This is a genomic window from Nonomuraea sp. SYSU D8015, from assembly GCF_008065375.1.
GTDB lineage: Bacteria > Actinomycetota > Actinomycetes > Streptosporangiales > Streptosporangiaceae > Nonomuraea.
The window spans coordinates 114,951-207,808 of record NZ_MU084033.1 but is presented as its reverse complement, the minus strand read 5'-3'; the positions used below and the strand labels follow the sequence as shown (position 1 = coordinate 207,808).

Sequence of the window (92,858 nt, the reverse complement as noted above, 5' to 3'; positions counted from 1 at the left end):
AACGCGACGGCGTCCGCCTTGAACTCCGGCGGATACGACTTCATCGCCACGTGGAACTCCTTGTCTCCGGATCTCCATCATCCGGTACTCAAGGTGTCCACACATCGGGGGCAGGGGCCCTGCGCCGTGCTGTTGCTGGGCGCCCACCTGTCGATCGCGTTGCACGATCGGCAGCAGCGGGAGCTGTTCTCGCCGGCCACCCAGGCCCAAATCGAGTTGAGCAGCGAGATTGCCGAGCAACTTGCCGACACCGGCTTGGACGGCATCCGCGAAGCCGTCAACCTGTGCCTGGACGAAAACGAGGAATGGCAGACGCTGAGCCGCCGCGCGCTGGCCGCCGTGCGTTACGCCGACAGCGGCCTCGTACGCGATGAGGCGGTGGCTCAGCGCGAGGCGTTCGATCTGGCCGCCACCGGCCGGCACGCCGAGGCAGCAGAGCGGCTCGGACGAGCCATCGGCGACATCACCGATCCGGCGCTGCGAGGCTGGCTGTGTGAGCAGCGCGCCGCTTACCTGCACCACGTCGATGCTGCCGCCGCCCAGAAAATGCTGGCCAAGGCGCTGAATGACAACCCGTTCCTGCTGCGTCCCATCAGTGGCGTCACCCCGGTACAACTGCGGCCCGCCGCCGCCCAGGCCGAAGCCGCCGCGAAGTTCCTCGCCGCCGAATATTCCAACGGCACCGCCCTCCTGCTGGCCGTGCAGGCCCTCCTGGAGGATGTGGTCTGGGGTGATGAGAAGCGAAGCGAGGACGCCGAGCGGGCCTGGCAGCAACTCGGTCAGCACCTCGGGTTCACCAGCACACGCCCGGAGAAGATGTACACCACTGGCCCGGACAACCTCTGGGTCCTCAGCCACCAACGTCATGCCGTCATCGAACTCAAGACCGGCCGTCAGCAACCTGCGATCAACAAGCACGATCTGGACCAACTGGGAGGTAGCGTCCGCTGGGACCTCGGAATCCATCCCCACGTCAAACCGCTGCCCGTCATCGTCCATCCCAGCCGGAAGCTCGATCACAAGGCCATCGCCGTCGACGGCATGCGCGTCATTACCCCCCAGAGCTGGCAACGCTTGGCGGCCGCGGTGCGCAGCTGGGCCGAAGCTCTCACCGCGCGGCCGGAGCGTTGGGGCGATCCGCAAGCGGTGCGAGAGCAGTTGACGCACCACCAGCTGACCGGTGGCGAGCTCTTTTCTGCCTACAGTCAGCCGCCTATCCCGCACGACAGATGAGTTGCCGAAAGCCTTCCCGCGCGGCACCATGATCCGATCGCCCCGCTGGCTGCGCAGCCAGATCTCGCGAGCCAGCGTGGAAGTAGCGCTTCGGGGAGGGCACCGAGGAGTCGACGGCTTGCCCCTGTTGAATGCCACGGGGCGAAGCCAACCACGAAGCAGCTACGGCCGCGAAGGTTTCGCCCAACTGGGCGTGCGCCTGGGTGGAGCGCGGCGGCCAGGCGGCGGCTCAGCCACTGCAGTTGTTCGGCAGGCTATCACGGATAGTGATTGGATAATTACGGATATGCATGTTGTGGGGCGGGTTCGGTTTCTAGGGGGAGGGCCGAGCCCGTAATGGCGCGGGCGTCTGTGCACGATGACCAGGAAGGCCGGACGTCCGCGCTCCCAGCTCTCACACGCCCGCCACGACACCACGATGTCGGTCCAGCGGCGCCTGGGCTGCGCCTACGGCCAGCTGTAGCCATGGAACCCCCTCCGCAGGCAGGCACCAGATGACCTTCGCGCCCCGGCGTCGAGGATTACTTGCTCGTGCGCTTCGTCGTGGTCCTGCGCCCACCGGCCGCCGCCCTGCCCCGGGCGGTGGTCGTGGCCGGTTTGGCCGGCGCGGGCCGCGCAGCCGATGGCTCACGGGCCTGCGTCTGACCCGGCCCGCTCGGCTCGGGCTCCTCCCCACGGCCCTGCCGCTGCGCGACCATCGTGCCGGCGCCGATGGCGGCCGCCACAGGCCACTCAAGGACCCCGAAGACCGCCAGCGCGCCCAGCGCCCCGTAGTAGGCGATGCGCTCGGGCGGCGGCACGAACCTCCGGGCCACGTCGGCGTAGCGGCCGAGCTCCTGCCTGCCGATGTGCGGCATCGGGACGCGCGGCTTCGGAACGACTTCCAGGTGCGGCATCCGCATCTCGGGCGGGCGGACCTCGATGCTGAGCATCGGCAGATCCAACGTGAGCCACTTGCTCCCGTTCCCGCCCGATATAGGGTAGGCGCGCCCACGTGCCTGGGTAACGGCCATGATCCCCTCCTCCAACTGGAGAACCAGCTCTTCACTACCCCCTTTCCGCCGGCCCTGCGCCCATTCTCCAGGTGCGCGGAGTGTGGAACAGGGTGAGCTAATCCCGCCGCCATTCGCTGGACCAGAGCCGAAGTCTCCCAATTCGTGTATGAGGCAACCACCGAGGCCAGCCCGGATTTTTGAAGACGTACGGGCGAAGCCCGTGCCTTTTAAACCACGTGAGGAGAGTTGCATTGACGATCCAATGGGTGTGAAAAACAGGCCGCCTTTACAAAGTAGATTTCTTAGGGGAGGGGAGCGGACGGCTATGCCGTCCGCTCCCCTCCAACACCTCTATAGGAACGGGCTTCGCCCGTGCGTCTTACCCCAACCGAACCACGCCGCCGGACACCCCACCGACGCGGATGTCCTCACCTCAGCCCGCGAAGTGCGAGGAGGAACTGCGGCATGTGACGTTAACACGGTGCCCGAGCGGGATCGCCGCAGCGGGCCGACCGTGGAAGTGCAGGCGCAGCAGCGAGCCCAAGCCGGTCTGTTCGAGGGTGACGTCCTCGAACAGGTGCTGGATCACCACAGGCCGAACCCGTTGCTGCCGGTCCGGTCAACCGGCACTCCATCACCCTGGGCTTCAGACGCTGGGGGCACCCGTCGCTATCAGCCGCTCCGCTTCATCGTGCAGGGCCTCGATAAGGAGGAACTTGAGCCACAAGTCCCCCTCTAGGGCGTTCAGAACTTCCACTTGGGACCTCCTATGTACAGACGCCCCAATAGCCCCAGACGTTTACAACGAGCGCGCGACGAGCCCGGTGATGCTGACGCCGGCTGCGAGCGGGCCGAGGGGACGCCGTCCAGCTCCGCGCCGAGTTCGCCACGCTCGCCTGCTCGTCACCGCCTGACCTCTCCGCCGTGGGCAGCCCGCGAGCAGGAAGCTCAGCGGTTCGCCAAGTATTCGGGCCTGCGTGGGCGCAATATTGCCTGCATGGCCGGCTCGACTACACCTTTTTCTCGCGTGAAGATCCGTACCGGGGCTTTGGTGTTCTGCGGTTGCGACATAGCGTTGGTCCGCCGAGATCGCCCTACCGGCTCGCACTACACCCCGCCCGGCGGAAACGCGAAGACCGGGGAGGACCTGATCGACGCCCTGCGCCGAGAGCTTGCTGAGGAACTACGGCTCGATCTTGACCAGGCGAGCCCGCCGGAGCTGTGCTGGATCCAGGACCAGAGGGTTACCCGGCCCGGCCCTACCCCGCCCCCGCGCAAGATCCACATGATCTTCCGGTGCCGCATCACACCAAACGTACGAGCACGGCTCGCCACGGTGGAGTACGACGAACTGCCGAACGGCAGCAGCGAGCCAGGGATCATCGAGTGGGTGCACTACAGCAGGGCGAAGGACCTCCCGCTGTTTCCCCTGATCGGCTCGGCCGTGAGCGCGCTACCCACCCCGGATGCCGCCGGAAATCCGTACCTGCCGCCGATCACGGACGAGAACTACACATGGGTGTAGTTCTGTGACGGCTGAGGTGATGACCCTGTCGTCCAGGAAGGACAGAGAGAGCAAAGCGAGCGCATGGCTGACCGATTCAGCACCCACCACATCGAGTTCTACGACGACGTTGTGATCAAGCGCTACAGCTCGTGGCACAGGGGCGAGCCTCACCGAGAATGGACGGCGCTGACACTGCTGGCCGAACATGCGCCCGGTGTCGCGCCCACCCCCATGGAAGCCTCGCTGGGCGCCAACCCACCCATGATCACGATGAGCAGGTTGCCCGGCCGTGTCCTGCGTGGCGAGCATGCCACCGACGAGCAGGTCAAGGCGATAGCCGATGCTCTGAACCGGTTGCACCAGGTTCCGGCCCGCGTGGTGGAGGCGGTCGAGCCCGCCCCTTGGGGACCTGTCGTGGCCGTGGACAAGGTCCGCGCCCTGGCCGACAAGCAGCCTGACCTCGGCGACGACCCGCCGGTGCGGCAGGCTTACCAGGTGGGGGCCGCCTGGCTGGCCTCCACCGACCCCGACAAGCTCACCGTAAACCGCCATCCGCCCGTCCTCGGGCTGGCAGATGGGAACCACGCGAACCTCCTGTGGGACCAGCGCGGCGGGCGCGTGTGGCTCATCGACTGGGAGGATTCCGGCAGCAACGATAGAGCCTTCGAGCTCGGCGAAGTAACCGAACACATCTCCCGCATTGACGGCGGCCTGGACGCAGACCAGCTGCTGGCCCACATCGACCTGACGTCGGGGGAGGCCGCGCGGGTGCTGGGCTTCCGCCGTTTGGTCGCGCTGGGCTGGTTTCTCCAACTCGGCCCATCGGGGCCGGCCGCACCGCACAACCCGCCCGGCACGCTCGAGCGCCTGGCGGACAGAGTTCTGCAGTTGTTCGGCTGACGGCTCCAGTTTCCGCGAGAGTCGGCGGGGCGTGGGCCCCAATCGGCGCTAGGCCAGGAGACTCAGGGTTCAGGCGTTTCCCAGGCCGTCAGCTGGACAACGCCTGGATCCGCACCTAACCGAGTGCCGGCGGGTGCTCGGCCGGACGGCGTCCCCAGGCCGAGATCAGCGGCGCGAGTGTCAGGTCGAGTTTGCCCGCGTGGATGGCGGCCAGGTGTGCGTCGATCTCGGCGTCCTCGGCCAGGCCGGCCGCGAGCAGCTCGCCGCGCACGTGCCGGATGGTCGCCGCCTCCAGCCAGTCGCAGGCTAGCCCGCCGACCGGGAAAAAGCCCCCCGCAGAGACATCTACCAAGCCGACCTCACGCAATGCCCGCGGCAGTGTCCGGCCGTAGCGCAGGTCCGCGCCGCGGCGCGTCAGCAGCTCCCGGACCGCGTCGCGCAGCCGGTTGGCCCGCCGCTGCGCAGGGCCGCTGCCGTCCAGGCATGCCAGTGGCTGCAGAGCGGTATCGGCGTCCTCGATCAGCAGCCAGCCGCCGGGCCGTAGCGCTGCCGCCATCGTGGCCAACGCCCGAGCCCGGTCGGGTACATGGACCAGCACGAGCCGGGCGTGCACCAGATCGAACGTCCCCGGCTCCGGGGGCGGATCAGCGGCGACATCGTGCCGGCGCACCTCGTACCCGTCGCCTGCCTTCAGCCACGACGGGTCGATGTCCGTGGCCAGCACGTACCCGGTCGGACCGACGGCCGCCGCGAGCGCCTCCGGGATACTGGGGCCACCGGCCCCCACTTCCCAGCAGCGCAAGCCAGCCCCGACTCCCAGTCGATCGAAGTGCCCGCGCGTCACCCCGTCGAACAGCTCGGCCAGCCAAACGAATCGCTCGCCCGCCTCGGCGCGCGCGTTGTCCAGCAGGTACCCGCGGGCGGGAGCGGACTCTCCACCGAGCGCGGTAGTCCCGCCTATGGGATCCGGTCGGCCACCGACGTGCGGCGGGCGGGGCAAGGAGGTCATCACTACATGGTCAACCTCCCAGGCCACCAGCGCCACGACGACGGGAGAGACATCTCACACAGCCAGCCCCACCGCGACGACCCGCTCGTGATGCTCCTGTGCGGTGCAGGCCCAGCGGCTGGCCAGCCATCTGATGGTGCTGGTGGCCGACTCCCACGCCGGGCGGGCTGAGGCACGCTGATCGCCTATCCGACGATGCTGGTGGCCACCGCGCTAAAGAGCCTGCGCTCCCACCGCCGGCGAAATAGGCCTCCTGCGATCTTCTTCCAGCGGCTCACCACGAAGCGGGTCACTTGGCGGCGAAGTCCTGGGGCCAGGAGATCGCGCCATCGGAGTCCTCGACCGCGCCGACCCCGATGAAGGTGAACTTGCAGTTCATGATGGTGGCCTTGGTTCCGGAGTTGCCCATCCAGGACTGCACGATCGCGGCCGGGGTGCGCTGGCCCTTGGCGATGTTCTCCGCCAGGCTGGTGCCGCCGGTAAAGCCGGCCTCCTTGATGCGGTCCTTGAAGGATCGGCCGTCGCGGGAGGTGTACGAGAAGCAGTTGTACTCCGCCATGTCGGCAGAGTGCCCGCGGGCGGCCCGGTGGAGTTGCGGATGGTGCTTGAGCGCCCGGCATCCCTTCTTCGCCCGCCGGGCATTGACCAGCCGCACGACCATGTTCTCCCGTGCCGTTCCCACTCTGGCGGCGCCGGATACGGACTCCGTGGTGGCCGACCCGGACAAGCTGAGCGAGCCGGACCGGCCGACGCCGGACGCCGAGGGCGCCGTGACAGCCTGCACCGGACTCACGGACGCGGCGATCGTGGCCAGGGCAGCGGCTGCGGCGAGTAACCCAAGGGGTCGGCGCATAGGAAAGTCCTCCAGTTGCGGTAGACGCTGGACGGCTCCGCATTCTGGCGCGACCCATATCGATTTGTCATCTTATGTCTCGGCGGTAATCAGGTGGCCGTGGCGCCGAGCAGAACGAGATCGTGGACGATGGAGCGGTGCTGACCGGTCCGATCAAGAGTTCACTTCTAGAACAGCAGCCTGGCATCTCGTCCCGCTCGTTGTCCGAGAGCATAGGGGCGCCGTCCACGAGTTCGCGGAGGCTCATGAGTCGTTCGTGGCCGCCTGTGTCTACGACGCGCATGAGCGGTGCATCAGTGAGGGCCGGGTTCATTCCCGTCAGTGTTGGGGGGGGGGCATGGGTGCGTTGTGCGCTGGGTACGGCGGCTTGCCACGACGCCAGCAGTTCGACGTCGGCCGGAACGATGAGCGGGTCAGGGGTCGACGTCGGCCGCGGGTACGACGGCGAGGGTGGCGGTGGCGGTGGAGCCGGGTACCAGGTGGATGGTGTCGCCCGATTGGGCGGTGGCGACCTGATGTGGGTCGGCCAGACGGACGCTGTGGTAGACGACGCGGCGCTGTACATCGTCGAGCACGATGAGGCGGCCAGCCAGGTTCAGCTGGATCGGGCTGGTGGCCATGAGGCCGACCTCCTGGTGGGAGGAGGGCAGGTGGTCCGGGGTGCCGAGGGTCATGATGACGTGGGTCCAGGTGGTGCGGATCTCCTCGCCGCGCAGTAGCCGCCCCAGCTGGACAATCTCGGCGATCTGCTCGGGCGTGATGTCGTCCAGGTCGGGGATGGTCACGCGTTGAAGGGTGTGGGCTTGCACAGCGAGCAAGGCGTCCAGGAAGGTGATCGTCCAGCGAGCCAGGCCGATCAGGGGTGAGGCCCGCACTTCGGACTCCTCCGGCCGCCAGATTTGCGTGAGCGGCCGGCCGCCCCGTACCGCGAGGACCAGGCCTCCAGCGGTCGCGAGGCCGGCCACCATCCGGACCGCCGACAGCACGTCGGCAGGGGTCCTGCCAACGAGGGACGTCATGGTCATCCGCACCCGGTCGCGGTCGGGGCCATCCATCAGGAACCGCAACTCGAGGACGCCGCTGCCATCGGTACCTGACAGCCACACGCCGGGACCGTCCACGCCGCGGGAGGCGCGCACGTCGCTGAGATCGAGGGTGCGTATCACCGTGTCGTCTCCGGCCAGCAGCCGGATTTCCAGATCGGGTCGTTCGCCGCTGGACTCGTCGGCGACCAGGAAGGTGAACCGGCCAGGTCCGGCGGCTCGCGGCAGGCCCGGCGGCCCGGTGATCGTTCGGCAGACGCGGGGGGTGCTGAGACGGCCATGAGCGCTCCTACCTATCAGGGACGGCGCGGTCGGGGGCGAAGAGGTGGAGAGGATTGGGACCTTTCGTGCTACCGGAGCTTGGCTCCGCGATGACGGGGTGCGTGCGAGACCGGCCTTGGCCCGCTCAGCATGCCCAAGGCTTCCTCCGAGCCGCGCGGCTCGCGGGCCCCAGGGAAGGGAGAGGCCGGCAAGGCGCCGACGGATGGCTCCCCCGTGAGTGACCGCCACTGGACCCCATGCTCAGACGATGCGCGGCCTGCGGGAGGCACGCCAGGGAGATGGAGCATCTGGCCGGGCCACTGACCACAGTTCTGACTTTCGCGCCGATCCTCGGCTCCTAAAGGGAGATCGACGCCAGCCCCGGGACGACTTGGCCATCGAGCCGCTGAACAACGTCGGTCGGGGCGAGGCGAGCCCGTGACAGATGTCAGATCCCGCTGATGACATCGGCGTCTACGCCAGGCGCACTGCCTGGAGTGACACTCGTGATATGTCCAAGCAGCAGCTGACCTTCGCCGACGAGCTCACTCTGCTTGCCCATCGGGAGAACGACGGCAAGCAGCTGATCCCCAACAACGTGCTGAACGTCGGCCTCATCGCCGCTGAGCTGGCCGAGCTGGCCTCACAGATGAAGGCGGAGTTGGTAGGCCCGAATCTTGCCGTGGTGGACCGGCAGCCGATCGGTGACGCCGAACTGGACGCCGTGCTCGCCCGAATGGCCAAGGTAGGCAAGGCGCTGCCGCCCAGCCGCTGGCTAATCATGATCAACCCGGTCCGCAAGCGCCGGCGTTACCTGCAGCGCCTCTCCCAGCGAGGTGCGTTCGAAGTCGGCACGTCCCGCATCCTGGGGGTGATCCCGGTCGCGCGGTACAGATATGCCAACCCCGCGCAGGTGCGCCAGGTCAGACAGCGGCTCGGCAAGGTGATCCGCGGCCAGGAGCCCGACGCCCGCACCGTCACACTGCTCGCCCTGGCCCACCACAGCGGCGTGCTTGCGCACCTGTTCGCCGCTGGTGAGGACAAACGGATCGAGAAGATAGTCCACGACGACTGGGCCGGGCAGGCCATCAAGGCCTACATGGACAAGACGACCAACAAGCCCGGCGACTCTGGGGACAGCGTGATCCTGCTGGCCGCGGGAGGGTCATAGCGTCTGCCCTGGCACCGCGGTCACCACGGCGTCCGCCGTCGTACGCGCTCGGCCCTCCACTCAATCGGAGGAGCGTCAAGAACTCAGCGCGGCAAGGTGACACCACCCTGCGCCCGCAGGTCCCCGCCGTTGCTGATGAGGTTGTCCGCCGTGGAGCGGGGTGCCCGGGCTGGATGCTGCGCGCGGTGACGCCAGGCGCGTCTTCAAGGTCTCCACGGGGACCGGCGTGGCCCCTGTCCGCAGGTGAGCGGAGAGCGGAACACGTTGAACTCGTCCATCAGACGGTCCCGCAGCAATCGGGCGACGAGAGCCCATTCCCCCAGATTCGTGTATGAGGCAAGGACCGAGGCCGGTTCTGGTTTTGGAGAGCGTACGGGCGGAGCCCGTGCCGTTTAAATCACGTGAGAGCTACCTGATGATCGAAGCATCTAACCCAAGCGGGCCGCCTTTACAAAGTAAATTTCCTGGGGGTTGAGGAGCGGACGGCTATGCGTCCGCTCCTCAACAACACCTCTCAAAGGTACGGGCTTCGCCCGTACGTCTTACCAGCCGAACACCGCCGCCGAACATACCGATGCGGATGCCCTCACCTCAACCCTCCAAGTTCGAGGAATTGGGGGCATGTGACGGCCGTCCGAGATGAAGGCGCTCACGACGGCACTGCCGCGCCCCAAAGCCTGTGCCGGCTCGGCCGAGGCTCCGACTCTTTCGAGCCCCCAGGCGGCCGCTCGTGGCTGAGCTCTACCCGATCGTGTCTGTGACGTCGGTATATTCCACCGGTACGCGCCAGCGCCAGTGTCCTTCGTTCCCTGTGTGCGGGCGGTCGCACGGGCAGGCCCACATCTCCACTCCGTCGGACTCCATCGGCGCCCAGAACTCGAACTCGATCTCCTGCGTCTGGGGGCGGGTCCGGCCGTCGGGCCAGTGCTCGATGCAGAAACGGTAGGCCTGGTTCGCGCGGATCAGGAGCGGGAGGCTGATCGGCGTGTGCGAGGTGCCGTTCCAGGCACGGGCCTGCACGCGGTAGTCGCGGGGCACCGTAAGGGCGCCGAAGAGCGCCTGTCGCGGAGAAGTTCCCCCGACCTCTCCCTCGATCTGAGGCGGAGGAGGAGGCCGCAGAGCGCCGTGCTCCCGCTCGCGTTCAATGTGAGAGACCCGGGCGGCTTCTTCGGCGGCCCGGGTGGCGGCCCCCGCCGAGGCGTCGGCAGCGTCGGCCGAACGCACGGCCGCGGCGGCCGAGGTCTTCCCGCTCTTGGCGGATGATCGGGTGTAGACCAGCGCCCAGCCGGACATGATCAACGCGCCGAGCACCCCGCCGAGGCTGATCCAATCGCTGATCTCCATGCAGGCACGGTAGCGGGGCAAACGCGGTGCGGCACCCCGAATCGGCCGGTGCCATGCCAGCAGCAGTGCGGGTGCCGAGGGCGGCGCATCAGGCGGCCTTGGGACGGGATACGTGTATCAGCTGGCGGGTCAACGTCAGACAGTCGCCGTCGAAAGGCGTCAGGAGCAACTGGGCCAGCGCATCCGAGCGTTGATGGCCGACACGCACGTGCGCATGGTTGCTTTGTTCGGGGCTTGCCATAGTTTCTGGCCGGCGCCCCGCATCGCCGCTCCTCGGGAGTAGTTCCACGCGCATCCACGCTAGGGTCGGTGCCCGCGCCGCACGGGTCTACGCCTGGTGCGATTGGCCCTTCTTCTCGAGAGGAGAGAGGGCGGGCGGCGTGTCGATGAAGTAACAATCGTAGGAGGGAGGGAGGATACCGCCCTGGGCGTCCAGATCGGCGATGATTACCCGCTGTCCATGAAGGGCGAGACCGGCTGCCAGATTGACAGCAGTCTTCTCATCGCTGCCTCGGGTGAAACCGCCGACGGATATTCCGTCGGCGGTGACTGTGTCCTCTTCCTTTGCCATATCGCGAGCCTACGCTGCCAGAGGCGCAAGGGCATCCCTCTCGCCATGATCGGAGGCGCCTCCGGATCAAGCGTGTGGTCGGCTCCTGGATGGTGTGTGGCTGCTCCCATTTCGTCAGGCCGGATGCCGATGACAACGTTCGTCTTGGCTTTGACTGATTCCTGGTGTGGCGCGGTACCTGCGTGCCAATGTGCCATCGATGGCGTTCTGCGCTGACGTCGGGTTGCCGCAGCCGACCCTGGCGGCGAGCATCGGGATGGCTGAACGCACTTTCGCCTAGTCAGAGATCGGATGGGGCCAGATCTGGTCGGAGACCTCGCCAGGACGCCAGCCGCAGGTGTCGGTTGGCGGTCCACTCCATGGCACGCACTTCCCCGACGAGCTCGGGCCGGACCCAACGCACACCGTGGAGGGGCTCATCCTGCGGCTGGCCTGTGAACGGGTTGCGTTGCTGCTGCAAAGGGCGCAGCCGGGTGGCCAGATCGGTCCGCATGGCATCAGTGAAGCCGGTCTTGACCGTGCCGACATACCTCAGCTGCCCGGCACCGTTGGGTAGGCCGAGCAGCAATCTGCCCACCCGGCGGCCGCCACGGCCCGCAGGCCTCCAACCGCCGATCACCACATCGGCCACCTGCGAATTCTTAACCTTGCGCCATGCCGGCGAGCGGCTACCCGGCCTATACGACGCGTCCGGCCGCTTGCAGACGATGCCCTCTAGGCCGAGCTGGCGGGTGGCCTCGAGAACGGCCTTGGCATCGTCGAACACCGCTGGCACCTGCCAGTGAGTTCCCGGCGTGACGAGATCTTCCAGCCGCTCACGCCGCTCGCGGTAGGGACGGCGCACCAGGCTTTCCTCGCCGGCGTACAGAATGTCGAACGCCATGAACGTCACCGGTACGACCCGGACCAGTTCGGCAACGCGCACCGGTCGACTCACGTGCAGGCGCCGTTGCATCGCGGCGAAAGAGATGCAGCCATCCGGACCGAAAGCTACGAGCTCGCCGTCCAGGACCGCCCGCTTCCCGCGGACGGCTCCGGCAAGCCGCTGCACTTCCGGAAAGGATGCCGTCATGTCCAGCGCCCTGCGGGAGCGCACCCGAACCCGGCCGTCCTCCACGTACATCAGGGCTCGCACACCATCCCACTTGATCTCCGTGAGCCATTCCCCCCTCTCATGAGGGAGCGGGAGAGTCCCAGGTTGGGCGAGCATCGGCTGATAGAGGGGCAGGGCCATGGACCCGCTTTGTACCGATTACCCTCCTCGCATAACACCTCAAAACCACATAGATTTGGTCAAAACAGTGCAGAGTGGACAGATTTTTCGTAGAAGACCGTTCAGCGCGTCGACGCTGCTCAGGAGTTGCGAGCGCCCAGCTACGGGAATCCCGGGCGAGGGATGCTGGCCATTGAGGTGCCGCTGATCTTATGCCCGCCCGCGAGGTTGCGGCGCCTGAACCACGGCGAATTATCGGTCGTGGTCATTATGTTGCTGCCAGCGGCTAACACCCTGGCCCGCTTCCGAGCCACGGACGCCCACGTCGTCCCCGCGGGGAAGAGGACAAGGTCCGGGACCATGTCAGCTTCCACGGGATCGCGGTGAAAACAAGCTCCGCCGCCAACTGGTCGTGCTGATCCCGTGACGGGGCGACGCAGGTACCCCCCTGCCGTGGAAGGACCTGTCGTGACCAAGGGGCACCGTCGCAAGCGCGCTATCAGGGCACGTAGAGCTGTCACAGGTGAGGCGTACCTCGCCGCCGCCCGCGCGCTGGCCCGCGGGCAGGACCCGGTGGCCACCACATGGTTCCTGGTGACGCTGGAGCTCGACCCCGTCCAGGATGCCGAGCCCTTGATGATTGAATCGCGCCGCGTTTGTTGGAGAGTCTGGTGTGCCCCAGGGCACATCAGAGTCTCCACGAAAGCCGGAGCGGTTCAACGCCAGGGGTGCCTTGCGGCTGCCCTCGCCGCAGATACAGCAGGGACCGCGACGACGCAGCCAACGCGGCCCTGCGTGAGTAGGAGGTTGGAGCAGAAGGCACGCCCGCAGACTGGCGGACCGTGTTACCTCGGGTGGGGTGGCACGGCGGAAGAGTGGATCACATCGCCAGGCTTCGCTGCCTGGCGCATCCGCTCCAACAAGGTCGTGCTGTCCTTGCGGAACGCGATGTGCGCGGGGATGAGGCCAGTGCCCGCTAGCGCCGACTCAAGGGCGATTTGGACCTCCCAGGCTCCCATCTGCCGGCTGAAAGCGGCGATGGAGCCGACGACTTCGGCCGTTGCAGGTCCACCGTGGGTGATCGCGTTACGGGTCCGTGCCATGCGGTCGGCCAGGCGTCCCCATCTGGTTTCCAGCTGGGCGCGCCATTTCTCGAACGCGTCCCTGTTGTCGAGGCGTTTGGCCAGAGTGCGCAGGCGGCGCGCCATTTGGTGGTGTGGAGGATAGATGTCGATGAATTCGGTCAGCGCGTCCTGGGTGGATCCGGGGACGAGGTCGATGTAACCGAATTCGTGGAAGTCCAGTGTCGCGTCCCTAACAGCCTGTCGGCGCTTGTACGCCTGAACGGTTAGCCCCGTGGGTTCGCGGCTGGCGGCGTGCCTGATGGTGGTGACAAGGTCCTCGTGGATGGCCTGCACCACCCATGTCGGCTTCAGATAGGCAGCCAGGTGGTCTTCCCACGGCGCGGTGCCGACCCGGGCTGCGGCGGTCTCGACGACACGGACATTGGCGATCACCTGGGCCAGCGAGGACTGCTCCTCTGCGGCCTGCCACCACCGCAGCAGTTCGACAGCCTCGGCCAGGCCGGCGTCGTCAATGGCAACGGTCCCGTCGATCTGCTTCCAGAAGGTCGCCATTTCGGAGTAGATGGCCGCTTGGCGGCCGTGATCGAGCGGCGCGACGGTGTACGAGCTGACCTCGATGCGGCGCTCTTCGCCGCGCTGCCCGTTGGGGATGTGTTTGTGTCCCGGAAGGATGCGCCAGCAGCCGGCGGGCATTCCGGCGTGGAATTTGCCGACCATGACAAGGGCCTCCACGCGCGTTCGGGCGACCGCTATCGGGTCAGCGTAGATGCGCGGCGGCAAGAACACCCGCGCAAGGACGGTGCCGACCTTGTGCGGCATGTCCGCAAGGAACTCACCGTCGGTCTCCGTCCAGTGCATGCAGTAGCTGCTGTACTTGGCCGAGGCCGCCGTCGCCTCATCGGGCACGTATTCGCTCATGATGAACGTGATGTCGCCAAGCGAGGCAATGGGCTTCAAGAACATGCTGGCCTTTTCGTAGGCCAGCCACACCACATGTGAATGCGCTGCCGGAGGAAGAGCAAGGACGCGCTCGCATAACGTGGCCCGCTCGGTGGTCTTCAGCCCGGCTCGCGGTAGTTCGTGTTCGTTCTCATCGAGGACGTCAGGCGCGAGATCGCCGAGCGCGGTCCGCACGCCGGTCACCGCCCATGCGGTGTCGGCAAGAACGTCGCTCAAGGTACTCGCCAATTGGCCAAGATCGTGGCCCGCCAAACGAGCGAGCGCGAGGAACAGGTCGCGGCGGACCGCTATGGCTTCTGCAGAGGTCTCGAGCTTGCTGCATTTGGACCAAAGATCTTTCCAGGCTGCCTGCAGAACCTGCTGGTCTTTCAACGCGGACTGCAGGTCCTGCACGGCCGTTATTGCGACTGCGCGGTTTCCGGCCGGGTTGAGCTGCTGTAACGCCGTGCTGACCTTGCCTAGGTGGGTGCGCAGTACAGCGGCGACGCTGAATCCCAACCCTTCCTGCTCGGCAGTGCGATACTCACGGATCGCCGACCTGAACGCGTCGACGTGATGGGCGGCGCTGAAGTTGCGGTCGTCCTCCAGCCATGCCAAGAGTTCGCCCACCGCCGCCGGGAACACCAGCAAGGCCGAACCGGACCAGCGGCGGTCAGGAGCCGAAAGTGCGTGGCGGACCTCATCCGCTGTGTCAGGCGGCGCGCTCTCTTCTGCCATGCCCCAACCGAGCACCATTCCTCCACGTAACAGCCGGTAACGGGCCCCCAGGATTGCAGAAGATCCCGAATCTTTCGGGATGTCAGCCGATGGATATCTCGATCGGCGTTGTCGGGATAGGGCCATGTTCGCCGTCGGCAGTGGCCACTTTCTCGCTAGCACGCCCTGATGCCTGCAGAACCCGCGACAATGGACGCGTGATGAGCGATTCGGCACACGACTTCAGCCCCCAAGCCGCCACGTCAGCCGCATACGCCGAGCGCATCGTCCAGACGCTGGCCGCTCACTTCCCGCAGCTGCGCCAGCCGACCGTGGCCACGGCCGCATGCGCCTCCATCAGCGCTTACCTGAGCTCTCCTACCCCATCGTGGGAACTGGTCGTGGACTCTCCCGCCATCGCTCACTGGGCACTCGTCCCGAACGGCCATGGAGGCATCGCCGTGGCCTGCCGCCGTCCGCCCACGGCCGCCACCCTCGCCCGCGAGCACGAACTCACCACGCTGCTCGAGCGCAACCGGCCGCAGCAGAAGCCCAACAAGTGACCGCGCACCACATCCCCCAGGAGGCCTCGACGACCGAGCACACTGTCGCCGTGGCTCCGGTTCTGCGCGCCGATATGGACTTCGCTTCTCTGAGCGACCGGGACGATGCGCATGAGCTGGTCGAGGCGATCGCAGACGACCTGTGGTTGTACGAGCACGGCATTGGCGCCATCACACTGCCGGACAAGGGCACCACCCCGCCAGCCTGCACCCCGGCCGAGCTCGTCGCGTTGCTCCACTCGGTCCAAGCTTCGCGCAAGACCCTGGCAGCGACCGCGGGCTGGCTCACCTCCGAGAAACGCTCCAGCCCCGCCACCCAGCGCGATTACATCCGCCACATCTCCTGGTGGATCTGGTGGATCAAGGCCCGCGGCTACCGTCTGAGTGACGTGCCCTATGTCGAAGCCGACCTGTACGCGGCCGCCATGCGCGGAGCCAGCTACGCCAACAACACCCGCCGGGCACGGCTCAGCGCCATCTCGTCGTGGTACACCTACCTCCTGCGCCGCGGCGAGGCGGAGAGAAACCCTCTCGACGGCATGGATCGCCCCAAGCGTCAGCTGCTGGCCCCTACCCGCCACATCACCGGCCAGCAATTCGACCGCATGGTCGCCCACGCCGTCCTCCATGAGAGCCCACGCAGCGCCGCCATCGTGGCGGTCCTGCGTTCCACCGCCTGCCGCATCAGCTCCTTGCTCGACGTACGCGTCGACCAGCTCACCTACCAGGGGCGATTCCGCATCCTGCAGTTGCCCGTCAAGGGCGGTGGCATCCACGAGGTTCGCATCAGCTCCTACACCGGCGAACTCATCGACCGCTATCTCACCCAGCAGCGCGAGCCCGGGCCCGGCCCGCTGTTCCGCACCAGCACCGGCAACAAGCTGCACCGCTCCTACGTGCGCGAGCTCATCCAACGCATCGCCGCAGCGGCCGGCATCCCCGACCCCGACAAGCTCTCGCTCCATGGCCTCCGCCACAGCGTGGCCACCGACCGGCTTGAGCGAGGCGATGACCTCAGCGTGGTCCAGGAACTCCTTGGGCACGCCAGCCCGGAGACCACCACGATGTACGCCCAAGTCGACAAGCTCAGCCGCTCGCCCGCCGACTACATCGACCAGGAGATGGCGTTGGCTGTCGAGCGCGCGCGACGATCTTCCGCGTGACACCGCCGAAGGCAGGGTGCGTGAAACAGGCGGACGGCTTTACACCGTAGATTCATTGCATGGTCAAGGGATGGCCGTGATCAAGGCAGAATGGGCAGCGAGATGCCTACTTCCGAGCCGTCGTGGTGCCACCCCGCCGCCCCCAACACACACCCGCTACCCCGTGATGGCCGACGCCACTGCGGGAATTTGGAGCGGATCCTCCGTAGGCAGTGGAACCCCAACTCCGGTCCGCCTCCCCCCGAGGTCATCCACGCGATCGACGACCTGGCCGAGCTGCCGGCCCATATCGCCACCCGGCTCGCCGAGAACTACGACGAGATCTGGGTCGGCGAGGGCTCGGTGTGCGACCTCGACCACCTCGGCCACCTGCGCGGCCAACCCGTTCGCCCGGGCGATCCGACATCCCCATCCTGGGACGTCGTTCCCGGGCTCTGTACACCCACGATGATCGCCCTCGGTACCCGCGACCACGTCTCGGCGAGCCTGGTGCATCACGAGGTTGGGCATGCACTGGACTTGCTCGACGGAATGAGCGACAGCGACGACTGGCAGACCATCATGATGTTGGTGCGGAAGCATCTGACACACCCCCGCTACCGCAACGGCGCAGAATGGTTCGCCGAGGCGTTCGCCCTGACCGCCACGCGCCAGGCGAGCCGCCTGCTGCGCATGCTGGATGGCCAGGACAATCTCGCCGCGCTAGTCTGGACTTACTTTCGACGCATGTATGGGGTGGGATCATGAGCGCCTGGACGGCGATCCGCGAAGAGGACGGGGCTCTTCTTGTACCACTCCATGCCGATATCGATGGCCTGCACGCCGATGGCGCCGTGCGCATACGGCCCGGTGACCCCGGATATGACGATCATCTGGTCACCGCCCTCGACGCGCGGGACCTCGCTGGGGACCGTGCACGCGATGAAGAGTTGATCGCCAGGTGGGAAGCCCGAAACCCCGCGATCCCCACGCGACGCAGCGCCTGAACAAGCATCCGTACCATCCTGTACATCGCCAGGGATGGCAGTCGACCGCACGGCCGTACCGGAACGTAAAGGTCGCGCAACAGAGCCGATCGAGCGCTGTTAGGTCGACCCGGGAGCAGAGGCCCGGCCCTGCCTCCGCAAAGTTTCGACGAACGCTTCCCCACGCAAGGCTTGCCGCACGGCCTTGAGTCCTCGGGACAGGGCGATCAGCCGTGGGCCTTCGGCACTGTAGACCTCGCGCACTTCCTCGACGACGGTCTCGGGGTGGCCCTTAAGGTCCATAGGCGCCTGCCGATATCCCGTTCTTGCCGCCTCGATCGCGGCCTCGATGTAGTGGTCCGCCATGCGGGCCAGCGCGAGCGGGTGCCGGCAGAGAACTTCATAGAAACGCCACTCGTACGGCACGACCTGGTCCAGGAGCCAGGCCCGGACGGATTCCTCCCAGTCGGGATCGCTGGGAGGCCGCACGGCGTCGGGCCACTCCGGCAGATACATGCCTTCATCGTACGCACGTTCGATGCCCACAGGTGAGTCGTCGCCGGCCGATGTCATGGCAGCTACTAGCGCAGCGAGATCCTTACGGTGGATCCATCGGATGCGTTCCATGGGCAGCCACGCGGGCCCGTGCTCTACTAAACCACCCCGGTATCCGGTCTTTTCCTCCATCCACGAGACCACCAGCGCCTCTTTGCGGCCAGCCTGCTGACGGAGCTCACGCACCCAGCCGGGCATGTCGCGAGCTCCGGTCAGCTCTGCCGCCACCATCACTGGCCGGAGCCGTACCTCAGGTGAGGCCATGCACGCCTCCATGTCCCGAACATGTCTTCGAGTGAAGGTATCGCAGCCGTATCGTCGCACCGCGGCGGCCCAGCCGCATCCGGAGGCATAATTCGATTAGAGCTTTCCATATGGAAACTTTCGCAATAGCGGCGGCCGAGCTCCGGTTCGAGGGCGTGGATAGCGGTCGTCGGCCGGGCGAGCGCTCGGGCTGCCTCAGATAAGGACCTCGCCATGGCCTCAATGGCGCCGCTGCGCGGTTGCGAGCTGACGCGGGCCACAGTAGAACTTCCCATATGGAAAGTGACAATCGCCCGCCTCGGCATTACTCCACCGGTCGTTTGACCGCCAGGCAATCCACGATTGTTCAGAAGTGGCGGGACCGGCTGCTCAAAGACAAGCCGCTGCCTGGCATCGAGCGGAAGAGCGGGCAGTTGCGGCTGCTCGGACTCGACGATCGTCCGCCAGCGAGTTGCAGCGACGTCATCGCCACGGCGGTCCTCACGCTCCTCGACGAGGATCCGCCGACGGGCATAGAGATCATCCGCTACACCTGGCAGACGATCCAGGGGCACAAGCTGGCCGGGCAGGGCATCCGGGTCGGAGACAACATCGCCGTTCACAAGCCGGTGGACTTTTACCTGCCCGCCACGGTGGCCGATCGCTATGATCAGCTCTCCCGCGGCGCTGCCCACGATTACCACTCTCTGGTGCAGAACCTTGAAGAGCAGGCGCTTTCGATGGTTCCAAGCACCACCGACAAGCATCTGGACTTGCGCCGGCAGTGGGTCCGCGATGAGTTGGGGGCACGTGGTCTGCCCGTACGCGGTGCACCGCGCGTCCCAGCTGGTGTCTTGGCTCGGATGGCCATCGACGCCGCGAAGAGCCGTTCCGTCGACCATTTGCTGCTGGCGGCCGTCCAGTACGCCAAGGACGTTCACACGCAACCGCACCGAGCACGCAGAGACATGCACAACCTGCGCTCGCGCTAGACTCCAGAGTTTCCATATGGAAAGTTAGCTAAGGCAGGCCCCAGGCCGGTGGGGAGATGGGCGGCGCCCAGGCGTTGCCGCCCGAGCCCCGTCAAAGGACACGAGGCCACGCACGCGGAGCGCACTCGACACTCGACCTGCAAAGGCGATCCGTAAAGACACCGCGCACTTCGACGCCCCAGTTGCACTGCAATCCCGAGAGTCGAGCTGCGAACGGTGACCGCACGCGGCCTGCCGCGTGCGGTGTACGCCACATGCCAGGAGCGCACCGGCGCCAGGCGATCGAGCGAGCCGGGCGCCGCTCAGTCGACACGATTCTCGCGGCCCGCAGAGTAGGCCGAGGAGATCAACCAGCAGTCTTAGCGCGCACACCGCGTCATGCACGACCTCGGCGCGGGATAGGTCCTCCACGGAGGAGCTCGAGGACGCATGCGAGCGGAAGATGCGGCGCAAGCCCTTGCACCACCGCCCCCGGCCCGGCGGGGCACCCACCACGCACCATTTGAAGGGAACCCATGAGCGACCTCTGCAACACTCCCTACGTCGAAAGCGGCATCAGCTACATCTGCCGCCGTACCAAGGGCCACACAGGCGACCCCAACCCGCGCAAGCGCGAGCACCACGACCCGGAACACGGTGGCGCCTACTGGATGGTCCACGACGACCGACCCCGCGGGACCTGGGTCGGCGGCTCCGGCCGGACGTCCGTCTACAAAGGCGTCTGCCGCTGCGGTTGGCTCGGCAGCAACGGCACCAGGAGCAAGGCCCAACGCGACTGCGAGGGCCACCAGCGCAACGTGCGGTACTTCGCCGACACCCGTGGGATCATCCTGCAGCAGGGCGACATCGTCCTGGCCCGTAAGACCTCCTTCGACGGCCCCGCGCACCTCCACGGCATCCCCCTCAAGGTCGTCAAGTTCGGCCGGACGAAGGTGTACGTCAGCACCAGCGAGCACAGCGACCGTATGTGGCCCATCACCGCTGCCACCGTCGAGCGCACCCTCGAGGAGATGCCGGGATGACCGAGCCGGCCGACGAACTGGACGACGAGACCGAGGACGCATGGGAGATCGTGCCCCCGACCTCGGTCATCGGCCCCCACGGGCCGCAGGTCCTGCGGGAGCAGTGCACGACGTGCATCTTCCATCCTGGCAACCGTATGGACCTGCGGTCGGGCAGGCTGAAGGACCTCGTCGAGCAGACCCTGAACGTGGGCGGCTGGATCACCTGCCACGACACCCTGCTGCACGGCCGGTTCGGCCACCACTTCGCCACGCGGATGTTCGGTGCGATGTGCAAGGGGTTCGTCGACAAGTACGGCGACCGATCGCACGGCGTGCGGATGCTGCGGGAACTGATGGGCCTGGTCCAAGTTGACCGACCTGAGGACTACCTGAGTGAGAACGACTGACTGAAGACTCGCAGAGAACTTCCATATGGGAACTACTGACAGCCGAAGTGGCGGGACCGGCTCCTCCAGCGACATGCCGCTTTCTAGGCAGTGCAGCGCCAGCGCCGCGAGACACGACCCTCAAGCCGACAGATAGGAAGACGATGATGACCACACATGCAGCAACCACCCTGCGCGAGCGTGTGGCCCGCGCGCTGGCCCGCCGGGCCTCGGGGGTGAAATTCAGCCACCCCCACTCGATCACCCTCGACAGATACTGGCAGCTGGTGCTATCCGAGCGCGCGCGCAATAAGTATCTGGCTCAGGCGGACGAAATTATCGCCATGGTGCGCGAGGAGTACGGTATTGACGAAGGCAAGTAAGCCCAGCCCTGCGCAGCTCTCCCTTACGGAATACCTGGCGTACATCAACAGCGTGGTTTCGCGCCCCGCACACCGCTGATAGGCCTCACCGCAGAATTGTCTTCCTGGGGGATCGAAATAGCCCCTTCCCCCATTGCTTGGCCTTTTCTGGTTACATAACGGCCTCAACCAATCCCACGCGGTGCGGCGCCGCCCTTAACTGCACACTCCACGCGTCGACGCCAAGTTGCGCACCCTGCAGGAACAGCTCCTGGGTGTGCTCCCTAAATTCCGCTGGGCCCGCCCAGACGAACCGCGAACCTCGATAACGCCCGCCTGATCGCCGAAGGGACCATCAATGACTCGCCACACCGTCAAGCCGATCGAATTGCTGAAGCTCAGCCCGACCAACGAACCGCTCACCCAGCTCATTAACCAGTGGCGGCGCGGCACACTGGCCTGGGACCCGCCACACGTGCCATACCAGCGCGCGCCCGTGTGGACGCTTGACCAGCAGATCGCCCTCATCGAGAGCCTGCTCAAAGGCATCCCGATCCCTGCGATCATCAGCAACAACCGCGGCAGCCGGCGACCGGGCGGCGAGAAGCTACCCACGCGCGTCATCATCGACGGACAGCAGCGGCTGACGACCATGCGCCGCTGGCTCGACAACGAGTTCATGGTGCCCGCCTCCTGGTTCCCCAGCGCCGACGTCATCCGCGTAACCACCATCGAACCTGGCACAGCACTGGCCGAGGAATACGGCGACACCGGCCCGTACCTCCACTTCCAGGACCTCCATGATGAAGCCCAGATCACATTCGACCTCGTTGCCCTACCGGTTGCCGAAGCGCACGTAAGGACGATCGAGGAAGAGGCCGCCATCTATTTGCGCGTCAATGGCTACGGCACCGCCCAGACCAACGAGGACATCGCCCGCGCCGCGCGCATCGCTGAGGGAGACGAATAATGGCCAAGCTCAAGGTATTCATCAACCACGGTGCGTACCTGCCCGACGATTGGCGCCAGGCCGTCACCGGCGAACACCGTATGCTCCCTGCCACGTTGCTGGTCATCACCACTATGAAGAAGGACGCAGTGCCACTTCTGGTCGAGCGTGGCGTGGAGGAGTGGAAGGCGGAAAACCTCGCCGCCACGCTGCGCCTCAGCCGCGGCCCCCGCCACAGCAATGATCTAGAAGCGCTATTCAAGTCCGAGGTCGTCACCCCGGCGTCGACCGGCGTCTATCTCTGGCGACAAGGCCACAGGGACGATGTGGTGTACCGGGCCGAGCTCGGCGGCGATCTCACGGTCATCGCACATTTCCGTGTCGATCCCCGGCGGGGGAGGCAGCTACGTGGAGCCGGCTACGGTCACCGACCACGGCCAGGAGCCCTGATGCCTCCTACGCCGAAAGTGTTCTTCAACGCGTAGGCCTGCCTGCTGCGACTTTCCATATGGAAACTTCTCAAAAGAGTAGGGCTGACCTGGCGTGATCTCGGTAACCCAGCGGCACTACCGCACCTTCCATGACCCACTGCACCCGAAAAGGGAGACCGATGCCGATTTACCTCCAACCTCCGGCGCCACAGCGCTCCGGTCCCGATGGAAAAGGCCGGAACCGGCTTTCCCTCAACGCTCCCATGGCTGACAGCAAAGCGCACTGTGCTCTGCGACCCCGCTCGTACGTGAAGCTGTTCGAGTCACACGACACCCGCCGGGCATCGTGGCCGGAGTTCGGAGCGTGCGTCAACGACGGGCGATGCGACGCATGCCCGATCATGACGGCGGAACCGCCCACGCTTCGCTCGTTCACCCGCGACGTCCTGGTACGCATCGCCGAATCGGGCGAGCCGTGCATCATGAACAAGCCTGAGACGGGTTGGTCGTCCTCGGCGCGACAGTGGACATGGGACGATCTCGCCCGCGTGCAGGGCTGGGAACTCGGCAACCGTTACAGCGACGAGCACGGCGACGGCTTCTGGCTTCACGCAGCGCACGACGCGACCAACGGCATCTACGGCGCCCCTGCCGCCGGACGCGGCCGAGCCCAAACCCCACGCGTAAGGACTGACGCGCGGCCGCGCCCACCGGCGCTCTTCCTCACTGCCTCGCCGCCTTCTCCGGGCACCGCGGCGAAATCCGGCTGATCGACCCTGACCGGCTTGCCACCAACCCCGAGTGCCACGGCTGGGACGCCGAACTCGCCGGCGTCCCGGCCGCCCCTCGGCATCACCTCTGAGCAGTACGTCCCCAGGTGGATCCGCTGCTCGTACAGAAACTGATCGCCCCGGCCGCCGGGCACCCGCCCGGCCGCATCTGCCCCGCCAACGAGACGCCAGGAGCCACGATGGCCAAGAGCGACAAGCCCCGCCCCCTCAGCCCCGCACAACGCGCGGCACTCGAATCCGCCTCCGCAGGCGGTGGCGTCCACTGGGTCAAGCCGAACACCCGCGCCTGGCTCGCCGAGCGAAAGCTGCTCTTCGCCCAAGGCGCCGACTACAACGTGTGGCACATCAGCAGCAGGGGAGGCGCCGCCCTCGACTGGGGCCACTACGGCGAGATCACCGCGCCGGACGGCTCCCCTTTCACCATCCCCTCCATGACCGGTGGTCAGGAGACGGTCGAAACCATCGGCGAGGCCGAGAACAAGTACGTGGAAGTCTCCGCCCTCATCTGGCGCGACAGCATCCAGGCCGACACCTACCCCTCCACCCCTGATCCCCTCTTCGCAGAGCGGCACGAGCTCCTCACCGAAGTCATCCAGCGCACCCTCCGACTCGATCCCCCGGCGCTCCACCGCCGCTACAAGGACGCCATCTCCGCCGCCTGCCAAGCCATCCGAGAGCGCATCCTCGAACGTGGCGAGCACCCCCTCATCCCGGCCCGCGAAGCCGCAAACGATCGGCCGCCCGCCCGCTACCTCGTCGCCTTCGACCGGATCGGCAACACCCACGACATCCGCCCGCTGACCAGCAACGCCGACAGCATTGAAGACCTGGCCCGGCACATCCACGCATACGCCCGGTTCTACGGCTTGGAGACCGTCTTCGTAGACGTCGAGCGTGACCTCAGCGGTGGGCACCTGCACCGCCTCATGGGCGACAACCTCGGGACCTTCACCATCACCTCCCTCATTCCCACCCACACAGCAGCCAAGGAAGACAGCCCCCGATGAGCACCACACCCCGGCCGCCCGTCACCCTCGACGGCATCACGCTCGACGGCGACGAGCAGACCCTCCTCAACCGCGTGTTCGCCGCCGCCCTCTATCGGGCCGCCGACGACCACGACGAGGACCTCTCCGTCGATATAGCCGCCCTCCGCCGCCGCTTCGACCACATCCTTCCGCCCTTCACCTGGTAGACGAGGAGCTCCAGCCCATGCCCCGCCGCCTGACCCCGACCCGGATCGCGTTCCTGGCCAAGGCCACCAACGACCGCACATGGGTCTACAGCGCCTTCCCCGACGTCACCGGCCACGCCCTCAACAAGGACGACGTGGACGCCCTCGTCGAACTCGACTGCATCCACATCAGCGACCAGGACACCGGCCACCACGGTGAAGCCCGCAAGATGACCCTCACCGACGCTGACCGCGCCGCACTGGAGCGAGCGAAATGACACCCGAGCAGATCGCCGCCCTGATCCCCGGCGACCGCGTCTTTCGATGGGTGTGGGTGGGCACCTCGCCCAGCCAGGAGAGCCACGAAATCCAGGAGCTGACCGTGGTCCGTGTCAACCCGACCACGGTCACGGTGGACACCGACCACCACGGCCGGATCCGCGTCCGCCACGCCGACATCGTCGATTACGTGACCTGGGAAAACGAGACAGCCAAACCCGCGCCCCGCGAAGGCGACCGGCCGGCCGCGAAGGCGATCGACGCCGCCGCGATCCGCCTCTCCAAGCGCCACCCCGTCACCGGCCGCCCCAACGGCTACCGCGAGCGTTGGTTCCAGCACGACGGCGTCGTCTTCCACGTGGGGTGCGATGAGCTCCACTCAACCCTGTGGTTCATCCAGCCCGACACCGACCACCTCGAAGGCAGCCTCGACCTCCTCAGCTTCATCCAGTCACCCGCCTACTGGACGGACGCCGCGTTCACGCTCATCAAGGTGCGCACCGCCCTCGCCGATCTCATCAACAGCCCTCAGTTCGCCACCCTCCGCGACGCCTACACCGCCCTCCCCGTCAAACTCCGCTACCGGCCCAGCACCTACAAACCCGCCCGCTGGTGGGTTGTCGAAGGAGCCTGCCTGTCCGCCGGCGGCCACCTGGCAGAGGCTCCCACCGCCAGGCAAGCCGCCGCCCAAATCAAACGCACCATCGAGAGCATCCAACAGGGCGTACGCCACAGCAAAGCCCAGGCCCGCGCATGGGTCCGCGCCCAGAACATTCACACCACCCGAGGCCCCCTCACCTCCCGCCAGGCCTACGAGTACGACCTCGGATGGAAACTCGCCCACGCCGTCAACCGCTCCTCCAACGATCGGGGCGAGCCCGCCAACCCCATCACCCCCCAGGAGGCAGCAGCCCGCCACCTCGCGCCCCACGAGATCGAACGCATCACCAAGAGCTGCGCTCTCATCTACGCCCAGCCCTACCCCGACCCGGCCCAGGAGCCCTCATCATGAATCAGCACCAGATCAAGCAAGATGCTTTCGCGGCTCACGCGGCTTGGACACCCTCCTGTCCGAAGACTGGGACAGCCTCGATGAGGCGTACGGCACGAACGCGGACAAGGGACGCAATGCCGTCAACGGGCTCGTCGTCGAGCTGAGGCAGCGCGGAGGCACAGCATGACCACGCCCACCCTGGACGACCTGCAGCCCGGCCGCCTCCTGTATGTTCCCGCCGGCGCTGCGCTCGCCCGCCAACGCCCCTTCTCCCTGATCATCAGCGAGGCCACCGCTTCCACGGGCATGCCCAGCGACGTATGGCTCGGCGGCCAGGTCCTCCGCGCAGACGGATCTAACCCCCTCCGCTACCGCACCACCTGGTTCCTCGCCACCGTCGCCAAGCTCACCATCGCCCCGCCCGGCATCCGCCGCTGTGTCGCCGCCGGTGGCACCTCCTACGACGTCATCGCCATGCACGGCGGTGAACCCATAGTCCCCGGCTGGCGCATGCTCCAGAGGGGTATCCTCGGCGGCACCAACCTGTGTCCCCGCCACGCACCCACCGCCACGCCGGACGGTGCCACCCACCTGCATGTGCCGGAAGCCATGGACCGCAACACAGGCGTCATCACCTGCACCTTCGGAATCTCCATCCGCCCCCGCATGGCCCGCAAGAAGGACACACCAGTCCGCGGAGCCTGCGTACTCGCCTACGGCGTCCACATCGCCGCCATGACGCCACGGCGACCGTCATAACCCCACCAACCACTCCGCAAGACCGCACCGAGCGCTTCTGGAGGCCAACGCGCGCACCCGCGCCTCCCTGCGACGTCTCGCCGTGGTGCGGAAGTTCCATCTCAGTCTCAGATCACCTGATGGAAACGCGCTCCACCAGACAGTGATCAAGGAATTCAGAGTGAACCGGGTAGACCACGATGCTCCTGAGAGGACGGAGATCGTGGTGCCGCCCCTGGGCCCGGACACAGGCCGCACGGCGCGATAGGCCAGCGAGAGCGCGCTCGCCATGGGCAGACGCGTGCGACGTGCTCACGGTGACAACCCAAGCCCGACCATCCTGGCCGACGCGCTGCGCGCAGCGACCAGCCCTCGTCGACAAAGGCGAGCAACCCCGTACCGATGACCGGTGCGTTCCCTAACCGAAAGGACATCTTCGCCATGCCCCTGATTACTGCAGATCTCAAGGTCCAGCCCCAGCCCTACACCCGCCGCATGCCACATCCCACCGACACCGTCGGGTACATCGAGGCCAGTTACCACGCCATCTGCGAGGTCCTGGGCGAGGCCGTCGTGCCGGTGCAGGGAAGCGGCGCTGAATGGGTGATCGAAACGCCCGGGGGACAGGCGATTCTGTTCGACCGGGAGAGCCCGTTCGACCCGCAACGCGAGCGCAACGAGCCCGCTGATTGGCACGTGTGGGCCTACCACAACGCCGTTATGCCGTGGATCCACCAGGTGATCGCAGGCGACCGCCGAAGCTTCCCCGCCGATCTCGCACCGGCGATCACGCCGCACGAGCTCGTCATCAGCTACGTGTACTACCTGCACCACCGCGCGGTTGCCCTGCCGCCCGGCGGTGTGCTGGCGACCCAGCTCATCCTGCAGCGCAACGACATGGTGGACATCCTGGTCCGTTACGAACGCGGGACTGGCATCCTCAGTGAGCTTCCGCAGCCGTCCGCGGCCGCCGAGCCGAGGATCCACCGTGCCACTGCGGCCCTGCAAGGAATGCTGGACGCCACCAGGCGCCACCAGGATGGCGCCAAGCCCTACGCTGAGCCCGCGCTCGCCGATCTCGTCGCCGCCGGGGCCGCCTTCATCGACAAATCCGACAACCCCATGTGGCTGGCCATCATGAGGGAATACGACCTCCAGCCCGACCATGACGAGAGCGCCGCGCACAGGGCGACCATCCGGGCTATCGCCGCCACGCTCACCCGGCTCTCGCAGGAGAACTGACCACGGTCCGAACGCGGACCGTCACGTTCCAGAACCGCGACACCGACGCCGTCGACCTCGTCGACGGGAGCGAGTCGTAACCGTGGTCTCCATCCGGTGTGCCGCACCGGGCCCGCCCAGCGGCACGCCGGTCTGTCGCCCGCCCTCACCGCGCTTCACCTGAACGCCCACCAAGGGGGGCCGGTGGCCCGAGCCCGACCAACCAACGCCCGATCCCGCGCACGCGCGTAGCCCGCCATGCGCCGCTCCCAGCACTCAGGAGGCAACCAGTGACGACCACCATGTCCGAAACCGACGACCGCTTTCTCGTTCCTCGTCGTGTTCTGCTGCCCTACACCAGGCGCCCGCGCAAGGGGGACGTCATCATCCTCGCCGATGACGAGCTCTACTGCGGCTGCGGCAACGGTCCCGGCCGCAGTATGCAATTCGAGGCCGCCGATCGCCGCACCGGCGCTCTCCTCCTCGACGGCCCTAATCCAGGATGGGACGGCACCTGGGCGTGCGCCTATTGCGACCTGCGCATCGACTGCCGCCCCGCCCACAACCTGGTCGCCACGATCCTGAGCGGCGAGCGCGACACGATCACCACCTGGGCTCGCACTCCCGAGCAGTTGGAGGATCTGCCGCGGAACATGCCCACCTGGATCGCCGCCCACACGCCGGCCCCGGGCGACCCCGACATCTGGGTCGCCATCACACCGGGCACGGTGAAGACCGGTGCCCGCGCACCGCTCGCCCAGGCCGAGTTCGACGTGCCCGCTGGTTGGGACTGGACGGTCTGGTACGAAACGATCACACCGATCCGCGTGGACGATGTCACTCAAGAGCCCCGCTCCGTCCGGCTGGACCGAGGTGGCCGACTGATCTGCAGGTGCGGGAACACGGCCGACGCTGAAGGCTTCATGCCCGTCCTGGCAGACAGAGACGCAGACTGGGTGGTCGAACCGGATGAGGACCTGTGGCAAGAGTCCCTGTTCGGCTGCATGTGCGGAGTCCGGATCACCACCCCCGCCATCAGGCTCACAGTGACGGTCCTGAAGAACCAAAGGGATGAGGTGAATACGCGCCTCCTGTCCTTGTCCGACATCCCGAACGTTCACAGCGAAGTGTTCGACTGGTGTCGCCAGCACAACCCCACCGGTGACGACCAGGTCTGGACCGCCGTGACGCTGGAGGGCGATGACCTGGGACCCGTCGCTCCCATCGCCCAGCGAAAGATCATCATCCCGGAGTTCACGCTGAGTGAGTAGGGGAGCAGTACAGCCCGCGCCGGCTCGGCCGACGCGGGCTTACCTCGACCTCGCGTCCCGGCGGACCGCCCGACCGGGAATGCGCACGCTCCTCCGGTGCCCCCCGCCCGGAGCGAGCACCCCCGTCCGGGTGAGTAGCCCGAACCCAACTTGCCAAGGAGACATCATGCATGACATCACCCATCAGAGGCTCGGCGAGCGGCTGATCGCCGCCGAGCAGAGCCACCACAGCGAGCACGGTTGGGGCGACGAGCCCACGAGGCTGCTGCTCATCTGCGCCAGTCCCGCCGCCCCGGACATGGTCACCCTGTTCGTGGGACCGTGGGAGTGGAGCGTGTTCATCGGCGCTCCCGGTATGCAGGCGCCCGGCGCGACCGGCGACGTCGAGCACGACCTGGGCCTGCTGGCCGACAACCCCGCAAGGCTCGACATCCACCTGGCCGACCACGAGTTCCTGGCCGTGGGCCTGCTGCATGAGTGGGCTCACCCGGAGGCAGGCGAGCTGCATGACCAGCGATGCCTGGCAGCGGCAGACCGCGACGGCGGGCTGTGGCACGTGATCCGTCACCGCGGTGAAAGCGGCATCCCCCCGCAGGCGCACCTGATGATCGACGACCAGGGGTGTGTGCTGGCGCCGACGCTGGCCAAGGTCGCCCGAGCGCTGTCGGAGGCCTACCCGCTGCGCAATGGGAGGCAGTGGTGAGGACCGAAGCCGAGCACCAGCGCAGGATCTTGGCCATCCGCGCCGAGATCCTGGAAAGTCGCCTGGCGTTGCCGATCGACACCCGCGGCCGGCACGTGATGGACGAGACCGCGAAGACCCTGCGGGGTCTGGCGGCGCTGCTGGAAGCCGACCCGGCCATGGCCGAGACCCCCCAGCGGTGGAAGCCCGCCGCTACTGCCAGCCGCATCGGGCGGGACCTACGCGTCATGGTCCTGCGTGCCAACAACCCCCTACGGTCTTCAGATGAGCGTACGGAGGCCCGCGCCCGTTACGAGGCCATGTACGCCAGCGTGGTCGAGCACGCCAACGCGGCGCGCGAGCTAGCCCCCGTGGAATGGCTCGATCCGGCGCGGTGCCAGACGACGCCGCTGGAACAGCTGCGGCAACGTAGCGAGTTGCTCAGCCTGGCCGCTCACCTGCTGCGCGTCGTGGCCCGACACGCGGCCGCCCTGCCGGAGCTCGCGCCGCAGGCGGCCCAGGTTGCGGGCTTGGCCGACACCGTCGACCAGGTCGCGCGTGAGTTCAACCGCACCTTTGGAAGGTAGCCATCGTGCCAACCCCTCATCCGGCCGTCGGTCTGCGCGGCCGGGGCCTGTACGAGTTAGTGATCCACGAGCTAGGTCGCAACGATAGTCTCCCTGCCGACCAGCAATTCTGGGACCAGCGCGACTACCGATTCCTGCGCAGAACCGGGGGCCTCTACTTCGAGGACCTGGCCGCGTGGGATCCCAGTAAGGGACGCAACGGAACGTTGATGGACTTCGCGGGCGTTGCCTGCGATCTCGCCGGCGGACGCTGGTACATCGAAGTCACAGCAGAGGGCCCCGTCATCGCCGGGAAATTGATCGATCCCTCAATGATCGACCCCGTGGCCATGTGCCTCCTATATGCCGAGCCCGAAGATGATCCCAAGGACGTCTTCATCGACGAGGGCCACCGTGTCATCGAGGCGGACAAGCGAGCCCTGCGCCTGCTCCAGCTTGACACGAGCGCCCCCTTCGATTTGGAAGACGAGGATCTCGGAGAGCTGAACGCCATGTGCGACGCCCTTTACAGCTGACCGCGCCCTTGGCCTGCGGGAGCCTGCCGTCCTACGGCTCCCGCGGGCCCGCAACCCCTCACGATGAAAGGTCCTTCCATGCACACCATTCAGTACGGCACCCGCAACGCCGACGGCAGCATCATCGAGCATCACGTCGTGCATGTCCCTACCTGGATGCAGGCTCGCGGGCAGACTTTAATGCGCGGATCCCAGTCCGCTGTGACGGTCTACCGGGTGGTCCGCGAAGACCGTTTCTCGGCCAACCATGTTGGCGAAGCCGTCACTGAGTGGGCGGAGTTGCCCGCCGACGCCGCGATTCAGTTCGGCATCGCCGACGACTCGGGAGACGTCACCCGCGCCTTCAACCCCGATGAGATCTGCCACCTTCTCACCCTGCACGCCCACACGGGCGAAGGCCCCGACCACGGGCCTGCCCACGGGCGCGGACGCATCGTCTACCGCGCCGTCACCGTTGACTACCGCGACCACGCCACCACGCCCCTCACTGAGTGGCAGCCCCTCTACCCCGCATCTTGACCGACGCCTCGGGCGGCGCACCTCGCGCCGCACCCGCGCGTGCGCGGCACGTTCGCCGATGCCTTGGATGTGGCCCTGAACCAAGCGCATGAGATGCTGCCGCACGCGATCCTGACCGCCATAGCAACTTCCATATGGAAACTTCTGCTTCCGACGTCCCTTGCCCCGGGTAGATCCGGTAACTCTTCTCGGATTTACCCGTGGGGCCGTCCATACCAGTTGGCGACCTTCCCTTACGTGCATGGCATTGCCCATCGCCTATAGCGACGGCGCGCCACATGGCACTGTCACACCTGCCGTGTCCTAGCCCCCACTCGAATTCCGGCTTACCAGGAGGGACGGCCATGGGCAGGCAATCCAGAACAGCTGCGGTCATGGATGGGCAATCCATATCGTGCCACAGGCGAGGTAGCTCCTAGCTCGTGTCCAGGAATCACCGCACGAGGTTCTTTGCTGCGAGAATCCGCGCTGCTCATTTCCACCCAGAGCGCACCAACCCAGTAAGTAACCTTTCCTGCTTATATTGGCGCAGCAAGCGCGCCTTCCTGGCCTTTCAGCGCGAGATTCTCTCCCCTAGCGCATGCACAGAGGAGCAGTAGCGAATTCCGCGCAGCAGCGCCACTTGGCTCGCGATTCCACCCCTTCATGCGCCTCGCACCGGCGCAGCTGCGGAAAAGGGCTATCTGGAGACAAACCATGAGCTTCGAACTTAACTTGCACTTTCAACTCGACCTGTTCGATCAGAAACCGCCAGACCATGTTGTCGAGCGGCCCAGTAAGCTCCTGACACAGAACTCACAGCTACGCCAAGAGGGCATCTGGAACTGGACTCTGCCAGCCCTGTATGCGAAACTGCCCGATGGCAGGAAGATCATCACCTGCCCTTCCGCCGGAAAATGCGCCGTCATTTGTTACGCGCGTTTTGGAGCTTACAGATTCCGCCAGGTCCGGGAACGGCATTTGGCCAACCTCGCCTTCGTCGTGGAGGATCTCAGCGGCTGGGAGCAAGCCATGACCACCGAACTGAGGGCCCGACGCTTTCAGGGGAAGTGGATCCGCATTCACGACAGTGGCGACTTCTTCAGCGACGACTATCTTTCGGCGTGGCTGCGCATCAGTCGCACTCATCCCAAGGTCAAGTTCTACGCATACACGAAGGAGGTAGAACGCTTCCGGCGATTGGTTGAGCCGAACCCGCCACCAAACTTCTTCTGGGTCTACTCGCTGGGAGGCAAATATGACGCCGACCTCGACGTTGCCGTTGACCGGATAGCGGATGTCTTTCCCACTCGGGAGGCCATAAGGGAGCGGGGTTGGCACGATCAAGAAGCGTCTGATCTGCTTTCAGTTACGGGAGCGAGCCCAGTAGGCATGGCCTGCAACCGGATCCCGACCGCGATTCGCCGTCTGGGAGACCGTACCTTGGGAGACTGGCAGCGGGAAAGCGACCGTAAGGCCGCGGATAGGAAGCGCTCGACCTGAAGGAGTCCGCCCGACCGCCGCTCGTGAGGCGCGCACAGCATCACTATCGAGGTCCCGGCGTCTGCCGCATCTCATGTCACCAGCGCCAGATCACAAACCGTTTTCATCTCCCATGGGTCCTGCGAGCCTCGCAGGACCCATGCCGTCATTTGTGGAGACCGCGCGGCGCTGGGCAAGGGCACCGAGGCCGGCCGCGCCAAACGGATGTGCGGACTACAGCCTCACCGTTGAGGCCAGGGGCGCACTCGAGGGATGAGCCCGTATCCCCGCCGTGCGAGTGCCGGACGACCGCGCGCACCGACTTGTCGCTGCTGGAAGTGACGCCCCACCTCGATTCCTGCGGCTGTTGGTTCGCACCTCGTCCCGGCGGCCCAGGGGGAGGGGAGTGAGGCGGCCCGGCTTCGTCTGTCCGTGACGGCGCTGAAGGACGTTCCTCTGTCGCGGCTTGACATGCTTTGGCTTCTGAGCCGCTTCCTTTGTCGGAGCGCTGGTGAGGCAGGTCGCACGCCAAATCATAAAGAGGCGTTTACATGTATGGTTTTCACGTCCGAGTCCCGGTTGGCACCTGGGACCCGACAGAACATCTCCGATCCGAAGGGAACTTCAATGACCCGCGACAACGGTCCGAAGTGGAAGGCGCTGGTGGAACGTCTCCGGCAGCTGGGCGACGTCCCCCTGGCGCAGTTCCTGCAGGACACCCAGCTCCCGCTGGAGGTCCTCTACCGCCGCAGGGAGGGCTGGACGGCTCTGCGGCGTGCCGCAGGCTTCGCCGCCGCCCCGCCCGATGTGGAACTGGACTCGCAGCTCGGCCGAGCGTTCGGCCGCATGCTGCACCTCGACGGCGAGCGCCTGTACTTCCTGTCGACGCTGCTGTACGGGCATCGTCCGACCAGCACACGCGAACGCCGCCTGCTGGCCATGCTGGACGTGACTCTGTGGGGCGGCACCGACTCCGTCACCGGCGCGAGCGAGCGGTTGAAGCGCCTGACTCGGGACCGGGCCGTCGAGGTCCGGGCACTGGCCGACGTCCTCGCACCCCGCAATCCCGATACGTGGCTCCAACTTCATGAGGACGTACCGGTGCACCTGCACGCTGACTACACGAAGAACGAGGTCCTGGCCGCCTTCGGCCTGGACAAACCGGCCTTCTGGGTAGCGGGCGTCAGGTACGTCCCCGAGTACCGCGCCGACCTGTTCTTCGTGACGATCGACAAATCCAGCAAGGAGTACTCCGACAAGACGCGCTACGCCGACGGCGCGCTCGATGAGCGGCACTTCCAGTGGGAGTCACAGAACACCCTGCGTACCAGCATGCCGACCGCCATCCGCTACATCGACGGAAGCAGCACGGTGCATCTGTTCATCCGGCACCACAAGCGCGACGAAGGGCTCGGCGCCCCGCCCTACACCTACGCCGGAACCATGCGCTACCTCCGGCACGAGCGTGAGCTTCCGATCCGATTCGTCTGGGAACTGCAGCACGCCCTGCCCGAGGAGATCCTGCGGTACGCCCTGATCGGCGGCTGACAGATCCGGCCACGACCCTCACGCGCACGCTCCGCGCTCCTTCGCGCGGAGCGTGTGTTCCACAGCCACTGCGGCCCGTGAGCACAGGCAGCCTGGGCGGCGCCGTTTGGGTTTGCCCCTCTCGGTGTCCCCGGAACTCCGTGATGGCCGCACACGACCTCTTGGCCTCGTGAACCGATCCGCTTTCACCTCATGCCGGTGACGGACGACACCGAGTCCGCAACAGCCACTACCTCGAAGGCGGCTCCGACCGCTTCATCACCCCCACACCCAGTCTGAACCCGAAAGGAAAAGCCGTGGCCCCGCGATATGAGATGGATGGCGCCGACACCGCATTGGAGATCGTCACACCTGACACGGACCCGGATGACCACTGCATCGACATGATGGCCGGGAGCCACGCGCTGGTGATCGGCAACCCGGACGCCACTGCGTTTGCGGTCGTGGGATCGCCCGAGGACCTGCGCGTATTCGCAGCGCGCGTCTGCGACCTGGTCGCGCGGGCACTGCCGGTCGACGCCACCGTCGAACCTGCGACGCCGCGCTCACACTCGCAGGGGATGGGGCCTTCATGAACCGCCAGCTGGCCCTGCGGCTCTCACCCGTGGTGGCGTTCTACCAGGTGGACATAGACGAGGCACAGGAAGTTTTGATCGAGTGGCGCCACCCCTTGCATCTGCCTGACGAGGAACACCCCCGCGGACGGCCCTACACACGCCCTTACGGCCGCATGGCTTTCATCATGGAGGACCGCGGCCGCCGAGCGGCCGCTGTCGTGCTGGCCAGCACCATCAATGCCAGCGTGTTCAAGGAGCGGGGTTGGCACCGGTACAACACCGTCGACCTCGCCCGGATCGCACGCAGCCCGGACCGCCGAGATCAGCAGTGCCTGCGGGCGGTGCTACGCTTCCCTGTCAAGTGCTTCTGTTCAGCTGCGCCGGCTTCCCGGGCCCTGCGACGGGCAGGATTGTCAGCTTCCGCGGGGGCTAGGATCCGTTCCGATGAGCGCGATAACGAGTGGAGCGGCCAGCCCGCCTCGCCGACATCCGGTCCCGCTGGCTCAGTGCCGCAACTGCCGCCTCCAGGGCGACCCGCTAGTAGCTGTCGGCCTCGTGAGCTCGCTGGGAACCGATCACGCCGACGACTGACGCGACGTTGACTGCTCGTCGTCGTGGACGACAAGGCACCCGGCCGTCGTCCCTGCGGCTCTGAGAAGCTGGCGGGTCGCCTTCGTGTATGCGCCCGATGTCGCGAGCTGCCATCCATACCGGCACCGTCACCAGGGGTGTTGCGCTGAGATCATCTCACGGTCGCAGACGGCTCTAGGAACAAGCTCCCAGAGAGAATCCTCCAAGAGGCCGAAGAAACCCGGAGCGCGAGAAACGAGACTGTCGGCATGATCGCAAAAGCCTTAGGACTCGTACTGGCCACCGCCCTGTTGCCCGGTGCACCGACCCCTCCGACCGAACTGCATGAGTGCGCGACCGCGACCACGCGCTGCGACGGCACCATCGAGGTCCCTCTCGATTGGGAGAACCCCTCCTCCGAACGCATCTCCGTAGCCTTCACCTTCATCCCGGCTAAGGACGCCGACGGCACGGTGGCGGCCAACCGCGGCGGGCCACAACCGGCTCTGCCGGCGACACCCGAGATTCAACAGGTTCTCGGGCCTGTCCTTGACCGGAAGAACCTGCTGGTCATGGATCCGCGCGGGATAGGACAGTCCTCGCCGCTGCTGTGCCCGGGAGCCGACCCCTTCAAGCCAGCGACCGTCGCCGCCTGCGCCAAGAGCGTGGGTCCCCGGGGCGCGTACTTCACCGCCGACCAGGCCTCGCACGACCTCGACGCGGTCCGGCGAGCGCTCGGCCTGGCCAAGATGAGCTACTTCGGCAACTCCTACGGCACCCTGTACGCCCAGGCATATGCGGCCCGGTACCCGAACAGCCTGGACGCGATCTTCCTGGACAGCTCGATGGTCATCGGTCGCGACGGCTACGCGGACCAGGGGTTCGACGCCCGGCTCGACTACCTCGATCTCGTCTGCGGGCGGTCGAAGGCATGCGACGCGCTGCCGGGCAAAGCCTCTGGCATATGGACGAGGCTGGTGGACCGGCTGCGAAAGCAGCCCGACCCGGAGGTGACGCTGCACCAAGCACTCACCCTACGTGAGCCAGCCGAAGCGGTGCTCGGCCGGGAGAACGTCGCGGCCGCACACGCCTACCTCAACGGCGACCCGGCTCCACTACGCCGTCTGGCCCGGCTGACCCCCAAAACCATCCCGCCGTTCAACCCGCCGTGGCTTGCGGGGCATATGGCCTTCCGTTGTGGCGACGGCTCCTTCCCATTCGACCGGCTGGCATCGGCAGCCGAGCGTCAAGCGCAGGCCGAGCGGTACTACGATCGGGAACGCCCGATGGCGCCCTATCAGCCCACCGACTTCTTCCCCACCGAGGCGGTCGCCAGCCAGGAGTGGTGCATCAACTGGCCAACCCCGCGACACAGCCCGCCGCGCCCGCCCGGACAGGCGCTGCCCAACGTACCCATCCTGGTCGTGGCAGGGGACTTCGACGTCAACCGCCCCGCCGAGGTGGAGCGTTCACTTCGGGTCTTCCCGAACGCTACCGTCATCCGGATTCCGTTCGGCATTCACGCGCAGTCCTTCCTCCCGTCGCCGATGGGTGACTGCGTGCGCGGCATGCTGCGCACCTTCCTGACCACCAAGCGGGTGGTCGACCAGAAATGCACCGGTGAGAACTACCGCGCCGTCGGCGCATTCCCGCAAAAGCTCAGGGACGTGGCGCCGCACCCGGCCCGCAAACTCAGCCCCGGCCAGCGGCGGATCCTCGCGGCCGCCTTCGCCACCGCCGCCGACGCCACCGCCCGCCGCAATCCTCACGCCTTCTACTACTTCGGGCGGCCGAACGAGCCGGGGCTGCGCGGCGGCCAGGTCACCTTCGGCCAGGACATCACCCTCGACAGCGTGCGGTTCGTACGCGACCTGCAGGTCAGCGGCCCCATCAAGCTCACCCCAGACGGCCGCGCCACCGCCACGCTCCGCGCCGAGACCGGCGGGCGCACCCACGAGGTAACGCTGACCTGGACGGCGTTCGGAACCCGACCGTCCCTGTCCGGCACCTTCGACGGCATCCCCTTCGCCTAGACCATATGCCGAGGATCCCCATGTTGGTCTCGTTCCCGCGTGTCGGTGCGGCGGTTGGGTTCGAGTTCGGGTAGCCCGTGTGGGATGGCGTCTTACTGAGTGGTGGGATTCGTGACGATCAGTCACAGATTTCTAGCAGAGGTGAGCCATCGTGTGACGGTCGGAGGAAAGCGCTCATCCTTCGCCATGGCCCCGGTCGGGCAGCTCAGCGGGGACCCAAGGGGGTGTAACCCCAGGGGTATCAAGCCCGGTCGGGCCGGAGCGTGAAGACGTTGTCGGGCGGTGGGGTGGGAGCAGACGGGGTCGGCCTGGTGTGAGTGAGGACGGCGCTGGCGAGGGTCAGGCTGGTCACCAGTTGCCGTAGCTCTTGGAGTTCGGTGTTCTGGTTGGCGATCGTCTTCTTGAGCGTGGTGATGGTCTCCCGAAGCTTTTGTTCGTGTTCGGGGACCTGCTGGGTTTCGGTGCGTACCCGTTCGTAGAACTCGTGCTTCAGGTCGACGTGCCGTTTGAGCAGAGCCATGCGGTGAACGCCTGCCTCGGCGGCGAGGGCGACGATGGTGAGGCTGCCGTTGGAGGAGGTGGCCTCGTCGTTTAGGAGCCGGTCCATGGCCTGGCGGATGCGGGTGCGCTCGTTCTGGTGTTGTTGGTTCATGCGACGTCCTCTGCGGCTCGGGCGGTGGCGTCGTGGTTGTCGGCGAGCTCGCGCAGCTTGGCGGCGTTCTTGCGCAGCTTCTTGGCCATCGGTTCGGGTGAGTGGGCGGCCCGCTGGTCGATCTGGTCGGCTTTTTGGCGAAGCTGCTGGGCGTGGGTGTCGGTGCGGACGGCGTTGCCGCACCCGGTCTGGCAGGCGTATTGCCTGGGCGCGGTTGCACCCGGATCGGGTTCGCAAAGCGCATTATCGTGTTTGAACGCGCAAATTAGGAAGGCGTCCGAGTTGTCGTAGAGGACAACGCCGTCGCGGGCGAGGAACTTGGCGGCTTTCTTGGCGAACCCCCTGGTGACGTGCTGGCCCTCGAAGCGTGGGGTGTCGGCTGCGGCGGCGAGAGCTCGGCGAGCGGCGGGCCCGGAGATCCTCTCCCCAGCGGCGGCCTGGTCGCGCAGGTGGGCTGCTGTGTCGGCGGCGGCGAGGGCGGTTTCAACATCCAGGACGCTGTGGATGCCACGGTGGTTGCGGGATGCGTAGCCACCGGAGGTGCGGGTGTCCAGGACGGTGCGCATATGCCCGTACTGGATGGCGAGCGCGATCAGACCGCCGGGGCGGCGGGCGATGTGCCAGGCCAGGGTTCTGCGGAATCTGGCCAAGCCGATCGCGCCGTGCGGATCCTCGGGAATGACCTGGTCGGTCAGGCCCTGGGTTTCGGCTTCGCGGTTGGCCCAGGCCACGAAGTCTTCGATCCGCTGATTCAAGCCATTGTTTTTCAAGGCGCCGGGATGCCCCCGTTGAGAGGTGAAGTCGTGATGGGCGGCGCTGAGCAGGAGTTCCTCCGGGGGGACGATCCGTTCCAGGACCCGGATGGCATGCACGACGGGTGCGATGGCGACCCAGGGGACGCTGCGAAGTTCCCCGGCGGAGACATGGTTGCCGTCGTCGTCGATCACGTTCTTGTAGTGATGGCCGTGGATCAGATTCGGCTCTGGGCCCTCATCGCCGATGCCAGTGTCGCCTTCGGGAGAGATGCGAATCAGATGCCGCCCGGAGGAACCCTCGAGATCAGGGGCGGGGTCTGGGCAACAACCGGATCTCAGGCCTTGCACTTCCTGCGGGCGCATACCAGTCAGATAGAGGCAAATGATGATCGCGGCGGTGCCCAGATGCCGCATCAGCTCGGCCGCCTCGGTGAAGTCCATGTACTCGCGCCAGGGTCTCCCGTTGATCTGCCCAGAGACCGGGACCTGGAGGGGGCATGGTCCTGGCCGCTGGGCGGCCAGGACTGTGAGCTGGTGCTTGTGTTTGAAATAGTCGACCTGCTGAAAGGAGGCGCCGGTGCGGCCGGCGATGTAGGTGCGGGCCAGCATTCGCTCTCCCCTGTGCGCGATGCTGGGCAAAGCGGCACCGGTTTCCAGAAGCGGTAGCAAGTACCCCTCAAGGGCCACCCGGCTTTCGGGGGTGGAGCGGTTCTCGGCGGCGCGTGCGTTCAGTTGCCGGACTTCCGCCCAGGCGACCAGGATGTCGTCAGCGAGATCGTCCACCATGCGGATCGCCCAGATCAGCAACGGGCCGAGAACCAATGGGGACAAGGGTTCGGTCGTGTTCTCCCCGCCCTTGTCGATGTTGTCCTCGGGGAGGAAGTCGTCGATGCCCTCGTTCTCCCACGGAGGCTGAGTTACGCCGATCGGGCAAGCGCTGAGCTGGTCAAAGGCCCACAAGTCCGTCAGCCTGGAGCAGAGCCTCTCCGTCGCCTTGCGCGCCAGCCCGTCAAGCGCACGCTTGCGGACATAGCCGCGCCAATCGTCGCCGGTGCACTCGATGAGGCTGCTGACGCCGCGTTCATCCAGCCAGCGCGCCAGTCCCATCCAATCCGCGCAGGTGTCCTTCATCTCCTGCGCTGATGCCCGGCCGCGGGCACGCCTTCCTCGTGTTTGGAGATAGGTGGGCCGAAGCTGGCCGTTGATCATGATCCAGGTGATGAGTTTGAGCTGGTCGAGGTAGGAAGGCGGGCAGTTCCTCCAGTTGATTGCCGTCAAACTGGCGCTGGGGTTGTCGATGAGCGGGGCCAGCGACCAGTCCAGGTCGTGGTACTGGGAGTTGGCGTAGGTGTTGCCGCGCCTGATCCACTGGGGCAGCACTACCGGACTGCCGGGGGCGGGGAGCGCCAGGATGTAGGGATCGTGTTCGAAGGCCGGGACGGCGGTCACGGGGCAAGGTCCCCCTTCACCAGAAGGCGGACGATGGTGTGATCGTCGGTAGTGGCGCGTTTCAGAGCGCTCTTCCAGGCGGCCGGCCCGACCGCCTTGCGCAGATCCTCCAGCCGCAACATGTGGTCACGCCACCACCGTTGCCAGGCTCGGTCATCCAGGGCCGACCGCAGGCTCTCCAACTGGTGGTGCAGGTAGGCGAGGCGGGGGTGGTGTCCTGGATGAACGCGGGCGTTGCGGCAGCCCAGGCAGTCCAGGAAGTCGGCTCCGCAGCCTTCCCCCGGGGAGGGCCATGGGCTGGTCGCCTCGTCCGCGCAGTCCACCGTCGCGGTCTGTCCGTGGTCAGGGTCGGGCTCCTGAGTGAGCTGCCCACCGAAGACGACCGCCTGCGCCTGCTCCACAGCCTCTTGGGCGCCGGCTTGGATGACGGCCCGGGACGCCCGTTGAACGTGTTCGTTGGGCAACACGTAGACGCCGTCGTGGGTGCCCTGGGTGTGCTGCATGGGTCGACCCTCGCGGGTCACCGTCGTCCGCCGAGACCGCTCGAACGGCGAACCACCACCCATCCTGAGCCCGAACTGCCTCGCGTCATAGCCAGAGATACCGAAGACCAAAGGCCCCACCGGGCGCGGACGGTCCAGGTTCCCGTCCGCTCGATCGGGAAAGAATGAACGCGCGACCATCAGAAGGTCGGTCCCCGGCGCCAGACGAGCAGCCAAAGTCCTGCCAGCGGCCGTAGCTTCCAGCGCTTGGGTGATCAGCCTGCCAGGTGAGTCCGCCCCCGAGTCGGTGATGTTCTCCGTGGAGAACCAGCGACCGTTGCCCGCCCGCCTCTTCTCGACCGTGACCTTGTAGGTCACCGAGCTCGTCTCTCCGGCCGAGGGCATCGCGGTCGGAGCAGGTATCCGGTCATAAACCGACATGTTCCAAGCGAACCTGTCGGTCAGCAGCACAGCCAGCGACGTGAGTTCCTGCCGTGTCAGAAACAACCGGCCCCACGTGTGCGGCGAGGAACCGCCGCCCAGCAGACGACGATTCCTCGCATAGCGTTCGCCGTCTGAGAAGACCGTGCGGGGCACGTCCCCGGTGCGCCAGAGATGATCGAGGATCTGGCCGATGCGCCACTCACGGCTCCCCTCGGCCAGGTCACCGGCTTGCCAGCGCTCCAACAACACGGTGTTCTCCCGGATCCGCATCCAGGCAGACCGGAACTGCCGCTGCGCGGCAAGCAGCACCTGCTCCCGTTCGGCCTCGCTGTAGGACTTCCCGCTCGGCTTGGGCGCGGGCACCCGCCTGGCCAGTTCCTCCGCCACCGGCCCGCTGGCCAGCCGCGGATCTCGCTGCAGCAGAGTACGAACCAGGGACAGCATATTTCTTCCGGTCGAGCTGCCGATGTTGACGGTCCGCCACCGTTTGAGCATGGCCGGAGTCAGGTCGCCGAGATCCTCAGGAGGGCTGTCCAGCTCCGAGAGGAAGCGCGCGAAGTCGAGCACCGTCCTCCAGTAGGTGTCTGCGCTCCAATGGCTGGTCCATCGCTTGGACTGGGCAGCGAACACCTCGGCCAGTGAGCGCTGCATCGCCTCGGCGACCGGCAAGTCAGCGAAGTCGAACTCCTTGGCGTAGCCAGCTTTGTTGACCATGCTCACGACCAGCCCACTCAGGGCGAGCGGCGGGGCGACCTGATGGCCGGGCGGGGGCGGGACCGCGCGATGTCCCCGGCCGCTCATCCGGCCGCCTGATCTGTGACGAGGGTGTCGATGTCCTGGATGCCCGCGCTCTCACGGGCCAGCCGGGCGAAGACTCCGTCGAGATCTTCGATGTCGTGGCCCTCATCGGTAGTCTTGGCGGTCGCCAGGATCGACTCCAATTGCAGGTGGGCGACCGGGGCGAGGTAGTGCCTCTTGGTCGTCTCGACGCTCTGGTGTCCCAGGATCGTCTTCACCAACCACCACGGATCGCCGAACAGCAGCGCGAAGTCCCGCCGGTCGGCCTTGGTGAGCCCGTAGCGGGACTCAACCAGCTCGTTCAGCAGGATCAACATGTAAAGGGCCATCGAGTGCCGGCACGAGTGCGGTGTGGCGTACGGACTCTTGCCCCGTACTTCGGCCAGCCGGAAGTCCCGGTCAATCCTGCGTTCCTGCGGAGTGAGCAGGACCTGCTCGCAACGCAGGTTGGCACCTCGGAACACGCCGTTCCAGTTGGCCGGGTCCATCGGCAGGCCCTGCTCGGTCAGCCACAACCACCCCGGCTCCGGCCCGTCAGGGCCCTCCACGAACAGCCACTGCCGCTCCCGCCACTCCAGCCGGGCGAGTTCGCGTTCACCGGGCACGCCATCGGCGTCGACCCACTGCACCTTCGGCTTCATTCCGCGGGTGATCTTCGTGATCAGCCACATCACCGGCAGAGCGTCGTAGCGGCCCTTCTCCTGGGCGCGTTGGATCGCCCATGCTCGCTCCGAGGAGATGTAAGCCTCGACCTGGCCGACCGAGTCCGCCGAGGCGTAGAAGGTTCGGCTGCGCTTGGCCCGCGTCAACGCGCCAGCGATCTGGCCGTGCAAGTAACGGCCAGATCGCAGCCGCTGCGCCGGCAGCTCGAAGATCAGCAACGCCCCGCCCTCCTGCTTTCGCAGGCCCGAGGAGAGCATCAGCTTCACGAAGCTGGTGTTGCGAAGCTCGGTCCGACAGTCCCATTCAGCCGCGGCCACCCTCTCCAGGGTGTGGCCGCGCAACCCGACATCCATCCACAGACCCCAGGTCCGCGGCGTCAGCCACGACACCCGCGAACTGACCGCATCCGGCGCCTGGTCCTCGGGGTTGGAGATGTCGATCGGCAGCGGCGCCACCCTCGCCCACTTGAACAACTTGGTGAACGCGGCCGCCTCACGCTGCCACTTGGTCCCGCCGATCCGGGCCGGGTTCTGTGGAGCATCGCACCGCCAGTGCCGATAATCCGTAAGATCTTGCCTGGTCGCCGCTCGCCAGGGCACCCCGCGCGAGGACAGGAAGTTCAACAGCAGCCGGGTGTCGTTGGCGTAGTTGCGCTTGGTCTCCCGCTCCAACCGCTGAAACTTCGACGACCGCACGTAATCCAGCAGATCCCGATCAACCGTGCAGTCCGGGGCCAGGAACACTGGATCGCCCGGCCGCAGCCCTATCCGAGCCACGGCATCCGGCAGGTCACGTACCCCCAGAACGCCCTCCGCAGGCAGCGGTCCCCACCGCCCCGCATCCGGAACCCACTCCACACGCCACTCGCCCAACGGACATCTCCCTGACATTTTGAACATGCGTGAACACGCTAAGTATTCAGGGAAATCCTCATTACCCGCGAATATCTCGCCCCACTATGGCTGGGGACCTACTCTCGCTGGGATGCGCGGAGCGCCGAATTATGCGGACAACCCCAAATCGTGGCGTTGTCGAGTACGAGCCTGCCCGGCACGCCTGGCGATCTCTACCGATTCGACGGATGGAAGCGCTACCGCACCTCTCATGGCGCCAAGGGCGGGGGGCACCAGCGCCCCAGCGCGGCAAATGAGATTCACGACGGCGCACGGGGCCTGTGGGTTTATTCCTACCCGCAACCATTAACCCTGGGAAGCCCGATGGACGAGTCGGCGGCGGACTGGTCTATCGAATAGTTCGCCTGACCGATGCACACCCCGGCTGCCGACGGTCACGACTGTTCCCGGAACGGCAATGCCGATTCCAAGCAGCGGCCGGTAAGCCGTCAGACATGAAATAGATTGCGAGCATTTCGGTAACGTCAGAGTCGGCGTGGGGCGGCACCCCTGCGCCGACTTTCATCCTCCGCTCCGAAGGAATATCTCATGACCACGTCCGCCTCGCATACACGGAAGAACGCTGTAGCGCCTCCGGCTGACGATCAGCTCGCCCTCTTTCCCATGCTGGAAAGCGAATCCCCGCCTGGGGAAACCCTCTCGCCACTGGCGAAAGCGTGCGAGCCGACGTTTGGGGCGCACAAAGAGCAGCCTCCGCTGCTTAACTGGCTGTACAAGGCCTATATCGCTTTGGCCGAGGATCCGGCCGTCTTTGCAGCCAAAGACGCGCCCATCGTCTTCGGCGTAGGCAAGAGCCAGGTCCAGGCCCTCCGATTCTGGATGCAGGCCTTCAAGCTCGCCCTGGGAGAAGTCACGCCAGGGGCGCCGCAGAGGTTGCTGCTGACGGATCGAGCACACTGGCTGCTGCACGACCTGGGCGCCGATCCGTTCCTGGAGGAGGACGGCACCCTGTGGCTGCTGCATTACTGGATGCTGAGCACACCATGTCTGGTGCCGACCTGGTGGACCGTCTTGCAGCACCCGCTGTCCCGCACCAGCCGTCGAGACCTGACCGAGAACACCATGCGCCAGGCCCGGGAGGCGGGGTGGAAACCTTCCGAGAGCGCCGTCAGGCGAGACGTCGACTGCCTCGTCCGCATGTACGCCCGGGAAGCAAGCAGGCAGCGCGACAGCATCGAAGACGACCTCTTGCGCGTCTTCACGAGGCTGCCGATCCTCCAGCTTGACCAGGACATCCACCAGGTACGGCTCCCGCGTGGTCCCAGATTCAGCCTCCCGCCCGCGATCCTGGCCTACATATGCCTGGACTACGCGCACCACATCGACCCGCGGCCAGGCGCCCTATCCATCCACCGTCTCACCAGGGAGCCGGGCAGCCCCGGCAGCGTCCTGCGCATGTGGAGTGATGATCTGGAAAGAGCACTGGAGACCGACGTCCATGATGATCTGTGCATCATGGACTCGATCGGCGGGGATGTGCTGGCCTTTCGCCGGCCGCCGCTTCAGCTGGCGTGGGAGATCCTGGACAGCCACTACAACGGTGTTCGTGAGCGCCTGGGCATGCGCCTCGATCTTGCTGACGAGACCCGAACAGGATGAGTAGCGTCGAGGGCCGCCGCGGGCTGGAGGTTTGCGGCAGTTCTCGCAGCCACTCGGGTGACGGCGGTGCCAGCCTGCCCGCCCCAGTCGACGGCATCCCGCCGATCTGCCTGGCGCAAGATCGAGGACCAACTGACCGGCTAATTACGCCACTGACCGACCTCACCGGCTCGCCAGTTGCACCCATCTCCACGCCCTGCTGCCGGAAGTAGCCCAAGCACGGCCGTCGGACCGTCCGCCATACCCAGCCATGTCCAACCCCTCACCGATCCGGAGTTCCTGTTGGAGACCTGCGACCACTGCCCTGAAGCGGCCAGCATTCAGATCATCGCCATGGTGAGCGGCAAGCCACACCTGACCCAGAGCGCATGCGTCAGCCACATCAACTACCTCGACGACATCCCCACCCCCCGGCCCGGCATCACCCTGACTCGAGACCAGATCGAGGCATGGGCCGGCCGCTCGCTGACCAACGACGAAATCGCCACCTTGGACAACGCCATCCCGCTGTCGTCAATCCCCGAGGCCATCAACCAGATCGTCGGCGGCATGGAAGACGACGCCTGAGCACGACACCGCCGCCCCCACATCGGCGCACGCTCCGTCTTGTGCGGAGCGTGCCCTCCGGCCCCTGCCGTGACTCTAGGCGCAGATACCGGGCCATCGATCATGCTCCGGGGGCGGTGAACCCTTGCCCAGCTTGCGTTGTAACGCACCTTCCTCAAACCGCTAAGGACAGAAACCCATGAACTACATGATGCCGCTGCCCGTCGCGCCCCTCCGCGACGCCGACGGCTACACCATCGCCCAGCCAATGGTGGACTTCTGCATTCCCTCCGAGGTGTCCGGCTACATGGTGGCCGAGTTCACGCGGTGCACCGAGCCGGATGACACCCCGGCCGCGCTGTTCCACGGCCCATTCGCCGGCCACCTGGCCAAGCAGAAGGCGCACGCCTTCGGCGTCCGTCACATCGCTCCCTACGGCAACCACTGGACCGTCATTCCGCTCGCCTCCATCGCCATGTATCAGCGGCTGGATAAGCTCCGCGACATCGTCAACGATCATGAGCGCATCGACCACGGCGAGGAGTGGGACGCCAGGCGAGTGGCCGCTTACTTCGACGGCTATAGCGACATCCCCGGTCGCATCACGGAACCCGAGGCTCAGCGCCTCATCGATGCGCTCGTCAAGGAGCAGGTGCTCGTCCAGCTCGGCCGGCGCAAGGCATGGGCCGCCAACCCCCGCGTCGAACACTGAGCATGCTGCTTCGAGGCCGCCCCAGACACTACGTCAGGACTCGACCAGTGCCCTGGCCAGCTGATCATCAAGGAGAAATGTCATGGCTGTAGAGACACACCTGATCAAGCGCATATTCAACGCACATCTGTTCCTGGATGTGAACTTCGCGCTCCCCGTCCAGCTCCCAGGCACGGACCGCGTAGAACTTCACGTCAGCAAAATCGAGGTCATCTACCGCAGGGAGGAGAGCCAGGACGGAACGACGGAGTGGCAGACCTGGTCCTGGTGGCTGAAGGGCGTGTACTTTCGCGACGGCAAGCGAGATCATGAGCTGGGTGAGTACGCCAGCCTCTCCCAGGAAGAACTCCTCCGCTGGGACAACCCTGGCGAAGTCCCGGAGTGGCTGACGGAGGCCGTGGAGCGTGAACGCCGCAGGCTGACGTGAGAAGCAATCGCAAGCGCGGGCACAACGGACCGTCCTGCGGTGCGCCACTGTCGCCCGACGCCCCAACCGCAGGCCTTCGCACCGGTGAAGACATCGCCTCGTCGCTCAAGGTAAGGGGAGCACATATCCCTCGGCGAGAGACCCTTCTCTGAGGCGACGGGAGTCGACGGCGGCGGGCGTACCCACGGGATGCCCGCCGCCGGCACCTGCCCGACGTGTCGAGCCAGGTCCGCAGCTGGAGCAGGGACGGGGCCTCATCGAGGCCGACAGCCCACAGCATGTGACACTCGCGATCAGGCGGCACAATGGACAGGTGAAGATCGATCGCAAGTACGCCCAGCGCATCGCCCAGGAGCACGCTCGCAAAGGGCGCGTCCATGCGAATCTGGCCGATGATGAGATCTCCACCGGTGCCATCGCCGAACTGACCGGGGTCGACCCGCAGACCGTGTCCCGATGGGCCAACCGCGATACCTTCCCCCGGCGGCGTCGGCGAGGAGTCTTTCCGCTGGATGAAGTCTTGGAATGGCTGAACAAGTACCACCGGCTCCGTCACGACAAGCCCAGCGACGACGAGTTGCTGACGCTCTACGAATTCGCCCGCCTGATCGGCGTCACCGAGCGCTCGGTCTCCCAGTACGCCGACGATCCCTACCTACTCGCGACCGCTAAAGAGGAAAATAGGGATCACAACGACCACCAGCGCTGGCCCTATCGCGATCTTCACCGCTTCTGGTACGAGATCCGGTGGAGCAGGGGAGAAGCTCCTAAGGGACGCGCTGATCCCTTGCTCGATGAGGTGATCGCGGTGCTACGCGAGAACGGCGAGGCGAGCGATCAGGCGATCGCTTCCGCCCTGCGCGCTGTGCACGGCGACATTGTCTCGGCGCGCATCAAGCGTCTGCGGCTGGCCGCGAAGAGTCAGCTTGCCATCGAAGATCCCCGCCGCGATCCCCTCTTCGGACGCACCGTCGCCTTGATGCGAGATGCTGCCGCTGCCCAGCAGCCGCTTTCTCGCAGGCGCCTCACGCAAGAACTGGGCATCGGCAGCCCGCCGCGGGCGAAACGTCTCATGGCCGCGGCCGCCCAGGAGCTGGGACAGCCGGAGTCGAGCTGACAATCACGTCAGCCGAAGCTCCACCGGCCTTCACATGACCAAGGCTTGGCGGCCCGACGGGTGCCGAAGGATCACAGCGTGATCGCCTTGGCATGTTAATGGCCGGCGACGTCCTCTGACGAGGTCCTCTGACGAGGTTGGCACCCGCCGCCGGCCTTCCGATCCGAAGGTCCGCTGTACCCAATCCCCTGCCGAAGCCGGTGAAGGTAGCCAAGCCTCCGTTCGATCAGGATACCCCTCCGCGGGCCGGCGCCCGACAATCTCTGGCGTCTCTTGTGGGCAGTGCTGCTCCCCTACGGAGGGCGGTTCGCGCTGCAGCCGACCCAACAATAAGGAGGCGTTTCACGGTATGAATTACACATGGCGCGGTGGGCACCCCGCGCCGTCACCTTTCCCCGATCCGAAAGAGGTCCCATGACCGACACCTTCGGCCTGCCCGATCGGAATCTCTTGCTGCGGCTTCGCGACATCGCAGCCACTCGGCAGCTGCACATCCTGGCCCTGGGCGCCGGAACCCAGTCGACCACGATCGCCCACCTGGCTGCGACCGGCGCCGTGCCCGACGTGATTCCACGCTTCGACGTCATGATCTTCGCCGACACAGGCTGGGAGAGCCGCCTGGTCTACGACCACCTGACACGCATCGAAGCCTTCGCCGCCGAAGCTGGCATCCCTCTGGTCAAGACCAGCAGAGGCAACATTCGCGAGGATGCGCTCCGACCCACAGGCCACTACTTCTCCATGCCCCTGCACACCCTGAGCCCAACCGGCCATCGAGGCATCATGAAACGCGGTTGTACTCGCGGCTACAAGATCGAACCATTGGAGCGGGTTGAGCGGGCCTTCCTGGGCGCCCCCATCGATGCCAACGGCAACGTGGGGAAAGTACCCGCCGGACGCGGTTGCGTGAAGTACCTGGGAATTAGCGAGGACGAAAGCCGCCGTGCGCTGGACGACGAGGCCATGCCGCGCTACTCGGAGGTCTGCCATCCGCTGATCGAGCTGCACGCGACCCGCCAGAGCTGCAAGACGTACCTGGCCAACAACAAGTTGGGAGATTGCCCCGAAAGCTCCTGCGTTCCGTGCCCCTTCCACGGCAACCGCCGCTGGCGCGAGATGCGCGATCAGCGACCCGCGGAGTGGCAGGCCGCCTGCGCTTTCGACGAGTCAATCCGCCATGGCCACCCCGCAGCGGGAACTCCGCTGAACGGTACCGCCTACCTGCATCGCGCACGGGTGCCCCTCAGCGAAGCGCCGATCGACGTGATCACTCCCAAGGAGCGGCGCGAGCAACAGGGTGAGCTCAACCTGGTGGATCTCGCCACCTTCGAGGAAGACCCGCCCGGTTGCGGTCTGTACGCCTGCCGCACGACCGAGATCCCTCAGGCGGCCGCGCTCGAAGCCGGAGCCTGAGCAGCGCACGACGTAGAGACCGCGTCTTAGACGCGACCGCGGCGCACCTGCTGCGTGGCGGCGGGAGGCCAACGTGGGCCCGCCGCCACGTAGCGACACTTGCCTGCAGCGGAGCGGCTTCGACGCCGTTCCACGCGCCGGCCAGGCGGTATCGCCAGCCGCTCATCGTGGGCCCGAAGGGCAACCTAGCCGCTCACAGCCGCGACGGCCGCCGGTTCTCCCCTCCCGCAGCTACTCCGCCCCATCGGACGAACCAGAGACAGCACATGCATGACATCCACCCGGCCCAGGACAACCAGCACCACGCCGTTCCCGTCACCGACGGGATTACGTGGGATCAGCTGCGCGCAGATGAGTGCGGCCCGTGCACGGCAGCCGCATGCAACATACCGCTCGTGGTCGCCACCGTGATCATCGACGGACGTCGGTATCCCGTGTGCCGCGAAGACGCCGAGCTTATCCCCGGATTCACCCCCAACCTGTCCGAAAGGAGCGTCACATGATGGATCACGATCTGCCGCTGGACAAGGAGGACCACGCCGCCCTGGCAGCCGAGGACGACGCCGCGCCGACCGGGACAGGTTTTCAGCCGAACCGAACCGCACGGCAGATCATCGCCAAGCTCGAAAAGGCAGGATTCACGGTCAAAGTCCCCAGCGCTCCGCATGGCTCGGCTTGGGAGCTGATTCTGGACAAATCCGGCACGCCGTGGTTCGGCGTGCTGTATGTGTCCCGGTGGAAGGGTCGCGCTCTGCGTGCCTCCATCACCTGGCACCCGCCCGGCCAGGCCTACGAGACTCGAAAGCCGGAAGGTCCGGCCAACATCCGATTCGTCATCGCCCAGGTGACTCCGCACGGATGGGCTGTCGGGGATCGCCTGACCACCTCGCCGCCACCGGCACCACCTACCCCCTGACCATGCGGGTCATCGGCTGCCCGCAGCGCAGGACGCCCGCGGCGGCAACGCCAGCGCGCGGGCTCCAGCCACCCGCGGGCGGCCCATCCACGAGGCCCAGCCCCCGCCACCACATCGCCGGAGGGCGGGACGACGTCAATAACGGTCGCTGGTTGGGCCCGGCGTGTTGCCCGGCGCCCAGCTCACGCACCTTCTATCTCCGCAATCGCTAGCCACCACACACACCAGCGAAGGGAACCCCGATGACATTCGCCGAGATGACCCCTGGCAAGCTCTACGCCATCCCGCCCCGTCCCGGCTCGCGGGACGCCCCCCAGGGTGTGCTCGTGCTGAGCGGCGACCTCTACCGGCGAACCGACGCCAGCAAGCGGGCCCCGGGTGAGCGCCCGGCGTTCGCCGGGAGCGGGCCCGGCCTGTTCGAGTTGGCCGGCCCGGGCCAGGGGCTGGATCAGAGCCTGGGCAAGGCCCTGAAGGTCGGTTACCCGGTCCTGGTCTTCGACGCCACCGATCGTCGCGCGCTGGAGTCCCTGCGCCGCCTGAGCCACGCCGAATTGGTGGCCCTCACGCACCCCTATCTGCAGGACATGCGCGGCCGCATTGACCTGTACTCGGGGGCCGAGCGACTGGCCGACTACACCGAGACCATGACCAAGTGGGGCGAGGACCTGGCCCACAGCGCCCGCCTGCGGATGATCAAGGCCGAAGAGGCGGCGAAGTTGGACGAGCGCGTCACCCGCCTCCAGAAGCTGGCCGAAGGGCGGCTCGGGCTGGATCCCTGCGACTGGGCCTATCCCCAGCCGGACGACTTCATCCCGCGTATCGGCCTGCCGGTAGCCGAGGTCGAGAAGCTCATGGATCTGGGCGACGGCGTGCTCAACCTCGTGGGCCTGGCCGACGAGGGCGTCACAGTCAACGGCCGGACCGCGCAGGAGTACCGCGATGACCTGTCGGAGCTGCGTAGCCAGGTCTGGCGCTTGATCCGCTCCCTGACGGGCTAGCCGCGGGCTAGCCGCGGGCTAGCCGCCGTGGCCGCAGTCGACCCGGTTTCCGGTCCGCTGCGGCCACTGCCGCTAGGTCGAATCCGAACCACCATCCATACCACACCCCCGAGGTAATCCACATGACCGCTGAGGCCCCCAGCGCCGCCACCATGCGCCGGATCACGTACTACCTGGAGATTGCCGAGCGCCCCACCACCGACCCTGTTGAGGCCGAGACGTTCCGCGAGCGGGCCTACCGGCTCATGGCCAAGTACCGGATTGAACGGTCGGCCGTCGGCACCGGCGAGGAGCCGGAGCTTCTGGCGAACGAGTGGATCGACGTGCCCGCACCCTACGCCATCGAAAAGATCGTTCTGCTGAACACCATCGTCAACGTCCTGGGCGCGGACGGCTACGTGGAGAGCGGCGGCGGCAGGCACCGCTACCGGGTGTACGGGTTCACCGGCGACATCCTCATGATCAAGACCCTGTTCGCGTCCCTGGTGGTGCAGGCGGCCAACGCGCTGAACCGCGAGGAGATCCCGCCGCTGCCGCCACTGACCGAGACCCTGCTCCGGATAAGCCCGCGTCGTCTGAAGGCCCGTAGGCGGGCCTGGATGACCGGCTGGAAGAGGACTTTCCTTCGCGGGTTCGCCAACGCCGTCGGAGACAAGTTGGCGGCCATGCAACGACCCGAGACCCCCGAATTGGAAGGGGGCACAGCCCTGGTCCACGTCGGCCGCCGCGACCAGGTGGCGCGCTACTTCGCCGACAACGTGCCACGCGACGTCAAGGCGTCCATGACCGTGGCGACCGGAAACGGGATGGACGCCGGTACCCAGGCAGGCCGCCAGGCCGACATCGGCGCTACGCGCATCGGCAGGCCCGCGGCCGGAGCCATCGAACGCTGACCCAGATAACCCCGAAACGCGACCGCACGAGCGCGTCGGCTCCCGCCCTGGGCACTTCGCCATCCCCCACCACCGAAGCAAGAACGCACCATGCGCGCCGCGCTGAGCCCATCCAGCCATAAAGAGGCAAATAGCGGTTTAATGACAACAGCGACGCGGCCTGCCCGCGTGCATTCTCAACCGTCGCCCGATGCGGCCACTTGATCGCTTCCGCACCGTCAACCGATTCCAGGAGGCACCACCATGGGAACACGCTATGAATTCTTCGACACGCAGTGGACGACAATGACTGTCCACGCCGCCGGTGCACCGGTCGAACTCGCCGATTATGATCACGACGTACTCCAGAAGCACGCCATCAACATCACCGACTACGACGACGGCGCCCTCATCTTCGGAAGTAAGCGGGCGCTCGTGGAACTGCTGGAGAACGCGTTGCGGCAGGCTCACGCGTTGCCGGAGGACCCGGATGAGCAGGCCGAAACTCCGGAACCGGAAGACGGCCAGCCCACGCCGGCGGAGCCCAAAAGGGCCGATACGCCGGATCAGGAGTCGCACCAGTGAAGATTGTCATTCCCCTTCCCGCGCCGTCCCGCGACGCTGTACCTGCCCCCGGCCAGGTCTACATCCACCATGACGGATCGTGGCAGTGCGGATGCGGCAACAACCCGGCCGCCCGCGGCCCCGGCTGGCACGCCTGTACCGCCAGCGGCGACTTGCTGGCCAACGAGCAGTACGCCAATGGCGAGGAGAATCCCGCCTGGAAGGGATACGTCTGGTGCGCCGGGTGCGGCGAGATCATCGCCGATGGCCGCACGCTGCTCTTCCCCGAGATCTGAACGCCCTCTCCGAACGGGCCTGACAAACCTCCACCTCGGTCCGCACGCAGACCGCCGCCGCCCCGCCGTGGGCGGAGGCGGCCTCGCGCAACCGCGTCAGCAGAACCACTACGAAAGAGGATCACATGTCTAGTGCCTCCCCCGACCGGCAGTTCTTCGAGGCTCTCGCCTTCGTCTGGGATATCACCGCTGCACTCGAACTCGTCGAGGGACGCCAGCCGAACCGGCGCATCAACGTCGACGACGTGGCCGACCTTCTTCGCCTCGTCTCCATTGACGAGAACTACGCCGCCACCGTGGATCTCACCAAGCCCATCCTGCTGGCGCCCCTTCCCGACCCCCGGACCGGCAAGCCTGACCGGGAGATGCCAATCGACGGCTGGCACCGCATCGCCCGCGCCCTGCACGAGCGCGTCACCACCCTGCCCGCCATCGCCCTGACGCCCGAAGAGGAACGCAAGGTACGCATCCGCGGCGGATCGATTTCTCCCGGTACGACCATTGAGGAGCCGACACCCGTACAAGACGAACCGTACGAGTACACCGTTGCTGGGAGTCCTGTGGCGGTCTTCCGCGCCGACGACAGCCCTGTGATCCACATTGACCCGCTCCCGGGCGGCCGCACCCTCGACGGCAGCCTCGCTGACATGAGCCTCGATGGAGCCGAGAAGCTGAAGCTCTCCCTGCAGGCCGCACTCGACCAGGAGAAGGACTAGTGCTCGACTACCTGCATCGCGCCGCCGCGCTTCTCATCGCGGAAGGTGCCGAATGAGCTACAGCAACTCCGAGGACTGCCGGGCCGGCAGCTGCGCAGAGCAGGAGACCGCCCGCTTGGAGCACGAGCTGATGATGCTCGGCCGCACCGTGGACAGCGACCGGGCGGCCGCCGAGAACCGGGCCGCCGCACTGGAGCGCCGCGTCAAGACTTTGGAAGAGCACGTGCACGATCGGGCGGACGGAAGGCACCGCGACGTCGAGGCAGTGAAGGACAGCGTCGAGGTCCTGGAGGAGCGGGTTCGCGAGGTCGCCCGGAAGGCTGCGGAGCACATCGGCAGACTGCAGCTGCAGATCGAGAGCCTGGAGCGGCGCCTGACGGATGCGGAGCTGCCATGACCGCCAACAGCTATCGGTCCGCGATCGTCGACCTGCTGACGGACCCGATGCAACTCGCCCTCGACCTGGACCATGCCGAGGGCTTGGTCGGTCAGATCGAGGACGTGCTCGATGCGGACGGCTGGGACATCAGGAGGAAGGAATCCGACCACGCGCAGTGGCCCGCGCCGAAAGTGATCTTCGCGACGCGGACCGGCATCCGCAACGAGCTGGTGGTTGGGGTGATCGTCGAGCGCTACACCGTGAACGGCCGCGGCTGCGTGTGGGCCGAAATGCCCTGCTGTGACCGGCACGCGAAGCTGCCCATGGAGGTCCACGCGGAGTTTGCAGTCCGGTGCCTTCCGTGCCGAATGGAGTACGCCGCCTGGCTCATCGACGAAAACGACGGCGGCTATCTCGCGGTCTTCAAGGTCCTCGACGACCCAAGCCTCATCTGGTCGCAGCGACGCCGTACGGCGAAGCACCCGAGGTAGCGTCCTGCAAGTGCTCGAACCTGTATAGATCAAGAGAACGCTCCAGACGGGCGCTGAACTGTCTGGAGCCTTACCTTCCCCACGCGAGTTCCTGGCCTGCATTACAGCCAGGATCCCGGCACAGGGGCGGTCGGGCACTTCCCACGCGAAGCGGCCGCGCGAATCATACGTGAATTCAAGGAGTTACCAGCTACCCAAGAACACCATGCGGGTATGAAAATCGCTGGGAAGGGGGACGAGCTCATCCTCGATGAGCGGCAGTATCACGACCTGCCCGGCGACAAGCCCGAAGTCACCACGGCGCATGCCGATGGTTACTACGTCATCGGTGGTGGGCGCCGGCTGTGGACGGAAATGGGCAACCCCAACGCAGCCGTCAATAAAATCCTCATGGCTCACGACTTCCTCCAAAGTCCGGACTACGCCGACCTCTCAGCCCCTGACATAGACTGGCTCGACATTCCGGAAACCACTGTGGAACTGCACGAGTGGCTCACTGGCCGAGGGTAAAGGCATGCTCCCCAAAGCGTGGATGTAGCCGAAACGGGCCCGTCAGGCCAGCCGGGACAAGGTAGGCAACCTGCCCCTGAGGAAGGCAAGACATTCCACACACGAAAGGCAGATTTCGGCATGCCGAAAATCGACAAAAACATCGTGATACTACTGACGTCTGAGACCAGCCCAGCTCTTTTGGAGCATGACACCGGTGCCATCCGCATCTACGCCACGACGGTTGTACAGAACAACGGACTGGTGTCCTGGCACGATGAAGGCGCACTACTCAGTCCCGGGCTGACGGACTCGTACGGGTGGGGAGAGCCTTACTCGCACCTGGACAACCTACGGGCGTCGGCCCTGTCCAATCTGGACGACTCAGAGCACACCATCGGATGGCGTATTGAGTACGCCGAGCACCGCTTCATCCAGCTCGAAGAAGCAGAGGCCATGGTCAAGGCACTTCGCAGAACCACCCGGGAAATGGACAAGCTCTCCAAGCACCTTGGAAGCCCAGCAACATTCGGCGAGTACGTCACACATTTCGGCCTGGCGATCGGCTGCAACCGATTCGCCTGCTGGTCGGACAAACTGCTGCCCAACGGCACCCACTACAGGTGGTACGACGTCGATGGCATGAGGCGTTGGGTCTACAACGCTCACGCCTCCAAGGCGCAGGAGCGCTAAGCCGATCTGATAGCTAATCGCGATAGCTTTAGTGAAGGGCTCGGAATTCCGGGCCCTTCGCCATGGCTGGGCGATTGCCCAGACAACCCGCACAGAGAAAGGAACCTCAATGGTCAGATACCACAAGGGATTCGTGAGCGTTGACAGCGACCACGAGCGTAAATGGTTCCCTGCCGAAATCTTCGACGGGTACGGCACGTACGCAGCCCGCAAAGCGCGGTTCGATCGCGAGACGACCCTACGCATCATCGCTGAGTCGAACCAGACGTGGGCCAACTACGGGTTCAGGGATAGCCTCACGATGAACCCTGACGGCACCGTAACCGTCAGCATAGACGGCACAACGGAAATCGTCGCACCCGACGACGACGGCATGTATCCGCTCAACCCATGGGGCTGGGAGGAGGTCATTCCCGTCACGCTGGTCGCTACATTCGTCATCCCCGGCCACAATACGATCGCCATCGGCAAAGCCGTCAAGAGGGTGCTCGACGAACATCAGGCGAAGCTAATCCAACCCTTCGACTGGGCACCCGACCGCGACGCCATCGCTGACAACATCGAGAGCAAGCCGTTTGGAAGGGTGCACCTGGCCGATCTCAACGACCGTGTTGATAAAGACGGCCAGTACGTCTAATCCGATAGGCACTGAGGACCGATAACGGGCCCTAGATATCTAGGGCCCGTTATTCACGCCCGAGAGCTCTATGTCTGATCTTGCCATAGGGCAACTGGCCGGCCTTGCCGTTCCAGCAGTCCGCTAATGAGTTCACCCAATCCCTGACACCCGCGCAGAAAGGCAATCCATGTCTTGGCGAGACACCACCATCAAGCATGAGGACATCGACGAGCTGTTCCCGGCGAAGGTCGCACCGCATCATCGCTTCAGCGGCAGGGTTCTGCCTCGGTTCGATCTCTACACCGCGCGGCGCGTCGTGGACGCACTCAACACCGCACCCTTCTCCCTCGTGCCGGACGGCGGTTTCCGGCTCACGTGGGAAGGAGCCAACATCCGTCACTACGAACTCAACCTCGCCTGGAGTCAGCCCGACTACAGGGGCAAGATCATCGAACCCGACTCCGATGGCCTCTACACCATCGGCGGCAACTGGTGCTGCTGGGTGGAGGTCACGACCAATGACCAGTGAGCACGCGTCCGTGTTCGAGGAGGCAGCCACCTATCAGGGGTTGCGACCCGGTATGAAGCTACTTCGCCAGGAGGGTATCCCGTTCACCTTGTACGACTCGGGCGGTAACACCATGTCCATCTACGTGCGTTACACGCCCGATTTCCGCGGTCCGGCCCTGATGATCGATCGCAACGAAGCTGCCGACTACGACAGCCCGGACGGCTGGGATGTCCTGCTCGATCCGGGCGACGTCAACCGCGAACGGGAAGACGTAGCAACCGGGCTGACGGGCGCACAGCTCGTGGCCCTCATCCGCGAGCGCATCCCCGCGGTCCTTCTGGAGCGCGTGTGGGAAGCACGCAGGAGGCAGGAGGAGGCGCGCATGTCCGCTCTGGTCAGCCAAGGGCTGGAGCCCATGCGTGCCCGACTGGAGCAGGAAGACAGCGACCGCGAGGCACGGGGGGAAGAGATCCCCTGGGGCATCGGGGACAACGATCCCCATATGATCATTCTCTGGATTCACCTTGCCCACGATGCGCTGCTGGGCATCACCCGTACCGAGATCGCTGAGGTAGACAACTCCAGTCCTGACGGCTGGTGGGTCTGCCACTACAGGAACCATGACGCCTACATGCTCGGCGAGGCGACGAACCTCGATTACAACGCATCGGGTGATCGTGTGGTCGCACTGATCGATGCGCACCTGTACCCCGAGCGAATCAGGGCTCAGATCACGGTCCCCGAACGAGGCAACACCACGCAGGCCGGCGGCATAAGTGAGTGGCAAGACTCCGCCCTCTACGGGCTGATCACCACTCGCGACGTGCCCCCCTGGTTCAGGTCCATTGATCTGTCTCAGTACAGCAGCGACCAGGTGAACGATCTCATCCTGCTCGCCTGCACCTACCCATGGGCTTAAACCTCTCTCGGTAATCGCCCGACGTGGTGGAGGATCTCATCCTCTTCGCCTGCACCTACAGGCTGCGCACCAAACTCACACGGCGCCAATCAGTCCCAGCGCCGAAGACCGCAATACATCCGGTCCAAATCTCTCAGGGCCCCGCCACCGGCGGGGCCCTTTCCCATTTACTTCAAAACCAGCAATAAAGAAATTCCGGTATTAATTCGTCAGGGATTGGCACCCCTTAGCAATTAATTCCGATCCGAAAGGTCTCACTCAGTGAGCCGCATCACCAAGAAACGGGAAGCCGAGGAATCGGCACCCTGGAGTCCGCTCGTCGGCATGCCCGACGGTTCTGCAAACAAGCCGCTCTACGCATACGACCGCTTCGTTCCTGACCTGTGGACCAGCAATTGGACCCCCGCCCAACCCAGCGGATTGACCTTCGTGGATTTCTTCTGCGGAGCGGGCGGATCGTCCATCGGCATGACCGCCGCCGGGTTCGAGCTGCTGCTCGGTATTAATCACTGGTTCCGCGCCATCGAGACACATGGCGCCAATTTCCGGCTGGCCGATCACAAATGCATGGACCTCAACGGCTACGACATGCGCCGGTTGCCGCGCAGCGTGGACGTGCTGTGGGCCTCGGTCATCTGCACCGAGGGCAGCCCTGCCGGTGGTACGCAGAAGGTGCGCGGCAACGACCCGAGCATGGCCGACCGGTTCGACGTCGACGAGGACGACATCGACGACGCTGGCTGGGAACGCACCCGCGTCACCGGATGGGATGTGGTCCGCGCCACCGAATTGTGGCGCTTCAAGGCCATCGTCGTGGAGAACGTGTTCGAGTTCGTCACCGATTGGCCGCTCTTCCCTCTGTGGCTGAGAGCGTTCAAACTACTCGGCTACAAGTACAAAATCGTCAGCGCCAACTCTGCGCACCTCTGCAACGACGACCCGCACTACCGCTCGGCACCGCAGTGGCGTGACCGCATTTATGTCGTCTTCGTCCGCAAGGACTTCAAGATGCCGACATTCGCCCCCCGGCCACTGGCCTACTGCTTCGACTGCGGGACGAACGTGCGCGCCCGTCAAACGTGGAAGAAGACCAAGGTCACCAAGACGTACGGAAACATCGGCAAGTACGGGCCCAGCGGCCAATACGTCTACACCTGTCCCAACACCAGCCGACCCCACACCAACCCCGTCGTCGAGCCTTGGGTCCGCCCAGCCATCAGCGTCATCCGCTGGGAAAACCTGGGCCCCAAGATCGGGGAACGACGCGACCTCGGTCTGCCGGACCTCGCACCCAACACGCTCGCCAAGATCACCCGCGGAATGCAGATGATGCGCGAAGGGCCGACCATCTTCCAGGTCAGCCACGGCGACCACGAGGGCCGCCACTACCTGGCCGCCGAAAACGCCTTCAGCACCAGGACGCAGAAGGGCGGCGACGGACTCACCGCGCTGGACGCGACCTTCCTGGTCCAGGTGGGCGGCAACAAACGCGCCGAGCAGCCCGTGTCGCAGCCCATGCCCACCCGGATGACCCGCGACACCGACGCCATTGCCTGCTGTATCGAGCCCTACGTGGTCGAACTGCACGGCGGCGGCTCCACTACCCGTCCCGCGAGCCACCCCTTCTGCACTCTCGTGGCGGGCGGCAACCACGCCTACCTCGCCACCCCGAGCGACCACCTGCACTGGAACGACGGTCACCGGCTCGTCATCCCCTACCGCAAACGCAGCAAGCCCAAGAACTCCCAGCAGCCCCTACCCACGCTGAGCACCAAGGACTCGGCCGCGCTCGCCACCCCAGCCATCGACATCAACGATGTGCGCTACCGCATGGTCAGCAGCGACGAGAACCTCGAAGCCCAGAACTTCCCCCACATCTACCAAGTCACCGGAGGCTCCACCGAGAGAACGGCCCAGGCAGGCAACGCCGTCTCCACGAACGCCGCCTACTGGATCGGCCAACACTTGAGAGCAACGCTGGAGCGCTGAGACCAACAACCGGGGGCGGGACGGACACCCGCCCCGCCCCCTCCCGTCCGAGGTCGCTGGCAGCGGCATCTGGCCAGAGGCCGACATCGCCACACGCCGAAACGCGCGCCAGCCACCACGCCTCTCCTCACGACCCCACGCGTCAGCCGCCGCACGCACCAGAACGCCGAGCCACACAGGCGCACCCCATAAGGATGCATTTGCTGGTTTGATTCTCACGGCGAGGAGCGCTATCGCCCCGCCGCCCCCTTTCCATTCACCGATCCAGAGCACTGGCGGCATTCACGCACGCGACGTTCTGAGCACCCGTCTGACCTCGCCGCTCCATCACCACCGACCTCACGCCGGAGACGACCATGCCCTTCTACCCCACCGATATCCTTCCCCTGGGGCTTCCGGTAAAAGTGCACTACAACCTGCATAAATGCACCTACTCCGTAACCGCCCGATCAGGCCCAATGGCCCGCCGGGTCATCGCCGATGCAGAAGCTATTATCCTGCGCAACGTCACGTTCCACGTCTCCGCCAAAGGCAGGGCGCGATATCAGCGCTCACGACAGCGCTCCGTGCACGCATGGGTCACCGGCGAAGTCATCTCCGCCTTCACCCTCGTATGGAACGAGAACGAACCCCTCGAACCAGAAGTGTTCGAACTGACGAACCTTCCCGGCATCATCTCCGACCGCTTCGACCTGCGGCACATGGTGCGCGTCACCTATCACCCTTCGCCGACACGTCCCTCCACTTTCACCACCGTTGAGGGCGCTCCCGTTGGCTTCGCGACATGTGCACTCTTCGCCCGGCCGTCACCGGAGTCAGAACACGGATATGTGTGGTTGTGGCCTAGCGGTCCGCACTCCCCGGGACACACCCACTAATCGAATCCGCTCAATGCCGCCGCTGCGGCACGCCACCCATAACAAGAAGGGACCTACAATTCGCATGCGCCATGTTTCGTTCACCAAGGCATCAATCTTGGCGGCACGTCTGCAACGGCGGGACACCCTCTTCCGTCTTTTCGTTTCCACGTGCCCCGCATCCCAGTACGAACCTGACGGTGACCCCGTCATCGCCCGCAGGGACACCGAAGCCCTCGCCAGCGGCGACCGCCACCTCTACCGCCTCACCGTCGAGCGCCTCTGCCCCGACCACGACCGCGCTCAATGCACGCAGTGGGCCCAGGTCGCCGACATGACAGGGTTCGTTGCCGAGCCGGGAAACTCAGGCGACTACACAAGCCCGTACTTCGTTACCGACTCCTACCTGCGCGAACACGCCTGGCTTCTATGGCAACCGACAAGGGCATTCCGCCTGCAGGACAGGACGCTGAGCTTCTACGGCACGCGGCAATGGCGCTATGCGCAAGAGGTAGACCTCAGCGTGCCCGGCGAGCTGGTCACGAATCAGAAGGCGCTGGAGCTGTGGGCCGACGAGCACGCGGACCAGTGGTTCGAGGATCTCATGGACGGCCGCGCCAAGATCGGCGAGCTTGACAACCTCGAAGTCCGCGACGTGACGGAAGACGCTCCCGCGTCGGACTAGAACGCCCGATCACGAGTTCGGAAGGCTCCGGCATCTGCCGAGCCTTCCGGCTCCCTACCCGATCGCCCCACCCCCGCCTGTCACACACCCGCGGGCCGCCGCTTGCCGATGGCGCCGGCCGGGCAGCGGCACGCACCACACCAGAGAGTCGATCACGAGAGGAAGCATGCACATGATCTGGCACCCGATAATGTACGCCGACGACGCCACGGTCAAAGCGCTGGCTGACGGCGTCGCAGCCGAACTGAACGATGGCTGGACGGTCGAGACCTGGCAGCGCGAGGGAAGCCGCACCCACCAGTACCTGATCGTCAAGGGGGACTTGCGGATCCTGATCCACCACAAGACCCACGGCGACTGCGCCCGCAATCAGCTCACGTTCACCGGTCTGAGCCCGCGAGCGGAGCTCGGGACCTACGGCTGCGACAGAGGGTCATACATCCAGACCAAGATGACTCGCCCGCCCCACGCCGTCACATCCCGACTGGTCAAAGAGCTTCTGCCCCGCTACACCCGCGAGACGACTGAGACCCTCCAGTCCGACCAGCGCGCGGCACAGCGCGCGAGCGAAGCGGCCCGCCTGGCTCAGACGTTCGCGGAACGGCTGCCCTCGGCCCGGGTCCGCCCACCGGGACTGTTCCCCGATCACCGCAGCATCGGCTTCGGCCATCCTGACGGGCCGCACGGAGTGTTCGACATCTACAGCGACGATGACGGACTGAGCCTCGGTGTGGAATTCGGCATGGCGAAGGCGTCCGATCCCGAATTCGTCGACGAGCTCCTGACGTTGCTGAGCAAGCACTACAGCTGACCGATCGCCGTGTCTCGGGCCGCCGGTGCGGCCCTAGACACAGCATGTCCTCGTGACCAGATGCCGTCCCCACACCGGCGGTGATCACCATGCCCGAGAAGATGAACGATCGCGACGAAGCGCAGGCCCGGTACGTCGCACAGGTGCGCAAGGTTCTCAGCAACCCAGGCTGGGCTGAAGCGATCGCGCCCTGGCTCACATCACGGTGCAGCGAGTGCGGGCAGGAGCCCGCCCTAGACCCGGATCACGTCGTGATCCCTCCGTACGTGGTCGTTGGGTGCGAGGGCTACCACATGGTCAACCCTGTCGCGCTCGGCCTGCAGGATGCCCGCACCAGCAGTTGGATCGACTGGCGCGAGCCCGCCGAGTAGCGAACAACGAGGCACTGTGAAGGCCCCTGCGTGCCCACCGCACCACAAATCCCGCAGCACCGACCGGCCCACCTCCGGCTCCCGCGCCGCCCACACCGCAGACCCCGGCCGGGTCGGACGCGCCGGAGACCCCGGCCGACAGCGCCACCGACCAGAGCTAACCACCCACCGCGCCTTCCCCGAAAGGATCATCAATGCAGTTCCTCCAGTGCCCGACGTCCCCCGAGTGCGGGCACGACCGTACCCAGTGCCACGCCGCCGCCATCAGCCACGCAATGGCCAACGTCGAGATCCCGGACGATAGCGGCCGGTCCTACACCACCGAAGAGCTACGGATCAGGCTCGGTTTCGTGGTCGCGGCCCCGGCCGAGTCGGACGCGCCGGAGACCCTGGCCGACAGCCCAACCGACCAGAGCTAACCACCCACCGCGCGGGGTAAGCGCCAACGCTTACCCCGCGCCTTCCCCGAAAGGATCAATCAAGTGGGGGCAAGGCGAACCTGCGCGGTGACACCAGTGGCAGGAGACCAGGACGTTCTGCCTGCAGGGCAGGACTCTTGGCTTCTACGGCGCGAGCAAAGGCGCTATGGGACCCTCTCTACGCGCTCCCGAAGCAGCTTCAGTAGTCGAGCATTCCCATGCGCAAACCTTCAAGGTCGGCCTGAATCTATACAGAAAGGGGACCTATGCACTATCACGTGATCCGACATGGCGAGAACGGTGGCGGCAAGCTCGGCGGGCGCATCTTCGAGGACTTCGCCGTGGGGCTGAAGGAGTTCCACGCTCTTGCGCCTGTCCACAAGCGTTACTTGACCGAACGGCACTGCCGAGACATATTCGCTCAGGGGAAGGTCGTACGCTTGCGTCACGGCGACGAGAACGGTCGCAAGCCCATCGCGTACTTCGCGGACTGCCACTGCACGGATGGTTCTTGTGTCTGAGCAACCGTGAGTCCCGCAATTCCATGGTGTCCCGCGCCACAGGCGACCAGCGGCCCGACATGTTTGGCTCTTGCACGCAAAGGCCGCGCGACATAACAACGCCGTGAAGTTGTTCCGGCATAAATCGCCTACACCGAACAGAATTGTGGCGCTGTCAGTACGTCCCCACCGCACCAGCACAGCATGCGGTACAAACCTCCACGAGGCGTTTGCCTGGTACGGATTTTCCGTCACGCGAGGCGTTCTTCTCCCGCGTCTCGTGCAGTACGGGACAACCGCCGACGTCCTTCTCATCACCAAGGAGTGTCATGAACGCATCCAATTCTCAGAGCGAGCCCCAGGACGTCACCACCGCCGCGGCTCGCATCGCCACCGCGTGGCACCGCACCCACGGCGGCTCTACCATCGCCATCCCCGTGGGTGTTGTCGCGGCCCTGGCTCTGCTGAAGCGAGGCCCGGAGCCCGCCGATCTCGTCCGCGATCAGATTGGGGCCCTCGCTACCGTGGAAGCAGACCAGTTGGTCGAGGTGCTGCAAGCGATCTGGGCGAACCTGTGGGTGCACCAGCCGTACATCGTGGAGATTGCCCGGCCGCTGCACACCTGGCTCAACGACGACGAACCGCTCTCTCCTGCCACCTGCCGCGCGGTACACGACGTGATCCGTGTGGCGCTGGAGGCTGGCCTGTTCCGTTACACCTCCACGACCGACGTGCGCCTGCGCTGCCAGGAGGATGTGCTGGGGACCGTGCTGAACGCTTTCCGCACTGACGAGGACCGTGCACGGCTGGGGGAGTACGCGCCCCCCGCCTACCTCACCGATCTACAGGTACGGCTGTTGGGAGCGCCGGAATCCATCGCGCCGGGCCAGCGGATCATCGACACCGCCGCGCACACCGGGGCCACCATGCGAGCTTTTGCTCTCGCCTTGCGCGAGCAGGGTGGGGACCCCGCCGACCACTGTTGGTTCATGTGCGAATCGGACGCGCTGGCAGCCGCCTGCGCCGCCGTCAACGCGCTCATCTGGGATCTGGGCCCGGACGTGCTCATCTTTGTCGGCGACTACCTTCAGGCCGAGGACCCCTATATGCCAGCGGTACGGCACCGCAACGAGGTCTGGATGCACGCGATGCGCGTGCGTGACCTCGGGGCGCTGGCGTCGATATGGCGCCGCGACCGCTGGACGGCCCGGGAGCAGCCATAGTAGCCTCCGCTTCTCCCCACGATGGCGTGCACCCGATGAGGGGGCACGCCATCGCCGCATTCGGAGTCTCTGCCCGAGCACAGCCTAAAAGCAGGCATTTTCCGGTTTGATTCTCCCATGCCGGGACGCGCGCGCCCCTTCCGCGTTCGGTACGCGCAGCATCGACGCCTATGCGAGCGGCGTGGCCCCGCACGCCCACCAGCGGCCGCGCGCCGCCCCGGAACCGATTCACTGCCCTTCAACGGAGATGAGCCTTCATGGCCAGGACTGCAGCATGCTCTCAATCGACACTGAGCCCCGAACCGCCACCTTCCGCCGCCGTCGAGTACCGGCCCATCGGAACCGCCCTGCGGGGGGCCAGGTGAACCCTCACCTCAATCTGAACTTTCAGCTCGATCTATTCGGGCATAACGTCGGCCAGGAGGGCGGAGCGGACGCGCCGACCGTGGCCGATCCCACGCCCACCACGCTGCGGGCCGTACCTGAGATCGGCGCTACGCGGCCGCCGGCGGGGCGAGCGTACCGGCGCACACCCGACCCGCTGCCTCGCCTGGCCGAGAAGATCACCGCAGCGTGGTACGGCAGTCACCACCACGGCGAGGACATCCACATGCCGATCGGAATCGTGGCGGCGCTCACCCTGATACGGCAAACCGACCCTGACGGCCCAGACCTGCAGGCGGAGCTGCTCAACCTGGAAGGCGGGGACCTCCTGCAGGTCATGCGCGACATCTACGGCATGGCGTGGCTGCAGTTCCCCTACCGGATCGAGATCGCGCGCCCGATCCACGAGTGGCTCAGTGAGGCGAAGGCCAAGCGCCAGGCCAAGGCCGTGCAGGCAACCGTGCACGCCGCTGTGCGCGGTGGACTGCTCGCCTACACCGGCGAGGTCGATCCCGAATGGCGCTCGGAAAGCGATGTGCTGGGTCACGTCTTGACCGAATTCCGGTCACCGGCCGCGCGCAAGTCGCGCGGCGAGTACCACACCCCGGCTGCCGTGGCGAACATGATGGCGGCCTTGCTCCAGCCCGAGGCCCTGCCCGCAGGCGCGTGGTTCCACGAGCCCGCGGCAGGCACGGGCGGCATGATGCGCGCCGTCGCGCTCGTCCTGCGCCGCCTGGACCTCAATCCGCACGACTACGGATGGTCCATGGGGGAGTTGTGCCCCGTGGCGGCCGCATGCGCCGCCGTCAACTCCATCACCTGGAGCCTGGGGCCCAACACCCTCATCCATGTCGGCAACACGCTCGCTGTCGGGGACATCGTCACCCCCGCCGCCGACCTTCGCAGGCGCGTCCTGGAGCACCACCGACGCGAGATCGAGCAGGCCGTCCGCGAGGAGAAGTGGCGACGCGCCTTCGCCCTCGTTGGCAAGCTGACTCAACCAGCCGCCTGAGGCGGAAACCCGGTCGCCGTCCGACATCGCCGCCGCTGGCCGCCGGACGGCGACCCCACCATAAACAGGCATTTCCTGGTTTAGTTCTCACAGGGGGAATGTGGCAACTCCCCTCCCTATTCACCGATCCGAAGGGACACATCATCGTGACCGCGATCCGACGGCCGCGCCAGGTGCCGCCTCCCGCGACCGTCTCCCTGCGTCCGCACCTGGACACCGACATCACCATCACCTATCGCGAAGGCGGCCCCGCAGCCGACATCACCCTCATGCTGGGCTCCAGCGGCCTTCCCCTCGCCGGCCTCATCCAGAACCGCAAGTCCTGGCAGATCCGCATCTTCTCGGCGGCCTTCCTGAGTGGGTGCAGCAGCAGGACGTGCCGGGTGCCCGACCACCTGTACAGGCACGAGCCCGACCGATCCCGTATCGCGCCGATCGGCAGGGAGCGCGACATCGAGACGGCCACCCGCCGGGCGGTGGACTGGTTGGTCGAGCACCGAGCGCCCGCGCTCGGCTTCCCTACCCCTCACCCGCAGGTCGATCTCTGTGGTGCGTGCGCCGCCAGCAGTGCGGTCCTGCACACGGACGCCAGTCGCGTGATCAGTGTGCAGGAGCCCAGGAGCGGAGTGATCACCTTCGCCAGCACCTCAGACAGCACTCCAACGCACTTCGACATCACGGGCCCTGGAAGCGTGCCAGACGTTCAGATTCCACTGCTGGCCGCCTACGCCGCTCGCTGCCACGAGACCGGCCAGCATGTCGCCCCCGCGACCTACCGCCAGCATCTCCGCTCGATCCAGAGTTACGCCGCTCCCGTCGAGCGCCCACGGGGAGAGCCAGAGCCCCACTGGGCACCGGGCGAGCGCTGGCATTACGTGATCACTCCCACCGCCGACACCCGCGTCGATGTGGCACAACTGCTGCAACTGGATATTGAAGTCCTCGACCCGGAGTTCGCCTGGCTGCCGTACGAGGAGTTTCCCAGCGTCGAGCAGCTGCTTCGGGCGGGCGCCACGATCCTGCGGCAGCAGGCACAGGACCGGGTGCGCCGACTGCGCCGACACTTCGATCGCCACGCGGGCGTAGTCTCCCGCCAGGTGCGCTACTGCACCGGCCTAGCGACCCACATCGACGCGGTGGCCGACCAGATCGTCGGCACCGACGACACCGACGATGGCCGATCCCTCGACACCATGGCCCAGCGTCACCAGCTCTACGCCGATGTGCTGGCCGAGCTCCGGCTCATAGGCATGCCGGATGTAGGGATCGACCGCACACCTGACGGCGAGCTCTGCCTCAGCTTCGCCCTCGATGAGTCACGGACCCTCAGAGCCTGCGCCATCACGGGCAGCCTGCCCGCGCGCCGAGAACACCTGACCGGCTGGCGCGTCGAGCACCACCGGCCGGAGGGTGCGCCCGCACAGCTCGTCTACCACGCACCGGACCCCGATCACCGGCCCATGGTCCGCGCGATGGCCGCCGCCTTCGAGCGGCTGAGCACGGAGTTGACCGAGGCGCGGCAACGGCGGGCCAACGGCCAGACCCGCCCGTGCCCGACATGCTCTGCCAAGGTGATCGACAGTCGGCTTCGCGACGAACCGTGCCAGCACTGCGTTGCGGCCGGACTACCGGACACAGCCCCCGGCACCGCTCGCTGACCAGCGCACCTCCGTAGCAGCCGCCCCCACCGGGGCGGCTGCTCCCTGTCCGGATCTTCCGCCGCGCAGCGCATGCGCCGCCACGACGAACCTCACCATTGCATCCGTCCTGGGAGGACACCATGAGCAGCGCTTCTCCTGAGCAGCCGCCCACGGCTGAGACACCGACGAACCGCCACGCCGACCTCGGTAGCTACCTCACGACCACCTACGCCCTGCACAGGGGCTCGCGCCACTGGCTCAGCAGCGCCCTGGGCCGCTTCCCCGACGTCACCCAGCGCGAGGATCGCGCCTACGTGGCCGAGCACATCCTGCATGACACGCTGGCCATGCTCGCCCAGGACGGCATGGACGTCCCGACGATCCTGGCCGATCAGCTGGCCGCCTGGCACCAGGAGGAGGACACAACCCCCGTCCTGTACGAAGTCGCCCCCGCCGACCTGCACCGCGCATGCCTGGCCTTGGTGACGATGTGGGATACCTATCGCGACCCCGTCGGCATTCTCACTCCCGACGACCAGACCACCATCAAGCAGATATGGGGCGTGTTCGCCGAGAGCGGCGAGTACGACCCCCTGCCCGCCACAAGCGCAGCGGACGACGAACCCACCGATCCACGCTGCCCACGATGCGGCGAGCAGTGCGCGGTCATCACCCGGGGAGACTCCGGCGGCACCGAGATCTCCGCCTGCTGTGAGGGTCCCATCGAGCTCACCAGCGCCCAGGAGGACGGCACCTTGGCCGTCAACCTGCACGCCGTGCGCGCTGGCCTGCTCGACCTTCCGGAGGATGGCCGGGCGGCCCACCTGATCGGCGACGCCCTCACCACCTTCACCGGTGACCGCTGGGAGTCGATCCTGCACAGGGCTGTGGAGCGTGCGGAGCGATTGACCTACGACAGCCGCAACGCCGAGGTGACCGTGGAAGGGCTTCCCCACCAAGGCTGAACCAACCTCGGGACGGGCCGCGACGAACGTCGCGGCCCGTCTTTCACGCGCGGAGACGGCACACCCCATAAAGAGGCGTTTCATGGTTTAGTTCTCACGTCCGGATGGCACCGGATTCCCCTGTCAGATCCGATCCGAGGAGAGCCCACATGACCAACATCGTTCACACACTGCAGACCGGAACCTGGGCGTACCTGCGCCGGAACCCTGAGACCGAGACCACAACGTGCGCGTGCGTCCCGATCCTGAACGCCCATCTGCACCCACACCCCGACGGCGGGTGGACGCTGCCCCGCAGCATCCACAAGCCCGCCGATCGGGACGTCATCCACCTCCTGGCCGCTGACCTGCTGGACAGGGAATGCAGGGACTGCCCCTCTCCCAACATCTCCATCGCCCCCTGGATCACCCCACAGGAGGAAACCCTCCTCAGCCAGCCTCTTCAGCCCAGCGCCGGAAGCTACTTCCGACCCGGTGAACTCAAGCCGCTGGATCTGGTGCGAGACGGCCGCCGATGGGTCCGCATCGCGAGCGCCAACAAGCGCACCTACACGGTCAACTGGGGCGACCACTGCCGCGCTCTCTACAAGATGAAACCGATGGAGATCCAAGAAGCGGCACGTCCGCGAAGGAACCTCCTCACCAACCAGACCGGCAAGCTGGCTCTTCCACGTGGCCACTGACCTGCACCCGCTGCACTGTGGGCCCCTCCCTGCTGACGAGGGGCCCACGCGGCAACACCCACCTACCAAGAAAGGCACGAAATCCAAGGTGAACAGCTACACCATCGACCAGGCACAGCCCGTGCTCGCCCAGGCCACCCAGGAAGTACGGGCAGCGATCCAGGCCGCTCACCCACAGCCGGACTGCCTGCCTCTGCCCGACCTGCACGTCCCCGCCAGCCGCCAGGACCTCGCGGACCTCATCCACGCGCTGCAGGACAACCTCTGGGCCCCAGAGTCCACCTGGAACAGCCTGTGGGCCGAGGCGGCGCACAACTGCGCCCACCTCCGCGAGAGCAACATCCTCGCGATCCATTTCCTGCTGTGGAAGTGGTCGCAACTCCTGGAGGACCTCCTCGAACAGCTGTCACCACGGCGTCGGGGCTGGTGGCACACCGATTGGTCCACCGTCATTCACCCCCGCCAGTTCTGGGGAAGCTACGCAGGCGCGCTGGACAATGTCCTCACCATCCCACCCTTCACTCCGGCCGATCTGTCCGCCACGCCGGCGGACGCCGTGATGGCGGCGATCACCGTCATCTTCCCCAACCGGCACGACCAGCTGCCCGAGCTGCAGGAGCCAGGCTGGAACGGCCACGAGCGGGCGATCACATGGCAGCACGGCCCCCAGAACTGGGCGCACATCTTCGCCGCCCACCCGCACCTCGACATGCTCCTGCCCGGCATGTCGGTCACGCCCGTCGCCCCCGACGCACTGACCTACGCCGAGCACGAGAAGCGACAGTGGACCGTGGACGAGCTCAGGACGGAAGCCAGACGCTACTACGACCTCGCGACCCAGATCGGCTGGGACGCCAACGGCATGGACGGCCGCCACCGCACTCCGGAGGGCACGGAGCGCATCTTCGCGGTAGCGATCATGCGGCGGCCGGACACGACCATCTTCGCGCACTTCTACTGCGATGGAACGCGCGAGGCCCACCTGAACTTCCAAAACAGGGCGATACCCATCGCCTGGCAGCAGGTTTACGCCCATCTGTACGCCGACATCCCGCCCGTGGCCATGCTGGAAATGGCCAAGATCGCCAGCGGCCAGGAGTGACGGACGAAGGCAGCCCCTCAATCGCGTAGGCACGTCGTCGCCCTTCACCAGGCCAGCGGTGGAGGGCGACCAACCAAAAGCAGGCATTTGCTGGTAAAAATTTCACAGGCGTTGGAGCGCAAACGCCGACATTCCACCAATCCAAGAAAGGCGACATCACCATGCCTGCGGTCATTCCCTTGCTTGGCCAGTTGATGGCCCTCCAGGACCAGCGCGAACTCACTGACGCCCAGGTCTCACGCGCGATGGGAATCCACCCCTCCACGTTGACCAACATCAAGCGCGCCTGGAACGAGGGCAAAGGCTCACACATTCTCACCATTACCGCCTACGCCAAGGTGATCGGCTGGCCCCTCACCCCCGTCGAAGATCCTAACTACGCACCGCCGCCCGCCGTAGTCACCACAGAGGACCGAATCAAAGAAGCTGCCCGTCTCCGCAACGAGGGGCTGTCGCCCCTAGAAATCAGCAAGCGCATGCACCGTGATCGGGACACCATCTACCAGTACCTCAAGGCGGCGAAGGCTCGGAATCTCATTGCCCCATAAAGAGGCGTTTCATGGTTTAGTTCTCACAATGGCAATGCGGGCTGGCACCCCGCACAACCGATCCGAAGGAGAACCCAATGGCTTCCCCCAACCGACGGCTGTACGCCCTCTCAAGCGAGCCCGATCGGCAACTGCTTGAGGCGCGCTACCAGCGGACCCTCAACACCCTGCAGATGGTCGATCCGATGATCATGCTGGACACCCTCGCTTACAGCGCCGCCCAGTACGAACTCCTATGGGAGGAGTTCACCACCGACTACAAGGCCGCTCCGTGGTGGCGGCGACGCCGGATGCGCCGGACCGGTGACGATCTCAAGGTTCGCAGGAAGCTCACCGCGAACCTCGTGATCTGGGCGGTTGTGGCGACCAGGTCGGACGAGGAAGAGGTCCTCCACCGCAGGGCGCGCACGTTGATCGAGACCTTTACCCAGATCCTTCGATACCGGCGCAGCGCCGAGTAGCTCCGACAGCTCCCAGCGGCGGCCCTGGCAGGGCCGCCGCCCTCATTCCCCGGGAGTCGATGTGCTAGCCCCGATGTACGACCTACGAGCCCCCCTCTACCTCACCCCGCCCAGCAGCGAGGCCATCAAGCTGCAGATGGGCGACGGCAACCTCGGGTTCATCACCACCCCCCGCCAAGGCAACGTCCTCCCGCCGGGCGTCTGGTGGGCCGCCGACAACGGCTGTTTCGGAGATCGCTACATCGGGGACGACGCCTACCTCGACTACCTGGCCGGCTTGTCCCACCTGGCCGACCGCTGCCTGTTCGCGGTAGCACCGGACGTGGTAGCCGACTACGAGGCGACGGTCCAACGCGCCTATGACATGCTGCCCCGCATCCGCGCCCTCGGATACCCCGTCGCCTTCGTCGCCCAGGACGGATTCGAGAACTGCGCATGGGACCTGTGGGACTCCATCGATTGCCTGTTCATCGGCGGCAGCGACGACTGGAAACTGTCGTCGGAAGCCGCCTCCCTGGCGCGACTGGCCCGCTCGCTCTGGAAGTGGGTGCATGTCGGTCGCGTCAACAGCTTCAAACGCTACCGATGGGCCGCCCTGGTAGCTGAGGCCCACAGCGTGGACGGCACCCACCTGACCAACGGCCCCGATGAGCTTCTGCCCGATGTCCTGGACTGGCGACAGCAACTGATCGCACAGCCTGATCTCGACCTCTTCGCCTGATCTTCCCTAACGAAGGGACCCGCCATGCAAGTCATCGACATCTATCCCACGCAGGAAGAACTGAACCGGCTTCAGCCGCTGTTGGCGAGCGCCACGTTCGACGACGAATGCGGCCGTTGGGTCCTGTCCGACGGCAGGGCCGTACCGACCTGTGAAGGTTGCCCGTGCAGGCGGCCCGACGTGGTCCGGGAAACCTCATACCCGGACCCGCACGGTGCCCCGCCCAACATCGTCAAGCATTACCTCTGCCACTACCACGACAAATGATCAGCGCCGGGTTCTGCCCCGGCGTCGGATGGCGCTTGCGCCGCTAGAGCCTCAGGCCGATCGGCCTGAGGCTCTTTGGCATGCCCCGGCTGATCTGGCCCCGCCTGCTGGGAGCCTGCGGGGTCACCGGAGGCCGCTACGGCAGTGCGCCTGCTCCGCCGACTGGAGCCTGAGCGGGTGGCCCGCTCTGTCAGCTCGGCAAGGGCGTTCTCGACAGCCGCGCTGTCAGCGGTGCGCACTGCGATCTTGCTGACGTCGGCTGGCACGCCGACGAGCGTCTGCAGGGTGTCAGGGTCGCCGTACACCTGGACCGCCAGCGCGGTCACGACCGCATGATCCTTTTCGGCCGCCTTGGCGGCGGCGCGCGCCTGCTCCAGGTTCGTCGCCGACGTGAGCCAGTCGGCCGCCACGAACTCCTTCATTCGGACCTCACGGGCAGCCTCATCTCGTAACAACTGCCTTAACTCAGAACCCGAACGAACATTTACACCATCAGTCATAGAGACATTCCAACGCTCATCTAGATCAAGAGCAAGATCTCATCACAGCTCAACATCACAAATATTGACCATCAATCTGACTAGAAGTCTAGATCAAAGTCACAGTGCTAAGGTATCGTCACTTCGTGACGATACGTGGGGCTGTGCTCACGCAGCCGAGAAAGGCAGGCGGGAGGTGACGGGGCCATGTCCTGGATCACCGTCATCGGCCCGTCCGACGCCCAAGTCGAGTATCGATTAGCCGGACTGCACGGGTGTGGACGTGCGGAAACAGGGAGGATCAAGGCCGCGCCGCTGATCCGCGCGGTGCAGGCGAAGGCCGCGGAAATGGGCGTCGAAGCAGGGGATCTGCTCGCCTCGGATCGACAACGGCATCTGTTCATCGACGCGGCGCGGCAGGTCGAGGCCCACGGCGACGACTATGAGATGAATGCGGGAACGGCGCTGCGCATCGCCGTCGCCGCCGGCCTGGATCTGGAATCGATCTACCCGCCTTCAGCCTTGGAACAGGTAACCGGCCTGGACCGACAAGTGGCCTATCGGATGGCCGACACCGAACGCCCTCTGCTGTGGATCGGCTCAGGCTGCCAGGACCTGGGAATCACTGCAGGCGCGGAGCTGTCCGCCGAAGAGTTTGACGACGCCCGGGCCATCATGAAGGGCATCGATCCGCAGACAGGGGAGGTGCTGGTCGCACCCAAGCGAGCGGCTCACCCTCGCTCGAAACTCACTGCCGCGCCGCTCCTGGAGGCGATTCGGGACCGCGCGAAAATCCTCGGTGTCCGTCTTACTGGCCCGTTCGGCAGCAAGCGCAAATGGGCCGCGTACTCCCAGATGAGCCGCCAGGTAGAGCGGCTCGGCGACAGTCATCGGGTGAAGATCGGCACCATTCTCACCTTGGCCGATGCGGCCGGCGTAGATGTTGTGGCGGTGTACGGCCGGGCCGCGCTGGAGGAGGCGCTGAAGTGGGAGCACGAGACGGTGGTGGTGGGCAATCGGGGCTATGACCTGACGCTGAACCTGCCCAAGGCCTTCAGCGTGTTGTGGGCCTTCGCCTCCGACGCCCTGGGTGAGCAGGTGGAGGAGGTGTTCCTGCAGGCGGTACAGGAGGCGGTGCAGGCGGCCGAGGAGTGGACGTGCTATGGGTTGCGCCACCATCACGGCGACGGGCAAGCGGCTGAGCGCGTCGCCTGTACGGGCTTTGTCGGCTGGCTGAACGTGCACCGGACAGCGCGGCCGGTGGAGGGCGCGCCGATCGGAGATCCGCACCTCCACGCGCACGTGACGGTGGCCAATCTCGCGCTGGGCACCGACGGCAGATGGTCGACGATCGCGGCCGGCGGGCGTGATCTGTTCCGGCACATCAGCGCGATCGACGCCTTGCTGCAGGCGCGCGTGCGGCAGCTGACTCACGAACGGTGGGGGATGGTCTGGGAGCGCAATACACGCACCGGCGTGTGGGAGATTGTCGGGATTCCGGATGAGACAATCCGCCTGTTCAGCAAGCGCAACACCGAAATCCTTGCCCTCTTCGAAGCCTGGGGGATCGACATCGGCCAGGCCACGGCTGAGCAGCAGCACACCGCGGCCGAGGTGCTCAAGCAGGGCAAGGTCCGCGAAGCCACGGAAAGCTCCACCACGGCGCTGCGGGAGTACTGGCGAGCCGAGGCGCAGCAGGCCGGCCAGCATCCCGACCGCATCATGGCGGATGTGCTGGCGCCAAGCGCCGACCCAGGCTCGCGCCCGGACGCGCTGCGGGCGTCGCCGCACAATCTGGACGAGCTGTGCGCGTTCGTGTTCCGCCGCGATGAAGGGTTGACCAGTCACCGCAAGGACTTCACGCGCGCTCAGGCGTTGGCGGCGGTGCTGGACGCCCTGCCGGGCGGGGTCACCGAGCGGCAGGAGGCGGAGGATCTGACGGATCTGGTGCTCGCGCACGGCGGGTATGCGATGCCGCTGGCGGCCCGCGGTGAAGCCCATCTCAGCAACGCCGCCCGCTTCACCACGGCCGACATCGTGGCGGCCGAACGCGCCATCTTGGCCACGACGCGCGCCCGCTACCGCAGCAACACCGCGGTGGTCGCACCGGCGACCTTGGCCATGGCCATCGACACCTACGAGATGGCCCACGGCCTCACCTTGAGCGCCGAACAGCGCGCGGTGCTGGCGCGCATCACCGGCGCCGGGCACGGCGTCGAAGCCGTGATCGGCGTCGCCGGCGCGGGTAAGACCACGCTGATGGAGGTGGCCCGCATCGCATGGGAGGCCGAGGGCAAGGTGGTCGCGGGTACCTCTACGGCCGCCGTCGCAGCCTCCAATCTGCGGGTGGAGACCGGCATCCGCAGCTTCACCATCGCGGGCTGGCTGCAGCGGATCCGGCACCGGCAGGGACTGGCCGGGGTGGACGTGCTGATCGTGGATGAGAGCGCGATGGTCGATGACCGGCAGCTGGCCGAACTACTCGAGCACGCCGCTCAGGTGGGCACCAAGGTGGTGGGCATCGGGGATCCGCAACAGCTTCAGTCGCCCGGCGTGGGCGGCGCGTTCAGCGCGGTGCACACCCTGGTCGACGGACTGATGCTGGAGACCAACTACCGGCAGAAGGACCCCGTCGAGCGTCAGGCGCTGCAGATGTGGCGCGACGGGCAGCGCCGCGAGGCGCTACGGCTGTGGGCCGAGCACGGCCGCGTGCACGCCACCGCCACACGGGAGGAATCCTTCGCGGCCATGCTCGCGCTGTGGGATGAGCGCCGCACGCTGTATCCCACGATCCATGACGCGATCGCCGGCGTGCTGCTGCTGGCGGGCCGCAACGCCGACGTCGACGAGCTGAACGTGCTGGCCCGAACCATCCGGCGCGCCCGCGGCGAACTGCACGGCCAGGACGTGACCTTCGCCCTGGCCAACGGCGGCCACCTGCCGCTGGCGCTCGGCGACATCGTACTCATCCGCCAAAACGACTACCGGGAGCGGGAGTCCAAGGGCCGGCACGCCGACGTGCTGAACGGATTTCGCGGCATCGTGGTGGACGTCGACCGGGCCCGGGGCGCACGCGTCGAATGGCGGCGCACCGACAAGGACGGGCGCGAGCAGTTCGTGCGCGAGTGGGTGAGCCCGGACTACATCGCCAGCGGCGGCCTGTCCTACGGCATGGCCATGACCGTACACAAGACCCAGGGCTTGGGCGCCGACTACGCGCTGACCTACGGGGTGGGGCTACACGCGAATGCGGTCTACACGGCGCTGTCGCGCGACATCCGCGAGGCGCATCTGTTCCAGCCGCGCGTCGAACTGGAGGACGAGGCCAAGCAGGCCGAACGAGGAATGCCGCGCTCGCTGGCCGAAGAGCTGGATCGGGCGCTGAACGCCTTCGCTGACAGCTTGGAACACGATCGTAACGAGGCGCTGGTCATCACCGAGCTCGGCGATGAGATCGCGCCCATCGACGCCTCCCAGCCGGGGCCACGGCTGCGGGGCGACCCCATGGCGGGCGCCATCGCCGCGCCGGACCCGCTCGCCGAAGCCGTGCGCGCGGCCGCTGGACCGTGGGGAGCGACCCTGGTCCTCGACCCGGATTGGCCCGTGCTGGCCGAGGCTCTGGAGGAGGTCATCGAGGCGGGAGGCGATCCGGAGGAGGTGCTGTTCGCGGCCGCCGCCGACTCCCCGCTGGCTGGAGTGCGCTCGCTGCCGCGTGTGCTGGCCTGGCGTGTGCAGTCGCTGATGGCGCGGGAAACACCGCCCGCGTCGGGCCGGCAATCCCGTCGGGCGATCGTTACGCTGCCGCGTTTGGACGCGCACGCCCAGGCGGCACTGGCCCAGATCCCGGCCATGGTGAGCGGTCAATTGCAGCAGATCGTGCCCGATGACCTTCTGCAGATGGCGCTGGACCAGCTCGGTGACGATCTCCCGGTGGGGCAGCAGAGCGCACCTGCCGACTGGCAACAGCGGTTCTTCGGCGCGCTGGCCGACGGCGAGGTGGACGAGCAGATCGCGCTCATCGAGCGCGGCTTGCCGGGTGTGCGCCGCGCCGTGGAGGAGGCTGCGGGATTCGCCGCCGCCCTCAGGCAGGCCGCCGAGCGAGGCGACGGCACCGCGATGCGCGGCGTCCACAGGGACCTGGAACGGCTGCGGGCGCGGGTGGCCGCCCTCGATGAACTGGCCACAGTGGAGACCGAGATAGAGGCTTGCATCGCCGAAGAACGGCGCCTGAGGCGACAGCAGCTGGATGGCTCAAGCTCTGCCGGCGGCGAACAGCCCCATCTCAAGGCCGCCATCTCCGAGCATGGCGAACGTCTCGCCGAGTTGAGCACACGCCGGGTTGAGTTGCGCCGTACCGTCGGACTACGCTCGGAAGCGGAACGGCTGCGTGAACGATTGACACAGCGCGAAGAGCGGTGGCCCGACATTGAATCTCGAGCGTCTCTCGCCGATCAGACGGATGCCGATCGGGCCGAACAGCAGCACGGCCTTCTCCAGCATCAACTGCGCGCCTTGGAGGTGCGGATGCACTATCTGCGGGCCGAGCTCACGCTGCGCGCTGAGATGGACGTCGAGGATGCCAGCCGAGAGAGCGCTGAACGTGCGGCGTACCGCATGAGGACTACCGATCAGCGCGATGGTCGCAGCACGGTGTCCCACGCAACGGGTCCGGGTGCAGCCGTCCGCCCGTCCGCGGCTTCGGAGGGTGCGGGCTTGGGGAACGCTGTCGGCTGACGAGGCGCTTCGGCATCCAGCGGTGTGATCAATTGAGGTGGCGCCCCAGCGGGTGTGCCACGAGTCTTACCAGCGGGATGGGCCTCCGATGCGTGCCCTTCCTCGGGCGAACGGTGCCATCCCGCCGATCCCCAGGACGATGGCGAAAGCGACGAGCAGGACAGCACCGGCGGCGAAGAACAGCAGTCCGACCCCCGCGATGATGGCCACGATCTTGAGCACGCGCATGGCGCTCTCCTGAAAATGAAGAGGGAGAGGATGGGCAGATGGTGTTGTTTGCTGATTGTGAGGCGTGATCCCTGAAGGACGCAAGTCGGATTTGTCGCAGCCGTAGGACAGGGATCTCGCTGTGAAGAAGGGCGGGTTTCTGGGGATTTCGACGGCCCACTGTGGAGTGTCGTGAGTTCCCGTGCGCCCATGAGGTGATCACTGGTTGCGTGTTATCTGGTGTGGGCCAGTTGTGCGGTGCTCGGGAGAGGCGTGGCGTCACTCAGGTTCCCCTTGAGGAACCCTGGCACCGCCGTGGGTGTTCACGAGTTCGACGAAACGCTGGGCCTCGTGGGGATAGCCCATCCGCCGGAATTCCTCGGCCATCCAGTCACGCTGTGCAGCGCGCAGGGCCGCCTCACGCACGGCGGCCAGCATCTGCTCTTGGCGCCGTCTTTGTCCCCACACGCCAAGCCCTCCCGTCACCGTGCTACCCACACCGGCCGCATGTTGTCCAACCTGATCCTGCGACGGATCGGGCACCATCGTGCCGGGGAGGTCACCTCAGGCGTGCGCCCGATGGCGGCGTACGTGACCAGTTGAACGGATCGAGTCACAGCCCCATACCGTATGAGGAGCCGGGGGGTTCGGCAGCCGGGGGAGTGTAGGTCGCGGGCTGGTCATGCTGGAGTGCTGGGCGGCGGCCCGTCGAGGCGGGAGAGTCGGTACTCGGACTCGTTTCGCGCAGGACCGTGAGGTGAGCAGAGGCCAATTCACTGGTGGAGTGCTCCAGCAGTTGGACCGCATACCCCAGGGCGTCGCCGTCGTCGATGTTGAGTTCCGTCTCTGCCTGAGCCAGCAGAGCACGCACGCCGGTCAGATCATCCTCGCTCAATCCGGCGTAGGAGATGACCCCGTCCAGGGTTACGGGCAGGCCCTGGTGGGTCATCTCGACGGCCGCGTCCATCATCATCTCGAAGGCCGGATGCGTCAGGATCGGAACGCCGTCGATGACGTCGGTGAGCGCGGCGATCTGGCTGGGGTCCGCGAAGAGACCGGCCATCAGCGCGGCCTCGATCACGTGTCGATCGACCGGGTCGACGCCGGCGGCAACGTTGATGTCGCGGTCCAGCCGGTCGCTGGCGGGATGGGACGGACCGGTTGGCTCTGCGTCGGGCGCCGTTTTGGGCGCCGTTTCGGGCGCTGCTTCGCTGGCCTCGTTGCTGGCGCGGGCCGCGTCGCCATCCGTGCTGGCGGGGATGGGCCCGATGACGCGCTGCCAAGCTTCCGGATCGTGTGCGGTGGCGATAATGCCGGCGGCCATTTGCTCGGCTGCGGTGATGAGGCGCTGGAGTCGGTCGAGGAAGACGGGAGCATTTTTCCGCTCCTGCTGCAGGTTCATGGCGAACATGCGCGCGGTGCGCGCGAAGCGTACAAACCGCTCGGTGACCTCCTCGCGCGTGCCGTTCAAGGCGTCGCTGCTGGGTCGTATCTGGCGCCACGCCTCTACGAATGCGCGTGCATCAGGCCGATGGATGTCGCTGGAGTAGACGTCCAGCATGCTGCGGCCGGCGTGCGTGTCGCGCAGTTCCTGGTAGTGGGTCCAGAGGGAGCGCATGCCCTGTTTGGCGTGCTCTGCGGTGGCGAAGGCGACGCTCTCGGGCAGGGTGGGCAGGTCGGCTTCGGTGACGGGCTGATGGCGCGGGGTGTGCTCGGTGATGGTGTAGGTGCGGCCCAGGCGTTTGAGACCTTTGGTGAGCTGGTCGACTTTCCTGGTGCGGGTGGGGTACTTCCAGCGGCTGTCGAGGTACCAGAAGGTCTTGTCGCCGGAGAGTTTGAAGTTGGCGGCGTGCAGCGCCTGGTGGACCTCGGTGTCGTGCTGTTCGGTGCCGCGGACCCTGGTGCCGGACCGGCCATGCTCGATGACGATGCCCTCGGCGTGCGTCTGGGCAACCGTTGAAGTGTCGGAGCTGGGATCGGCTGCTGCGGGATCACGGTGGTCTTGCTGCTGTCCGAGCATCGCAGCGTCGCGCGTTGAGGCTGCGGGTGAGAGCAGTAGCGCGCGTGTCTGGGACCAGAAATCCGCGTCGTCGTGCCAGGAACTCAAGCGGGCGGCATGCCGGTACAGGGTGTCGGCGAGGGTGCGTAGCGCGTGGCGATCGCGCTGGTCGACGTAGCTTCCGTGGCCGGGGCGCGACAACGTCAGGATGAGTTCGTAGGCGGCCTCGGCCGAGCGGCGTGTGCGGGTGACCGGGTCGTTGAGGAACTCATCCAGCTGTCTCTCCCCGCTGATGTGCTTCCACGTCGACGCGGTGTAGGCGCTCAGGAGTTCGGCGGCGGCGAGGGCGGCGGCGTCGAGTTTGGCCTCGCGGGTTCGCTTTCCGCTCTTCGCCAGTAGTTTCCCGGTCTTGGTGGTGGCCCATTCCAGGTAGGCCGCGGATACCTCGTTCAGGCCTTGGATGAACTCTTGAGGGGTTTGGTAGCCGGGGGTGTCGTCATACGTTTCGACGAAGGCGTTTAGGCGTTCGTGATGGCGTGCGGCTTCGCGGGCGATCCCGTACAGCAGCGCTCGTTCCTCAGCGGTGAAGGCTTCGCGCCCGGCCCAGAGGGTGGCGTTGCGGAGTTCCTGCCAGGTGGGCACGGCGGTGCGCAGGGATTGCAGATCCCGGCCGGCGGCGATGGTCTCGTAGGCGGCGTTCAGTTTGTCGATGGGGCGGGCATCGTGGTGGGTCTGGTCGCGGTAGTGCCGCCGCCAGGTGGCCAACTGCTCCACGATGAGCTCGCGGTGGCTGGCCAGGGCGGTGCCGTCCATGTAGGGCTCGGGGGGCGCGCCGAGTTGACGCCGGGCGACGCGCACGTCGGTACCGTCCAGTGGCAGTGCCCGTGCCTGGGTGATGAGGTCGTCGGCGTCGGGGTCCTCCTGGATCACGGCGTACAGCCGGGCGCAGTGGTTGCTGGCGTGCGCGGAGACTTGGTAGGCGGCGGCCGCGAGATAGTTGCTGGCGGCATCCCCGAGTCCGGCGGTGGCGTTGTCGATGTCGTGGAAGAACTCGAGGGTGGCCTGCGGGCTGCGGGGCAGGTCGAACGTGCGAAGATGCGCGCCCAGGAGCTCGCATCGGGCTTCGATGTCCTGTTGCGTTCGCTCGTCGTCGCTGCGGTGTTCGGCGGCGATGTCCAGCAGGGCGGTGAGCCCGTCCCGGATGCGGACGGTGCCTGCGGCGATCTGCGCGGATGTGGTGTAGGGGCCGCGCAGCACCGCCAGGGACGCGAAGCGAAGGTCTTCGGCGGCCGGCGGGGAGGAGTCGGACGGCGGGACAGCGGCGTCGCCGCCGCGGTGTTGGCTTGGTTCTTGCGCTGCTGCGCCGTCCTGCAGGCTCGTCATTGGCGCTGCCGCAGGCGACATGGGCTGGCTGGTCCAGGTGGTGAGCTGCAGGTGCGCCGGGGCCGCTTGGGCGTGCTCGGCGTGCCGGTAGCTGACGTAGATGAAGCGGTGGAGGAGTTCCCAATCTCCCTCGGCGTGGAAGTCGGCGGGGTCGAGGGTCAGGGCCAGTTGGTGCGCCGCGTCGGCCACGCGCAGGGCGCGCAGCCCGTGCTCGGGCGCGCTCTGCGTGGCTGCCGCCGTGAGCGTGCCGCCGGGCGCGGCGCTCGGTGCGTCGCCCAAGGCTGCCTCGTCGAGCGCGGTTCTCAGCGTCGCGGCCGCTGTGGCGGCGTCCATCACGCCGTCGGGTGTCGAAGGGGTGGAGGCCCTGCCGGGCATCAGTGCACGTCCGGTTGCGCTGGTCTTCCACAGCTTGAGGGCGTAGGAGACGAGGCGGGCGCCCTCGCTGAGTTGTTCGGCGTCGACGTAGGTCTTCGGTGCTGTACCGTCGAAGTGATGGGCCGTCAGCCGCGCGTGGTGCTGGTCGGCACCGTCCTTCAGTCGCTGGAGCAGGTCGCGTTGCGGACGGTTGGTTGTGGTGGCGGCTACTCGCTCGGCGGCGTGGGCGAGGGCGGTCCACGCCGCGAGGGCGGCCTGCAGGTCGCGTGTTTCCAGGCCGGTGCTGACGGTCGCCACGGCGTCGGTGAGCCGGCGGAGCTCTGCGTCGCGCGGGTTGGGCTCGTGCTGACGCACCCATTGGTGGGCCCAGCGCAGGAGGTCCTCGCGTGCCTGGCGCATGCTGCTGCGGCCGGTGTAGGGCCGGATGGCTAGCCGGTCGGTGATGGAGGCCAGTACGGGCCCGCGCTCCAGGAGAGTGGTGGTTTCGCCGTCGAACCACCGCCAGGCGCCGCTCTGGTCGAGGGCGAAGTAGGGGACATGCGGCGCGTAGTTGCAGACGCTGAAGTGGTCGGGCAGCTGCCACACGTAGTAGTCGTTGCGGGCGTTGCCGCGGTGTTCGTAGGCCCACTGGCAGGCTTCGGCCAGTGAAGCGTGTTCAGTTCTTTCGTAGTCCGGCTCCCGTGTGGCCACACACGCCAGATAGATGTGCAGGCCGAGGACTTGATCGATGATGTGGCGGAAGGGTTCGTCGGTGTTGTGCCGCTCCCGGAAGCCGGGGGGCACGTCTCGATCGTCGAGCAGGGATTGCTCGTTGAGCCAGCGCTGCAACGGATTGAGCTCGTGCAGCGGCAAGTGGTGGTTGTCTTGGATGTATTGGCGGAAGCGGTCGTCGGTGCAAGCGTGGTCGACGATCTGGTTGCAGCAGGCCACAAGGTCCGGATGGCGCGGCTGGGGCGGGGCCGCGACGGGGTGGCTGGCGGCCCACGCGCGGGCTTGCTCAAGGGAGAGCGGCCTCAGGACGATCGGCGAGGCGCCGGCGTCCGTGCCTGCGGTGTAGGTGATCGTTCCGTCGGCGGCCAGGGTGAGGTGGGTGAGCGTGCCGGTGGCGACGTCGTCGTACAGCTGGTCGAACAGGTGCGTCGCCAGCTGCGGATCGTCCGTTGCGTTGGGGGCCCGGATCGCGAACATGGTCTCGGCCAAGGCGGCGCGCGCGCCGTGCCGCGAGGGCTCGGCGTCGGTGTGGGGGATGTCCTGGCCTCGTGCGGCTGCGACGCGTTCTGCCCGCAGGCGGTCGTGATAGTGGGGGTCGGCCTGCACGGCTTCTTGGAGGCGCGTCGAGAGGGACTCATCGCCCGCCGAGGCCGCCAGGCGAGCGACGTGCCGGGCGGCGGCGTCGGCGAGTTGCCCGAGCGCCTCGCGGTCGGCGCTGCTGCGGTAGTCCGCGCTGCCGAGCATCATGATCAGCGCTTGTGAGGCATCCGCCAGCGCGATTATCCGTCGCTGCCTGTCGCTAAGGCCGCGTCCGTCGTCTCGGCGCCGGGAAACCGCTCCCTGGCGCTGGCGACTGACCATGCGGGTGAGGTCGTCGTGGTCCTGCTGGGCTGTGGGGGTGGTCGTCCAGGCGCGGTACAGGCGCAACAGCTCCAGGTCGTCCTGGAGGATCTGTTGCACGGAGGTGTAGGGCGCGACTTGGTGCTCGGCTCGCGCGTACCACGCGTTGAGCCGGCTCGCGTGCCGGGTCGCGTCGCGGGCGAGCGTTTCCAGCCGCGCTCGGTCCTCCGCGCCTGCGCCTTGTTGCGCCTTGGTGACGCTTTCGGCCAGCGCGCTCCATTTCCCGGTGGCCTCGTAAAGTCCGCGTTCGTGGTCCGGGACGACGGTCATGTCGTGCAGCGCCGTCGAGGCGTGCGCGATGGCGTCGCTCCATTGGTTGGCCGGTGGGAGGGCGTCCAGGAATGCCTGCCGCAGCGCCTGCACCGCCTCGGTCATGTCCGTCAGGGAGGCGTACGGTTCTGCGTCACCGGGAGGGATGCCGGTGGGGCCGGGCGATGTGGTCGCTGTGAGGGCACGCGAGGCCGCAGGTGGCGAGAAGAGCGGGCTGTCTGGGGCCGACTCGGGTGTGGTGGCCACGATGCGGGCGTGGTGGAGATGTGCAAGAACAATCAGATCGCCGACGACCTCGGCCGCGACGTCGTCGGTGTTGCCGCTCGCCTCGGTCTCGAGGGTTAAGGCCAGATCGTAGGTCGTGCTGGCGAAGGCGTAGGCCGCCTCGACGCTGTGGCTGTCGTGGCGCAGACGGTCCCAGGCGCTCGACGCGGCCCGGCGAGCGGCATCGGCGAAGTCCCGCATGGGCTGATGATGCTCGCCCTCGACCTGCCGGTGACGTGTGGTGTTCTCATCTCGGCTGTGGGACCGCCACGTTTCCCAGGCGTGCTCCAGGCGCCGTAGCCCTGCTTGCCAGGCGGCAGCATCGGTGTAGGGAGTGGCACGACGCTCCGCAGCCTGGGCGTAGGCTCGCAGCCGCCGGTGATAGGCGACCGCTTCTCCCGCTACGGCTGTCAGTGCGAACCGTTGTTCTGGGTCATCGCAATGGCGGGCCGCCATCAGGGTGTCGGCTACGATCCGGTTCCACTGCCCGATCATGCGCTCGACCGGACGCGCTTCGGCCACTTCTTCGGTGGTCAGCACGGCGTGCAGGCGCCGGACGAGCTGTGTCGTGAGATTGTTGGACCCGGTCCGGCCGACGATCGGCCATGAGGACCTGATCGACTCCAGCAGTTGTGCCTGGACCTGCTGATGTTCAGTGCCGGTCAGGAACGGGCTCGGGTTCGACAGTGCGGCTTGTGCCGCCTCCAGGTCCAAGGGTGTGACGCTCGGAGCAGGCTCACCGGTGGCTGCAGGCTGGAGTCGGGCGCCGTGGGTCTCGGCGGCGGCCATCAGCAGGTAGGCGGCGGTGCGCAGGTCGCTGTCGGCCAGGTCACCTACGTCGGTGGCGGCCTGGTGAACGTGCATCAGGTGTTGGGCGGCGGTGGCAGGCTCGTTGTCGGTCTGGGTGAGGGCGTAGATGTGGAGCCGGATCTGTACGGTCAGCGGGTGGAGCTCGGCGCTGTTGGGATGGTGGTCGAGGCCGGCATCCAGGCAGGCGGCGATGAAGGCCACGTACGCCTGGGCCAACTGTTGTTGGGCGTGGGCGATGGATTCGGGCCGGTGGTCGGCGCTCAGATAGCCGGTGAGGCCGCTGAAGGCCGGCCATGGGCTTTCCACGGCTGGCCGCCCTGGTTCGGTGCGGGGTGGCTCGGGCAGGACTACGGTAACGCCGTCCAGGTGTTGGGCCCATTCGCCAGATGATGTGACGGAGACGTGGTTGGCGGCGGGCAGCATGTCGGCTGCCACGTAGACGTCTCCCGCGCGCCACACGTACTGCCGTTGGTCAAGTTCACCGGCCGCGGTGGTGGCGGCCTGGCATGCCGCGGCGAAGGTCTCATGGGTGGTGACCCGAAGGACGGATGGCTCAACACCGCGGGTCAGGGCGTGATGGATCTGGACGGCGGCGAGCGCGTCGAAGTTGTCGCGGAAGGCCTCGTAGGACTCGCGCTGCTGCCGAACCTCCTCGTGCACCTCGGGATTGCCCACGCTGGCTTGCCAGGTCAGCCAGTTCTCAAGCTGCGCCCGGGAATCGGGTACGCGGCTTTCCTCGTGGGCCAGCGTGTGGGCGATCGCGTCCTTGACGAGCTGTTGCTGGCCCCTGACTTGAGTGGTTTGCCAGGAGCGGTTCTGGGCGAGACCGGCGAGATCCTGCGGGTGCTGTGTCAGCCACTGCCAGGAGTCCTCGGGTGTCATGGGCGTGGCCAGGTAGTCACCCCCGTCGAGGTCGTGACCGGATCTGATCGAGACCATCTCGATGGCGCCATCGTCGCGGACATGGATGAGCTCGTTCTTCGCCGCGATCGCTTCGTGCAGCATGCTGAACAGCTCATCGCCGGCCAGGTCCTGTACCGGCGTGCCGTCGGACAGGTTGGTCAGCCGGTACACCAGCCACGTCGGCTCGCCGTGAGCGGCCTGGATGTCCTGGCCGGCGCGGTGCGCGCGGAACATTTGAGGGGTCAACTGGTCCAGCAGCCGCGTCATCGTCGCCGATCGCGCGCTGAGTAGTTCGTCGATGAGCGTGCGGTCCTGATCGGTGAAGGCTCCCGCGTCCTGGAGGGAGGCGGCCAGCTCAGCTGCCTGTTCGGTGAGCCATCCGCGGAAGGCCCAGGCGAAGTTGTCCTCATGGTTGGCATGGGCCCAGGCCGCGACATCGGCAGAGGCCAAGGACAGGGCCAGGAGCCGCGCCCGCACATCGTCGAGAATGGGCCCGGGCAGGCTCGGTGGCGTCGTTTCGGTCTCGGCTGGCTGCGCTGCGGCCGCGGCGGACGTGCCTGCTGAAGGGGGAGCGGCCTGGCCGGGTGGGCTTTGGCCTGGTGCGGTCAAGGCGATGGGCGGGAAGGTGCTCGGCACGCTGGTGCGCAGCGGGTGGTGGGGGCCCTGCTGCGGAAGCCATTCCTCGTAATAGGTCTGACTGATCAAAGGTTGGGCGGTCGCGGGCTTACCGCCGTAGGTCTGGCTGTACCAGTCGGCGAAGGCGTCGGCGTCGGGGGCGTTGAAGCCTAGCGCGGTAATCTGTGCCTGCTGCCGGGCCAGGTCGCGGCCTTCTCGGGACCCGCCAGACCCGCTGGGTGCCGAGGCCGTAGCCGGGGGGGTACCCGGGTTGTCTCTTTTCAGTTCGTCGTTGATCTCCTTGATGCGCTGTTCCAGGTCGTTCAGCAAGTCCGCTTCCCGGAACGGCTTGTCGAGCAGGGCAGTGGCTTGCTCGATGTCTCGGCGGGCCCGTTCGATGTCTTGTTGCCAGTCGTTGCGCAGCTCAGGCATGGCAGCTAAGTGATTTTCGAGCGTGCGGACGAGGCCGATCCCGTCGCCGAGGTCACGATGATCCACCGAAACTGTCTTCACGCCCACAGCGTCCGGGAAGCTGAACCAGATCGATTTTTGATATGTCGGATAGAAGTTCGCCGTGAGGCGGAACCCACCGAGCTCTCCGACTGGGACGTGCTCGAGGTTGTCGCCGCGGGGGATGCGCTTGAGGGTAGTGGCGATAAAGGCACGCAGATGATCGGCGGCGTCGGTTCTCTTGGTGTGCGTATGGCCGTCCACCACCATGGCGAAGGCGTCGCCTCTGGTGGGAGTCCACAGCTCCAGTGCGGCGTCCAGCCTGGAAATATCATCGACTGTGTCCTGGATGTCCCGTTCGCGCCGGCGGATGGTGAGCTTGAGATCGTTCAGCTTGCGGGAATGCTGGCCACGGCGACGCTTGAGCTGCGCGACGGTCGCCTCGAGTTCCGCTTTTTCCATCAGTCGGGGGTCGTCGGCGCCGGCTGAGGCGAACGCAGCGAAGCGCAGCGTGTCATCGTCTGGGATCTCCAAAATTCGCACCCGGGGGTCGCGCTTCTTCAGCATGCGCAGGAAGTTCGCCTTCCGTTCACATGCTTGGTCACGGAAAGGCTCGTACGACTTCTGGGTGCGGAAGACCTTGATGAAGATCTCCTCGTTTTGGTTGCCCTGACGGCGGCCGCGGGCGTCCTCTTGGTCGTGATAGTCGGGGCGCCAGTGTCCGTGGAATTTGTAGAGCCCAGCGACTCTCTTTTGGACGTTAGTGCCGACGCCCATCCGTTCAGTACTCCCGATCAGGATATGCACGTGACCGGCATTGCAGGCGGCGAACATCTCGCTCTTTTTGCGGCGATCCGTCGCTTCGTGGATGAAACGAATGAGAGTCGGATCTATACCTCGCTGGATGAGAAGTGTGCGCAGCTCCTCATAGATGCTGAATTTGCCGGTGCTGTTCGGGACGCCGATGTTGCAGAATACTAGAAACAGGCTGCCCTTGACGGGGTCGGGTTCTCCATTGTCATCGAGGTAGACGTCGTCTTTGTGCGCCAGCCAGTCCTTGTAGATTTCATCGGCGGCGTAATCGACTTTCTGTTGTTCGTCAGTGGACAGGCCCACGAGGCGCACGTCCTGGGCGGCGTTGATGCCGTCGCCAATGACCGCCACAACCGTGTCCATGCCCTTTTCCCGCCGCCCTTGTTTGGCGGCTTCATAGCGCTCGGCGAGGACGTCCTGGAAGTCGGCGAGTTCGGCCGACCGCGGGACGAGGATGATTTGCGGTTTGCCGCCCACGATGGCTGGACGCCAGAGTCCCAGGTCGTCGTAACTTTTGATGTCGGCGAAGCTGTGGTAAGTGAGCAGCAGTTCAGGGACATTGACCAGTTGCGTTACCCGGACCTTGGGCTGGTAAGAGCCGTTCGCCTTGAGTTCGAAACGGACCTGCGGGGCGGCGTAGGTGGCCAACCACGAGTCGGCGGTGTCGAAGCCTTGCGCTTCCAGTAGGTCGGGGCGCAGATATCGGTGGATGACATAGATCTGGGTGATCTTATTGGTGACGTCGGTGCCGGTCGCGAAGGTGCCGACTCGTTTCCCATGGTGTGCTCGGGTGTATCGGAGCTTCATTTCCAGATCGGCAGCGCGATCGGATCCATCGATCGACATGCCATCCACGTTGGATGGTGTCCAGAGGTTGTTGTAGTCTTGCGATTCGTCGATCACGATGTAGTCGAGGCCGGTGTTCTCCCAGGTCAATCCGCGATGTTTGGAGTCACTGGTCTGATCTTTGATCTTTTCCTCGAAGCGTTCGAGGACTTGCTCGGCTTCCTTGACCTTGTATTCTTCGACGCCTTCCCATTCTTCGATGGCGGCGTTGAACATTTCACGCACCCAGGACAGGTAGTCGGTGCGTGCGTCTTCGGTCATGGCGATGCGTTTGAAGGCATTTTGCGTCAGGATGACGCAGTCCCAGTTGCCGGTGGCGCATCTGCTGATCCACTCTCGCTGGCGTTCGCCTTTGACGCCGCCTCGGTCGGAGAGGTCGTCGTTGTCTCCGCAGAGGATTTTGGCCTGCGGATAGGCCCAAAGGAATTCTTTGGCGAATTGGTCGAGGAGGTGGTTTTTGACGACGATGACCGGCTTGTTGACGAGTCCGAGCCGTTTGAGTTCCATGACACCGACGATTTCTTCTAGCGTTTTCCCGGCGCCCATGTCGTGGAACAGGCCGGCGGCCGGCTCGTAGATCATGCGGGCCACGGCCGCGTGCTGGTGCGGATGCAGGGTGATCGCTTCGTTGAGACCGGGGGTGCTGAGTGTGACGTCGTCGTAGCTGCGCAGCACGATGGCGTTGTGGTGCCAGTTGTACAGTCGCGCGATTTCGTCGGCGCGCTCGGTGTCCTCCCATACCCACTCGCCGAAGCGGGCGTTGAGTTCCTCAGCTTTGGCCTGGGCTGCTTCGGTCTGCTCGAAGTTGACCACGGTGCCGCCGCCGTCGGACTCGTCCCGTTCGTCGCGTACCTCGATGGTGCGCAGGTTGAGGAGCTTGCGGGCGAGGTCCAGGGCGTTGACGCGGGGGGTGCCGTAGACCTCGGTGGCCAGGACGCTGTTGCGGTCGCTGCCCTTGACCTTCCACACGCCGCGGTCACGGGTGACTTTGATGGAGTCGTCTTGCAGGGTTTCGCGCAGGAACTGCTGCACGTACTCGGGGGCGACGAAGATCGCGCCGAGGCGGGCTTCGATTTCGGCGGCGCCGAGGTCCTCCGGTTGTACGGCGGTCAAGGCCTCGACGTTGGCCTGGTAGGTGGGGTCGATCTCGGCGGCCGATTGGGCCTGCTGCAGTTTGACGCGGACGTTGCCGGCCAGGTATTCGCCCGCTGGCACGAGCCGGTCTTCGATCGGGTCCTCATAGACCAGGTTGCCGAGCGCTTGGCGGGCTTGTTCGGGGCTGCTCAGGCCGAGTAGGTCGGCGATCTCGCTCAGTCGCACCTCGGCGTGGGCGTCGAGGCATAGCGCGAGCGCGTCTTCGGGCGTTTCAGCGTGCTCGGGCCGGGAGCGGGGTTTGACGACGCGCTGGGTGAAGATGTCGGTCTTGGAGACCTGCTCGCTGTCGGGGTCGTAGTGCTCCAGTGCTTGGACGGTGATGCCGAACGGGTCTTGCAGGAACCTCCTGATCACGGGTGGGCGGATCTTGTATTCGCGCTCTTCGCCCTTTTTGTTCTTGCGTTTGCCGATGTTGTGGCGGTTGAGTGGTCCGTAGGTGCGCAGGTAGGCGTCGTAGCGGCGGTTGAGTTCCTGGCGTAGCCGTTCCAGGGCTGGGCTGTCTTCTGCGGAGGAGGACTCGGCCGTCAGGAGGGACAGCAGCACGTCACGGAGCTTGAGCAGGTCGCGGATCTCGCGGATCTGGGTCTTGGGGATGTCGTAGGGCTCTGCGAAGCCGTTGACGATGCGGGTGAACCCGCCTTCGGGGGTGGCGGTGATGAAGCCTTCGAAGTTCTGCTCATGCGGGTTGATGCGGAAAGTGTCCAGGGCGGGCTGGTCATTGGCCTCGCGCGGGGTGTGGGTGAGGTCGTAGCGCCGGGCGTGTTCGGCCACCTCGTCCAGGGCGCGTGCCAGTTCGGCGTGCAGGTCCTGCGGGGGCCGGACCACGAGTTGCCCGTCGCGGTTGGGGCCTTGGCCGGTGCCGAGGGTGCCGAGCACCATTTCGGGGTGGTGCAGGAAGTATTCGTTGACGTGTTCCTCGTGGCCGTCGAGTTCGACTTTGCGGGCCTCTTGCCAGAGGAGGTGGTGGGGTTCGCGGTCGGGTTCGCGCCGCCGCAGGATGATCAGGTCGGTGACGACGTCGGTGCCTGCGGCTCGCTCATGGGCGCCGTTGGGGAGTCGGATGGCGCCGACGAGGTCGGCCTGCTCGGCGATTTCCTGGCGGGCCATGGGTCCTTGCTCGGTGCCGTCCATCGTGTAGCGGCTGGTGATGAAGGCGAGCAGGCCGCCCGGTCGCACCAGGTGGAGGGCTTTGATGATGAAGTAGTTGTGGATGGCGTGGCGTTGGCTGTTGTGCAGTGGGTCGGTGGGGGCCGCTTTGCCGAAGGGTACGTTGCCGATGGCCAGGTCGAAGCTGTCGTCAGGCATCCGGGTGTCGGCGAAGCTTTCGGTGCGGATGACCGCGTCGGGATACAGGTGGGAGGCGATCGCCGCGGCGAATGGCTCGCGCTCGATGCCGACCACCTGCGCCTCGGGATGGGCGAAGCCGATGAAGTTGCCGCTGCCGCAGCCGGGTTCGAGGACCAGTCCGCCCTCGAAGCCCATCGCTTGGACGGCGCGCCAGATCTGCTGCACCAGAGCGGCGTCGGTGTAGTGCGTGTTCTGGGTGCTGCGCCGCAACGCGCGATCGTCACGATCGCCGAGCAGGTCCTGCAGTTGTTCACGGGCGGCGGCATATGCCTGGTCGCGGTCCTTGAACACCTTCTCCGCCAGGGAGCCGAATCCTGACCAGCGCGCCAGGATCTGCTGTTCCTCGGGCGTGGCTGGCCGCTGCTCGGCCTCCAGCCGGTTCAGCACGGTCAAGGCCTCCAGGTTGGCCTGGAGCTTGGCCCTCGGTCCCGCCGGCGCGAGGTCGTCCTGGCCGGTGGGGCGGAAGGTGACTAGCTCAGCAGCGCCTGGATCGCTTCCGAGTCCTGCGGGTCCACCAAGATCATCGACCGGATGATGTCGTCGCGCACCGTCATCCGGTCGTTGTTGGCCAGGCCCAGGTTGGTCATGAAGCTGCTGGTCGTCGCCCGGTTCGCCCGCATCTCCTCCAGACGGTCCTGTTCCTCCTGCTCCGCTTTCTCGCCCAGGTCCGTGAAGAACTCCTGCGGATCGGGCAGTGTCGCTAGGAGCTCCGGCAGGTGCTTCTCCCAGTGCGCCTTGGCCTGTGCTCCGTACTGGTTCATCGCCATCATCGACACCTCCGCTGCCGTCTGGCACCAGTATGTCCGGTCCCTGGTGCCGCTGTGGCCACAGCATCAGGTCCTGGCCGTCATCGCCAGGAGCACGGCCGAGGGCGTCCGGTGCGATCGTGGTGTCCGGGGTCTCCTGTGGTGCCTGCCGGGGAGGGAAGGTGACCGGGTGGTCGGCCAGGAGTGATGAGCCGACCTGGGCCGTGCCGGGCGTGTTCTGCCTGGTGCTCGGCTCGGTCGGTGTGGCGGCATGGAAGGTGGCGCGATTGTTAGCGCCGAACAGGGTTCGGCTCGTGCTGAGCTTTTGCAGGCGCAGCGCGGCTTGGGGTTGATCCCAGTCGATGAGCTGGTGGCCGTCATGCAGGTGCTTGAGCTCCCAGGCGAATTCTTCGGCCGTGGCCTCGTTCGGCTGCGGGAAGTGCAGAATCTGGCCGCTGCCCGTGTGGGCCACCCACCACACGCCGTCGTCGACGTCGGGAACGAGCAGGAAACTGCCATCGGCGGTCAGCCGCCATTGGGCTGCCGCCAGCTCGCGCGCGGCCTTTCGATCAGGCAGAAGCGGGGAGTCGCCGCCGTGGAGTAGGTGCTGGCGCACCTGATCAGCGCTGGTGAAGCGGGGTTCAAGGGGTTCGCCAGGGTGCCAGGGCAACATAGGGCCGAGAGCCTGCACGGATGGTTCGGTCCGGTCGGGCCGCTCTTGCCACACCAGCAGATAGCGGCGATGCTGCCGCAGGAGGTCCTCGAAGCCTGGGTCTCCGAAGCGGTGTTCGTGCTTCCAGTGCTGCCCGGCTTGGACGGCCAGGCCGTCGATGATGGCGTCGAGCTCGTCGGTGAGCAGGTCCTCTGGGTCGAGTTCGCGCAGCCGGGGGTCGTCGGGCGCGACGATGCCGATCTTTTCGCCACTGTCCAGGTAGAGGGTGGATTCGCCCTGTCCCTCTTTGAAGACGATCCTGTAGTCGCCGTCGTTGTCTCGCTGCAGGATGCCCAGCACTTGCCCGTACTCGGCGTTGTAGGCCACCCGGCGGCCGATGAGGTCGGCGGTGGGCTGCTGCGGTTGGTCGAGGAGGTGGGCGGTGCCGGCGCGTGGCAGGCCAGAGCTCTGCCAGCCGCTCGTCTCCAGGATCTGTTCGAGCTCGCGCCGCGCCTGGTGGTCGCCGGATGGCAGGTCGCGCAGTGCCGTCGCGAGCTCTTGGCCGGACATGGTTTGCCAGCTGGCGCGTTGCTGCCGTAGCTGCGGGGAGGGGGCTTGGTAGCCGGATGTGCGCAGCAGCCCGGCGATCTCGTCATGGAGGTGGGCGGCGTAGTCGATGCCACGCTCGGTGGCGTCGGTGAGGTAGTCGGAGATGTTGGCCCAGAGGTCGGCG

Annotated in this window: 86 protein-coding genes (1 of these 86 only partly in view); 68 read left to right on the top strand and 18 right to left on the bottom strand. The window is 66.3% G+C overall.

Translation table 11 applies throughout. The features are described 5' to 3' along the window. Positions 1–1,233: hypothetical protein (locus ID574_RS01870; RefSeq protein ID WP_223166274.1), on the top strand; the 1,233-nt coding region annotated here is incomplete at its 5' end. A 521-nt stretch (positions 1,234–1,754) separates the two neighbouring features. On the opposite strand, the gene ID574_RS01865 is transcribed toward ID574_RS01870, so the two are convergent. Both ID574_RS01865 and ID574_RS01860 read right to left on the bottom strand, forming a co-directional pair. Continuing rightward, positions 1,755–2,246 (bottom strand): hypothetical protein, encoded by a 492-nt coding sequence (locus tag ID574_RS01865; protein WP_188187004.1) that lies wholly within the window; start codon positions 2,244–2,246, stop codon positions 1,755–1,757. Between the two features lie 415 nt (positions 2,247–2,661). Continuing rightward, positions 2,662–2,820 carry a hypothetical protein gene (locus tag ID574_RS01860; protein ID WP_188187003.1) on the bottom strand — a complete coding sequence of 53 codons (159 nt, stop codon included), beginning with the start codon at positions 2,818–2,820 and terminating at the stop codon, positions 2,662–2,664. Positions 2,821–3,255: 435 nt separating this feature from the next. On the opposite strand from ID574_RS01860, the gene ID574_RS01855 reads away from it, so the two are divergent. Both ID574_RS01855 and ID574_RS01850 read left to right on the top strand, forming a co-directional pair. Beyond that, entirely contained in the window at positions 3,256–3,753 is a 498-nt protein-coding gene (locus ID574_RS01855) for an NUDIX domain-containing protein (RefSeq protein WP_223166273.1), read from the top strand. Between the two features lie 63 nt (positions 3,754–3,816). Continuing rightward, the gene (locus tag ID574_RS01850) at positions 3,817–4,635 is read left to right on the top strand and encodes a phosphotransferase family protein (protein WP_188187001.1); all 819 of its coding nucleotides are present in this window, start codon (positions 3,817–3,819) and stop codon (positions 4,633–4,635) included. Positions 4,636–4,750: 115 nt separating this feature from the next. Here ID574_RS01850 and ID574_RS01845 read toward each other — a convergent pair whose 3' ends face one another. From ID574_RS01845 to ID574_RS01835, 3 genes are all read right to left on the bottom strand, one after another. Beyond that, complete coding sequence (locus ID574_RS01845; protein WP_188187000.1) at positions 4,751–5,644, bottom strand: methyltransferase domain-containing protein; 894 nt, start codon at positions 5,642–5,644, stop codon at positions 4,751–4,753. Positions 5,645–5,933: 289 nt separating this feature from the next. Beyond that, the gene (locus ID574_RS01840) at positions 5,934–6,497 is read right to left on the bottom strand and encodes a CAP domain-containing protein (protein ID WP_188186999.1); all 564 of its coding nucleotides are present in this window, start codon (positions 6,495–6,497) and stop codon (positions 5,934–5,936) included. Positions 6,498–6,910: 413 nt separating this feature from the next. Then, positions 6,911–7,663 (bottom strand): hypothetical protein, encoded by a 753-nt coding sequence (locus ID574_RS01835; RefSeq protein WP_188186998.1) that lies wholly within the window; start codon positions 7,661–7,663, stop codon positions 6,911–6,913. Positions 7,664–8,312: 649 nt separating this feature from the next. Between ID574_RS01835 and ID574_RS01830 the strand changes: the two genes are divergently transcribed. Further along, positions 8,313–8,972 (top strand): GOLPH3/VPS74 family protein, encoded by a 660-nt coding sequence (locus ID574_RS01830; RefSeq protein ID WP_188186997.1) that lies wholly within the window; start codon positions 8,313–8,315, stop codon positions 8,970–8,972. 741 nt (positions 8,973–9,713) lie between these two features. Here the strand turns inward: ID574_RS01830 and ID574_RS01825 are convergent. The 4 genes from ID574_RS01825 to ID574_RS01810 form a co-directional block, all read right to left on the bottom strand. Then, a complete protein-coding gene (locus tag ID574_RS01825) occupies positions 9,714–10,316 on the bottom strand; it encodes a hypothetical protein (protein WP_188186996.1) in 603 nt (200 codons plus the stop codon). A gap of 328 nt (positions 10,317–10,644) precedes the next feature. Next, entirely contained in the window at positions 10,645–10,887 is a 243-nt protein-coding gene (locus ID574_RS01820; protein ID WP_188186995.1) for a ParA family protein, read from the bottom strand. 280 nt (positions 10,888–11,167) lie between these two features. Further along, positions 11,168–12,097, bottom strand: a complete 930-nt coding sequence (gene ligD, locus ID574_RS01815; protein ID WP_223166280.1) for a non-homologous end-joining DNA ligase — start codon at positions 12,095–12,097, stop codon at positions 11,168–11,170. 848 nt (positions 12,098–12,945) lie between these two features. Next, entirely contained in the window at positions 12,946–14,862 is a 1,917-nt protein-coding gene (locus ID574_RS01810) for a hypothetical protein (RefSeq protein WP_188186993.1), read from the bottom strand. Between the two features lie 200 nt (positions 14,863–15,062). Between ID574_RS01810 and ID574_RS01805 the strand changes: the two genes are divergently transcribed. From ID574_RS01805 to ID574_RS01790, 4 genes are all read left to right on the top strand, one after another. Then, a complete protein-coding gene (locus tag ID574_RS01805; protein ID WP_188186992.1) occupies positions 15,063–15,404 on the top strand; it encodes a hypothetical protein in 342 nt (113 codons plus the stop codon). Continuing rightward, positions 15,401–16,567: a tyrosine-type recombinase/integrase gene (locus tag ID574_RS01800; RefSeq protein ID WP_223166272.1), complete on the top strand. Its 1,167-nt coding sequence runs from the start codon at positions 15,401–15,403 to the stop codon at positions 16,565–16,567. The genes ID574_RS01805 and ID574_RS01800 overlap by 4 nt, the downstream gene beginning before the upstream one ends. 189 nt (positions 16,568–16,756) lie before the next feature. Then, entirely contained in the window at positions 16,757–17,314 is a 558-nt protein-coding gene (locus ID574_RS01795; protein WP_188186990.1) for an anthrax toxin lethal factor-related metalloendopeptidase, read from the top strand. Then, entirely contained in the window at positions 17,311–17,553 is a 243-nt protein-coding gene (locus tag ID574_RS01790) for a hypothetical protein (RefSeq protein WP_188186989.1), read from the top strand. The genes ID574_RS01795 and ID574_RS01790 overlap by 4 nt, the downstream gene beginning before the upstream one ends. A 99-nt stretch (positions 17,554–17,652) precedes the next feature. Here ID574_RS01790 and ID574_RS59360 read toward each other — a convergent pair whose 3' ends face one another. Further along, complete coding sequence (locus ID574_RS59360; protein ID WP_223166271.1) at positions 17,653–18,351, bottom strand: hypothetical protein; 699 nt, start codon at positions 18,349–18,351, stop codon at positions 17,653–17,655. Positions 18,352–18,626: 275 nt separating this feature from the next. On the opposite strand from ID574_RS59360, the gene ID574_RS01780 reads away from it, so the two are divergent. The 22 genes from ID574_RS01780 to ID574_RS01675 all read left to right on the top strand — a co-directional run bounded on the left by ID574_RS01780 (position 18,627) and on the right by ID574_RS01675 (position 37,394). Further along, a complete protein-coding gene (locus tag ID574_RS01780) occupies positions 18,627–19,322 on the top strand; it encodes a hypothetical protein (protein ID WP_188186988.1) in 696 nt (231 codons plus the stop codon). A 515-nt stretch (positions 19,323–19,837) separates the two neighbouring features. Then, positions 19,838–20,344, top strand: a complete 507-nt coding sequence (locus ID574_RS01775; RefSeq protein ID WP_188186987.1) for a hypothetical protein — start codon at positions 19,838–19,840, stop codon at positions 20,342–20,344. Continuing rightward, a complete protein-coding gene (locus tag ID574_RS01770; RefSeq protein ID WP_188186986.1) occupies positions 20,341–20,733 on the top strand; it encodes a hypothetical protein in 393 nt (130 codons plus the stop codon). The genes ID574_RS01775 and ID574_RS01770 overlap by 4 nt, the downstream gene beginning before the upstream one ends. Positions 20,734–20,876: 143 nt before the next feature. Beyond that, positions 20,877–21,095, top strand: a complete 219-nt coding sequence (locus ID574_RS01765; RefSeq protein ID WP_188186985.1) for a hypothetical protein — start codon at positions 20,877–20,879, stop codon at positions 21,093–21,095. A gap of 337 nt (positions 21,096–21,432) precedes the next feature. Beyond that, positions 21,433–22,044: a DUF262 domain-containing protein gene (locus tag ID574_RS01760; protein WP_188186984.1), complete on the top strand. Its 612-nt coding sequence runs from the start codon at positions 21,433–21,435 to the stop codon at positions 22,042–22,044. Next, positions 22,044–22,508, top strand: coding sequence for a hypothetical protein (locus ID574_RS01755; RefSeq protein ID WP_188186983.1), 465 nt, complete (start codon positions 22,044–22,046; stop codon positions 22,506–22,508). Before ID574_RS01760 ends, ID574_RS01755 begins: the two co-directional genes overlap by 1 nt. Before the next feature lie 254 nt (positions 22,509–22,762). Beyond that, the gene (locus ID574_RS01750; protein WP_188186982.1) at positions 22,763–23,224 is read left to right on the top strand and encodes a hypothetical protein; all 462 of its coding nucleotides are present in this window, start codon (positions 22,763–22,765) and stop codon (positions 23,222–23,224) included. Between the two features lie 107 nt (positions 23,225–23,331). Beyond that, a complete protein-coding gene (locus tag ID574_RS01745) occupies positions 23,332–24,252 on the top strand; it encodes a hypothetical protein (protein ID WP_188186981.1) in 921 nt (306 codons plus the stop codon). Further along, positions 24,249–24,440 (top strand): hypothetical protein, encoded by a 192-nt coding sequence (locus ID574_RS01740; RefSeq protein ID WP_188186980.1) that lies wholly within the window; start codon positions 24,249–24,251, stop codon positions 24,438–24,440. The genes ID574_RS01745 and ID574_RS01740 overlap by 4 nt, the downstream gene beginning before the upstream one ends. A 17-nt stretch (positions 24,441–24,457) precedes the next feature. Further along, entirely contained in the window at positions 24,458–24,697 is a 240-nt protein-coding gene (locus tag ID574_RS01735) for a hypothetical protein (RefSeq protein ID WP_188186979.1), read from the top strand. Further along, positions 24,694–25,710 (top strand): hypothetical protein, encoded by a 1,017-nt coding sequence (locus ID574_RS01730; protein ID WP_188186978.1) that lies wholly within the window; start codon positions 24,694–24,696, stop codon positions 25,708–25,710. The genes ID574_RS01735 and ID574_RS01730 overlap by 4 nt, the downstream gene beginning before the upstream one ends. A gap of 165 nt (positions 25,711–25,875) precedes the next feature. Beyond that, positions 25,876–26,451, top strand: a complete 576-nt coding sequence (locus tag ID574_RS01725; protein WP_188186977.1) for a hypothetical protein — start codon at positions 25,876–25,878, stop codon at positions 26,449–26,451. 381 nt (positions 26,452–26,832) lie between these two features. Continuing rightward, entirely contained in the window at positions 26,833–27,672 is an 840-nt protein-coding gene (locus tag ID574_RS01720) for a hypothetical protein (protein ID WP_188186976.1), read from the top strand. A 269-nt stretch (positions 27,673–27,941) separates the two neighbouring features. Continuing rightward, on the top strand, positions 27,942–28,922 hold the full coding sequence (locus ID574_RS01715) for a hypothetical protein (protein ID WP_188186975.1): 981 nt from the start codon (positions 27,942–27,944) through the stop codon (positions 28,920–28,922). A gap of 166 nt (positions 28,923–29,088) precedes the next feature. Further along, positions 29,089–29,625: a hypothetical protein gene (locus tag ID574_RS01710; protein WP_188186974.1), complete on the top strand. Its 537-nt coding sequence runs from the start codon at positions 29,089–29,091 to the stop codon at positions 29,623–29,625. Then, on the top strand, positions 29,622–30,191 hold the full coding sequence (locus ID574_RS01705) for a hypothetical protein (protein ID WP_188186973.1): 570 nt from the start codon (positions 29,622–29,624) through the stop codon (positions 30,189–30,191). The genes ID574_RS01710 and ID574_RS01705 overlap by 4 nt, the downstream gene beginning before the upstream one ends. Positions 30,192–30,196: 5 nt before the next feature. Continuing rightward, positions 30,197–30,706 carry a hypothetical protein gene (locus ID574_RS01700; protein WP_188186972.1) on the top strand — a complete coding sequence of 170 codons (510 nt, stop codon included), beginning with the start codon at positions 30,197–30,199 and terminating at the stop codon, positions 30,704–30,706. 78 nt (positions 30,707–30,784) lie between these two features. Next, positions 30,785–31,225, top strand: a complete 441-nt coding sequence (locus ID574_RS01695; protein ID WP_188186971.1) for a hypothetical protein — start codon at positions 30,785–30,787, stop codon at positions 31,223–31,225. A 696-nt stretch (positions 31,226–31,921) separates the two neighbouring features. Beyond that, on the top strand, positions 31,922–32,707 hold the full coding sequence (locus ID574_RS01690) for a GP88 family protein (RefSeq protein WP_188186970.1): 786 nt from the start codon (positions 31,922–31,924) through the stop codon (positions 32,705–32,707). Positions 32,708–33,313: 606 nt separating this feature from the next. Then, complete coding sequence (locus ID574_RS01685) at positions 33,314–34,234, top strand: DUF3427 domain-containing protein (RefSeq protein WP_188186969.1); 921 nt, start codon at positions 33,314–33,316, stop codon at positions 34,232–34,234. 296 nt (positions 34,235–34,530) lie between these two features. After that, positions 34,531–34,809, top strand: coding sequence for a hypothetical protein (locus ID574_RS01680; protein WP_188186968.1), 279 nt, complete (start codon positions 34,531–34,533; stop codon positions 34,807–34,809). Positions 34,810–35,630: 821 nt separating this feature from the next. Beyond that, positions 35,631–37,394, top strand: coding sequence for an alpha/beta fold hydrolase (locus tag ID574_RS01675; RefSeq protein WP_188186967.1), 1,764 nt, complete (start codon positions 35,631–35,633; stop codon positions 37,392–37,394). A 241-nt stretch (positions 37,395–37,635) separates the two neighbouring features. Here the strand turns inward: ID574_RS01675 and ID574_RS01670 are convergent, their stop codons facing one another. The 4 genes from ID574_RS01670 to ID574_RS01655 form a co-directional block, all read right to left on the bottom strand. Continuing rightward, a complete protein-coding gene (locus tag ID574_RS01670) occupies positions 37,636–38,046 on the bottom strand; it encodes a hypothetical protein (RefSeq protein WP_188186966.1) in 411 nt (136 codons plus the stop codon). Continuing rightward, the gene (locus tag ID574_RS01665) at positions 38,043–40,250 is read right to left on the bottom strand and encodes an integrase (protein ID WP_188186965.1); all 2,208 of its coding nucleotides are present in this window, start codon (positions 40,248–40,250) and stop codon (positions 38,043–38,045) included. Before ID574_RS01665 ends, ID574_RS01670 begins: the two co-directional genes overlap by 4 nt. After that, positions 40,247–41,896, bottom strand: a complete 1,650-nt coding sequence (locus ID574_RS01660; protein WP_223166270.1) for a hypothetical protein — start codon at positions 41,894–41,896, stop codon at positions 40,247–40,249. The genes ID574_RS01665 and ID574_RS01660 overlap by 4 nt, the downstream gene beginning before the upstream one ends. Before the next feature lie 77 nt (positions 41,897–41,973). Next, positions 41,974–43,332 (bottom strand): hypothetical protein, encoded by a 1,359-nt coding sequence (locus ID574_RS01655; RefSeq protein ID WP_223166269.1) that lies wholly within the window; start codon positions 43,330–43,332, stop codon positions 41,974–41,976. Positions 43,333–44,079: 747 nt separating this feature from the next. On the opposite strand from ID574_RS01655, the gene ID574_RS01650 reads away from it, so the two are divergent. From ID574_RS01650 to ID574_RS01470, 37 genes are all read left to right on the top strand, one after another. Beyond that, positions 44,080–45,150, top strand: a complete 1,071-nt coding sequence (locus tag ID574_RS01650; protein WP_188186962.1) for a DUF4007 family protein — start codon at positions 44,080–44,082, stop codon at positions 45,148–45,150. Between the two features lie 282 nt (positions 45,151–45,432). After that, a complete protein-coding gene (locus ID574_RS01645) occupies positions 45,433–45,717 on the top strand; it encodes a hypothetical protein (protein WP_188187015.1) in 285 nt (94 codons plus the stop codon). Positions 45,718–45,895: 178 nt separating this feature from the next. Next, on the top strand, positions 45,896–46,408 hold the full coding sequence (locus ID574_RS01640) for a hypothetical protein (RefSeq protein ID WP_188186961.1): 513 nt from the start codon (positions 45,896–45,898) through the stop codon (positions 46,406–46,408). Between the two features lie 82 nt (positions 46,409–46,490). Next, positions 46,491–46,835 carry a hypothetical protein gene (locus tag ID574_RS01635; protein ID WP_188186960.1) on the top strand — a complete coding sequence of 115 codons (345 nt, stop codon included), beginning with the start codon at positions 46,491–46,493 and terminating at the stop codon, positions 46,833–46,835. Between the two features lie 313 nt (positions 46,836–47,148). Continuing rightward, on the top strand, positions 47,149–47,952 hold the full coding sequence (locus ID574_RS01630; RefSeq protein ID WP_188186959.1) for a helix-turn-helix transcriptional regulator: 804 nt from the start codon (positions 47,149–47,151) through the stop codon (positions 47,950–47,952). A gap of 414 nt (positions 47,953–48,366) precedes the next feature. Then, positions 48,367–49,365, top strand: coding sequence for an adenine nucleotide alpha hydrolase family protein (locus ID574_RS01625; protein WP_188186958.1), 999 nt, complete (start codon positions 48,367–48,369; stop codon positions 49,363–49,365). A gap of 266 nt (positions 49,366–49,631) precedes the next feature. Then, a complete protein-coding gene (locus ID574_RS01620) occupies positions 49,632–49,868 on the top strand; it encodes a hypothetical protein (RefSeq protein ID WP_188186957.1) in 237 nt (78 codons plus the stop codon). Continuing rightward, the gene (locus ID574_RS01615) at positions 49,865–50,281 is read left to right on the top strand and encodes a hypothetical protein (RefSeq protein ID WP_188186956.1); all 417 of its coding nucleotides are present in this window, start codon (positions 49,865–49,867) and stop codon (positions 50,279–50,281) included. Before ID574_RS01620 ends, ID574_RS01615 begins: the two co-directional genes overlap by 4 nt. Before the next feature lie 242 nt (positions 50,282–50,523). Continuing rightward, on the top strand, positions 50,524–51,279 hold the full coding sequence (locus ID574_RS01610; protein ID WP_188186955.1) for a hypothetical protein: 756 nt from the start codon (positions 50,524–50,526) through the stop codon (positions 51,277–51,279). A gap of 122 nt (positions 51,280–51,401) precedes the next feature. Further along, a complete protein-coding gene (locus ID574_RS01605; protein WP_188186954.1) occupies positions 51,402–52,172 on the top strand; it encodes a DUF2786 domain-containing protein in 771 nt (256 codons plus the stop codon). 243 nt (positions 52,173–52,415) lie between these two features. Continuing rightward, positions 52,416–52,736, top strand: coding sequence for a hypothetical protein (locus ID574_RS01600; protein ID WP_188186953.1), 321 nt, complete (start codon positions 52,416–52,418; stop codon positions 52,734–52,736). Next, entirely contained in the window at positions 52,733–53,011 is a 279-nt protein-coding gene (locus ID574_RS01595) for a hypothetical protein (RefSeq protein WP_188186952.1), read from the top strand. The genes ID574_RS01600 and ID574_RS01595 overlap by 4 nt, the downstream gene beginning before the upstream one ends. Positions 53,012–53,136: 125 nt before the next feature. Next, entirely contained in the window at positions 53,137–53,727 is a 591-nt protein-coding gene (locus ID574_RS01590; RefSeq protein ID WP_188186951.1) for a hypothetical protein, read from the top strand. 52 nt (positions 53,728–53,779) lie between these two features. Next, complete coding sequence (locus ID574_RS01585) at positions 53,780–54,124, top strand: hypothetical protein (protein ID WP_188186950.1); 345 nt, start codon at positions 53,780–53,782, stop codon at positions 54,122–54,124. After that, on the top strand, positions 54,121–54,597 hold the full coding sequence (locus tag ID574_RS01580) for a hypothetical protein (RefSeq protein ID WP_188186949.1): 477 nt from the start codon (positions 54,121–54,123) through the stop codon (positions 54,595–54,597). Before ID574_RS01585 ends, ID574_RS01580 begins: the two co-directional genes overlap by 4 nt. A 213-nt stretch (positions 54,598–54,810) precedes the next feature. Then, positions 54,811–55,107 carry a hypothetical protein gene (locus tag ID574_RS01575; protein ID WP_188186948.1) on the top strand — a complete coding sequence of 99 codons (297 nt, stop codon included), beginning with the start codon at positions 54,811–54,813 and terminating at the stop codon, positions 55,105–55,107. 120 nt (positions 55,108–55,227) lie between these two features. Continuing rightward, a complete protein-coding gene (locus ID574_RS01570; RefSeq protein ID WP_188186947.1) occupies positions 55,228–55,779 on the top strand; it encodes a hypothetical protein in 552 nt (183 codons plus the stop codon). Positions 55,780–55,888: 109 nt separating this feature from the next. Next, positions 55,889–56,416, top strand: coding sequence for a hypothetical protein (locus ID574_RS01565; protein ID WP_188186946.1), 528 nt, complete (start codon positions 55,889–55,891; stop codon positions 56,414–56,416). 169 nt (positions 56,417–56,585) lie between these two features. Next, a complete protein-coding gene (locus ID574_RS01560; RefSeq protein ID WP_188186945.1) occupies positions 56,586–56,927 on the top strand; it encodes a hypothetical protein in 342 nt (113 codons plus the stop codon). Further along, positions 56,917–57,828 carry a hypothetical protein gene (locus ID574_RS01555; protein ID WP_188186944.1) on the top strand — a complete coding sequence of 304 codons (912 nt, stop codon included), beginning with the start codon at positions 56,917–56,919 and terminating at the stop codon, positions 57,826–57,828. Before ID574_RS01560 ends, ID574_RS01555 begins: the two co-directional genes overlap by 11 nt. A 261-nt stretch (positions 57,829–58,089) precedes the next feature. Further along, the gene (locus ID574_RS01550) at positions 58,090–59,817 is read left to right on the top strand and encodes a DNA cytosine methyltransferase (protein ID WP_188186943.1); all 1,728 of its coding nucleotides are present in this window, start codon (positions 58,090–58,092) and stop codon (positions 59,815–59,817) included. A gap of 356 nt (positions 59,818–60,173) precedes the next feature. Then, entirely contained in the window at positions 60,174–60,695 is a 522-nt protein-coding gene (locus tag ID574_RS01545; protein WP_188186942.1) for a hypothetical protein, read from the top strand. A gap of 64 nt (positions 60,696–60,759) precedes the next feature. Beyond that, the gene (locus tag ID574_RS01540; RefSeq protein WP_188186941.1) at positions 60,760–61,359 is read left to right on the top strand and encodes a hypothetical protein; all 600 of its coding nucleotides are present in this window, start codon (positions 60,760–60,762) and stop codon (positions 61,357–61,359) included. A 172-nt stretch (positions 61,360–61,531) separates the two neighbouring features. Then, positions 61,532–62,170, top strand: a complete 639-nt coding sequence (locus tag ID574_RS01535) for a hypothetical protein (protein WP_188186940.1) — start codon at positions 61,532–61,534, stop codon at positions 62,168–62,170. A gap of 89 nt (positions 62,171–62,259) precedes the next feature. After that, positions 62,260–62,541 (top strand): hypothetical protein, encoded by a 282-nt coding sequence (locus tag ID574_RS01530; protein WP_188186939.1) that lies wholly within the window; start codon positions 62,260–62,262, stop codon positions 62,539–62,541. A gap of 194 nt (positions 62,542–62,735) precedes the next feature. Beyond that, a complete protein-coding gene (locus ID574_RS01525; protein ID WP_188186938.1) occupies positions 62,736–62,960 on the top strand; it encodes a hypothetical protein in 225 nt (74 codons plus the stop codon). Positions 62,961–63,226: 266 nt separating this feature from the next. Further along, a complete protein-coding gene (locus ID574_RS01520; protein WP_188186937.1) occupies positions 63,227–63,481 on the top strand; it encodes a hypothetical protein in 255 nt (84 codons plus the stop codon). A gap of 308 nt (positions 63,482–63,789) precedes the next feature. Next, complete coding sequence (locus tag ID574_RS01515; protein ID WP_188186936.1) at positions 63,790–64,683, top strand: hypothetical protein; 894 nt, start codon at positions 63,790–63,792, stop codon at positions 64,681–64,683. A 181-nt stretch (positions 64,684–64,864) separates the two neighbouring features. Next, complete coding sequence (locus tag ID574_RS01510; protein WP_188186935.1) at positions 64,865–66,079, top strand: N-6 DNA methylase; 1,215 nt, start codon at positions 64,865–64,867, stop codon at positions 66,077–66,079. 146 nt (positions 66,080–66,225) lie between these two features. Beyond that, a complete protein-coding gene (locus ID574_RS01505; RefSeq protein ID WP_188186934.1) occupies positions 66,226–67,737 on the top strand; it encodes a hypothetical protein in 1,512 nt (503 codons plus the stop codon). Between the two features lie 122 nt (positions 67,738–67,859). After that, positions 67,860–68,684, top strand: a complete 825-nt coding sequence (locus ID574_RS01500) for a hypothetical protein (protein WP_188186933.1) — start codon at positions 67,860–67,862, stop codon at positions 68,682–68,684. 149 nt (positions 68,685–68,833) lie between these two features. Further along, positions 68,834–69,367: a hypothetical protein gene (locus ID574_RS01495; protein ID WP_188186932.1), complete on the top strand. Its 534-nt coding sequence runs from the start codon at positions 68,834–68,836 to the stop codon at positions 69,365–69,367. 88 nt (positions 69,368–69,455) lie between these two features. After that, positions 69,456–70,469 (top strand): hypothetical protein, encoded by a 1,014-nt coding sequence (locus ID574_RS01490; RefSeq protein WP_188186931.1) that lies wholly within the window; start codon positions 69,456–69,458, stop codon positions 70,467–70,469. Between the two features lie 161 nt (positions 70,470–70,630). Next, entirely contained in the window at positions 70,631–71,017 is a 387-nt protein-coding gene (locus ID574_RS01485; RefSeq protein WP_188186930.1) for a helix-turn-helix domain-containing protein, read from the top strand. A 77-nt stretch (positions 71,018–71,094) separates the two neighbouring features. Further along, a complete protein-coding gene (locus tag ID574_RS01480) occupies positions 71,095–71,478 on the top strand; it encodes a hypothetical protein (protein ID WP_188186929.1) in 384 nt (127 codons plus the stop codon). A gap of 73 nt (positions 71,479–71,551) precedes the next feature. Further along, entirely contained in the window at positions 71,552–72,199 is a 648-nt protein-coding gene (locus ID574_RS01475; RefSeq protein ID WP_223166268.1) for a hypothetical protein, read from the top strand. A gap of 24 nt (positions 72,200–72,223) precedes the next feature. Further along, the gene (locus ID574_RS01470) at positions 72,224–72,466 is read left to right on the top strand and encodes a hypothetical protein (RefSeq protein ID WP_188186928.1); all 243 of its coding nucleotides are present in this window, start codon (positions 72,224–72,226) and stop codon (positions 72,464–72,466) included. Here the strand turns inward: ID574_RS01470 and ID574_RS01465 are convergent. After that, positions 72,451–72,888, bottom strand: a complete 438-nt coding sequence (locus tag ID574_RS01465; RefSeq protein WP_188186927.1) for a hypothetical protein — start codon at positions 72,886–72,888, stop codon at positions 72,451–72,453. The two genes, ID574_RS01470 and ID574_RS01465, sit on opposite strands and share 16 nt — an antisense overlap. A gap of 264 nt (positions 72,889–73,152) precedes the next feature. On the opposite strand from ID574_RS01465, the gene mobF reads away from it, so the two are divergent. Further along, positions 73,153–77,679, top strand: coding sequence for a MobF family relaxase (gene mobF, locus ID574_RS01460; RefSeq protein WP_188186926.1), 4,527 nt, complete (start codon positions 73,153–73,155; stop codon positions 77,677–77,679). A 66-nt stretch (positions 77,680–77,745) separates the two neighbouring features. Here mobF and ID574_RS01455 read toward each other — a convergent pair whose 3' ends face one another. From ID574_RS01455 to ID574_RS01445, 3 genes are all read right to left on the bottom strand, one after another. Further along, entirely contained in the window at positions 77,746–77,907 is a 162-nt protein-coding gene (locus ID574_RS01455; protein WP_188186925.1) for a hypothetical protein, read from the bottom strand. A 258-nt stretch (positions 77,908–78,165) separates the two neighbouring features. Further along, positions 78,166–78,432 carry a hypothetical protein gene (locus ID574_RS01450; RefSeq protein ID WP_188186924.1) on the bottom strand — a complete coding sequence of 89 codons (267 nt, stop codon included), beginning with the start codon at positions 78,430–78,432 and terminating at the stop codon, positions 78,166–78,168. A 67-nt stretch (positions 78,433–78,499) separates the two neighbouring features. Then, positions 78,500–92,858, bottom strand: partial view of a UvrD-helicase domain-containing protein gene (locus ID574_RS01445; protein WP_188186923.1) — the final stretch only. The gene runs 16,376 nt beyond the window's last position; 14,359 of the gene's 30,735 nt are visible here — the last part of the coding sequence; the start codon falls outside the window, past its right edge; its stop codon occupies positions 78,500–78,502.

What these genes read in the sequence shown, in the direction of transcription:
- ID574_RS01865 (WP_188187004.1), bottom strand. Translation starts at nt 2,246, where the DNA reads ATGGCCGTTACCCAGGCACGTGGGCGCGCCTACCCTATATCGGGCGGG.
- ID574_RS01850 (WP_188187001.1), top strand. Translation starts at nt 3,817, where the DNA reads ATGGCTGACCGATTCAGCACCCACCACATCGAGTTCTACGACGACGTT.
- ID574_RS01845 (WP_188187000.1), bottom strand. Translation starts at nt 5,644, where the DNA reads ATGACCTCCTTGCCCCGCCCGCCGCACGTCGGTGGCCGACCGGATCCC.
- ID574_RS01840 (WP_188186999.1), bottom strand. Translation starts at nt 6,497, where the DNA reads ATGCGCCGACCCCTTGGGTTACTCGCCGCAGCCGCTGCCCTGGCCACG.
- ID574_RS01830 (WP_188186997.1), top strand. Translation starts at nt 8,313, where the DNA reads ATGTCCAAGCAGCAGCTGACCTTCGCCGACGAGCTCACTCTGCTTGCC.
- ID574_RS01825 (WP_188186996.1), bottom strand. Translation starts at nt 10,316, where the DNA reads ATGGAGATCAGCGATTGGATCAGCCTCGGCGGGGTGCTCGGCGCGTTG.
- ID574_RS01820 (WP_188186995.1), bottom strand. Translation starts at nt 10,887, where the DNA reads ATGGCAAAGGAAGAGGACACAGTCACCGCCGACGGAATATCCGTCGGC.
- ligD (WP_223166280.1), bottom strand. Translation starts at nt 12,097, where the DNA reads ATGCTCGCCCAACCTGGGACTCTCCCGCTCCCTCATGAGAGGGGGGAA.
- ID574_RS01810 (WP_188186993.1), bottom strand. Translation starts at nt 14,862, where the DNA reads ATGGCAGAAGAGAGCGCGCCGCCTGACACAGCGGATGAGGTCCGCCAC.
- ID574_RS01805 (WP_188186992.1), top strand. Translation starts at nt 15,063, where the DNA reads ATGAGCGATTCGGCACACGACTTCAGCCCCCAAGCCGCCACGTCAGCC.
- ID574_RS01790 (WP_188186989.1), top strand. Translation starts at nt 17,311, where the DNA reads ATGAGCGCCTGGACGGCGATCCGCGAAGAGGACGGGGCTCTTCTTGTA.
- ID574_RS59360 (WP_223166271.1), bottom strand. Translation starts at nt 18,351, where the DNA reads ATGGCCTCACCTGAGGTACGGCTCCGGCCAGTGATGGTGGCGGCAGAG.
- ID574_RS01780 (WP_188186988.1), top strand. Translation starts at nt 18,627, where the DNA reads ATGGAAAGTGACAATCGCCCGCCTCGGCATTACTCCACCGGTCGTTTG.
- ID574_RS01775 (WP_188186987.1), top strand. Translation starts at nt 19,838, where the DNA reads ATGAGCGACCTCTGCAACACTCCCTACGTCGAAAGCGGCATCAGCTAC.
- ID574_RS01770 (WP_188186986.1), top strand. Translation starts at nt 20,341, where the DNA reads ATGACCGAGCCGGCCGACGAACTGGACGACGAGACCGAGGACGCATGG.
- ID574_RS01765 (WP_188186985.1), top strand. Translation starts at nt 20,877, where the DNA reads ATGATGACCACACATGCAGCAACCACCCTGCGCGAGCGTGTGGCCCGC.
- ID574_RS01760 (WP_188186984.1), top strand. Translation starts at nt 21,433, where the DNA reads ATGACTCGCCACACCGTCAAGCCGATCGAATTGCTGAAGCTCAGCCCG.
- ID574_RS01755 (WP_188186983.1), top strand. Translation starts at nt 22,044, where the DNA reads ATGGCCAAGCTCAAGGTATTCATCAACCACGGTGCGTACCTGCCCGAC.
- ID574_RS01740 (WP_188186980.1), top strand. Translation starts at nt 24,249, where the DNA reads ATGAGCACCACACCCCGGCCGCCCGTCACCCTCGACGGCATCACGCTC.
- ID574_RS01735 (WP_188186979.1), top strand. Translation starts at nt 24,458, where the DNA reads ATGCCCCGCCGCCTGACCCCGACCCGGATCGCGTTCCTGGCCAAGGCC.
- ID574_RS01730 (WP_188186978.1), top strand. Translation starts at nt 24,694, where the DNA reads ATGACACCCGAGCAGATCGCCGCCCTGATCCCCGGCGACCGCGTCTTT.
- ID574_RS01725 (WP_188186977.1), top strand. Translation starts at nt 25,876, where the DNA reads ATGACCACGCCCACCCTGGACGACCTGCAGCCCGGCCGCCTCCTGTAT.
- ID574_RS01720 (WP_188186976.1), top strand. Translation starts at nt 26,833, where the DNA reads ATGACCGGTGCGTTCCCTAACCGAAAGGACATCTTCGCCATGCCCCTG.
- ID574_RS01710 (WP_188186974.1), top strand. Translation starts at nt 29,089, where the DNA reads ATGCATGACATCACCCATCAGAGGCTCGGCGAGCGGCTGATCGCCGCC.
- ID574_RS01695 (WP_188186971.1), top strand. Translation starts at nt 30,785, where the DNA reads ATGCACACCATTCAGTACGGCACCCGCAACGCCGACGGCAGCATCATC.
- ID574_RS01690 (WP_188186970.1), top strand. Translation starts at nt 31,922, where the DNA reads ATGAGCTTCGAACTTAACTTGCACTTTCAACTCGACCTGTTCGATCAG.
- ID574_RS01685 (WP_188186969.1), top strand. Translation starts at nt 33,314, where the DNA reads ATGACCCGCGACAACGGTCCGAAGTGGAAGGCGCTGGTGGAACGTCTC.
- ID574_RS01675 (WP_188186967.1), top strand. Translation starts at nt 35,631, where the DNA reads ATGATCGCAAAAGCCTTAGGACTCGTACTGGCCACCGCCCTGTTGCCC.
- ID574_RS01670 (WP_188186966.1), bottom strand. Translation starts at nt 38,046, where the DNA reads ATGAACCAACAACACCAGAACGAGCGCACCCGCATCCGCCAGGCCATG.
- ID574_RS01650 (WP_188186962.1), top strand. Translation starts at nt 44,080, where the DNA reads ATGACCACGTCCGCCTCGCATACACGGAAGAACGCTGTAGCGCCTCCG.
- ID574_RS01640 (WP_188186961.1), top strand. Translation starts at nt 45,896, where the DNA reads ATGAACTACATGATGCCGCTGCCCGTCGCGCCCCTCCGCGACGCCGAC.
- ID574_RS01635 (WP_188186960.1), top strand. Translation starts at nt 46,491, where the DNA reads ATGGCTGTAGAGACACACCTGATCAAGCGCATATTCAACGCACATCTG.
- ID574_RS01625 (WP_188186958.1), top strand. Translation starts at nt 48,367, where the DNA reads ATGACCGACACCTTCGGCCTGCCCGATCGGAATCTCTTGCTGCGGCTT.
- ID574_RS01620 (WP_188186957.1), top strand. Translation starts at nt 49,632, where the DNA reads ATGCATGACATCCACCCGGCCCAGGACAACCAGCACCACGCCGTTCCC.
- ID574_RS01615 (WP_188186956.1), top strand. Translation starts at nt 49,865, where the DNA reads ATGATGGATCACGATCTGCCGCTGGACAAGGAGGACCACGCCGCCCTG.
- ID574_RS01610 (WP_188186955.1), top strand. Translation starts at nt 50,524, where the DNA reads ATGACATTCGCCGAGATGACCCCTGGCAAGCTCTACGCCATCCCGCCC.
- ID574_RS01605 (WP_188186954.1), top strand. Translation starts at nt 51,402, where the DNA reads ATGACCGCTGAGGCCCCCAGCGCCGCCACCATGCGCCGGATCACGTAC.
- ID574_RS01600 (WP_188186953.1), top strand. Translation starts at nt 52,416, where the DNA reads ATGGGAACACGCTATGAATTCTTCGACACGCAGTGGACGACAATGACT.
- ID574_RS01590 (WP_188186951.1), top strand. Translation starts at nt 53,137, where the DNA reads ATGTCTAGTGCCTCCCCCGACCGGCAGTTCTTCGAGGCTCTCGCCTTC.
- ID574_RS01585 (WP_188186950.1), top strand. Translation starts at nt 53,780, where the DNA reads ATGAGCTACAGCAACTCCGAGGACTGCCGGGCCGGCAGCTGCGCAGAG.
- ID574_RS01580 (WP_188186949.1), top strand. Translation starts at nt 54,121, where the DNA reads ATGACCGCCAACAGCTATCGGTCCGCGATCGTCGACCTGCTGACGGAC.
- ID574_RS01575 (WP_188186948.1), top strand. Translation starts at nt 54,811, where the DNA reads ATGAAAATCGCTGGGAAGGGGGACGAGCTCATCCTCGATGAGCGGCAG.
- ID574_RS01570 (WP_188186947.1), top strand. Translation starts at nt 55,228, where the DNA reads ATGCCGAAAATCGACAAAAACATCGTGATACTACTGACGTCTGAGACC.
- ID574_RS01565 (WP_188186946.1), top strand. Translation starts at nt 55,889, where the DNA reads ATGGTCAGATACCACAAGGGATTCGTGAGCGTTGACAGCGACCACGAG.
- ID574_RS01560 (WP_188186945.1), top strand. Translation starts at nt 56,586, where the DNA reads ATGTCTTGGCGAGACACCACCATCAAGCATGAGGACATCGACGAGCTG.
- ID574_RS01555 (WP_188186944.1), top strand. Translation starts at nt 56,917, where the DNA reads ATGACCAGTGAGCACGCGTCCGTGTTCGAGGAGGCAGCCACCTATCAG.
- ID574_RS01545 (WP_188186942.1), top strand. Translation starts at nt 60,174, where the DNA reads ATGCCCTTCTACCCCACCGATATCCTTCCCCTGGGGCTTCCGGTAAAA.
- ID574_RS01540 (WP_188186941.1), top strand. Translation starts at nt 60,760, where the DNA reads ATGCGCCATGTTTCGTTCACCAAGGCATCAATCTTGGCGGCACGTCTG.
- ID574_RS01535 (WP_188186940.1), top strand. Translation starts at nt 61,532, where the DNA reads ATGATCTGGCACCCGATAATGTACGCCGACGACGCCACGGTCAAAGCG.
- ID574_RS01530 (WP_188186939.1), top strand. Translation starts at nt 62,260, where the DNA reads ATGCCCGAGAAGATGAACGATCGCGACGAAGCGCAGGCCCGGTACGTC.
- ID574_RS01525 (WP_188186938.1), top strand. Translation starts at nt 62,736, where the DNA reads ATGCAGTTCCTCCAGTGCCCGACGTCCCCCGAGTGCGGGCACGACCGT.
- ID574_RS01520 (WP_188186937.1), top strand. Translation starts at nt 63,227, where the DNA reads ATGCACTATCACGTGATCCGACATGGCGAGAACGGTGGCGGCAAGCTC.
- ID574_RS01515 (WP_188186936.1), top strand. Translation starts at nt 63,790, where the DNA reads ATGAACGCATCCAATTCTCAGAGCGAGCCCCAGGACGTCACCACCGCC.
- ID574_RS01500 (WP_188186933.1), top strand. Translation starts at nt 67,860, where the DNA reads ATGAGCAGCGCTTCTCCTGAGCAGCCGCCCACGGCTGAGACACCGACG.
- ID574_RS01495 (WP_188186932.1), top strand. Translation starts at nt 68,834, where the DNA reads ATGACCAACATCGTTCACACACTGCAGACCGGAACCTGGGCGTACCTG.
- ID574_RS01485 (WP_188186930.1), top strand. Translation starts at nt 70,631, where the DNA reads ATGCCTGCGGTCATTCCCTTGCTTGGCCAGTTGATGGCCCTCCAGGAC.
- ID574_RS01480 (WP_188186929.1), top strand. Translation starts at nt 71,095, where the DNA reads ATGGCTTCCCCCAACCGACGGCTGTACGCCCTCTCAAGCGAGCCCGAT.
- ID574_RS01475 (WP_223166268.1), top strand. Translation starts at nt 71,552, where the DNA reads ATGTACGACCTACGAGCCCCCCTCTACCTCACCCCGCCCAGCAGCGAG.
- ID574_RS01470 (WP_188186928.1), top strand. Translation starts at nt 72,224, where the DNA reads ATGCAAGTCATCGACATCTATCCCACGCAGGAAGAACTGAACCGGCTT.
- ID574_RS01465 (WP_188186927.1), bottom strand. Translation starts at nt 72,888, where the DNA reads ATGAAGGAGTTCGTGGCGGCCGACTGGCTCACGTCGGCGACGAACCTG.
- mobF (WP_188186926.1), top strand. Translation starts at nt 73,153, where the DNA reads ATGTCCTGGATCACCGTCATCGGCCCGTCCGACGCCCAAGTCGAGTAT.
- ID574_RS01455 (WP_188186925.1), bottom strand. Translation starts at nt 77,907, where the DNA reads ATGCGCGTGCTCAAGATCGTGGCCATCATCGCGGGGGTCGGACTGCTG.
- ID574_RS01450 (WP_188186924.1), bottom strand. Translation starts at nt 78,432, where the DNA reads ATGGTGCCCGATCCGTCGCAGGATCAGGTTGGACAACATGCGGCCGGT.